Source organism: Arthrobacter arabinosi (assembly GCF_054511115.1).
The window spans coordinates 168,728-280,328 of record NZ_JBTNDF010000004.1; the positions used below are offsets into that span (position 1 = coordinate 168,728).

The 111,601-nt window shown below is 71.1% G+C and carries 111 protein-coding genes and 2 tRNA genes (1 of these 113 only partly in view); 73 read left to right on the plus strand and 40 right to left on the minus strand.

Features of this window, described 5'->3' with window-relative positions; translation table 11 throughout:
- Positions 1–62: 62 nt before the first annotated feature.
- On the plus strand, positions 63–602 hold the full coding sequence (locus ACX80P_RS12180; RefSeq protein WP_459278525.1) for an SRPBCC family protein: 540 nt from the start codon (positions 63–65) through the stop codon (positions 600–602).
- A 55-nt stretch (positions 603–657) separates the two neighbouring features.
- On the opposite strand, the gene pstS (ACX80P_RS12185) is transcribed toward ACX80P_RS12180, so the two are convergent.
- The 5 genes from pstS (ACX80P_RS12185) to ACX80P_RS12205 all read right to left on the minus strand — a co-directional run bounded on the left by pstS (ACX80P_RS12185) (position 658) and on the right by ACX80P_RS12205 (position 3,806).
- Positions 658–1,767, minus strand: a complete 1,110-nt coding sequence (gene pstS / locus ACX80P_RS12185; RefSeq protein WP_459278360.1) for a phosphate ABC transporter substrate-binding protein PstS — start codon at positions 1,765–1,767, stop codon at positions 658–660.
- A gap of 74 nt (positions 1,768–1,841) precedes the next feature.
- Positions 1,842–2,060, minus strand: a complete 219-nt coding sequence (locus ACX80P_RS12190) for a hypothetical protein (RefSeq protein ID WP_459278361.1) — start codon at positions 2,058–2,060, stop codon at positions 1,842–1,844.
- 101 nt (positions 2,061–2,161) lie between these two features.
- Complete coding sequence (locus tag ACX80P_RS12195; protein WP_459278362.1) at positions 2,162–2,959, minus strand: SDR family oxidoreductase; 798 nt, start codon at positions 2,957–2,959, stop codon at positions 2,162–2,164.
- A 102-nt stretch (positions 2,960–3,061) separates the two neighbouring features.
- Complete coding sequence (locus ACX80P_RS12200; protein ID WP_459278526.1) at positions 3,062–3,517, minus strand: Hsp20/alpha crystallin family protein; 456 nt, start codon at positions 3,515–3,517, stop codon at positions 3,062–3,064.
- Between the two features lie 215 nt (positions 3,518–3,732).
- Positions 3,733–3,806 (minus strand) — tRNA-Val (locus tag ACX80P_RS12205).
- Positions 3,807–3,988: 182 nt separating this feature from the next.
- Between ACX80P_RS12205 and ACX80P_RS12210 the strand changes: the two genes are divergently transcribed.
- The 3 genes from ACX80P_RS12210 (at position 3,989) to nhaA (ending at position 6,480) form a co-directional block, all read left to right on the plus strand.
- Entirely contained in the window at positions 3,989–4,234 is a 246-nt protein-coding gene (locus tag ACX80P_RS12210) for a DUF2630 family protein (protein ID WP_459278363.1), read from the plus strand.
- Complete coding sequence (locus tag ACX80P_RS12215; protein WP_459278364.1) at positions 4,234–4,902, plus strand: haloacid dehalogenase type II; 669 nt, start codon at positions 4,234–4,236, stop codon at positions 4,900–4,902. The genes ACX80P_RS12210 and ACX80P_RS12215 overlap by 1 nt, the downstream gene beginning before the upstream one ends.
- Positions 4,903–5,061: 159 nt before the next feature.
- On the plus strand, positions 5,062–6,480 hold the full coding sequence (gene nhaA, locus ACX80P_RS12220) for a Na+/H+ antiporter NhaA (RefSeq protein WP_459278365.1): 1,419 nt from the start codon (positions 5,062–5,064) through the stop codon (positions 6,478–6,480).
- 1 nt (position 6,481) lies between these two features.
- Here the strand turns inward: nhaA and ACX80P_RS12225 are convergent, their stop codons facing one another.
- Together ACX80P_RS12225 and ku are read right to left on the minus strand one after the other, a co-directional pair.
- Positions 6,482–6,736, minus strand: coding sequence for a hypothetical protein (locus ACX80P_RS12225; protein ID WP_459278366.1), 255 nt, complete (start codon positions 6,734–6,736; stop codon positions 6,482–6,484).
- On the minus strand, positions 6,736–7,575 hold the full coding sequence (gene ku, locus ACX80P_RS12230) for a non-homologous end joining protein Ku (RefSeq protein ID WP_459278367.1): 840 nt from the start codon (positions 7,573–7,575) through the stop codon (positions 6,736–6,738). Before ku ends, ACX80P_RS12225 begins: the two co-directional genes overlap by 1 nt.
- A 69-nt stretch (positions 7,576–7,644) precedes the next feature.
- Between ku and ACX80P_RS12235 the strand changes: the two genes are divergently transcribed.
- The 4 genes from ACX80P_RS12235 to ACX80P_RS12250 all read left to right on the plus strand — a co-directional run bounded on the left by ACX80P_RS12235 (position 7,645) and on the right by ACX80P_RS12250 (position 13,677).
- The gene (locus tag ACX80P_RS12235; RefSeq protein WP_459278368.1) at positions 7,645–8,139 is read left to right on the plus strand and encodes an SRPBCC domain-containing protein; all 495 of its coding nucleotides are present in this window, start codon (positions 7,645–7,647) and stop codon (positions 8,137–8,139) included.
- Positions 8,140–8,216: 77 nt separating this feature from the next.
- Complete coding sequence (locus tag ACX80P_RS12240) at positions 8,217–10,757, plus strand: ATP-dependent DNA ligase (RefSeq protein WP_459278370.1); 2,541 nt, start codon at positions 8,217–8,219, stop codon at positions 10,755–10,757.
- Positions 10,758–10,793: 36 nt separating this feature from the next.
- Positions 10,794–13,178, plus strand: a complete 2,385-nt coding sequence (locus ACX80P_RS12245; RefSeq protein WP_459278371.1) for a phosphoketolase family protein — start codon at positions 10,794–10,796, stop codon at positions 13,176–13,178.
- Between the two features lie 34 nt (positions 13,179–13,212).
- Entirely contained in the window at positions 13,213–13,677 is a 465-nt protein-coding gene (locus ACX80P_RS12250) for an SRPBCC family protein (protein ID WP_459278372.1), read from the plus strand.
- Between the two features lie 65 nt (positions 13,678–13,742).
- Here the strand turns inward: ACX80P_RS12250 and ACX80P_RS12255 are convergent, their stop codons facing one another.
- Entirely contained in the window at positions 13,743–14,444 is a 702-nt protein-coding gene (locus tag ACX80P_RS12255; RefSeq protein ID WP_459278373.1) for a FadR/GntR family transcriptional regulator, read from the minus strand.
- A 141-nt stretch (positions 14,445–14,585) separates the two neighbouring features.
- Here ACX80P_RS12255 and ACX80P_RS12260 point away from each other — a divergent pair, with 141 nt between their 5' ends.
- The 3 genes from ACX80P_RS12260 (at position 14,586) to ACX80P_RS12270 (ending at position 18,749) form a co-directional block, all read left to right on the plus strand.
- Positions 14,586–15,950, plus strand: coding sequence for an SLC13 family permease (locus ACX80P_RS12260; protein ID WP_459278374.1), 1,365 nt, complete (start codon positions 14,586–14,588; stop codon positions 15,948–15,950).
- Positions 15,951–16,014: 64 nt separating this feature from the next.
- Positions 16,015–17,241 carry a CaiB/BaiF CoA transferase family protein gene (locus tag ACX80P_RS12265; RefSeq protein WP_459278375.1) on the plus strand — a complete coding sequence of 409 codons (1,227 nt, stop codon included), beginning with the start codon at positions 16,015–16,017 and terminating at the stop codon, positions 17,239–17,241.
- Positions 17,238–18,749 carry a carboxyl transferase domain-containing protein gene (locus ACX80P_RS12270; protein WP_459278376.1) on the plus strand — a complete coding sequence of 504 codons (1,512 nt, stop codon included), beginning with the start codon at positions 17,238–17,240 and terminating at the stop codon, positions 18,747–18,749. The genes ACX80P_RS12265 and ACX80P_RS12270 overlap by 4 nt, the downstream gene beginning before the upstream one ends.
- Positions 18,750–18,866: 117 nt before the next feature.
- Here the strand turns inward: ACX80P_RS12270 and ACX80P_RS12275 are convergent, their stop codons facing one another.
- Positions 18,867–19,973 carry a GTP pyrophosphokinase gene (locus ACX80P_RS12275; RefSeq protein ID WP_459278377.1) on the minus strand — a complete coding sequence of 369 codons (1,107 nt, stop codon included), beginning with the start codon at positions 19,971–19,973 and terminating at the stop codon, positions 18,867–18,869.
- Between the two features lie 139 nt (positions 19,974–20,112).
- Here ACX80P_RS12275 and ACX80P_RS12280 point away from each other — a divergent pair, with 139 nt between their 5' ends.
- Positions 20,113–20,943 carry an alpha/beta hydrolase gene (locus ACX80P_RS12280; protein WP_459278527.1) on the plus strand — a complete coding sequence of 277 codons (831 nt, stop codon included), beginning with the start codon at positions 20,113–20,115 and terminating at the stop codon, positions 20,941–20,943.
- A 17-nt stretch (positions 20,944–20,960) separates the two neighbouring features.
- On the opposite strand, the gene ACX80P_RS12285 is transcribed toward ACX80P_RS12280, so the two are convergent.
- Genes ACX80P_RS12285 through ACX80P_RS12295 form a run of 3 tightly spaced genes read right to left on the minus strand, consistent with a single transcriptional unit; the run spans position 20,961 to position 23,381 of the window.
- Complete coding sequence (locus ACX80P_RS12285; RefSeq protein ID WP_459278379.1) at positions 20,961–21,761, minus strand: isocitrate lyase/PEP mutase family protein; 801 nt, start codon at positions 21,759–21,761, stop codon at positions 20,961–20,963.
- Positions 21,754–22,395 (minus strand): alpha/beta hydrolase, encoded by a 642-nt coding sequence (locus ACX80P_RS12290; protein WP_459278380.1) that lies wholly within the window; start codon positions 22,393–22,395, stop codon positions 21,754–21,756. Before ACX80P_RS12290 ends, ACX80P_RS12285 begins: the two co-directional genes overlap by 8 nt.
- A gap of 8 nt (positions 22,396–22,403) precedes the next feature.
- Positions 22,404–23,381, minus strand: a complete 978-nt coding sequence (locus tag ACX80P_RS12295; protein ID WP_459278382.1) for a ring-cleaving dioxygenase — start codon at positions 23,379–23,381, stop codon at positions 22,404–22,406.
- 160 nt (positions 23,382–23,541) lie between these two features.
- Between ACX80P_RS12295 and ACX80P_RS12300 the strand changes: the two genes are divergently transcribed.
- The 5 genes from ACX80P_RS12300 to ACX80P_RS12320 all read left to right on the plus strand — a co-directional run bounded on the left by ACX80P_RS12300 (position 23,542) and on the right by ACX80P_RS12320 (position 27,320).
- On the plus strand, positions 23,542–24,024 hold the full coding sequence (locus tag ACX80P_RS12300) for a PGPGW domain-containing protein (protein WP_459278383.1): 483 nt from the start codon (positions 23,542–23,544) through the stop codon (positions 24,022–24,024).
- A gap of 72 nt (positions 24,025–24,096) precedes the next feature.
- Complete coding sequence (locus tag ACX80P_RS12305) at positions 24,097–25,020, plus strand: carbohydrate kinase family protein (RefSeq protein WP_459278384.1); 924 nt, start codon at positions 24,097–24,099, stop codon at positions 25,018–25,020.
- A gap of 32 nt (positions 25,021–25,052) precedes the next feature.
- Positions 25,053–25,580, plus strand: a complete 528-nt coding sequence (locus ACX80P_RS12310) for a YbhB/YbcL family Raf kinase inhibitor-like protein (RefSeq protein ID WP_459278385.1) — start codon at positions 25,053–25,055, stop codon at positions 25,578–25,580.
- A 122-nt stretch (positions 25,581–25,702) separates the two neighbouring features.
- Positions 25,703–26,512 carry an HAD family hydrolase gene (locus ACX80P_RS12315; protein ID WP_459278387.1) on the plus strand — a complete coding sequence of 270 codons (810 nt, stop codon included), beginning with the start codon at positions 25,703–25,705 and terminating at the stop codon, positions 26,510–26,512.
- Complete coding sequence (locus ACX80P_RS12320; protein ID WP_459278388.1) at positions 26,490–27,320, plus strand: glycerophosphodiester phosphodiesterase family protein; 831 nt, start codon at positions 26,490–26,492, stop codon at positions 27,318–27,320. Before ACX80P_RS12315 ends, ACX80P_RS12320 begins: the two co-directional genes overlap by 23 nt.
- 99 nt (positions 27,321–27,419) lie before the next feature.
- Here ACX80P_RS12320 and ACX80P_RS12325 read toward each other — a convergent pair whose 3' ends face one another.
- Both ACX80P_RS12325 and ACX80P_RS12330 read right to left on the minus strand, forming a co-directional pair.
- The gene (locus ACX80P_RS12325) at positions 27,420–28,421 is read right to left on the minus strand and encodes a phosphotransferase family protein (protein ID WP_459278390.1); all 1,002 of its coding nucleotides are present in this window, start codon (positions 28,419–28,421) and stop codon (positions 27,420–27,422) included.
- A 59-nt stretch (positions 28,422–28,480) separates the two neighbouring features.
- Complete coding sequence (locus ACX80P_RS12330; protein WP_459278391.1) at positions 28,481–29,809, minus strand: uracil-xanthine permease family protein; 1,329 nt, start codon at positions 29,807–29,809, stop codon at positions 28,481–28,483.
- A gap of 98 nt (positions 29,810–29,907) precedes the next feature.
- Here ACX80P_RS12330 and ACX80P_RS12335 point away from each other — a divergent pair, with 98 nt between their 5' ends.
- A complete protein-coding gene (locus ACX80P_RS12335) occupies positions 29,908–30,762 on the plus strand; it encodes an SDR family NAD(P)-dependent oxidoreductase (RefSeq protein WP_459278393.1) in 855 nt (284 codons plus the stop codon).
- On the plus strand, positions 30,759–32,165 hold the full coding sequence (locus ACX80P_RS12340; protein ID WP_459278394.1) for an aldehyde dehydrogenase family protein: 1,407 nt from the start codon (positions 30,759–30,761) through the stop codon (positions 32,163–32,165). Before ACX80P_RS12335 ends, ACX80P_RS12340 begins: the two co-directional genes overlap by 4 nt.
- A 19-nt stretch (positions 32,166–32,184) precedes the next feature.
- On the opposite strand, the gene pgm is transcribed toward ACX80P_RS12340, so the two are convergent.
- On the minus strand, positions 32,185–33,816 hold the full coding sequence (pgm, locus tag ACX80P_RS12345) for a phosphoglucomutase (alpha-D-glucose-1,6-bisphosphate-dependent) (protein WP_459278395.1): 1,632 nt from the start codon (positions 33,814–33,816) through the stop codon (positions 32,185–32,187).
- A gap of 158 nt (positions 33,817–33,974) precedes the next feature.
- Here pgm and ACX80P_RS12350 point away from each other — a divergent pair, with 158 nt between their 5' ends.
- Together ACX80P_RS12350 and ACX80P_RS12355 are read left to right on the plus strand one after the other, a co-directional pair.
- Complete coding sequence (locus ACX80P_RS12350; RefSeq protein ID WP_459278396.1) at positions 33,975–34,142, plus strand: hypothetical protein; 168 nt, start codon at positions 33,975–33,977, stop codon at positions 34,140–34,142.
- Positions 34,143–34,172: 30 nt separating this feature from the next.
- Positions 34,173–35,369 carry a glycerate kinase gene (locus ACX80P_RS12355; RefSeq protein ID WP_459278397.1) on the plus strand — a complete coding sequence of 399 codons (1,197 nt, stop codon included), beginning with the start codon at positions 34,173–34,175 and terminating at the stop codon, positions 35,367–35,369.
- Here ACX80P_RS12355 and ACX80P_RS12360 read toward each other — a convergent pair.
- On the minus strand, positions 35,344–36,882 hold the full coding sequence (locus ACX80P_RS12360; protein ID WP_459278398.1) for a long-chain-fatty-acid--CoA ligase: 1,539 nt from the start codon (positions 36,880–36,882) through the stop codon (positions 35,344–35,346). The two genes, ACX80P_RS12355 and ACX80P_RS12360, sit on opposite strands and share 26 nt — an antisense overlap.
- A 164-nt stretch (positions 36,883–37,046) precedes the next feature.
- On the minus strand, positions 37,047–38,441 hold the full coding sequence (locus ACX80P_RS12365) for an amidase (RefSeq protein ID WP_459278399.1): 1,395 nt from the start codon (positions 38,439–38,441) through the stop codon (positions 37,047–37,049).
- Positions 38,442–38,523: 82 nt separating this feature from the next.
- Between ACX80P_RS12365 and ACX80P_RS12370 the strand changes: the two genes are divergently transcribed.
- From ACX80P_RS12370 to ACX80P_RS12385, 4 genes are all read left to right on the plus strand, one after another.
- Positions 38,524–38,850 carry a rhodanese-like domain-containing protein gene (locus ACX80P_RS12370; RefSeq protein ID WP_459278400.1) on the plus strand — a complete coding sequence of 109 codons (327 nt, stop codon included), beginning with the start codon at positions 38,524–38,526 and terminating at the stop codon, positions 38,848–38,850.
- Positions 38,847–39,821, plus strand: coding sequence for a prephenate dehydratase (gene pheA, locus ACX80P_RS12375; protein ID WP_459278401.1), 975 nt, complete (start codon positions 38,847–38,849; stop codon positions 39,819–39,821). Before ACX80P_RS12370 ends, pheA begins: the two co-directional genes overlap by 4 nt.
- A gap of 54 nt (positions 39,822–39,875) precedes the next feature.
- Positions 39,876–40,850, plus strand: coding sequence for a DNA topoisomerase IB (locus ACX80P_RS12380; protein WP_459278402.1), 975 nt, complete (start codon positions 39,876–39,878; stop codon positions 40,848–40,850).
- 87 nt (positions 40,851–40,937) lie between these two features.
- Positions 40,938–41,276 carry a hypothetical protein gene (locus tag ACX80P_RS12385; protein WP_459278403.1) on the plus strand — a complete coding sequence of 113 codons (339 nt, stop codon included), beginning with the start codon at positions 40,938–40,940 and terminating at the stop codon, positions 41,274–41,276.
- Here the strand turns inward: ACX80P_RS12385 and ACX80P_RS12390 are convergent.
- The gene (locus ACX80P_RS12390; protein ID WP_459278404.1) at positions 41,273–42,418 is read right to left on the minus strand and encodes a diacylglycerol/lipid kinase family protein; all 1,146 of its coding nucleotides are present in this window, start codon (positions 42,416–42,418) and stop codon (positions 41,273–41,275) included. The two genes, ACX80P_RS12385 and ACX80P_RS12390, sit on opposite strands and share 4 nt — an antisense overlap.
- A gap of 67 nt (positions 42,419–42,485) precedes the next feature.
- Here ACX80P_RS12390 and serS point away from each other — a divergent pair, with 67 nt between their 5' ends.
- Together serS and ACX80P_RS12400 are read left to right on the plus strand one after the other, a co-directional pair.
- Positions 42,486–43,775, plus strand: a complete 1,290-nt coding sequence (gene serS / locus ACX80P_RS12395) for a serine--tRNA ligase (protein ID WP_459278405.1) — start codon at positions 42,486–42,488, stop codon at positions 43,773–43,775.
- Positions 43,776–43,809: 34 nt separating this feature from the next.
- On the plus strand, positions 43,810–44,646 hold the full coding sequence (locus ACX80P_RS12400; protein ID WP_459278406.1) for an HAD family hydrolase: 837 nt from the start codon (positions 43,810–43,812) through the stop codon (positions 44,644–44,646).
- Positions 44,647–44,682: 36 nt separating this feature from the next.
- Here the strand turns inward: ACX80P_RS12400 and ACX80P_RS12405 are convergent, their stop codons facing one another.
- The gene (locus tag ACX80P_RS12405; protein WP_459278407.1) at positions 44,683–45,312 is read right to left on the minus strand and encodes a hypothetical protein; all 630 of its coding nucleotides are present in this window, start codon (positions 45,310–45,312) and stop codon (positions 44,683–44,685) included.
- A 140-nt stretch (positions 45,313–45,452) separates the two neighbouring features.
- Positions 45,453–46,019 (minus strand): inorganic diphosphatase, encoded by a 567-nt coding sequence (locus ACX80P_RS12410; protein ID WP_459278408.1) that lies wholly within the window; start codon positions 46,017–46,019, stop codon positions 45,453–45,455.
- A gap of 170 nt (positions 46,020–46,189) precedes the next feature.
- Here ACX80P_RS12410 and dacB point away from each other — a divergent pair, with 170 nt between their 5' ends.
- The 25 genes from dacB (at position 46,190) to dhaM (ending at position 71,610) form a co-directional block, all read left to right on the plus strand.
- Positions 46,190–47,623, plus strand: coding sequence for a D-alanyl-D-alanine carboxypeptidase/D-alanyl-D-alanine endopeptidase (gene dacB, locus ACX80P_RS12415; protein ID WP_459278409.1), 1,434 nt, complete (start codon positions 46,190–46,192; stop codon positions 47,621–47,623).
- Between the two features lie 82 nt (positions 47,624–47,705).
- A complete protein-coding gene (locus tag ACX80P_RS12420) occupies positions 47,706–48,860 on the plus strand; it encodes an Rv3626c family coenzyme F420 biosynthesis-associated protein (protein WP_459278410.1) in 1,155 nt (384 codons plus the stop codon).
- On the plus strand, positions 48,853–49,998 hold the full coding sequence (gene tilS, locus ACX80P_RS12425; protein ID WP_459278411.1) for a tRNA lysidine(34) synthetase TilS: 1,146 nt from the start codon (positions 48,853–48,855) through the stop codon (positions 49,996–49,998). The genes ACX80P_RS12420 and tilS overlap by 8 nt, the downstream gene beginning before the upstream one ends.
- A 3-nt stretch (positions 49,999–50,001) precedes the next feature.
- Positions 50,002–50,553, plus strand: coding sequence for a hypoxanthine phosphoribosyltransferase (gene hpt / locus ACX80P_RS12430; protein ID WP_459278412.1), 552 nt, complete (start codon positions 50,002–50,004; stop codon positions 50,551–50,553).
- A gap of 178 nt (positions 50,554–50,731) precedes the next feature.
- Positions 50,732–52,810 carry an ATP-dependent zinc metalloprotease FtsH gene (ftsH, locus tag ACX80P_RS12435; RefSeq protein ID WP_459278413.1) on the plus strand — a complete coding sequence of 693 codons (2,079 nt, stop codon included), beginning with the start codon at positions 50,732–50,734 and terminating at the stop codon, positions 52,808–52,810.
- 76 nt (positions 52,811–52,886) lie between these two features.
- Positions 52,887–53,504 (plus strand): GTP cyclohydrolase I FolE, encoded by a 618-nt coding sequence (gene folE, locus ACX80P_RS12440; protein ID WP_459278414.1) that lies wholly within the window; start codon positions 52,887–52,889, stop codon positions 53,502–53,504.
- An 11-nt stretch (positions 53,505–53,515) separates the two neighbouring features.
- A complete protein-coding gene (gene folP, locus ACX80P_RS12445) occupies positions 53,516–54,427 on the plus strand; it encodes a dihydropteroate synthase (protein ID WP_459278415.1) in 912 nt (303 codons plus the stop codon).
- The gene (gene folB / locus ACX80P_RS12450) at positions 54,424–54,831 is read left to right on the plus strand and encodes a dihydroneopterin aldolase (protein WP_459278416.1); all 408 of its coding nucleotides are present in this window, start codon (positions 54,424–54,426) and stop codon (positions 54,829–54,831) included. The genes folP and folB overlap by 4 nt, the downstream gene beginning before the upstream one ends.
- Positions 54,828–55,319, plus strand: coding sequence for a 2-amino-4-hydroxy-6-hydroxymethyldihydropteridine diphosphokinase (folK, locus tag ACX80P_RS12455; protein ID WP_459278417.1), 492 nt, complete (start codon positions 54,828–54,830; stop codon positions 55,317–55,319). Before folB ends, folK begins: the two co-directional genes overlap by 4 nt.
- 6 nt (positions 55,320–55,325) lie before the next feature.
- Positions 55,326–55,814, plus strand: coding sequence for a DUF3180 domain-containing protein (locus ACX80P_RS12460; RefSeq protein ID WP_459278418.1), 489 nt, complete (start codon positions 55,326–55,328; stop codon positions 55,812–55,814).
- A complete protein-coding gene (locus tag ACX80P_RS12465) occupies positions 55,807–56,322 on the plus strand; it encodes a PH domain-containing protein (protein ID WP_459278419.1) in 516 nt (171 codons plus the stop codon). The genes ACX80P_RS12460 and ACX80P_RS12465 overlap by 8 nt, the downstream gene beginning before the upstream one ends.
- Entirely contained in the window at positions 56,319–58,028 is a 1,710-nt protein-coding gene (locus ACX80P_RS12470; protein ID WP_459278420.1) for a PH domain-containing protein, read from the plus strand. Before ACX80P_RS12465 ends, ACX80P_RS12470 begins: the two co-directional genes overlap by 4 nt.
- The gene (locus ACX80P_RS12475) at positions 58,015–58,992 is read left to right on the plus strand and encodes a Rossmann-like and DUF2520 domain-containing protein (RefSeq protein WP_459278421.1); all 978 of its coding nucleotides are present in this window, start codon (positions 58,015–58,017) and stop codon (positions 58,990–58,992) included. Before ACX80P_RS12470 ends, ACX80P_RS12475 begins: the two co-directional genes overlap by 14 nt.
- A gap of 102 nt (positions 58,993–59,094) precedes the next feature.
- The gene (gene panC, locus ACX80P_RS12480) at positions 59,095–60,021 is read left to right on the plus strand and encodes a pantoate--beta-alanine ligase (RefSeq protein ID WP_459278422.1); all 927 of its coding nucleotides are present in this window, start codon (positions 59,095–59,097) and stop codon (positions 60,019–60,021) included.
- 87 nt (positions 60,022–60,108) lie between these two features.
- Positions 60,109–61,566 carry a lysine--tRNA ligase gene (lysS, locus tag ACX80P_RS12485; protein WP_459278528.1) on the plus strand — a complete coding sequence of 486 codons (1,458 nt, stop codon included), beginning with the start codon at positions 60,109–60,111 and terminating at the stop codon, positions 61,564–61,566.
- A gap of 2 nt (positions 61,567–61,568) precedes the next feature.
- Positions 61,569–61,754, plus strand: coding sequence for a hypothetical protein (locus ACX80P_RS12490; RefSeq protein WP_459278423.1), 186 nt, complete (start codon positions 61,569–61,571; stop codon positions 61,752–61,754).
- 88 nt (positions 61,755–61,842) lie between these two features.
- Complete coding sequence (locus tag ACX80P_RS12495; RefSeq protein WP_459278424.1) at positions 61,843–62,178, plus strand: histone-like nucleoid-structuring protein Lsr2; 336 nt, start codon at positions 61,843–61,845, stop codon at positions 62,176–62,178.
- Positions 62,179–62,301: 123 nt separating this feature from the next.
- Positions 62,302–64,809, plus strand: coding sequence for an ATP-dependent Clp protease ATP-binding subunit (locus tag ACX80P_RS12500; RefSeq protein ID WP_459278425.1), 2,508 nt, complete (start codon positions 62,302–62,304; stop codon positions 64,807–64,809).
- 160 nt (positions 64,810–64,969) lie between these two features.
- Positions 64,970–66,988, plus strand: a complete 2,019-nt coding sequence (locus tag ACX80P_RS12505) for a S9 family peptidase (protein ID WP_459278426.1) — start codon at positions 64,970–64,972, stop codon at positions 66,986–66,988.
- A gap of 190 nt (positions 66,989–67,178) precedes the next feature.
- Complete coding sequence (locus ACX80P_RS12510) at positions 67,179–68,054, plus strand: bacteriorhodopsin-like (RefSeq protein ID WP_459278427.1); 876 nt, start codon at positions 67,179–67,181, stop codon at positions 68,052–68,054.
- A 107-nt stretch (positions 68,055–68,161) separates the two neighbouring features.
- Positions 68,162–68,671 (plus strand): amino-acid N-acetyltransferase, encoded by a 510-nt coding sequence (locus ACX80P_RS12515; protein ID WP_459278428.1) that lies wholly within the window; start codon positions 68,162–68,164, stop codon positions 68,669–68,671.
- A gap of 130 nt (positions 68,672–68,801) precedes the next feature.
- Positions 68,802–68,978, plus strand: coding sequence for a CsbD family protein (locus tag ACX80P_RS12520; RefSeq protein WP_459278429.1), 177 nt, complete (start codon positions 68,802–68,804; stop codon positions 68,976–68,978).
- A 216-nt stretch (positions 68,979–69,194) separates the two neighbouring features.
- Positions 69,195–70,196: a dihydroxyacetone kinase subunit DhaK gene (gene dhaK, locus ACX80P_RS12525; RefSeq protein ID WP_459278430.1), complete on the plus strand. Its 1,002-nt coding sequence runs from the start codon at positions 69,195–69,197 to the stop codon at positions 70,194–70,196.
- Positions 70,197–70,198: 2 nt separating this feature from the next.
- Positions 70,199–70,849 (plus strand): dihydroxyacetone kinase subunit DhaL, encoded by a 651-nt coding sequence (gene dhaL / locus ACX80P_RS12530; protein ID WP_459278431.1) that lies wholly within the window; start codon positions 70,199–70,201, stop codon positions 70,847–70,849.
- Positions 70,846–71,610, plus strand: a complete 765-nt coding sequence (gene dhaM / locus ACX80P_RS12535) for a dihydroxyacetone kinase phosphoryl donor subunit DhaM (RefSeq protein WP_459278432.1) — start codon at positions 70,846–70,848, stop codon at positions 71,608–71,610. The genes dhaL and dhaM overlap by 4 nt, the downstream gene beginning before the upstream one ends.
- Positions 71,611–71,643: 33 nt before the next feature.
- On the opposite strand, the gene ACX80P_RS12540 is transcribed toward dhaM, so the two are convergent.
- The gene (locus ACX80P_RS12540; RefSeq protein WP_459278433.1) at positions 71,644–72,660 is read right to left on the minus strand and encodes an iron-sulfur binding domain-containing protein; all 1,017 of its coding nucleotides are present in this window, start codon (positions 72,658–72,660) and stop codon (positions 71,644–71,646) included.
- A gap of 82 nt (positions 72,661–72,742) precedes the next feature.
- Between ACX80P_RS12540 and ACX80P_RS12545 the strand changes: the two genes are divergently transcribed.
- On the plus strand, positions 72,743–73,462 hold the full coding sequence (locus ACX80P_RS12545; protein ID WP_459278434.1) for a hypothetical protein: 720 nt from the start codon (positions 72,743–72,745) through the stop codon (positions 73,460–73,462).
- Between the two features lie 34 nt (positions 73,463–73,496).
- Here ACX80P_RS12545 and disA read toward each other — a convergent pair whose 3' ends face one another.
- The 3 genes from disA to ACX80P_RS12560 form a co-directional block, all read right to left on the minus strand.
- Entirely contained in the window at positions 73,497–74,573 is a 1,077-nt protein-coding gene (gene disA, locus ACX80P_RS12550) for a DNA integrity scanning diadenylate cyclase DisA (protein WP_459278435.1), read from the minus strand.
- Between the two features lie 204 nt (positions 74,574–74,777).
- Positions 74,778–76,163, minus strand: coding sequence for a DNA repair protein RadA (gene radA / locus ACX80P_RS12555; RefSeq protein WP_459278436.1), 1,386 nt, complete (start codon positions 76,161–76,163; stop codon positions 74,778–74,780).
- Between the two features lie 53 nt (positions 76,164–76,216).
- Positions 76,217–77,344: an FUSC family protein gene (locus ACX80P_RS12560; protein WP_459278437.1), complete on the minus strand. Its 1,128-nt coding sequence runs from the start codon at positions 77,342–77,344 to the stop codon at positions 76,217–76,219.
- A gap of 232 nt (positions 77,345–77,576) precedes the next feature.
- Between ACX80P_RS12560 and pstS (ACX80P_RS12565) the strand changes: the two genes are divergently transcribed.
- The 4 genes from pstS (ACX80P_RS12565) to pstB all read left to right on the plus strand — a co-directional run bounded on the left by pstS (ACX80P_RS12565) (position 77,577) and on the right by pstB (position 81,687).
- A complete protein-coding gene (gene pstS / locus ACX80P_RS12565; RefSeq protein WP_459278438.1) occupies positions 77,577–78,695 on the plus strand; it encodes a phosphate ABC transporter substrate-binding protein PstS in 1,119 nt (372 codons plus the stop codon).
- A gap of 143 nt (positions 78,696–78,838) precedes the next feature.
- Positions 78,839–79,771: a phosphate ABC transporter permease subunit PstC gene (gene pstC, locus ACX80P_RS12570; RefSeq protein ID WP_459278439.1), complete on the plus strand. Its 933-nt coding sequence runs from the start codon at positions 78,839–78,841 to the stop codon at positions 79,769–79,771.
- Positions 79,772–80,878, plus strand: coding sequence for a phosphate ABC transporter permease PstA (pstA, locus tag ACX80P_RS12575; RefSeq protein ID WP_459278440.1), 1,107 nt, complete (start codon positions 79,772–79,774; stop codon positions 80,876–80,878).
- Positions 80,879–80,907: 29 nt separating this feature from the next.
- Positions 80,908–81,687 carry a phosphate ABC transporter ATP-binding protein PstB gene (pstB, locus tag ACX80P_RS12580; protein ID WP_459278441.1) on the plus strand — a complete coding sequence of 260 codons (780 nt, stop codon included), beginning with the start codon at positions 80,908–80,910 and terminating at the stop codon, positions 81,685–81,687.
- Positions 81,688–81,822: 135 nt separating this feature from the next.
- Here pstB and ACX80P_RS12585 read toward each other — a convergent pair whose 3' ends face one another.
- From ACX80P_RS12585 to ACX80P_RS12595, 3 genes are all read right to left on the minus strand, one after another.
- Positions 81,823–82,833, minus strand: a complete 1,011-nt coding sequence (locus ACX80P_RS12585; RefSeq protein ID WP_459278442.1) for an inorganic phosphate transporter — start codon at positions 82,831–82,833, stop codon at positions 81,823–81,825.
- Entirely contained in the window at positions 82,834–83,451 is a 618-nt protein-coding gene (locus tag ACX80P_RS12590) for a DUF47 domain-containing protein (protein ID WP_459278443.1), read from the minus strand.
- A 214-nt stretch (positions 83,452–83,665) separates the two neighbouring features.
- Positions 83,666–84,313, minus strand: a complete 648-nt coding sequence (locus tag ACX80P_RS12595; RefSeq protein WP_459278444.1) for a hypothetical protein — start codon at positions 84,311–84,313, stop codon at positions 83,666–83,668.
- Positions 84,314–84,455: 142 nt separating this feature from the next.
- Here ACX80P_RS12595 and ACX80P_RS12600 point away from each other — a divergent pair.
- The 6 genes from ACX80P_RS12600 to ACX80P_RS12625 all read left to right on the plus strand — a co-directional run bounded on the left by ACX80P_RS12600 (position 84,456) and on the right by ACX80P_RS12625 (position 88,904).
- Positions 84,456–84,532: transfer RNA gene (locus tag ACX80P_RS12600), tRNA-Lys, on the plus strand.
- 277 nt (positions 84,533–84,809) lie between these two features.
- Positions 84,810–85,430: a hypothetical protein gene (locus ACX80P_RS12605; protein WP_459278445.1), complete on the plus strand. Its 621-nt coding sequence runs from the start codon at positions 84,810–84,812 to the stop codon at positions 85,428–85,430.
- 123 nt (positions 85,431–85,553) lie between these two features.
- Positions 85,554–86,825 carry an endonuclease/exonuclease/phosphatase family protein gene (locus ACX80P_RS12610; protein WP_459278446.1) on the plus strand — a complete coding sequence of 424 codons (1,272 nt, stop codon included), beginning with the start codon at positions 85,554–85,556 and terminating at the stop codon, positions 86,823–86,825.
- Positions 86,826–87,069: 244 nt separating this feature from the next.
- Positions 87,070–87,303, plus strand: a complete 234-nt coding sequence (locus ACX80P_RS12615) for a hypothetical protein (protein ID WP_459278447.1) — start codon at positions 87,070–87,072, stop codon at positions 87,301–87,303.
- A gap of 144 nt (positions 87,304–87,447) precedes the next feature.
- Positions 87,448–88,185, plus strand: a complete 738-nt coding sequence (locus tag ACX80P_RS12620) for a helix-turn-helix domain-containing protein (RefSeq protein ID WP_459278448.1) — start codon at positions 87,448–87,450, stop codon at positions 88,183–88,185.
- A 5-nt stretch (positions 88,186–88,190) separates the two neighbouring features.
- Positions 88,191–88,904 carry a hypothetical protein gene (locus tag ACX80P_RS12625; RefSeq protein ID WP_459278449.1) on the plus strand — a complete coding sequence of 238 codons (714 nt, stop codon included), beginning with the start codon at positions 88,191–88,193 and terminating at the stop codon, positions 88,902–88,904.
- A 267-nt stretch (positions 88,905–89,171) separates the two neighbouring features.
- On the opposite strand, the gene ACX80P_RS12630 is transcribed toward ACX80P_RS12625, so the two are convergent.
- The 5 genes from ACX80P_RS12630 to ACX80P_RS12650 all read right to left on the minus strand — a co-directional run bounded on the left by ACX80P_RS12630 (position 89,172) and on the right by ACX80P_RS12650 (position 93,820).
- Positions 89,172–89,450 (minus strand): HPr family phosphocarrier protein, encoded by a 279-nt coding sequence (locus ACX80P_RS12630; protein ID WP_459278450.1) that lies wholly within the window; start codon positions 89,448–89,450, stop codon positions 89,172–89,174.
- A 51-nt stretch (positions 89,451–89,501) separates the two neighbouring features.
- Positions 89,502–91,607 (minus strand): PTS fructose transporter subunit IIABC, encoded by a 2,106-nt coding sequence (locus ACX80P_RS12635; RefSeq protein WP_459278451.1) that lies wholly within the window; start codon positions 91,605–91,607, stop codon positions 89,502–89,504.
- On the minus strand, positions 91,607–92,626 hold the full coding sequence (locus tag ACX80P_RS12640) for a 1-phosphofructokinase family hexose kinase (RefSeq protein ID WP_459278452.1): 1,020 nt from the start codon (positions 92,624–92,626) through the stop codon (positions 91,607–91,609). Before ACX80P_RS12640 ends, ACX80P_RS12635 begins: the two co-directional genes overlap by 1 nt.
- A complete protein-coding gene (locus ACX80P_RS12645; RefSeq protein WP_459278453.1) occupies positions 92,623–93,390 on the minus strand; it encodes a DeoR/GlpR family DNA-binding transcription regulator in 768 nt (255 codons plus the stop codon). The genes ACX80P_RS12640 and ACX80P_RS12645 overlap by 4 nt, the downstream gene beginning before the upstream one ends.
- 172 nt (positions 93,391–93,562) lie before the next feature.
- Complete coding sequence (locus ACX80P_RS12650; RefSeq protein ID WP_459278454.1) at positions 93,563–93,820, minus strand: DUF6458 family protein; 258 nt, start codon at positions 93,818–93,820, stop codon at positions 93,563–93,565.
- A gap of 337 nt (positions 93,821–94,157) precedes the next feature.
- Here ACX80P_RS12650 and ACX80P_RS12655 point away from each other — a divergent pair, with 337 nt between their 5' ends.
- Both ACX80P_RS12655 and ACX80P_RS12660 read left to right on the plus strand, forming a co-directional pair.
- Positions 94,158–94,427: a GlsB/YeaQ/YmgE family stress response membrane protein gene (locus ACX80P_RS12655; protein WP_459278455.1), complete on the plus strand. Its 270-nt coding sequence runs from the start codon at positions 94,158–94,160 to the stop codon at positions 94,425–94,427.
- 187 nt (positions 94,428–94,614) lie between these two features.
- Entirely contained in the window at positions 94,615–95,400 is a 786-nt protein-coding gene (locus tag ACX80P_RS12660) for a hypothetical protein (protein ID WP_459278456.1), read from the plus strand.
- Here ACX80P_RS12660 and ACX80P_RS12665 read toward each other — a convergent pair.
- Positions 95,397–96,644, minus strand: coding sequence for a DUF445 domain-containing protein (locus tag ACX80P_RS12665; protein ID WP_459278529.1), 1,248 nt, complete (start codon positions 96,642–96,644; stop codon positions 95,397–95,399). The genes ACX80P_RS12660 and ACX80P_RS12665 overlap by 4 nt on opposite strands.
- A gap of 131 nt (positions 96,645–96,775) precedes the next feature.
- Between ACX80P_RS12665 and ACX80P_RS12670 the strand changes: the two genes are divergently transcribed.
- Both ACX80P_RS12670 and ACX80P_RS12675 read left to right on the plus strand, forming a co-directional pair.
- Positions 96,776–97,642, plus strand: coding sequence for a glycerophosphodiester phosphodiesterase (locus ACX80P_RS12670; RefSeq protein ID WP_459278457.1), 867 nt, complete (start codon positions 96,776–96,778; stop codon positions 97,640–97,642).
- A 38-nt stretch (positions 97,643–97,680) separates the two neighbouring features.
- Positions 97,681–99,492 (plus strand): glycoside hydrolase family 15 protein, encoded by a 1,812-nt coding sequence (locus tag ACX80P_RS12675; RefSeq protein ID WP_459278458.1) that lies wholly within the window; start codon positions 97,681–97,683, stop codon positions 99,490–99,492.
- A 69-nt stretch (positions 99,493–99,561) separates the two neighbouring features.
- Here ACX80P_RS12675 and ACX80P_RS12680 read toward each other — a convergent pair whose 3' ends face one another.
- Complete coding sequence (locus ACX80P_RS12680) at positions 99,562–100,752, minus strand: zinc-dependent alcohol dehydrogenase (RefSeq protein ID WP_459278459.1); 1,191 nt, start codon at positions 100,750–100,752, stop codon at positions 99,562–99,564.
- 99 nt (positions 100,753–100,851) lie between these two features.
- On the opposite strand from ACX80P_RS12680, the gene ACX80P_RS12685 reads away from it, so the two are divergent.
- Together ACX80P_RS12685 and ACX80P_RS12690 are read left to right on the plus strand one after the other, a co-directional pair.
- Complete coding sequence (locus ACX80P_RS12685) at positions 100,852–101,589, plus strand: AzlC family ABC transporter permease (RefSeq protein WP_459278460.1); 738 nt, start codon at positions 100,852–100,854, stop codon at positions 101,587–101,589.
- Positions 101,586–101,897: an AzlD domain-containing protein gene (locus ACX80P_RS12690; protein WP_459278461.1), complete on the plus strand. Its 312-nt coding sequence runs from the start codon at positions 101,586–101,588 to the stop codon at positions 101,895–101,897. The genes ACX80P_RS12685 and ACX80P_RS12690 overlap by 4 nt, the downstream gene beginning before the upstream one ends.
- 28 nt (positions 101,898–101,925) lie before the next feature.
- Here the strand turns inward: ACX80P_RS12690 and ACX80P_RS12695 are convergent, their stop codons facing one another.
- The 3 genes from ACX80P_RS12695 to pta are packed head-to-tail and all read right to left on the minus strand — an operon-like array spanning position 101,926 to position 105,550.
- Positions 101,926–102,264, minus strand: a complete 339-nt coding sequence (locus tag ACX80P_RS12695) for a YnfA family protein (RefSeq protein WP_459278462.1) — start codon at positions 102,262–102,264, stop codon at positions 101,926–101,928.
- 35 nt (positions 102,265–102,299) lie between these two features.
- Complete coding sequence (locus tag ACX80P_RS12700) at positions 102,300–103,415, minus strand: acetate kinase (protein WP_459278463.1); 1,116 nt, start codon at positions 103,413–103,415, stop codon at positions 102,300–102,302.
- 53 nt (positions 103,416–103,468) lie between these two features.
- On the minus strand, positions 103,469–105,550 hold the full coding sequence (pta, locus tag ACX80P_RS12705) for a phosphate acetyltransferase (protein ID WP_459278464.1): 2,082 nt from the start codon (positions 105,548–105,550) through the stop codon (positions 103,469–103,471).
- Positions 105,551–105,635: 85 nt separating this feature from the next.
- Here pta and ACX80P_RS12710 point away from each other — a divergent pair, with 85 nt between their 5' ends.
- Positions 105,636–105,980, plus strand: a complete 345-nt coding sequence (locus ACX80P_RS12710) for an ArsR/SmtB family transcription factor (protein ID WP_459278465.1) — start codon at positions 105,636–105,638, stop codon at positions 105,978–105,980.
- Between the two features lie 12 nt (positions 105,981–105,992).
- The gene (locus tag ACX80P_RS12715) at positions 105,993–106,493 is read left to right on the plus strand and encodes an SRPBCC family protein (RefSeq protein WP_459278466.1); all 501 of its coding nucleotides are present in this window, start codon (positions 105,993–105,995) and stop codon (positions 106,491–106,493) included.
- 112 nt (positions 106,494–106,605) lie between these two features.
- Here the strand turns inward: ACX80P_RS12715 and ACX80P_RS12720 are convergent, their stop codons facing one another.
- Both ACX80P_RS12720 and ACX80P_RS12725 read right to left on the minus strand, forming a co-directional pair.
- Entirely contained in the window at positions 106,606–107,751 is a 1,146-nt protein-coding gene (locus ACX80P_RS12720; protein ID WP_459278467.1) for a fatty acid desaturase family protein, read from the minus strand.
- Between the two features lie 20 nt (positions 107,752–107,771).
- Positions 107,772–108,884 carry a ferredoxin reductase gene (locus tag ACX80P_RS12725; RefSeq protein ID WP_459278468.1) on the minus strand — a complete coding sequence of 371 codons (1,113 nt, stop codon included), beginning with the start codon at positions 108,882–108,884 and terminating at the stop codon, positions 107,772–107,774.
- Between the two features lie 97 nt (positions 108,885–108,981).
- Between ACX80P_RS12725 and ACX80P_RS12730 the strand changes: the two genes are divergently transcribed.
- The gene (locus ACX80P_RS12730; protein WP_459278469.1) at positions 108,982–110,190 is read left to right on the plus strand and encodes a PucR family transcriptional regulator; all 1,209 of its coding nucleotides are present in this window, start codon (positions 108,982–108,984) and stop codon (positions 110,188–110,190) included.
- Here ACX80P_RS12730 and ACX80P_RS12735 read toward each other — a convergent pair.
- Complete coding sequence (locus ACX80P_RS12735; protein ID WP_459278470.1) at positions 110,187–111,050, minus strand: DNA-3-methyladenine glycosylase family protein; 864 nt, start codon at positions 111,048–111,050, stop codon at positions 110,187–110,189. The genes ACX80P_RS12730 and ACX80P_RS12735 overlap by 4 nt on opposite strands.
- Before the next feature lie 186 nt (positions 111,051–111,236).
- Between ACX80P_RS12735 and ACX80P_RS12740 the strand changes: the two genes are divergently transcribed.
- Positions 111,237–111,601: the 5' portion of an SOUL family heme-binding protein gene (locus ACX80P_RS12740; protein WP_459278471.1), read on the plus strand. The gene runs 235 nt beyond the window's last position; the window shows 365 of its 600 coding nt (coding positions 1–365); the start codon lies at positions 111,237–111,239; its stop codon lies off the right edge, out of view.

Genomic DNA, 111,601 nt, shown 5'->3' on the forward strand with positions numbered 1-111,601 from the left:
TGCCCTGCGCGGGTGTGCGGGCGGCACCGGAGTCCGACCAAGGAGGAACCGTTTTGGCTTCAGTGCAGGAATCCATCGACGTATCAGTACCGGTCAGCACCGCCTACAACCAGTGGACCCAGTTCGAGAGCTTCCCCCACTTCATGGGCGGGGTGGAGTCGATCACGCAGACCTCGGACACCTCCACCCACTGGGTGACGAGCATCGGTGGCGTGCGCCGCGAGTTCGACGCCGAGATCACCGAGCAGCACCCTGACGAGCGCGTGGCCTGGAAGAGCACCGACGGCGAATCCCACGCCGGCGTGGTCACCTTCCACCGCCTGGACGCGAACACCACGCGGCTCATGGTGCAGATCGACTGGCACCCGGAGACGTTCATCGAGAAGGTCGGGGCAGTCGTCAACGCCGACGCCGCACAGGTGAAGGGCGACCTCAAGCGGTTCAAGCAGTTCATCGAGAAGAGCGGCGGCGAGACGGGCGCCTGGCGCGGCGACGTCGCGGCACCGCCGTCGGGCGTCACCTCCGAGGCCGAGCCGGCCGACAGCACCCTGCCGGACACCTCGACGGACGATCCCGATTCAGGCGGCCCGCGCATCGGCTGATGCATCCCGCGCCGCAGGAGGCGGATCCCTTCGGGGATCCGTCTCCTCGCTCGTCCTAGGGGATGTCCCCCACCTCGATGGACGCGATCGCGTCGGTGGCCTGCCGTGACAGTTCCGGGGAGATGGGCGAACTCTTCGCGGCCTCCGCGGCTGCGGCCTGGCCTTCCTCGCTGACGGCGTAGGTGCCGAAGGCCCGCACGACCGCGGCCGTCGCCTCGTTCTCGTAGCGCGAGCAGTACACGTGGTAGGACACGAGGACCAGCGGATAGACCCCGGGTTCGCTGGTCCTCCGGTCGAGGTCCAGTGCGATGTCGTGGTCCTTGCGTCCGGGGGTGCGACCCGCGAGGTCGACCGCTGCCGCGGCGGCCTCGGAGCTCACCGGCACGTAGTCGTCGCCGACCTTCAGCGCCACGCGTCCGAGGGGATCCCCGACGGCGGAGTCGTCGGCGTACGTGACGGCGCCCGCGGTACCGGCGACCGTACTGACCACCCCTGCGTTCCCCTTCGCGTTCTCGTTGGCGAGGCCCGAGGGCCACGTCCCGTCGGCCTCCTCGGTCCAGATCTCCGGGGCCACGGCGTGGAGGTAGTCGGTGAAGTTCTCGGTGGTGCCCGAGTCGTCGGAGCGGCTCACCGCGGCGATGGGCAGGGCAGGGAGGTCGACGTCGTTCTGCGCGGCGATGGCGGGATCGTCCCACACCGTGATCTCACCGCGGAAGATCCGGGCCACGGTGGCGGCGTCGAGATCCAGTTCGGAGATCCCGGGCAGGTTGAACGCCACGCTGATCGGCGAGACGTAGGCGGGGATGTTGAAGGCGCCACCCGGCCCGCACGCCTCCGTGGACTCCGCGAGCTCCTCGTCGCTCAGGTAGGCGTCCGAGCCGGCGAACCCCACGGCACCCGCGAGCAGCGCACCGCGCCCCGCTCCGGAACCGTCGGGTGAGTACTGGACCTGCGCACGCGGATACAGCGCGGAGAGTCCCGTCCGCCAGGCATCCATCGCGGGCCCCTGGGCGGAGGAGCCGGAGGCCGTCACCGCTCCCTGGAGGCTCGTGTCGCCGCGCTGCGCCGCCGCCTTCTGCTCCGGTCCGAGGGGGTAGTCCGACCCGCAGGCGGTCAGGCCGAGGACGACGGCGAGCGACAGGGACAGGGCGGCACGAATTCTCACCACCGCAACGTTACAGGTGGCTGATCGGTGAACCCAAGGTGGACAGCCGGTGGACGAACGCCCTCGGGGGCGGGTCAGGCGTGGCGGAGGCGGTAGCCGTCGCCCCGGTGGACGAGGCGGCGGCCACCGCCGTCGCTCAGCCTGATCCACACCACGGAGGCGTCGTCGGTCCTCATGTCCAGGACACCGTGCAGCTGGGCCCGCGTGGCGTGGTGGAGGACGACGTCCTGGCCGCGCGTGAAGCCCGACCAGTCCTGGAGCTCGACATCGGGGGCTGGGGGGAGAGCGTCCATGGTGGGCCTTTCGGGAGGTTCCGGGATTCCACCGTAGCCGCGCTTCCTGAACGGCGCGTGAATGCCTGCTGAAGGTTGGTGCGGTTCCCGCCCCGACGCCGTCAGAGGGTCCGCCATGCTCCGCTCGTCAGATGCGATCCCGCCTGGGGGCCCATGAGGAGCATGCCGCCGTCGACGACGAACGAGGCACCATTGACGTAGCTGGAGGCGCCGGAGGCGAGGAACGCGACGACGTCGGCGATCTCCTCGGGTGCGCCGGGGCGGCCGAGCGGGATGCCAGGGCGGTCCATGGAGTGGGGGTCCTTCTCCTCGGAGTCGTTCATGGGCGTGTTGATCTCACCGGGCAGCACCGCATTGGCGGTGATGCCCCGATCCGCCAGTTCGAGGGCGATGGTCCGGATCAGGCCACCGAGTCCGTGCTTCGAGGCGTCGTACGCCGCCGAGCCCACGCGCGGCTGCTCCTGGTGCACGCTGGTCACTGCGATGATGCGCCCGCCCCGGCCGCCGTCGATCATGTGCCGCGCGGCCCGCTGGAGGCAGACGAACGCGCCGTCGAGGTTCGCGCCCATCGTGCCGCGCCACGTGTCCCAGTCCGTCTCCATGAACATGGTGCCGCCGTTGACGCCGGCATTGTTGACGAAGACGTCGAGGCCGCCGAGCTCGTGCGCGAGCTGGTCGACGACGTCGCCGCAGGCGGGCGCGTCCGTGGTGTCGAGCTGCGCGACGGCGGCCCGCACGCCCTTCTCCCGCACGAGGCGGGCGGTCTCCTCGGCTCCCTCCTGGTCGGAGTGCCAGGTGACGCCGACGTCGCAGCCTGCCGCGGCAAGGGCGACGGCCGTCGCGCGGCCGATGCCGGAATCGGAACCGGTGACGATTGCTTTGCTCGGTGTGAAGTCCATGCCCCCATCCTTCGCACCCGGCCGCCCGGTGTGCAAGGGGAACCTGGGGTGGACGCCGGATACCCCCGGGCGGGCGCCCGGGGGTATCCGTGGCGGGCGGTCCTACGCGTCGACGGCGCCCTGGGGGGCCGCGTCCGTGACGGACGACTGGACCGATTCAGCGGATTCACCGCTGATCACCTCGATCTTGCGGGGCTTCGCGCGCTCGATGACGGGGATCGTCACGCTGAGGACCCCGTTCTCGTAGCGGGCGGCGATGCCCTCCGTGTCGACGCCCTGGCCGAGGTTGAGCTGGCGCAGGAACGAGCCGCTCTCGCGCTCGCGGGTCAGCCACTTGACGCCCTCCGCGCTGCGCAGAGTGCGCTCGGCACGGATGGTGAGGAGCTGGCCGTCGACGTCGATGTCGACCGACCCGGGGTCGATGCCCGGGAGATCCGCGGAGAGGACGTAGTGGTCCCTCTCGCGGTAGAGGTCCATCGGCATGAGGCGCAGGCCGGAGCGGCCCTCCAGCAGGGCGCCGGTAACGCGGTCCAGCTCACGGAACGGATCGAATTTCATGGCCACGGGAAACAACTCCTTCGCTGATGCCACCGGCAGGTGGTTGGATCGTCGTAGTTGAGCGCCCTCCGCTCAACTACGCAAAATGTTAGCACTCGGACCAGCCGAGTGCTAAGGAGGCGTGTTCGCCCGGGGCGAAATCCTCCGGGCACAGGAAAGGCCCGTACCGACGTAGCGGTACGGGCCTTTCCTGTGCTGTCTCCAGCCGATCCTCGTGCCTGCGCGGGGCCTCGATCCCCGGGCCTTCCGCGTGTGAAGCGGGTGCTCTACCAGACTGAGCTACACAGGCAATTGGTTCTCCCATAGCTTAGGCCATCCGGGCGTCCCGCCAAATTCCCCCGAAGCACAAGGGCGACCACCGCCTGCACGGCGGTCGTGCTGGCCATCGCTGCGCCGCCTCAGTAGCCTGAAGCAAAGCCTGCTGAGCGTTTTCCGCGCCCACCCGGTACCGCACCCCGAAGGGACAGCACCATGGACAACCAGGATCTCCTGCAGCGCATCCAGGCACTCGTTCAGGAAGAGCACGAACTCCGTGAGCAGCCCCAGGACGCCGGCGCGGAGCACCAGGACCACGCCACCCGCCTCAAGCGTGTCGAGGAGGATCTCGACCAGTGCTGGGACCTGCTGCGTCAGCGCCGCGCGAAGGCGTCGGCCGGGGAGGACCCGGCCGACGCCGACGCCCGTCCCGTCAGCCAGGTGGAGGGATACCGCCAGTAATGGGCCCGGGCCTCGTGGTGTTCGATGTCAACGGGACCCTCTCGGACCTGGGGCGGATGTCCCAGCACTTCGAGGAGATCGGCGCTCCAGGCCACCTGGCCGCCCTGTGGTTCGCGTCGGTGCTCCGTGACGGGTTCGCCCTCACGGCAGCCGGCGGGAACACGCCCTTCGCCGACGTCGCCGAGGACGCCCTGAGCACGGTCCTCGCCGACCAGCTGCTCAACCGTGACGCCGGGGAGGCCATCGGGCACGTGATGACGAGGTTCCAGGAGCTGCCGGTCCACCCGGACGTCGTCGAGGGGATCCGCGCCCTTGCCGCCCGGGGCATCGAACTGGCGGCCCTCACCAACGGGGCCGCCGCGACGGCGGAGGCCCTCCTCGAGCGGGCCGGGATCCGGGAGGAGATGGGCCCCGTCCTGTCCGTCGAGGACGCACCGCGGTGGAAGCCCGCGCCGGAGTCCTACGCCTACGCCCTCGGGACGGTGCGGCGGACGGCGGACGACGTCGTGCTCGTCGCCGCCCACCCGTGGGATATCGAGGGCGCCGCGCGGGCGGGCCTGAGGACGGCGTGGCTGAACCGCGCCGGCTCGCCCTACCCTGCCGCCATGGCGCGCCCGGATCACGAGGTGTCGACGATCGGGGAACTGGCCGACATCCTCGCTCCCTGAGCGATGACGGTGTCCGTCGGGAGGAACGGCAGGCAGCGCAAGGCCGGGAACGGAGCGTCCTCACCGCCCCTCCGGTCCTGCGGCCCGCTATGCTGGAACTCTTGGTGAGCCGGGAAGTCTGGTCGGCGCTCTCTCGAGCGAGCCCGACCCCAGGAAACCATGACCTCCACACGTATGCCGTCCGATCCGCCCGGCACACCCCGCGACGCCACCGTCTTCGCACGCAGCAGCTACCCCGAACACCTGCGGATCTCCGGCATCCTGCGCAAGGAGACCGTCGGCGGAGGGCTCCTCCTCCTCGCCACCGTCCTGGCGCTCGTCCTCGCGAACACCGCCGCAGCGGACACCTATTTCGCGGTCCGTGACTTCAGGTTCGGCTACGAGCCCTGGCACCTCGAGCTGAGCGTCGGGGCGTGGGCCGCGGACGGCCTGCTCGCCATCTTCTTCTTCCTTGCGGGACTGGAGCTGAAGCGTGAGTTCGTCGCCGGTGACCTGCGCACCTTCGACCGCGCGATCGTGCCCGTCGCGGCGGCGATCGGCGGGGTCGCCGTGCCCGCCCTGGTGTACGTCGCGATCACGCTGAGTGCGGGCCCTGAGGCACTGCGCGGCTGGGCCATCCCGACCGCGACCGACATCGCCTTCGCCGTGGCCGTCCTCGCCGTCGTCGGATCGTCCCTCCCGAGCGCCCTGCGTATCTTCCTGCTGACACTCGCCGTCGTGGACGACCTCCTGGCCATCAGTATCATCGCGTTCTTCTACTCGGAGGACATCTCCGTCCCGCCCCTGCTGGTCGCGATCGTCCCGCTCGCGCTCTACGCGTTCCTCGCGCAGCGCTTCCCCACCTTCTTCCAGCGCCGGACCTGGTCGCCGTGGCTGATCCTGCTCCCGCTCGGGTTCGTGGTGTGGGCCCTGGTCCACGAATCCGGGGTGCACGCCACCGTCGCCGGCGTCCTGCTCGGGTTCGCCATCCCCGTCCTCCCGCGCGGCGCCACGGCATCGGACCTCGACGACCCGGCGCAGCCCGTCGCCGCCGAGCCGGCGCACGGGCCGGCCAAGGCGCACGACGTACAGCCCGAAGGACTGGCCGACACCCTCGAGCACCGCATCCGCCCGCTGTCCGCGGGCTTCGCCGTGCCCGTCTTCGCCTTCTTCTCCGCCGGAGTGACGGTCGGCGGCGTCGAGGGACTCGTCGGCGCCGTCACCGACCCCATCGCCGTCGGCATCATGGTGGCACTCGTCATCGGCAAGCCCGTGGGAATCCTGCTGGCGACCCTCGCCGTCACGAAGACCACCAAGGCCAGCCTGGACCCGGACCTCGCATGGGTGGACATCGTCGGCGTCGCCCTGCTGGCGGGCGTCGGCTTCACGGTGTCGCTGCTCATCAGCGAACTCGCCTTCGGCCAGGGCACACCGGAGGACGACCACGCGAAGGTCGCCATCCTCGCCGGGTCGCTGATCGCCGCGCTCGCCGCCGCGGTGCTGCTGCGCCGGCGGAACGGTCGGTACCGCGAGATCGAGAAGCAGGAGACGATCGACGCGGACAACGACGGCGTCCCCGACGTCTTCGAGCGGCGCTAGGTCAGGCGCCCACTCGCCGCCAGAGCCAGGACAGCGTCAGGGCACCGGCACTGCGGCGGAAGCCGCTCTGCCCGGACACGACCTCGAGGGCGGCCCAGACGGCCAGGCACACCGAACTGGCCAGGCGCAGACGCTCGCGGTTCTTCCCGTCGAGCGCCATGAACGAGGCCGCACCGAGGAGTGCCCATCCGAGGATCGGGGCGTTCGGCTTCTGGGCGACCGTCTGGCGGCCGAGGCTGTCGGTGAAGAAACCCATCACGCACCCTTCTTCTTGGCTGAACCGGAGTCCTTCGCGGACCCGGCCTTCTTCTGGCGGTTCTTCTCGACGCTGCGGCGCAGGGCCTCCATGAGGTCCAGCACGTTGTCGCCGTCGTCGTCGGCCTTGGCGGCGCCGAAGGTCTCCTCGGTGTCGAGGGTGTCACCCTTCTCGATCTTCGCGTCGATCAGGGTGCGTAGCTGCACCTGGTACTCGTCCGTGAAATTCTGCGGATCGAAGTCCGTGGAGAAGGACTCGACGAGGGCCGCCGACATCTCCTTCTCCTTCGCGGAGATCCGCACCTTCTCCTCGAGGGACGGGAAGGACGCCTCGCGCACCTCGTCGTCCCACAGCAGCGTCTGGAGCATCAGGACGTTCCCGCGCACGCGCAGGGCCGCGAGGCGGCTCTTCTGGCGGAGGGAGAACTGCACGATCGCCGTGCGCTCCGTCTCCTCGAGCGTGCGCCGCAGCAGGACGTAGGCCTTGGTCGAGGCGCTGTCCGGTTCCAGGAAGTAGGCGCGGTCGTACATGATCGGGTCGATCTGGTCGCTCGGGACGAACTCGACCACCTCGATCTCCCGGCTCCTCTCGACCGGCAGGGCGGAGAGGTCCTCGTCGGTCAGCACCACCGTGTGCTCGCCGTCGTCGTACGCCTTGTCGATGTGCTTGTAGTCGACCACCTCGCCGCACACCTCGCAGCGCCGCTGGTAGCGGATGCGGCCGCCGTCGTCGTCGTGCACCTGGTGCAGGGCGATGTCGTGATCCTCCGTGGCGCTGTAGACCTTCACCGGCACGTTCACCAGCCCGAACGCGACGGCACCCTTCCAGATGGCTCTCATGGGTCCAGTGAACACCAAGCAGGCTTACCGGGCCAGAGGATGCCCTCCGCCCACCCCTAGACTTGAGGGGTGACTTCCGAGACCGTAGAACCCATCGTCAGCAAGACCACCAGCGACGACGGCGGGACGGTGCTGCGCCTGGAGTTCCAGTTCGCGTTCCCCCCCACCGTGCTGTGGAAGCACCTCACGGAGACGGAGAAGCTGAAGTACTGGTTCCCGTGCGAGATGGAGTTCGAGCCGCGCAAGGACGAGGAGATCCTCTTCCGCTTCGCCGACCAGAAGCCCCTCCGCGGCACGGTGCTGGAGGCCGAGAGGCCGTCGGTGCTCGCCTACACCTGGGAGCGGGACACCCTCCGCTGGGAGCTCGCGCGGACCGCGGAGAACGGCACGCAGCTGGTGCTGTTCCTGACCCCGGGCAGCCCCCGCCACTCGGCCACCATGGCCGCCGGCTGGCACCTGACCATCGCGGGACTCGACGACTTCCTGAACAAGCGCAGCCTCGGGCAGGACCCCGCGGTCTGGGACACGTACGTGGCCCGGTACCGCCGGCAGTTCGGGGACTGAGGCATGCGCGGACTGCCCCGGGGCCGGTCCGCCGATTGGGACTGGAATACCGGGGGCATCCGGTCAAGACTGGGGGAATGGCCCCTCCCCGCTCCGCAGGGCAGCAGACCGTCACCGTGGACGGGCGCACGCTGCGCCTCACCAGCCTGGACAAGGTGCTGTACCCCGCCACCGGCACCACCAAGGCCGAGGTCCTCGCCTACTACGCGGCCGTCGCGCCGCACCTGATCCGCCACGCGGCGCAGCGCCCGCTGACACGCAAGCGCTGGGTACACGGCGTGGGCACGCCCGAGAAGCCGGGTGAGGTGTTCTTCCAGAAGAACATCGACGACAACGCCCCCGCCTGGGTCCCGCGGAACGCGATCAAGCACAAGGACCACACGAACGTCTATCCGATGGTCGACGACCTCGCCACGCTCACCTGGCTGGGCCAGATCGCCGCGCTCGAACTCCACGTGCCCCAGTGGCGCTTCGACGCGGGCGGCGTCCAGGCCCATCCCGACCGGCTCGTCCTGGACCTCGACCCCGGGACCGGCGCCGGGCTCGCGGAATGCGCCGCCGTGGCCCGTTTCGCCCGGCCCATCCTGCAGGGCATGGGCCTGGAGCCCTTCCCCGTCACCAGCGGCTCCAAGGGGATCCACCTCTACTGCGCCCTCGACGGCCGGCAGACCTCCGAGCAGGTGTCCGCCGTCGCCCGCGAGCTCGCCCGCGCCCTCGAGGCCGACCACCCGGACCTCGCGGTCAGCGACATGAAGAAGGCACTCCGGCCCGGCAAGGTGCTCGTGGACTGGAGCCAGAACCACGCGAACAAGACGACCGTGAGCCCCTACTCGCTGCGCGGGCGCTTCGAACCCACGGTCGCCGCGCCGCGCACCTGGGAGGAGATCGGGTCCGAGGGCCTCGCCCACCTCGACTACCGGGACGTCCTGCAGCGCATCGACGACCTGGGGGACGTCCTGGCCCCCGCGACGCAGCCCGTCTCCCCGGGAGGAGCCGGAGGGGCGGACGCCTCGGACCGGCTCTCCACGTACCGCTCCATGCGTGACGCCTCGAAGACACCCGAGCCGATCCCGGCAGCGGTGGGGCCGGCGGGCGGTACCAGCTTCGTGATCCAGGAGCACCATGCGCGGCGGCTGCACTACGACGTCCGGCTGGAGCGCGACGGCGTGCTCGTCTCCTGGGCCGTCCCCAAGGGCCCTCCGCTGACACCGGACAGGAACCATCTGGCCGTGCAGACCGAGGACCACCCCCTCGACTACGGCTCCTTCGAGGGAAGTATTCCCAAGGGAGAATACGGCGCGGGCGAGGTGTCCATCTGGGATGCGGGCACCTACGAGCTGGAGAAGTGGCGGGACGGCAAGGAGGTCATCTGCACGCTCCACGGGAAGCCCGGCGGCGGCCTCGCCCGGGGCGGCACGGCCACCCGCCGGTACGCCCTCATCAACACGGGCGGCGGGTCGGGCGGCAGGAGCAACTGGCTGATCCACCTGATGAAGGAGCAGCCGGCCGAGGCGCAGCAGGACGTCGGCAAGGACGCCGGCATGGACGCCGAGCAGGGGCGCGGCGCGGACACCGGCACGGACAACAGCACGGACACCGGGCAGGACCCGGAACCGGAGGCGCGGCAGGATCCGGCCGCGGAGGCCGGGAAGGACCCGGTCGTGCGGCCCATGCTCGCGACCCTCGGCTCCGAGCGTGCCATCCCCGATCCGGAGGACTGGGCGTACGAGATGAAGTGGGACGGCGTGCGCTGCATCGCCGTCGTCCGGGACGGCGTGGTCCGACTCGTCAGCCGCAACGGTGCCGACACCACGTCCACCTACCCCGAGCTCGGGGACCTCGCCGGGCTCGTCAGCGCGGACAGCGCAGTGCTCGACGGCGAGATCGTCGCGCTGAACGCGAAGGGCCGCCCCGACTTCGGCCTCCTGCAGTCCCGCATGAAGCTGACGTACCGCGCCGAGATCGACGCCGCGCGACGCACCACACCGGTGCGCCTGATGCTCTTCGACCTGCTGGAACTCGACGGTACCGACCTCACCGGGCTCGAATACCGCCAGCGACGCGAGCTCCTCGGACATGCGGTCGACGAGGCGGAGGACGGGCACGTGCAGGTCCCGCCGGCGCTCGACGCCACGCTCCGGGAGGCCGTCGAGGCGAGCCGGCAGCTGGGACTGGAAGGCATCATGGCCAAGCGCCTCACGAGCGACTACCAGCCCGGAGCGCGTTCGGCGTCCTGGATGAAGATCAAGCACGTACACACGCAGGAAGTCGTGGTGGTGGGCTGGCGCCCCGGCAGGGGCAGCCGCTCCGCGAAGGTGGGGTCCCTGCTCGTCGCCGTGCCCGACGGCGTCGACCTGCGCTACGTGGGCCGCGTCGGATCAGGACTGACCGAACGCGACCTCGCGGAGGTCGCCGCCCGCCTGAAGAAGCTGGCACGCAAGACCGCACCCCTCGCCGGCGTCCCCGGCGCCGACGCCTCCGACGCCCACTGGGTCCGGCCCGCCCTGGTCGGGGAGGTCCGGTACAGCGAGCACACCGGGACCGGGCGCCTGCGGCATCCCGTGTGGCGCGGCTGGCGGCCCGACAAGTCGCCGTCCGACGTCGTCGTCGAACTCTGAACGGACCGATACAGCGCATCACCCAAGGAGGCAGATATGAGTACTCTCGATATCCAGGGACTGGACGCCTGGTGGCGGGCAGCCAACTACATCTCGGTCGGCCAGATCTACCTGCGGGACAACGCCCTGCTGACCCGCCCGCTCGCCGGGGAGGACGTGAAGGCACGGCTGCTCGGGCACTGGGGCACCACGCCCGGGCTGAACTTCATCTACTCGCACCTGAACCGCGTGATCTCCGAGCGCCGGCAGGAGATGCTCTTCGTCACCGGTCCCGGCCACGGCGGCCCCGCGAACGTCGCGAACGCCTGGCTCGAGGGCACGTACTCCGAGGTGTACAGCTCGATCGGCAGGGACGGCGCCGGGCTCGACGCCCTGTTCAAGCAGTTCAGCTACCCCGGCGGCATCCCCTCCCACGCGGCGCCGGAGACCCCGGGGTCCATCCACGAGGGCGGGGAACTCGGCTACGCGCTGGCCCACGCCTACGGCGCCGTCTTCGACAACCCCGACCTCATCGCCGCCACGGTGGTGGGCGACGGCGAGGCCGAGACCGGGCCGCTGGCCACGAGCTGGCATTCGACCAGCTTCGTGGACCCGGCGGTCGACGGCGCCGTGCTGCCGATCCTGCACCTCAACGGCTACAAGATCGCCAACCCCACCGTGCTGTCCCGCATGCCCGAGGAGCAGTTGCGGCAGCTGATGTACGGCTACGGCTACGACCCGCACTTCGTCACGGTGTCCGACCCCTCCGCCACGGAGGCCGCGCACCGGGACTTCGCCGCCGTCCTCGACGCCTGCATCGACGACATCCACGCCATCCAGGAGGCCGCCCGCACCGCACCGGCCGCCCCGGAGGCCATCGCGCCCCGGTGGCCGATGATCGTGCTGCGCTCACCGAAGGGCTGGACCGGACCGGCCGTGGTGGACGGGCTGCCCTCGGAGGGGACGTGGCGCGCGCACCAGGTGCCGCTGTCCGGGATCCACGAGAACGAGGAGCACCTGCACCAGCTCGAGGAGTGGATGCGATCCTACGATCCGGCGTCGCTGTTCACGGACACCGGGGAGCTGCGGCCGGCGATCGCCGCGCTCGCCCCGGAAGGCCCGCTCCGCATGAGTGCGACACCCTACGCCAACGGCGGCCGGCTCCTCCGCGACCTCGTGCTGCCCTCCTACGCCGAGCACGCCGTCGAGGTCACCCGGCCGGGCGTCGGGAAGGCGAGTCCGATGATGACCGTCGGTGGTTACCTCCGGGACGTCATCGAGCGGAATCCGCACAACTTCCGCCTGTTCGGGCCGGACGAGACGGCGTCGAACCGGCTGTCGGCCGTGTACGAGGTGACGGACAAGGTGTGGCAGCCGCGCATCGAGGACGTCGACGAGCACCTCGCCCGCTCGGGCCGCGTGATGGAGGTCCTCAGCGAGCACCTGTGCCAGGGCTGGCTCGAGGGCTACCTCCTCACCGGCCGGCACGGGGTGTTCAACTGCTATGAGGCGTTCGTGCACATCGTCGACTCGATGTTCAACCAGTTCGCCAAGTGGCTGAAGGTGCACCGGGCTCTGCCCTGGCGCCAGCCCATCGCGTCCTTCAACTACATGCTCTCCAGCCATGTCTGGCAGCAGGACCACAACGGTTTCTCCCACCAGGACCCGGGCTTCATCGACCACGTGGTGAACAAGAAGGCGGACATCATCCGGGTCTACCTGCCGCCGGACGCCAACACGATGCTCGCCGTGACCGAGCACTGCCTGCAGACCCGCGACACCGTCAACGTGATCGTCACCGGCAAGCAGCCCGCGCCCACCTGGTTCGGACCCGAGGAGGCGCACCTGCACGTGAAGCGGGGCATCGGCATCCTCGATTTCGCGGGATCCGAGGAGCCGGGAGTGGAACCCGACGTCGTCCTCGGCTGCGCCGGCGACGTGCCGACGCTCGAGGCCGTGGCCGCTGCCGGGCTGCTCAAGGCGGCCGTCCCGGGGCTCAGGATCCGCGTGGTCAACGTGGTGGACCTCATGCGCCTGCAGGACAGCTCCGAGCACCCCCACGGATTGACGGCTCGGGACTTCGACACGCTGTTCACGACCACCAGGCCCGTGATCTTCGCCTACCACGGCTACCCGTGGCTCATCCACCGCCTCACCTACCGGCGGACCAACCACGAGAACCTGCACGTCCGCGGGTATAAAGAGGAAGGCACCACCACGACACCGTTCGACATGGCGATGCTCAACCAGATCGACAGGTTCCAGCTGGCGATGGACGTGATCGACCGCGTGCCGGCCCTCGGTGCCACCCAGGCCCGCCTCCGGCAGGACCTCCAGGACCAGCGCCAGCGGGCGTGGCAGTACACGCGCGACGCCGGGAAGGACCTCGAGACCATCACCGGCTGGACGCTCGACGAATCTTCGCCGGACGACGCGAAGTAAAACCCGTCGTCCACGACCAGAAGGAGAACGCCGTATGACAGAGTCCCGTATTTCCGCGACCCGCACCATCGACGCACCCGCCGGTGCGATCTTCGACATCCTGTCCAACCCCGCCCGCCACGCCGCACTCGACGGCTCGGGCATGGTGCAGTCGGACAGCAAGTCGGACCGCATCACGGCCGTCGGCCAGATGTTCACCATGAACCAGAACTGGGACAAGATGGGCGGCGACTACCAGACGGACAACCACGTGGTGGGCTACGACCCGAACAAGCTGCTCGCCTGGAGGACGGCGCCCGCCGGGGAGGTCCCTCCGGGCTGGGAGTGGGTGTGGGAGCTGCAGCCCTCGGGCCCGGACTCCACCGAGGTCTCCGTGAGCTACGACTGGTCCGCCGTGACGGACAAGGCGATCCTCAAGCAGCTGAGTTTCCCGGAGGTCTCGCAGGAGGCTCTCGCCTCGACGCTGGCGAACCTGGCGGCGCAGGTCTCCGAGGACTGATCCTCCGGATGATCCGACGGCACGCACGGCGGCGGCCTGCCCCCGGGGCCGGCCGCCGCCTGGTGCTATTCGAGCAGGGCGACGTCCGAGACGAGTTCGATGTGGCGCTGCATGGCGGCCGCCGCCGCGGCCGGATCCTGCGCCCGGACGGCCTCGGTGATGCTGCGATGCGACTCGAGGGACTGCTCCGGCCGGCCGGGCTGGGCGAGGGATTCGAGGCGGGTCTCGAGCACCATCTCGCCGATGAAGGCCATGAGCTGCGCCATCACCGGGGAATGGGCGGCCGCCGTGACGGCCTGGTGGAAGAGCTCGTCGCCGCGGGCACCCCGGCCGCCGTCGTCGATCTCCGCCCGCATCTCGTCCAGCGCCCGGTCGATCGCGGCCAGGTCGCCGTCCGTCCGGCGTTCCGCCGCGAGCGCGGCGAGCCTCACCTCGAGGGTGCTGCGGGCCTCGACGATGTCGGGGAGGCGGCTCCGGTGCTCGCGCAGCCCCTTGATGACGCTGGCCACGCTGGCGCGGTGGCGCAGCACCGCTCCGGTGCCGTGGTGCACGTCGATGACGCCGAGGACCTCGAGCGCCACGAGCGCCTGGGCGAGCGTGGCCCGCGAGACACCCAGACGTTCTGCGAGATCACGCTCGGCGGGCAGCAGGTCACCGGGGCGCAGCTTCGCCGATTCGATGTAGCCGAGGAGCTGCTCGACGAGCTGTTCGTAGAGCCGCGGACGCGCGAGGCGGCCGAGCGGTGGTGGACTGGCGTCGTCGGTCATCCCGGTTCTCTCCCCCGTGTGGTGGTGAGGCCATGCTATCCCCAGATGATTGACAGGGACACCCACTCTCCTACAGGCTAGGCCAGTGAACCTGTAATGCGGGTCACACCCAGCCCAGTCCATCGCCCCCGGAGGATAACGATGTCCGCTCCACTCCTATCGATCATCATCCTGGCGGCGATGTTCCTGATAGCCACCCTGCTGCCCATCAACATGGGGGCCCTCGCCTTCGTCGGCGCCTTCCTGCTCGGGGCGGTCGTCCTCGGCATGGAGACCGACGACATCATCGCCGAGTTCCCCGGCGGGCTGTTCCTCACCCTGGTCGGGGTGACCTATCTCTTCGCCATCGCCCAGAACAACGGGACGATCGATCTCCTGGTGCAGGGTGCCGTGAAGCTCGTCCGCAACCGGGTGGCGCTCATCCCCTGGGTGATGTTCCTGATCACCGCCGTCATCACCGCGGTCGGTGCACTCGGCCCCGCAGCGGTGGCCATCATGGCCCCCGTGGCGCTGGGCTTCGCGGCCCGCCACAAGATCTCCCCGCTGCTCATGGGCATGATGGTGGTCCACGGGGCGCAGGCGGGCGGCTTCTCGCCCATCGCCGTCTACGGCGTGATCGTCAACGACATCGTGGGACAGTCCGGCTTCGAATCCAGCCCGCTGGCCGTCTTCCTGGCGAGCTTCATCTTCAACCTGCTCATCGCCGTCGCGCTGTTCGTCGTCCTCGGCGGCCGCACCCTCATGTCCGCGCGCGTCACCCAGTTCGTGGAGGAGGCCGCCGAGGCCCGCCTGAACGCGAGCCCCGGAGCCCGCCGGGCCGACGTCGCCTACAAGGGGACCGGCAGCGGCACCTACGGTCCGCGCGATCCCGCGGGCGACGGCGTCGTCGCCACCCGGACCCGCGAGGACCGCATCTCCCAGGGAGCCACCATCCTCGGACTGATCGCGCTCGCGGTCATCGCCCTCGGGTTCAGCGTCGACGTCGGCTTCGTCGCCATCACCGTCGCCGTCATCCTCGCCCTGATCTCCCCGAAGGCGCAGAGCGGGGCCGTCAACAAGATCGCCTGGTCCACCGTCCTGCTCATCTGCGGCATGCTGACCTTCGTGGGCGTCCTCGAGGCCGCCGGCACCATCGACTACGTCTCCGACGGCGTCGCCACCCTCGGCATGCCGCTGCTCGCGGCCCTGCTGATCTGCTACATCGGCGCAGTGGTCTCCGCGTTCGCCTCCTCGACGGCCATCCTCGCGGCGCTGATCCCCCTGGCCATCCCGTTCCTCGAGACCGGGGCCGTGGGCGCCGTGGGCGTGGTCTGCGCGCTCGCCGTGTCCTCCACGATCGTGGACGTCTCGCCGTTCTCCACCAACGGCGCCCTCGTCCTCGCCAACGCCCCGGAGGGTACCGACAAGGAGCGCTTCTACAAGCAGATCCTGGGCTACGGGGCGATCGTCGTCGTCGCCGGCCCGGTCATCGCCTGGCTCGTCCTCGTGGTCCCCGGCTGGCTCTGAGCCTGCCGGTCCACCGCGGACGCACCGCTACCGCACGACCCATCGCACCCACCCCGGAGGAACCATGACCGCCGAGACCACCGCACCGCAACCGACCGCCGACGGGGGGCGCGGGGGACCGCTCGCCGGGCGGCTCGTCGTCGACCTCAGCCGGGCCCTGGCCGGACCGCATGCCGGGATGATGCTGGGCGACCTCGGCGCGCGCGTCATCAAGGTGGAGACCCCGGGCACGGGGGACGACACCCGGGGGTGGGGGCCGCCCTTCGTGGGACCGGACGAGGACCGCCAGTCCACCTATTTCCTGTCCTGCAACCGGAACAAGGAGTCGATCGCCCTCGACCTCAAGAGCGAGGACGGGCGGGCGGTCCTCACCGACCTGCTGCGCCGCGCGGACGTCGTCGTCGAGAACTTCCGCCCGGGAGTCCTGGATCGGCTCGGCTTCTCCACGCACGCGATGCTGGAGCTGAACCCCGGGCTGGTCGTCCTGTCCATCACCGGGTTCGGGCACGACGGGCCCGAGGCGAAGCGCAGCGGCTACGACCAGATCGTGCAGGGCGAGGCGGGCCTCATGTCCGTCACCGGACCGGACCCCGACAACCCGCAGCGCGTCGGGGTCCCCATCGCTGATCTCCTGTCCGGGATGTACGGCGCGTACGGGGCGGTCGCCGCGTTGCTGGAGCGCGAACGGACGGGCAGGGGCCAGGTGGTGCGCACCTCCCTGCTCGCCGCGATCATCGGTGTCCACGCCTTCCAGGGCACCCGGACCACCGTGGCGGGCGAGGTGCCGCGGGCCCAGGGGAACCACCATCCCTCGATCGCCCCCTACGGACTGTTCAGCTGTCGGGGCGGCAAGGTGCAGATCAGCGTGGGCAGCGAGAAGCTGTGGACCGCGTTCACCGCGGCGTTCGGGCTCGACGCCGGCCGGTCCGAGTTCGCCACGAATGCGGACAGGGTGCGGAACCGGGACCTGCTGATCGGGGTGGTCGAGGACGCCTTCTCCGCCTACGAGTCCGAGCCCCTGCTCGCGAAGCTCGACGAGGCCGGGATCCCCGCCGGGAAGGTGCGCACCCTCGACGAGGTCTACGCCTGGGACCAGGTCCGCTCCCAGGGCCTGCTGCTGGATGTCGAACACCCCGTGCTCGGCACCATCGCGCTGCCCGGGCCGCCCCTGCGCTTCTTCGACGGCGGATCGGAGACGACCCCGGGAGGCCACAGCGCACCGCCCCTGCTCGACGGCGACGGAGAGGCGATCCGCGCCTGGCTCGCGTCGTCGGCCGGTGACCCTGCGTGAGCGCTGAGGCACGCGCCCGGCACCTGAGCGCGCGCGAACTCATCGCCGCCGTCCTCGACGCCGGGTCCTTCGCCTCGTGGGACAGCCCAGTGCCGTCGCCCTACCCCGGTGCCGGTGCCGCGTACGAGGACGAACTGCGCCGGGCACGGGAGAAGAGCGGGGCGGACGAGTCGGTACTCACCGGCGAGGGCCTCATTCACGGCAGGCGCGTCGCCGTCATCGTCTCGGAGTTCACCTTCCTCGCGGGCTCGATCGGCAGTGCCGCCGCGCACCGGATCACCGCCGCGGTCCGCAGGGCGACGGCGGAGCGGCTGCCCCTGCTGGCCGGACCCGCCTCCGGGGGCACCCGCATGCAGGAGGGCACGCCCGCGTTCCTCTCCATGGCGGACATCACGGGTGCCGTGCGGGCGCACCGGCAGGCGGGCCTGCCCTACCTCGTCTACCTCCGGCACCCCACCACCGGCGGCGTCATGGCCTCCTGGGGATCCCTCGGCCACGTCACGGTGGCCGAACCCGGCGCGCTGCTCGGATTCCTGGGGCCACGCGTCTACGAGGCGCTCTACGGGGAGGCCTTTCCGGCGGGCGTGCAGACGGCGGAGAACCTGTTCGACAAGGGGCTCATCGACGCCGTCGTCCCGCCCGGGCAGCTGGCGGCGATCGTGGACACGGCCCTCTCCGTGCTGTTCGCGGAACCGGCCCGCCTGCCCCCGCCACCCCGGACCACGGCTGTCACCGCGGGCGAGGGCGACGCCTGGGCGTCCATCCTCGTCTCGCGCAACCGGCGGCGCCCGGACCTCCGGCGGCTGCTCGCCTCCGGAGCCCGCGACGTCCTGCCGCTCAACGGGACAGGGCAGGGGGAGAAGGACCCCGGTCTGCTGCTGGCCCTGGCCCGGTTCGGGGAGCAGCCGTGCGTGGTTCTCGGCCACCAGAGGCCGCGACGCCCCGAGGACGCGGTGATGGGCCCGGCGTCCCTCCGGGAGGCGCGGCGCGGCATGAAACTCGCCGAGGAGCTGGGGCTCCCGCTGCTGACGGTCATCGACACCGCCGGCGCGGACCTGTCCAGGGAGGCCGAGGAGGGCGGGCTCGCCGGGGAGATCGCCCGGTCCCTGCACGACCTCATCGGGCTCGCCTCGCCGTCGGTCTCCGTGCTGCTGGGCCAGGGGGCGGGGGGAGGCGCGCTCGCCCTGCTGCCCGCCGACAGCACCATCGCCGCCGAGCACGCGTGGCTCTCGCCGCTCCCGCCCGAGGGGGCCAGCGCGATCGTGCACCGCACCGTCGACAGGGCGCCCGAGATGGCGGAGGCGCAGGGCGTGAAGATCGCCGCGCTCGTGCGCCGGGGCGTCGTCGACCACGTGGTGGACGAGCAGCCCGACGCCGCCGAGGAGGGCCGTGCCTTCTGCGAGCGGATGGCCCTGGCCATCGAGTACGAGCTGGCCCGCGTGAAGAGCCTGCCTGCCGACGACCGGCTGGAGCGCCGCGCCGCGAAGTACCGGTCGGGCACGCGCTGACCGAGCGCGACCGGCCGGTGCGTACCCTGCCGCAGCGCGCCGGACCGGACGCGGGTGCGGCAGGAGCGAGACCGGCACAGGCAGTCGGACGCGCAGCCGCCGGGCATCAAGCGGGCATCAGGCGGGATGCTGCGCCCGGTAGATCTCCATCTGGCGGTGCCTGCGCTGCAGGCTGTCCCGGCGGGGCGTGCTCTCGGCGTCCGCCGCCTCCGCCGTCAGGTCGATATGGCGTCCGCCGTAGTGCCAGAGCAGCATGTCGTCGAGGAGCCGGTCCGGGCCGGGGGAGTACCGGTGGTCGAGGGCCTTGCGGACCGTGGTGATGGTGTCGGCCTGCAGCAGGGCCACGAGTTCGAGCGTGGTCTTCAGCCCGTGCGCCGCGAGGAGTTCCGACGCCCACCCCCAGTTGTCGTCCGACTTCCGGTCCACGTGGGGCAGGAGCGTCTGCCAGACGTCGCGGATGCGGTTGGGCGTGAGCGGGGCGCTGCCCTCGCCGTCCTCGTCCCAGAACCCGGTGACGGTCTCGTACCGCTCGTGGAGTTCCGCGAAGGCCGATTCCACGGTCTCGAGCATGGCCGCCGTCCCCGTGAACTGGCGGTCGAAGTAGGGGCTCCACGCCTTCGGGTTGGAGGCCTTGAAGCGGATGTCGTGCTCGATCTCCGACCAGGCGTGCGCCAGCACGGTGCGTACCTGCACCTCGAAGAGGTAGCTGCCCGCGGCCCTCGTCTCGGGGTCCACGGCCTGCTGGAAGCTCCGCACCACGTCGTTGTGGATGGTGCGCATGATGAGGTGGCGGCTGGAGTAGCCGTACGTGCCGGACTCGATGGACCCGATGTCCTTCTCCCGGTCCCCCCGGCAGTCGAACTCCTGGCGCTGGCGCTTCAGGAGGTTCGCGGCGAGGTCCACCTCGTGGGGCAGGGTGGTGATGATGCGGACCCCCACCAGGTCGGTGAGGTTCCGCATGGGGTCCGGGAAGACGAGGACGGGCGGGTCCGCGGGGTCCACGGCGGGCAGCGTGCGGGAGGCCTTGTCGCGGAAGGATTCCACGGTCTTGGTGCGGGCGGTCACGAACAGCGGTCTCAGGTCGGTGCCCTCGAAGATCGCCGCGATGCTGGACCGCATCGCCTCCGTGACGCGGTCCAGGGCCGGTCGGACCCGCGCGAACTCCCGCGTATGCGCCTCGACGGCAGGCCGCAGCCGTTCGTCGAGATCATCCCATGCGCCCATGCGCCCAGCCTTTCCGAGGAGAGTCTTCATCGTAGCCAACGCCGGTGACCGTTACGCTTCCCCTGTGCATCGCGAGAAGACCGTGCGTCCGGTGGGCCGCCGCTCCGTCCTGGCCCTGCCGGCCGCCGCCGGGGGCGCCCTGCTCGCCGCCTGCGGGCTCCGGCCGGACAGCAGGACGGCCTCCGCGGCGCCGCAGCGCTTCCGCTACGGCGACGATCCGAGCCAGTTCGCGGACCTCTACCTGCCCGCCGGTGGGACGGCGGTGCGCGGCGTCGTGGTGATCATCCACGGCGGCTACTGGCGGTCCACCTACGGCGCGGAGCTCGGCGAGCCCCTCGCGCAGGACCTGGTGGTGCGCGGCTACGCGTGCTGGAACCTGGAGTACCGCCGTGCGGGGAACGGCGGGGGCTGGCCCGCCACCTTCGACGACGTCGCCGCGGGCATCGACCACCTGGCCGTCGCGGCCGGGGAACACGGACTGGACCTGCGCTCGACGACGGCGCTCGGCCATTCCGCGGGCGGCCACCTCGCGGTGTGGGCTGCGGGGCGGTCCGCGCTCCCGGCCGGCGCTCCCGGCGCGGGGACCCCGGCGGTGCCGCTCGCCGCCGTCGTCAGCCAGGCCGGGGTGCTGGACCTCGCGGCGGCCCGGACGCTCGGCCTGAGCGACCACGCCGTGGAGAATCTGCTGGGTGACTCCGGGGACCCGGAGCGGTACGCGCTCGCCGACCCGACGACCGCGGTCCCCCTCGCGGTCCCGGTGTACGCGGTGCACGGGACGGAGGACGCCACGGTGCCCATCAGCCAGTCGGAGGCGTACGTGGCTGCGGCCACGGCGGCGGGCGCGACGGCGGAACTCGTCCGCGTCCCGGGGGACCACTTCGCCGTCATCACGCCCGGGTCCGCGGCGTGGGAGGCCGTCCTCGACCGGCTCGGGAAGGCGACCGGCCCGGGCCTGCCCGAGCAGGGCTGACCGGGGCCGGACCGTCCTCAGTTGAGGGGGAGCGTCCCCTCGGGCAGTGCTCCACCGGCGAGCAGCTCGCGTGCCGAGTTCGCCAGCGCCGTCAGGGCGACGCGCTGCGTCCACGGTCCGTAGGAGATCCGGGCGACGCCGAGTTCCTGCAGGCGTGCGGGCGGGAGGCTGCCGGGCACGTTGATCACGCTGAGCCGCTGCGGGCCGAAGGCTTCCACGAGGGTGGTGACGGCGTGCTCGTCGAGGAGGCCGGGGACGAACACGTTCGTCGCGCCGACGGCGAGGAACGCCCTGCCGCGCTCGACGGCGTCGGCCAGGACGTCCGCCGGATCGCGGTCGCCCGCCGTCACGAAGGCGTCGGTGCGGGCGTTCAGCACGAAGTCGATGCCCTCGGCCCGGCCGGCCCTCACGGCCGCCTCCATCTGCGCCACGGCGTCGGCCAGCGGGCGCATCCGGTCCTCGATGTTCGCCCCGACGATCCCGACGCCGATCGCCCGGCGCACGGTGTCCCCGGGATCCCCGTAGCCGGACTCGAGGTCGGCGGACACGGGGAGCGTGGTGGCTGCCGCGATCCGCCCGACCGCCGCGATCATCTCCTCCAGGGGGATGTTCTCGCCGTCCTCGTACCCGAGCGACGCGGCGATCGAGTGGCTCGCCGTGGCGAGGGCCGTGGTGCCGGGGATGTCGGCGATCGTCCTGGCGCTGATCACGTCCCAGACGTTGACGACCTGCAGGATCTCGGGGGCGGCGTGGAGCCGGGAGAGGGTGGCGGCCCGCGCTGCGGGTCCGGTGGAGCCGGTCGTGGGTGATTCAGTCATGGGGGACCTTCCGGGTGTGGGAGGCGATCCAGGCGGTGGCGCCGTCGACCTCGGTGGGGTGGATTCCGTGCCCGCCCTCGCGGACGTTCCGCTGTACTTCGGCGCCGCGGCTCTCGAGGATCGATGCGAGGCGGGTCACGCTGTCGAGGGGGGCCATGGCGTCGGACGTCCCGTTGAACAGGGCGACGTGCGTCCCGGACAGGTCCGCGTCGACGGTGCGTCCCTCGAGGGGGTACATCCCGGAGAAGGCGACCGCGGAGGAGAGCGCGTCCGGGTGGAGCAGCGCGGCGGCGAGGGCGATGTTCGCCCCGTTCGAGAATCCGACGGCGACGACCGGACGGTCGGCGATGCCGTAGTGGTCCCGCGCCCGGGCGAGGAACGCGGTGAGCTCACCCGCGCGGCGGACGACGTCGTCGACGTCGAACACGCCCTCGCCGAACCGGCGGAACCAGCGGTTCATGCCGTGCTCCTGCACCGGTCCGCGCGGTGCGAGATACCCGGCCCCCGGTGCGAGGCGGGCAGCGAGCGGCAGGAGGTCGTGCTCGGTGCCGCCCGTGCCGTGCAGGAGCAGCAGCACCGGCGTGCCCGCTGCGCCTGCCTCGAACAGGTGCGGCCAGGTGTGCGTGTCGGTCATGATCGCCCCTACTTGAAAAAGGCCTGGACGGCGGGGTTGTTCTCTCCCGGCAGGTCGATCGTCGCGACCGCGTGGGAGATCGCCTCGCGGTCCGGTTCGAGCCACGGCGGCAGCTTGAGGGAGCGGCCGAGTTCCAGCAGGGGTTCGTCGATGTCGAAGCCCGGGGTGTCGGTCGCGATCTCCAGGAGGGTGCCCCCGGGCTCGCGGAAGTAGATCGAGGTGAAGTACTGGCGATCGAGGATGGCCGTGACCGCGTACCCGCGCTCGGCGAGTTCCTGGCGCCACACCTCCTGGGTCTGCTGGTCGGGCACGCGGAACGCGATGTGGTGCACAGTCCCGCCGGCCACGAGGCCGCGCTCGCCGCGGGGGTCGGCGACGACGTCGACGACGGTGCCCGGCTCCCCGGCATGCGTGCTGAGGCGGTACCGGCCGTCCTTCTCGCCGAGGACGCTCATGCCGAGGTCACGCGTGAGGGTCTCGAGGGTGCGGGTGGGATCCTGCACTGTGAGCACCGAGGAGTGCTGGCCGCGCACGGCGTACTCGGCCGGCACGGACGCGGAGTCCCACGGGTTGCGGGGATCGGAGACGGACGAGGCGACGAGGTCGATCTGCAGTCCGTCGGGGTCGCGGAGGGAGAGACGCTCCTCCTCGGAGGAGGCGCGCACGATGGTCGACCCGACACCGATGGCCCTGAAGTGTTCCTGCCACCAGCCGAGGGTGCCCTGGGGCACCGAGAACGCGGTGGTGGTCGACTGCCCGCTGCCCACGCGTCCGCTGCGGATGCCCTGCCACGGGAAGAAGGTCAGGAGGGAGCCGGGGCGGCCGGCCTCGTCGCCGTAGTAGAGGTGGTACGTCCCGGGATCGTCGAAGTTGACCGTCTTCTTGACCAGGCGCAGCCCCAGTCCCTTGATGTAGAAGTCGATGTTCCGCTGCGGGTCACCGGCGATCGCGGTGACGTGGTGGAGTCCTTCGGTTCGTGCGGTCACGCTGTCCTCCTGGGTTCGTACCGGCCTTCCGTCCGCCGATATGATCATGCAAACGCATGTATCGATGGTTTTGTTCCTGTTCACCGAAGCGTCCCCGGAGCGCCATCAGGACGCCCTCCGCCCGTCGTCCGCGGTCGGGCGGCTGTGACATCCTGTGAGCATGGCAGCGAAGAACCGGATACCCGGGTGGGTCCGCCGTACCGGCGTCGAGGTGATCGGGTGGACCCTCGTGGTGCTCGGAATCGCCGCCCTCGTGCTGCCCGGTCCGGGGCTGCTCATGGTCGCCGCGGGCCTCGCCGTCCTGTCGCGGCACTACCACTGGGCGCGCCGCCATCTGCAGCCGCTCAAGGAGAACGCCTACCACGCCGCAGCCCTCGGGGTGAAGACCATCCCTCGGATCACCGCGAGCTGCATGAGCTCGTTCGCGATCATGTCCCTCGGCGTGGTCTGGATCATGGGACCCGGTGCGCCCGCCTGGTGGTTCCTCGCGGACAAGTGGTGGCTCTTCGGTGGCACGGGCACGGGCCTCAGCCTGATCCTCTCGTCGATCATCGCGCTCGCCCTGATCGTCTACAGCGTGCGGCGCTTCCGGGGCAGGCCCGTCCCGCCGCGCCCCCCGATCATCCGGCGCCGCTCACGGTAGGACAGGTGCAGGACGACGCACGACGGCGAGAAGCGCCCCGTCCGCCCCGACCGCGGCTGGTACGTTGAACGGGTGCTCACAGTGATCGGGGAAACCCTCATCGACGAAGTCGTCAGCGACACCGCATCCATGCGCGCGCACGTGGGAGGCAGTCCCATGAACGTGGCCGTGGGCCTCGCGCGCCTCGGCCACCCCGCCCAGTTCGTCGGCCGGTACGGTGACGACGCCTACGGGCGGATGATCCAGCAGCACCTCCGCGACAACTCGGTGCCCTTCCCCGTCCGCCCGGATGCCTCGCCCACGAGCGTCGCGACAGCGCACCTCGACCCCGCGGGAGGTGCGTCCTACGACTTCCAGCTGGTCTGGGACCTCCCGGGGCTGGCCGGGCAGAAGGACACGCTCCTCGACGGATCCACCCTGCTGCACACGGGGTCCATCGCCACCATGCTCGCGCCGGGGGCCGACGACGTCCTGGCCCTGGTGACGAGCGCCCACCCGCTCGTCACGGTCTCCTACGACCCCAACTGCCGGCCCACGATCATCCGCGACGCCGCGTTCGCCCGCCGGCAGGCCGAGAAGTTCGTGGCCCTCGCCGACGTCGTCAAGGCCTCCGACGAGGACCTCCGGTGGCTCTACCCCGACCGCACGCCCGAGGAGTCGGCCCGCGCCTGGCTGGCCGCCGGCCCCGGCGTCGTCGTCGTGACGCGCGGGTCGAAGGGACCGTGGGGCGCCTGCCGTGCCGGCGAGGTGTCGGTCCCCGCGCCCCCGACCTCCGTCGTGGACACCGTGGGCGCGGGGGACTCGTTCATGGCCGCCCTCCTGGGGTCGCTCGTGGATGCCGCGCTGGACGGCGCCCATCGCCGCGACGAGCTGCGCCGAATAACCCTCGGGCAGCTGACCGGCATGCTGCAGTACGCGGCCCGCGCCGCGGCCGTCACGGTGTCCCGTGCGGGAGCGAACCCTCCCACCCGGGACGAGATGGCCCACGGCGCCTGACCGCCCCGACCGACGACCAGAGGACAACCACGATGACCCGCGATCCCTACGCGGACCTCCCCCAGGTCCCCGCGTTCGACCTCACCAGCGAGACCGTCACCGATCACGCACCCCTCGACCCGGCGCAGGCGTCCGGGATGATGGGAGCGGGCGGCAAGGACGAGTCGCCGCAGCTCGGCTGGAGCGGTTTCCCCGAGGGCACCCGGAGCTTCGCGGTCACCGTGTACGACCCGGATGCACCGACCGCGAGCGGCTTCTGGCACTGGGCGGTGGCCGACCTGCCCGTCACGACCACGTGGCTGCCCGCCGGCGCCGGGACTGAGGGCTCCGGACTGCTCCCCGAGGGGGCGGTGCAACTCCGGAACGACGGCGGGTTCCCCGGTTTCGTGGGCGCCGCGCCGCCCGAGGGACACGGGCCGCACCACTACCACGTGGTGGTCCACGCCGTGGATGTCGAGTCCCTGGAGCTGCCGGCCGACGCCAGCCCCGCCTACCTCGGCTTCACCCTGTTCTCCCACACGCTCGGCCGCGCCCGCCTGACCGGCACGTACGAGCAGTAGCGGCCCTGCGGGGGCGGTCCCCCTGCCGTGCCCCCTCCGGCGGGGGCTGTCCCGGGGCGTTCCCTGCCGGCGGGCGCCCTGCCACCGGTAGGGTGGAGATCCGGACCCTGGAGGAGTGGACGATGCGCCTGGTGGCGAGCGACATGGACGGTACCGTCGTCGGGCACGACGGCAGGATGAGCGAACGCACCATCCGCGCGTTCCGGGCGTGCGCGGACGCCGGCGTGGACGTCGTGTTCGTCACGGGCCGCCCGCCGCGCTGGCTCCAGCCCCTGCGGGACCAGCTCGGGCACACGGGGACGGTCATCTGCTCCAACGGCGCCCTGACCTACGACCTCGAGTCCGAGTGCGTGCTCGATGCGAAGCTCCTGGCCCCCGAGCACATCTTCGCCGCGCGCGACATCATCCGTGAGCTCTTCCCGGCGGCGACCTTCGCGGCCGAGACCGTGGCGGGATTCCAGGTCGAGTCGGGCTTCGCGGACGCGTCCACGGTCGAACTGCTCGGCGGGCTCACCGCCCGACCGTTCGAGGAGTCCCTGCCCGGCCAGGACGTCGTGAAGTTCCTGGCACGGGAGCGGGAGGTGTCGCCCGACGACTTCCTGGCGGCCGTCCGGCCCGCCGTCGCGCACCTGGTGTCCACGACCCACTCCGCGCCCACGATGGCCCTCCTCGAGATGGCCCTGCCGGAGATCAACAAGTCCGTCACCCTCGCACACTACGCGGCGGCGCGCGGGATCGACGCCGCCGACGTCGTCGCCTTCGGGGACATGCCCAACGACGTCCAGATGCTCGGCTGGGCGGGCCACGGGTACGCGATGGCGTCCGGCCACCCCGACGCGCTCGCCGCCGCGAACCTCGTGGCCCCCGCCTTCGAGGAGGACGGCGTCGCGCAGATCCTGGAGCAACGGCTTGCGGCGCTCCGCACGGCCTGACGCGGGCCGCTACCCCTACCTCGACAACACGGCGGGAACCCCATCCGGGCCGCAGCCGCTCGCGCTGTCCCACCGCGGGTTCGCACCCGACGGCGGGGAGAACACCATGGCCGCCTTCGAACGCGCCGTGGCCCTCGGTTTCCGGTACCTCGAGATCGATGTCCACGCCTCGAGCGACGGCGTCGTCATGGTCTTCCACGACGAGGTCCTCGACCGCGTCACCGAGGACCGCGGCCCGATCACGGCGCGGACCGCGCAGCACCTGGCCGGGCTGTCGGTCGGCGGAGGCGGGGGGATCCCAACGCTCGAAGCCGTGCTGCTGCGCTGGCCGGACCTGCGCCTGAACATCGACGTCAAGAGCGACGCGTGCGTCCGGCCCTTCGCCGAGCTCGTCAACCGCCATGCCGCCCACGACCGCGTGCTCGTCGCGTCCTTCTCCGACCGGCGGAGGCGGGCGGTCCTGCGGCTGCTCGACCGGCCGACGGCGTCGTCCGCAGGGATGACGGTCAATGCCCTCCTGAAGATCGCCGCCCCGCTGGGGCTGGCCGGGCCGGTCGCGCGGGCGGCCGGGGTGCACGCGCTGCAGGTGCCCGAGACGTATCGGGGCGTGCGGGTGGTGACGCGGGGGTTCGTCAGGCGCTGCCAGGACGCGGGGCTGCAGGTGCACGTCTGGACGGTCAACGACCGCGCCGGGATGGACCGCCTGCTGGAGCTCGGCGTCGACGGGCTCGTGTCCGATGCCGCGGACGTCCTCGCGGGATGCATGCGGGACAGGTCTGCGTGGCCGCAGGGGCGTTCGGCGGGCTGATCCTGGCGCGTCGCTCCCGAGGCAGCAGTCGTGGTGGGTGGAGCGCTCCACGACCCGCCACCCGAGCCCACCGGGGTCGAGGGAGCCCGGGCCGGAGGGCTAGACCGTCAGGACCGGGTCCGCCAGCGTCTTCAGGTAGTGCAGCGCGGCGGGGGCGTACGCGCGCATGGAGTCGTCGTCGGCGTAGACCAGCAGGCGCAGCCACGACCCGTACCGGTGGATGCCGGCCAGCGTCAGGGCCGGCCCGACGGCGGTCCGCAGCTCCGGCAGGGGCGCGTGGTCGGTCCACCGTTCGAGGTAGGCCGTCACGACGGACCGGATCCGCGGGTCCTCCGCCGTCGTGCCCCACTGCTCCCGCATCTGCGTGATGGGCACGAGCAGGGCGCTGAACGGATGCGCCCAGTAGGCGTCCGCGAAGTCGAGGAACCGCAGCGGCTCGGTGTTCGTGCCGGGCAGGAAGCAGTTCCGCGCGTGCAGGTCGTTGTGATCCAGCGACAACGGCACCGGGACGGCGCGCAGCGCGTCGACGGCGCTGTGCACGGCAGGCAGGCGGCGCACGACGTCGTCGGCCTCCTCCGCGGACAGGTACAGCGGATGCCCGGCCGGCAGCCCGGTGTGCAGGAGCAGCTGGTTCTCGACGAAGTTCGCCGCCACCTCAGGGTGCATGGTGACGAGGCCGGCCTCGGCCAGCCGCTCGCCGTGCGGGGCGGCGATCCGCTGCAGGTCCGCGAAGTCGGTGGCGATGCGGGCCCACACCGCGGCGTCGCCGGATCCCAGGCGGTCGAGCGTGGACCCGTGGTCCGCCGTCAGCATCCACCCGCGGGAGGGTTCGATCGCGAGCGGGGCCGCGACATGGTCCGGTGCCAGTTCGCCGAGCAGGGACAGGATCGACGCCTCGGCGAGCTGCCCGAGGTTGTTCTCCTTGAACCACAGCGTGCCGTGGTCCGTGGGCACGGTGAGCTGCGTGGACCAGAAGCGGATGCGCGGCTGGTCGGTCGGCCCCGTGCGGGTCACCCCGAACGCTTCCAGCGCCAGGTCGACCCACTGCTCCGCCTGCCGGCGCCACGCGGGAGAGGCCCACACCTCGCGGGGACCGTTCATCGGGCGCCGGACGCGGCGGGGGAGGGACGCATGGACCCCATCTTCGCATCGGGCACGGGTCAGCCCAGCTTCGACGGCCTGCTGCCGTGGTCGCTCGCCTCGGGCTCCTCCGGCCCGGCGACGTGCTCGCTGCCGCGTACCCGTGCGATGGCCGTCATTCCGTGGAAGATGATCAGCGCGGCGGCCGTGCCGAGGGCGATTCCCGCGAACGTCAGGTCCCCGATCACCCAGGTGAAGTCCGCGATGCCGACGACCAGGGCGACGCCCGCCGTCGACAGGTTGATGGGGTTGGAGAAGTTGACCTGGTTCTGCACCCAGATGCGGACACCGAGGATCCCGATCATGCCGTAGAGGACCACGCCCGCCCCGCCCAGCACCCCGGCGGGGACGGTCGCGATGAGGGCGCCGAACTTCGGGAAGAGGCTCAGGAGGATCGCGACGACGCCTGCCACCCAGTACGCCGCCGTCGAGTAGACGCGGGACGCCGCCATCACGCCGATGTTCTCGGCGTAGGTGGTGGTTCCCGACCCGCCGCCGGACCCGGCGATCATGGTCGCCAGGCCGTCCGCCATGAGGGCCCGCCCGGTGTACGGGTCGAGGTCCCGCCCGGTCATCGCGGCCACCGACTTCACATGGCCGATGTTCTCGGCGACGAGCACGAGGACCACGGGGAGGAAGAGCCCGACGACGGAGAGGTGGAACGCGGGTGCGGCGAACTCGGGAAGGCCGACCCAGGGGGCGTTGCCGATCGCGGCGAAGTCCACTTCGCCGCGGATCATCGCGACGGCGTACCCGGCGAGCACGCCGACGAGGATCGACAGGCGCCCGAGGATGCCCTTGAACAGCACCGTGACGAGCAGGATCGAGATCACGGTGACCAGCGCGGTCAGGGGTGCCTGCTCGAAGCTCGCCTTCGCGGTCGGCGCGAGGTTGAGCCCGATCAGCGCCACGATGGCGCCCGTGACGACGGGGGGCATGGCCACCTGGATCCAGCGCGTACCCGCCCTGTGCACGACCAGGCCGATGAGCGCGAGCGCCGCGCCGGCCATGACGATCCCGCCGAGCGCTCCGGCCGCGCCGTACTGGGACTGCGCCGCCGCGATCGGGGCGATGAACGCGAAGCTCGACCCGAGATAGCTCGGCACCCGCCCCGCCGTGATCACGAGGAACAGGATGGTCCCGATCCCGGAGAAGAGCAGGGTGGTCGCCGGCGGGAACCCGGTGATGAGCGGGACGAGGAAGGTCGCCCCGAACATCGCGACGACGTGCTGGGCGCCGATACCGATGGTCCTGGGCCACGTCAGGCGTTCCTCCGGGGCGACGAAACCGCCCGGCCCGACGTTCTTCCCGTCGCCGTGGAGGGTCCAGCCGATGCCTCGTGTGCTCATGGGTATGCCTTCCAAAGCGGGTGGGGGTTCCGGGAAAGCCTACCGGGAGCAGATGCCGGGGATGTTACGTTGCTTGTCACCGAGGAAGAGGACACACGATGGGATTCACGGTCCAGGGGCGCACCGTGCTGGTCACGGGCGCCGGCAGGGGCATGGGCAGGCTGTACGCCGAACGCGCGGCGAGGGAGGGCGCGGCCGCCGTCGTGCTGTGGGACGTGGACGGGCGCGCCCTCGAGGACGTGGTCGCGGGCCTCGCCTCGAGTGCCGCGTCCGTGCACAGCTACGTGGTCGACGTGGCGTCGGTCGAGTCCATCCAGGCGGCGGCGGGCGCCGTCCTCGACGAGGTCGGCGTGCCCGACGTGCTGGTGAACAACGCGGGGATCGTGCGCGGGACGTACTTCTGGGAGCACGACCACCACGCGGACATCGACCTCACACTGCGCATCAACACGGGCGGACCCATGCACGTCACCCGGGCGTTCCTGCCCGCGATGATGGAGCGCGGCACGCCCGCCCGCATCCTCAACGTGGCCTCCGCGTCCGGCACGCTGGCCGTGCCCCGCATGAGCGTCTACGCGGCCTCGAAGTGGGCGGTCATCGGCTGGAGCGACTCGCTCCGCCTCGAACTGGCGTCCGCGGGCCACCCGATCAGGGTCACCACGCTCATCCCGAGCTACATCAGGACCGGCATGTTCGAGGGAGCCCGCGGCCCGCTCCTGACACCCCTGATGGAGCCGGAGTACGTCGTCGACAAGGCCTGGCGCGGCACGCTGGAGGGCCGGGCCCGCGTGCAGCTGCCCTGGACGGTGCAGCTCGGCAGCACCCTCCGCAACCTCCTGCCGCAGCCGGTCTGGGACGTCGTCGCCGGGCGCATCTTCGGGGTGTACAGCTCCATGGACCGTTTCACCGGGCGCCCGAGCGGCGCTCCCACCGATCAGAGAGGCGACCGATGAGCACCGACAGCGACACCGGCACCGACACGCGACCGACCGACGCCCCGGCCCTGCTGGCGGACCGGCGACGATACTTCGACACGGGTGCCACCCGCCCCGCCGCCTGGCGCCGCGCGCAGCTGCGCGCCCTGCGCCGGCTGCTCTCCGAGCGGATGGACGAGATCACCGCGGCGCTGGAGGAGGATCTCGGGAAGAGCCGCACGGAGGCGTTCCTCTCCGAGATCGCCGTCGTGCGGGCCGAACTCGACTTCACCCTGAAGCACCTGGACCGCTGGATGGCGCCCGAGAAGATCGCCGTGCCCGCCGGGCTGCTCCCGGCCCGGGCCTGGACGCAGGCCCGGCCGCTCGGCGTCGTGCTGATCATCGGGCCCTGGAACTACCCCCTGCAGCTCGTGCTGGCGCCCCTCGTCGGGGCGCTCGCCGCCGGCAACGCCGCCGTCCTCAAGCCCAGCGAGCTCGCCGGCGCGACGTCCCGCACGCTCGCCCGGCTCGTGCCGCAGTACCTGGACCCGGAGGCGGTGTCGGTCGTCGAGGGTGGCGTCGAGGCCAGCACGGCGCTGCTCGCGCAGCCGTTCGACCACGTCTTCTACACGGGCGGTGAGCGCGTCGGGAAGATCGTCATGAAGGCCGCGGCCGAGCACCTGACGCCCGTCACGCTGGAGCTGGGCGGGAAGTCGCCCGCCGTCGTCGTGGGCGGGGACCTCCGCGCCGCGGCGCGCCGGATCGCGCTCGGCAAGTTCCTGAACGCGGCCCAGACCTGTGTGGCCCCCGACTACATCCTGACGACGCCGGCCGCAGCGCCGGTGCTCGCGGCAGCGTTGGCGGACGCCGTCCGGGAGTTCTACGGCAGCGACCCGAGGGCCTCCGGCGACTACGGGCGGATCATCAACGAGCACCACTTCGACCGCCTCGTGGGCCTGCTCGCCGACGGCACCGTCGTCTCGGGCGGACGCCACGACCGCGCGGAGCGGTACATCGAGCCGACCGTCCTGCGCGACGTCGACCCCTCGTCGGCGCTCATGCAGGAGGAGATCTTCGGGCCGCTGCTGCCGATCCTCGAGGTCGCGGACCTGGATGAGGCGATCCGCTTCATCGGCGCCCGCCCCCACCCGCTCGCCGCCTACCTGTTCAGCGACCGCGAGGAGCACCTGGGCATGTTCACGGAGCGTGTCCAGGCCGGTGGGATCGCCCACAACGTCTGCACCATCCAGCTCGCGGTCCCCGGCCTGCCCTTCGGCGGCGTCGGCGCGAGCGGGACGGGCAGCTACCACGGGCAGCAGTCCTTCCGGACCTTCAGCCACCTGCAGCCCGTGTTCTCCAAGCCCACGGGGCCGGACACGCTGCGCTTGGCCTACCCGCCCTTCGGGCCGATCAAGCGGAAGCTGCTGAGCATGCTCCTGTAGGCGCCCGGACGCACCGGGGTCAGCTGATGACCCCGTCCACCAGGGCCTTCGCCTCGGCCTGGACCTGCTTCAGGTGCTCGGCGCCCCTGAAGGACTCGGCGTAGATCTTGTAGACGTCCTCGGTGCCCGACGGCCGTGCCGCGAACCAGGCGTTCTCGGTGGTGACCTTCAGGCCGCCCACGGGCGCGCCGTTGCCGGGCGCCTCCGTCAGGCGTGCGGTGATCTCCTCACCGGCGAGCGTCGTCGCGGTGACGTCCGACGGCGAGAGCCTGCCGAGTGCGGCCTTCTGCTCGCGCGTGGCCGCGGCGTCGATCCGCGCGTAGACCGGCGCGCCGAAGCGGTCCGTCAGCCCCGCGTAGTGCTGGGACGGCGTCCTGCCGGTCACGGCGGTGATCTCCGAGGCGAGCAGGGCCAGGAGGATGCCGTCCTTGTCGGTACTCCACGGAGTGCCGTCGAGGCGCAGGAAGGACGCGCCGGCGGACTCCTCGCCGCCGAAGGCCAGGTCGCCGCTCAGCAGGCCGGGCACGAACCACTTGAAGCCCACGGGGACCTCCTGCAGCACGCGCCCGAGGTCCGCCGCGACGCGGTCGATGATCGACGACGAGACGAGGGTCTTGCCGATCACCGCGTCCGGGCGCCAGTTGGGCCGGTTCGCGTACAGGTACTGGATGGCGACGGCGAGGTAGTGGTTGGGGTTCATGAGCCCGCCGTCCGGGGTGACGATCCCGTGGCGGTCCGCGTCGGCGTCGTTGCCCGTCGCGATGTCGAACTCCGTGGCCCGCGTGATGAGGGAGGCCATCGCGAACTGGGAGGAGCAGTCCATGCGGATCTTCTCGTCCCAGTCCAGCGTCATGAACGCCCACTGCGGGTCCACGCTGGGGTTCACGACGGTCAGGTTCAGGTTGTGGCGCTCCCCGATCGCGCCCCAGTAGTCGACGGAGGCGCCGCCCATCGGGTCCGCGCCGATGTGCACGCCGGCGGTGCGGATGGCGTCGAGGTCGAGCACCGAGGGCAGGTCGTCCACGTAGTGCTGCAGGAAGTCGTAGCTGCCGATCCCGTCCGCCGTCCGCGCCTGGGCGATCGGCATGCGCCTCACCTCGCGCAGCCCGCCCTCGAGCAGGGCGTTGGCGCGGTCGGCGATCCAGTTCGTGGCGTCGGAGTCTGCCGGGCCGCCGTGCGGGGGGTTGTACTTGAAGCCGCCGTCGCCCGGAGGATTGTGGGAGGGGGTGATGACGATCCCGTCGGCCTGCCCGGTGCGCGTCGCGTTGTGGGTGAGGATCGCGTGGGACACCGCGGGGGTGGGGGTGTAGGCGCCGCGTGCGTCGACCAGGACTGTCACGCCGTTGGCCGCGAGGACCTCCAGGGCGGTGTTCTGCGCCGGTTCGGACAGGGCGTGGGTGTCCTTGCCCATGTACAGGGGGCCGGTGATGCCCTGCCCCGCGCGGTACTCCACGATCGCCTGCGTGATCGCCGCGATGTGCACCTCGTTGAAGGAGGACTTCAGGGACGAGCCGCGGTGCCCCGAGGTCCCGAACGCCACGCGCTGGGCGGGGTCGGAGAGATCGGGTTCGACGTCGAAGTACGCGTCGAGCAGTCTGGTCACGTCGACGAGGTCGCTGGGGAGGGCCACTGTGCCCGCTCGGTTAGCCATGGCCCCAGCATGTCAAAGAACGCGCCCGATTACACCAGTGGAGCGCGGGTTACGCGGGAGTTCCGCGGATGCGGGGGCAGGTTGCCCGCGGATCGATCCTCAGTAAGCTGAGCATCAGCGCCCAGTCAGGGAGCAGACGCATCACGGAAGGCAGCACCATGAGCGAGAATCCCAACGACACCCCCACCGCCGACCCCGAGGAGCAGGGCGCCGAGCAGGCCGGGACGCCCGAGGAACAGGACGCCGGCGGCTACGGCGGGCCCGGCATCGAGGACGAGGTGGCCCCCGGCTTCGAGGCGGACAACGGCGGCGCGACCGGCGCCTGACCGGCCCGGACGCCGCCCTAGGGTGGATGCGTGACCACCCCCGCGCATCAGCGACCGCTCCGGATCGTCCTCGCACCCGACTCCCTCAAGGGCAGCCTCCCCGCGGCGGAGGCTGCCCTCGCCATGTCCGCCGGTGTCACGGCTGCCGCCGCCCGCCTCGGCCACCCGGCGCCCGACGTCGTCCTGGTGCCCCTCGCCGACGGCGGCGAGGGGACGCTCGACGCCCTGCTCGCGGCCTGGCACGTCGAGGCGCGGACCACGCCCTGCCACGACGCCGCCGGCCGTGCGCGGACCGCGCGCTACGGCCTCTCCCCGGCCGGTCCGCCCGGTTCCCCGGTCCGGGGGGTCCTCGAGGCGGCGGAGGCCAACGGCCTGCCTCTGGTCGCGGACCGTCCCCTCGAGGCCCTCACCGCCACCAGCTACGGCGTGGGCGAGATCGCGGCCCGCCTCCTCGACGACGGCGCGGACGAGATCCTGCTGTGCATCGGCGGGTCGGCGACGACCGACGGCGGCACCGGCCTCCTGTCAGCGCTCGGAGCCCGCTTCCTGGACGCCGACGGCGACGCCCTCGTACCGGGCGGCGGCGCGCTGGGCGCCCTCGCGACCATCGATCTGACCCGGCTCCACCCCCGCGCCCGCGACGTCCGCTGGCGCATCGCCGTCGACGTCGACAACCCCCTCTGCGGACCGCGCGGCGCCGCGGCCGTCTTCGGGCCGCAGAAGGGCGCGACGCCGGACGACGTCGTCGTCCTGGACGCCGGCCTCGGCCACCTGGCGCGGGTGGTCGCCGGGACCACCGGCGTCGACATGCGGGACGTGCCGGGCGCGGGCGCGGCCGGCGGACTCCCCGCCGTGCTCGTCCCGTTCCTGGGTGCCGGGATCGTCCCCGGCTCCGCACTGGTGGCCGACGCCGTCGGACTGGCCGGCGCGCTCGCCGGCGCGGATCTCGTGCTCACCGGCGAGGGCTCCTTCGACTCCCAGTCGCTGGGCGGGAAGGTGGTCCATGCCGTCGTGGCGCACGCCCCGGCGGCGTGCGCCGTCGTCGTGATCGCCGGACGCGTCCGGCTCTCGGCCGCCCGGGTCCAGGACGCCGGACTGGCGGCGGCATTCTCCCTCGCCACGGGACCGATGGCCCTCGACGAACTGATCGAGGGGGCCGGTGCCCTGATGGAGGATGCCGCCGCGCAGGTCTACGGCGTCTTCAGTGCACGCCGGGCTGGACCGTGATCTCGCGCTTGAGGATCTTGCCCGTGGGTCCCTTGGGCAGCGCCTCCACCAGGACCACGCGCCGCGGGTACTTGTAGGCGGCCACGCGCTCCTTCGCGAAGGCGGTGATCTCGGCCGCGAGGGCCTCGCGGGCGGCGTCGTCGGCCGGTGCGTGCTCCGCGCGGACGCCGATGACGGCGACGATCTCCTCGCCGTGCAGGTCGTCCGGCACGCCGATCACCGCCGCTTCCGCCACCGCGGGATGCTCGTACAGGACCTCCTCGACCTCCCGCGGGTACACGTTGTAGCCACCGCGGAGGATGACGTCCTTCTTGCGGTCCACGATGAACAGCAGGCCGTCCTCGTCCACACGGGCGAGATCTCCCGTGCGGAACCAGCCGTCGGGGATGGCGGCCTCGGTGGCGTCCTGGTTCTCCCAGTAGCCCTTCATCACGCAGTGCCCGCGCACGGCGAGCTCCCCCACCTCGCCCTGCGGCACCTCGATGCCCTCCGGGTCGAGCATCCGCACCTCGACGCCGTCCACCGGGGTGCCGATCGAGCCGGGCTTGCGGAGGTGCCCCACGCGGTTGAAGCTCACGATCGGCGAGGTCTCCGACAGGCCGTAGCCCTCCAGCAGGTCGGCCCTGAAGACGCGCTCGAACTCGTGCAGCACCTCGACCGGCAGGGCGGACCCGCCGGACACGGCCACGCGGACGGAGGAGAGGTCCGTGCCGGCGACGCTCGGGTGGCGCAGCATCGCGACGTACATGGTGGGGACACCCTCGAAGACCGTGACGCGGTCCCGCTGGATGATCTCGAGCGCCTTGCCCGGCTCGAAGCGGGGGAGCAGGGTCACGGTGGCGCCCGTCAGCACCGCGGCGTTCAGCGCGCAGGTCTGCCCGAAGATGTGGAAGAACGGCAGGCCCCCGAACAGGACCTCGCCCTCGGCGATCCCCATGAGGTCGCGGGAGATCTCCGTGTTGCGGGAGAGATTGGTGTGGGAGAGCGTGGCGCCCTTGGGCCGTCCTGTGGTCCCGGAGGTGTACAGCACGACGGCGGTGTCCTCGCCGTCGAGTTCCACGACGCCCGGGGTGGGCTCGGCCGCGGAGACACGCTGCATGAAGGCGCCGGCGTCGACCGTCACCACGGCGACCCCACTGCCGGTCTCGGCCCCCGAGGCCTCGGCGCCCGCCTGCGCCTCGCCGATGACGCCCTCCCAGGCGAACACGAGCCTCGCACCCGAGTTCGTGAGGTGGTAGGCCACCTCGCGTCCCTTGAGGAGCGGATTCAGGGGAACGACGACGGCCCCGGCCCGGAGGACCCCGTAGTAGACGAATGCCATCTGCGGAATATTGGGCATGATGAGGGCGACCCGGTCGCCGCGCTGCACCCCGTGCTCCGCGAGGAGGGTGGCGACCTTCTGGCTGAGCACCTCGAGGGCGCCGAAGGTCAGCTCGACGTCGTCGAGCCTGATGGCCACCGCCGAGGGGCTCCTCGTCGCAGTGGCCACCAGGTTGTTGGCGAGGTTCGGCACGCGATCTCCTTTGATCTCAACACGTCGGTGCAGGTCTCCTGCATCTGCCGGTACGGATGTTACCGGTGGGTAGAAGTCTGTGGGATCGGGGACCGCCGCGCAACAGGATCCGGCCGGACGTGGCGGGCGCCGCTCAGGGGACGGGACGCGAGACTCATGACGACCTACTGCCGATGCGCCTCGACCTGTGCTGTCGCGGCGAGGAGCTGCGCCTCCTCCCCGGGGCGGCCGATGAGCTGCACGCTCATGGACAGGCCCTCCGGCAGGCGCAGGGTCGGCACGGTCACGGCGGGCAGGCCGCACACGTTCACCATCGAGGTGTAGGGCGAGTACTGGCACTGCCGCCGGTAGTCGGTGTCGCCGTCGGCGTCCGTGTACCAGCCGATCGGCCGCGGCGTCATGGCGAGCGCCGGTGTCAGGATCATGTCGAAGCGCGAGTACTGCTCGATCGTGTCGTGCTCGAACTGCCGCAGCAGGTCGACGGCGCCCGCGAGGTCCGCCGCGCTGCGTCCCAGGGCCCGCCGCCGCATCACCCGCGTGATGTCCGTCAACCGGTCCTCGCGCTCGTCGGGGATCGGCGCCGTGGCCAGTGCGGCCGTCCACACGAGCTGGAAGGCGTCGTGGTAGCGCGGATCGTAGGTGAGATCGGCGTCGACGACGTCGTGCCCGGCGCGCTGCAGCGTCTGGATCCCTGCGGTGAGCGCGTCCGTCGCGGCGGCGTCGAGGCCGATGTCCAGGGCACCCGCGAAGGGCGACGCCGTGCTGACACCGATCCGGAAGCGCCCTTCGGCGCGCAGGGCCGCCTCCGTGAAGGAGCCGGGGTACCGGGAGGCCGCGCTCGTGGGCCGGTAGTTCGGTTCCCGCACCAGGGCGTCGAGCAGCAGCGCCGCGTCCACCGCGGAGTGAGCGAGGGGGCCGGCGACGCCCAGCTGCCCGAGGTCGGCCTGCCCGGACCCCGACGGCACGCGGCCGCGGTTGGGCTTGAGGCCCACGAGGCCGGTGGCGGCCGCGGGGATGCGGATGGACCCCCCGCCGTCGGTGCCCGGCGCGAACGGGATCATCCGCGCCGCCACCGCCGCGGCGCTGCCGCCGGAGGAGCCACCCGGGCTGAGCCGGAGGTCGAGCGGGTTGCGGGCCGGCGGGGCGATGGCGTTCTCGCTGTAGCAGCTGAGCCCGAACTCGGGCACCTGGGTCTTGCCGAGGCTGACGGCCCCCGCCCGGCGCAGCACCGCGGCGAGCGGGGCGTCCCGCTCGGCGACCGCGTGGCCGAGCGCGGCGGTGCCCAGCGTGGTCCTCACACCGGCGACGTCGGTGAGGTCCTTGTGCGCGATGGGCATGCCATGCAGGGGCCCGAGCGCGGCGCCGGAGGCGCGCACGCGGTCGGCGTTGTCGGCCGCGCGGAGGGCGTCGTCGTGCGTGACCGTGATGAACGCGCCGAGGTCCGGGTCGAGGGCGTCGATCCGCCGCAGGAAGTGCTCGGTGACCTCCCGCGCGCCGACGGCACCGCGCGCCAGGGCGTCCCGGAGGGTGAGGGCGGAGAGTTCGTGGAGTTCGCTCATCACCGACCACTATAGGAGCCGCGGCAGGGCAGGGCGGACCGTAGCAATGGCGGCGCCCCGCGGCCCGTGAAAAGGTAGGCGCATGAGCGAAATCCAGAACGTACCCGTCACGGCAGTACCAGACGACGCCCGCATCCTCGACGTCCGCGAGGACTACGAGTGGGAGGCCGGCCACGTGGCCGGCGCGCTGCACGTCCCCCTCGACGAGCTGCCGGCCCGGCTCGGGGAACTGGACCCGGACGAGGACCTGCACGTGATCTGCCGCAGCGGCGGCAGGTCGCAGCGCGCCGCGGAGTGGCTGGAGGGGCAGGGCTACACGGCCGTCAACGTGAGCGGGGGCATGGGCGCCTGGCTCGAGGCAGGGAAGCCGATGGTCTCCGAGGTGGGCGGCGAGCCCACGGTCCTGTGACCGGCCCCGCATCCCCGGGCGGCGGTCCGTCCTACGCCTACCTGGGCCCCGAGGGGACCTTCACCGAGGCCGCACTGCTCCAGGTGCCGGGCGCCGACACCGCCCGACGCGTTCCCGCGGCCACCGTGGGGGCCGCGCTCGACGCCGTCCGCTCCCGCTCCGTCGATGCCGCCATGGTGCCCATCGAGAACTCGGTCGAGGGCGGGGTGAGCGCGACCCTCGACGCCATCGCGGGAGGGGAGCCGCTGCGCATCCTGCGCGAGGAGCTCGTGTCCATCACGTTCGTCCTCGCCGCCCGGCCGGGTACCACCCTGGCCGGGGTCCGACGCATCGCCACCCACGGCCACGCCTGGGCGCAATGCCGGAACTGGGTGGACGCGCACGTCCGGGAGGCGGAGTACGTCCCGTCGTCGTCGACCGCCGCGGCCGCCTACGGACTCGCCGGGGACGGCCACGGCTACGACGCGGCCATCTGCTCGCCGCTCGTGGCCGAACGGCTCGGCCTCGCCGTCCTCGCCGCGGACATCGGGGACGTCACCGACGCCGTCACCCGTTTCATCCTGGTGGGCACGCCGGACGCCCTGCCCCCGCGCACGGGCGCGGACAAGACGACCCTCGTGATTCCCCTGCCCGACGACCACCCCGGCGCCCTCATGCAGATCCTCGACCAGTTCGCCGCGCGGGGCGTGAACCTCAGCCGCATCGAGTCGCGACCCACGGGGCAGTTCCTCGGCGACTACTTCTTCAGCGTGGACGCCGACGGCCATGTCGAGGACGCCCGGGTGGCCGACGCCCTCAAGGGCCTGCACCGCATCAGCCCGGGCCTGAGGTTCCTCGGCTCCTACGCGCGCGCGGATCGCCGGTCGCCGGCCGTGGAGCGCCACACCTCCGACGCCGCCTTCGGAGCCGCCGACGCGTGGCTCGGGGACATCATCCGGGGCCGGGAAGGACGGCACGCTGGAGAGGCCTGAAACACAGTAGGCTTAGTATTGCAGGTCCTCCTCCCACCGAAGGCAGGTTCCACGATGGCTCGACTGCGGCGCAGCAATACGCGCAGGCCCGGTATCACCCGCCGCCGGAGCGGCAAGGGCTTCAGTTACCGCGCGCCCGACGGCACGCTGCTCCAGGACCGCCACGAGGTCGAGCGCATCAAGGAGCTGGTGATCCCGCCGGCGTGGAAGGACGTGTGGATCGCGCCCTACCCCAACGGCCACGTCCAGGCCATCGGGACGGACGACGCCGGCCGGCGTCAGTACATGTACCACCCGTCCTGGCGGGAACAGAAGGATCGCGAGAAGTTCGACCGGGCCCTGGACTTCGGCGCGAAACTGCCCAGCGCTCGCCGCTCCATCACCCAGCACCTGCGCAGCGACGGGGCGACGAGGGAACGCGCATTCGCCGCCGCCCTGCGGATCGTCGACGCCGGGGCCCTCAGGATCGGCTCGGCCCAGTACGCGGAGGCCAACGGATCCTTCGGCGTCACGACCCTCCTCGTGGAGCACTGCACCGTCGAGGGGGACATCATCAGGTTCGACTTCCCCGGCAAGAGCGGCCAGCAGTGGGACACCCGCCTGGAGGACGCGGATCTCGCCGAGGCGCTGCGCCCCATGCTGGAGCGCGAGGACCCCGACACCGTGCTCGCGTTCCAGACCGAGGACGGCGCCTGGCACCACGTGGACGGCTCCCAGCTCAACGATTTCCTGCGGCAGGTCACGGGCGGGCCCTTCACCGCAAAGGACTTCCGCACCTGGCAGGCCACCGTCGTCGCCGCCATGGCCCTCGCGCGGGAAGACCTCGGCGCCACGACCCGCACGGCTCGGCAGAAGGCCGTCAGCGCCACCATGCGGGCCGTCGCCGACCACCTCGGCAACACCCCCACCGTGGCCAGGAGCTCCTACGTGGACCCGCGGCTCGTGGACCGCTTCATGAGCGGCGAGGTCATCCCCATCACGTCCTACTCGGCCTCGGAGAAGGCCGTGCAGGAATTGCTGCGTGGCTGACGCCGCGCATTTCCAACCATCCCGTTCGTCAGTACGCTGGCACGGGGCGCCCACCGAGGAGCGCATCCTCCGACGAAAGGCAGGATCATGACCGAGAACTCCCACGACGGACACATCGTCAACCCCAACAAGGGTGACGGCTCGACGTCGGACCCCAACTGGCACGGCGACGCCGGCGACCAGGGCAACGACCTCCGCTTCGCCGAGGAGCAGGCCCTGATCAACGAGCAGGCCGAGGGCGGCTCGTCGGCAGCCGCGGGCGCCGTCAAGCACGAGGGCCACTACACCAGTGCAGCCCCCGAAGGGGAATCAGGTGGCTACACCTCGGCCGAGAACCCGGCCGAGGAGGGCGAGTACACCGACAAGGACAAGCAGCTCGTCGACAGGCCCGAGGGCGAGGGCGGGTACACCGACCGCGACCGCTAGGAGCGGCAGGAGGAGCCCGGCCCCACGGGGCTCACCCGCGGCCGCCGGGCCGGGATCGCGGGCGCCGGGGAAGCCGGGAGTCCGGGAACCGGAGGCGGGACCCGGACGAGCAGCGCGCCCGGATCCGCGCGGGCCATCATGGACGTGATCGTGCCGGAGGCGTCGCCGTCGAGCTGTGTGGCGATCGGCTCGCCGGACCACACCGTGACCTCCCGGGCACGGTAGTAACTGATGGCAGGGATGCCGCCCCGGTGCCGGAGGACGATCTTCGCGGCCATGAACGCCCAGCCGATCAGGCTGCGCGGACTGAGGACCACGACGTCGAGGTAGCCGTCGTCGATCCGCGCGGCGGGCACGAAGTCCACCCCCGCCGGCAGTTTCCCGCAGTTGGCCACCAGGAGGCTGCGCACCTTCCGGGTCTGCGGGGGCCGGCCGTCCAGGCTGATCGAGATGCGCCGCCGCCTGCCGGGCAGGTGCCGCACGCTCGCCCCGCTGTAGGCGAGCCAGCCGTACTTCTCCTTGAGGTCGTCCTTGGTGGCCGCCATGACACTCGCGTCGAAGCCGATGCCGCCCATCACGAGGAACGGATACTCCGACGCCGTCGCCGTGCGCTCGTTGCGGAGCGTGATCCGCGCCATGTCGATCCGCCGCTCGTAGCCGCGCAGCGCGAGGCGCAGGCACCCGGCGACGTCGTTGTACGGCAGGCCGAGGTTCCGCACCAGCAGGTTGCCGGTCCCCAGCGGCAGGAGGCCGAGGGCCGCGGGCTGATGCGCGAGTGCCCCGGCGACGGCCCGCACCGTCCCGTCACCGCCGGCTGCGATCACGAGATCCGCCCCTGCTGCCAGCGCCCGCTCCGCCTGGCCGGTCCCCGGGTCCTCGATCGTGGTCTCGAGGATGAGCGGAGGGGTCCAGCCGGCGTCGGAGCACGCCTGCTCCACCAGTGCGCGCGCGGCGCCCGCCTGCAGCTTCGTGGGATTGAGGACGAGGGCGACGCGCTGCGGTCCGTCGCCCACCCGGGTGGGTTCGTGGACGGAGGCCGTCGGCGTCCGCGTCTGCCGGAGGCGCCTGACGGACCAGAACGACTGGATGGATGCGACGGCGGCGGACGCCGCGGCGGTCCCGGCGAGCAGTTTGCGGCGCATGCTCACCCACAATAGCGGCCCGCCCGGCACGACCGGGCGGTCGCCAGGGGTTGGGTAGTCTTAGCGGGTGATCGACGTCAACGACCTCCGCCTGAATCCCGAGCAGTTCCGAGCATCGCAGCGCGCCCGCCGGGCCGACGAGTCGCTGGTCGACGCCGTCCTCTCCGCGGATGCGCGCCGCCGGGAATCCGTGACGTCCTACGAGACGCTCCGCGCCGAGCAGAACGCGTTCGGCAAGCGGGTCGCCCAGGCGAAGGGCGAGGAGAAGCAGGCACTGCTCGCCGAGGTCAGGGAGCTCGCCGCCGCCGTGAAGGCGGCCGCCGGTGCGTCGGAGGAGGCGAAGGCGGAGCAGGAGGCACTGCTGCGGAAGCTCCCCAACCTCGTACAGGACGGCGTGCCGGAGGGCGGCGAGGCCGACTACGTGGTCGTCAGGACGGTCGGGACCCCGCGGGACTTCGCGGCCGAGGGCTTCGAGCCCCGCGACCACCTCGAGATCGGCGAGCTCATCGGGGCGATCGACATGGAACGGGGCGCCAAGGTCTCGGGATCACGCTTCTACTTCCTGAAGGGCGTCGGTGCGCGCCTGGAGATCGCCCTGCTGCAGATGGCGCTGGACCAGGCCATCAGGGCGGGGTTCACGCCCATGATCACCCCCACCCTCGTGCGCCCGGAGGTCATGCAGGGCACGGGCTTCGACGTCGCCCACGACGCCGAGATCTACCGGCTCGCAGAGGACGACCTCTACCTCGTGGGCACCTCCGAGGTCGCGCTCGCCGGGTACCACTCCGACGAGATCCTGGACCTCGGGGCGGGCCCCCTGCGCTACGCGGGCTGGTCGTCCTGCTACCGGCGCGAGGCGGGCTCGCACGGCAAGGACACCCGCGGGATCATCCGCGTGCACCAGTTCAACAAGGTGGAGATGTTCACCTACACCACGGTGGAGGACGCCGCGGCGGAGCACGCCCGCATGCTGGCCTGGGAGGAGGAGATGCTCGCGAAGGTGGAGCTGCCCTACCGGGTCATCGACACCGCGGCCGGTGACCTCGGGATGTCCGCGGCCCGCAAGTTCGACTGCGAGGCGTGGGTCCCCACGCAGGGCGACTACCGCGAGCTGACCTCGACGTCGAACTGCACCACCTTCCAGGCGCGCCGCCTGAACATCCGCGAACGCCAGGAGGGGGAGGGCCAGAAGGGGACGCGCGCCGTCGCGACCCTCAACGGGACCCTCGCCACCACGCGGTGGATCGTCGCGATCCTCGAGCACCACCAGAACCCCGACGGGTCGGTGACGGTCCCCGCCGCCCTGCGTCCCTACCTGAACGGACTGGAAATCCTTCCGGTACTGGCGCCGCGCTAGCCGCGTCTCGGGAGCGTCTGCTTCACTAAGGGGTATGACTACTCTGACCGACGCCGGCATCGATGACCGGCAGGAAAACCGAATGCAGCATCTGGTGGCCCTCGACGTCGACGGCACCCTCGTGGACCACGAGGGGAACATGACGGCCGAGGTCCGGGATGCCGCCCGGGCCGTCATCGAGGCCGGGCACGACGTCATCATCGCCACGGGCCGCTCCCTCGGGGCGACGCTGCCCGTGATCGGGCTCCTCGGCATCACGCGCGGATACGCGGTGTGCTCCAACGGGGGCGTCACGCTGAGGATCGACACCGCCCTCCCCGGAGGATTCGAGGTCATCGACCGCGTGACCTTCGACCCGCGACCGGCCTTGAGCGCACTGCGTGAGCGCCTGCCGTCCGCGAAGTACGCCCTGGAGGACGACCGCGGCAGGTTCCTCTCGACCGAGAGCTTCCAGGATGCGAGCTTCGGCTCCGAGGCGGAGAGCGTCGGCTTCGAGGAGATGCTCGAGTCGCGGGCCGTGCGCGTGGTGGTCTTCAGCACCGACAGTTCGGCCGAGGAGTTCGGCGACGCCGTCGCCGCGATCGGCCTGCACGGCGTCACCTACTCGGTGGGCTGGACGGCGTGGCTGGACATCGCCGCCGCGGGCGTGACGAAGGCCAGCGCCCTGGAAGTGCTCCGGGACCGGCTCGGAACCTCGCGGTCGCACACGGTCGCCGTGGGTGACGGCCGCAACGACATCGAGATGCTCCAGTGGGCCGGACGCGGCGTCGCGATGGGGCAGGCCCCGGACGAGGTCCGGTCGGCGGCCTCGGAGGTCACGGGCACCGTGTACGACGACGGCGCGGCGAAGGTCCTCCGCTCCCTCGTCTAGCCGGACGGGCCGGCAGGCCCGGGCGTCGGGCCCGGGTCAGCAGGCCGACGCCGCTGCGGGCAGCGACGCCGGGCCGTGGGCGAGATCCAGCAGGCGGGCGGCGGCGGGCCGCGTGGCCCACTCCTCCATCCAGTGGGACCGCACGACGGCGCGGCTGACGGCCTGCGCGGTGATCCCCAGTTCCTGCGCGACGTACTTCTGCTGACCCCGCGCGCCGGGCGTCAGGAGGTCGAGGACGGCCCACTCGGCGTCGGTGCGCGTCGAGACGATCTGACCGAGCAGCCGCAGCACCGCTTCCGCCTCGGCGGCGACGTCCCCGTCCGGTCCCTCGACCGCGAGGGGGATCCGCTCGCCGGTCCGCCGGGCCCTGTCGACAGCGCGGCGGGCGTAGACGAGGCCGTAGCCCTCGGCGTCCACGAGGCGCTCCGGCACGGGGGGCGTGAGGCCGCCGACGCCCAGGCCCACGTGCCAGCGCCGCTGGCGGAGGGCGCGCAGAGCGGCATCGACCGCCGTCGTCGCCGAATCCACCACGCCCTGCACCTCGTCGCCCACCGACCGCTGGAACGGCACCACGGCGGGCAGGTGCCGCAGTGCCTTCAGCAGCTCCGCGGTGAGGTCCCCGACCTCGCGCGAGTCGCGCTGGTTGATCGTCAGGACGTAGTTCATGGGATCAGTATGGAGCCAGGGCGGCCTTCGGCAACGCAAGGACGTTGTTCTCGGCTGCGATCCGGCTGCCGGGGCCCGGACCGGCAGGACCGCCCGCCGCCCGTCTTGAGGGCGGACGGCGGGCACCGAAGCGGGTGCTGCTAACGGCCCTCGGGTGTCTCCGTGGCGTTCTCCGCCTCGACGTCGACGGATCGGCCCTGCGGCTCGTCCTCCGCGCTCGCATCACCGAACTCCTGGAAGCGCTTCAGCGAGGCCTCGACCTCCGCCTCGGCCTCCTCGCGGCCCGCCCAGTCCGCGGCCTCGACCCACTTGCCCGGCTCGAGGTCCTTGTACTTCGTGAAGAAGTGCTTGATCTCGTCGAGCAGGAAGTCCGAGACGTCGGACAGGTCCCGGATGTGGTCGAAGCGCGGGTCCACGGGCACGCAGAGCACCTTGGCGTCCCCGCCGCCGTCGTCGGTCATGTTGAAGACGCCGATGGGCCGGGATTCGACGAGGACGCCGGGGAGGAGGTCGAAGTCCTGCAGCATGACCAGCGCGTCCAGCGGGTCGCCGTCCTCGCCGAGGGTGTTCTCGAAGTAGCCGTAGTGCGTGGGGTACTGCATGGCCGTGAACAGGACGCGGTCCAGGCGCAACCTGTGGGTCTCGTGGTCGATCTCGTACTTGACGCGTGAGCCCTTCGGGATCTCGATGGTGACGTCGAGCTTCATGGCAACTCCTGGAGTAGGTCGATGGCGGCCGGCATCCGCGCCCTCGCGGAGAAGGGGCTCCGCCGGTCTACTGTTTTATCGTCAGCCCTAACATATCGGTCGGTCACCCGTACCCGGGCATTTCCCGTGCCCGCGGTGCTCCTCCCGGACGTCTCGCGAAAGGACACCCCGTGCGCCCGTTACGCCTGCTGGCCCGGCTCGTGCTGGTCCTGGCCATGGCGGCGGTCGCGGTCCCGGTGGCCACCCACCTCACCCCGGGCGTGCTGGCCGTGGTCTCCCCGCCGCCGCCGGTGGCGCCGCCGGTCACGCCGGCGGCCCAGGTCCCGCCGACGGCCGTCGCGGTGCCCGACGTCGTCACCACCCTCTCGCCGTCCGCGCCGGTGCCGGATCCGGCGGTGCTGGGCCCGGAGCTCGACGCCGCCCTGCAGATCCCGGGAGCCGGCACCTTCGCCGGGACGGTCCTCGACTCCGCGGACGGGAGCGTCCTCTACGCGCGGGACGCCGCACGCCTCCAGGCCCCGGCCTCCACCATCAAGCTCCTCACCGCGGTGGCCGCCCTGACCTTCGGGCAGCCCGGGCAGGTCCTGACGACGTCGGTCCTCGCCGCGGAGTCCGCGCCCGGGGTCCTGTACCTCCACGGCGGCGGCGACGTCCTCCTCGGCTCCGGCACGTCGGACCCGGATGCCGTCGTCGGGCGAGCCGGCCTCGGGACCCTCGCGGCGGAGACGGCGGCCGCCCTGCCGGGACCGGGGCCCTACACCGTCGCCCTCGACGACACCCTGTTCGTCGGTGCGACCCTCAACCCCACATGGGCGGCAGGGGACATCGAGGCGGGCGAGATCGCCCCGGTGCACTCCCTCGCCGTGGATTCCGCCCGGCTGGAGGAGGGTGCCGGCGCCGGCCCGCGGTCGCAGGACGCGGCCCTCGACGCGGCCCGCACCTTCGCGGCGGCCCTGGCGGCGTCCGCCGCGGACCGCGGGATCGTCGTGGTCCCCGACGTGCAGCGGCAGGCGGCCCCGGAGGACGCCGCGACGGTCGCGACGGTCGACTCCGCACCCCTGCAGGACCAGGTCCGGCGCATGCTGGAGATCTCCGACAACTACCTCGCGGAGGCCCTGGCCCGGACTGCCGCCCGGGGGAGCGGACGCCCGGCGTCGTCCGGCGGGGCGACGGAGGCGATCGAGGAGGCCGCTGTGGGGGCGGGGGTCCCCGAGGAGGGACTGCTCGTCGGGGATGCGGCGGGCCTGTCCACGCGGAACGCCGTCTCACCGAGGCAGCTGGCGGCGCTGATGCGGGGGATCACCACATCGGAGCGGCCGGGCGTCGCCGGGATCGCCGGGTCGCTGCCCGTCGCGGGGCTGACCGGGACGCTGTCCACCCGGTTCACGGCGGAGGACGGGCCGGCCGCCGCCGGTGCCGGCACCGTCCGCGCCAAGACGGGGACGCTGAACGCGGTCACCGGGCTCACGGGCCACGTGGTCACCGCCGACGGGCGCCTCCTCGTGTTCTCCTTCCTCGCCGCCGGGCTCGACGGCACCACGGTCGAGGCGCGAGCGGCCGCCGACCGGGCGGCCGCGATCCTCGCCGGGTGCGGCTGCCGCTGACCCGCAGCTCCCGGTTCGCGCGGAGCGGCAGGACGACCGGTCCCGGGGAGCCACGACGGGCGGGATGTGATCGAATAGGCGCATGTCCAGGAACGAGTCAGCCACGCCCCGCCCGCAGCTGGTCAACTGGGATGTGGCGGCTTCCACGGCTGCATCCCTGACCCCCGCCGGGCCCACCATGACACCGGCCGACATCAACCGGGCCGTGCAGAACATGCGCGAGCTCGCGGGCGCGTCCGTCGACCACGTCCACGCCATCTCGCGGCTCGACGCCGCCCGCGACCTGCGGGACTCCGAACTGCTGATCGTGGACCGTGCGTCCTGGTCCAGGGCCAATTCGCAGAGCTTCCGCGCCCTCATGCAACCCGCGCTGGACCAGCTGGCCGTCACGAAGCCCGAGGTCCTCAAGTCCGCGTCCCTCACCCTCGGGGGCACCGTGACGGGGGCGCAGCTCGGCGCGATCCTCGCGTTCCTGTCCAGCAAGGTGCTCGGGCAGTACGACCCGTTCGTGCCCTCGCGCAACGGGCCGGGCGGCCGGCTCATGCTCGTGGCGCCGAACATCATCTCGGTGGAGCGCGAGCTGAACGTCGACCCCTCCGACTTCCGGCTCTGGGTCTGCCTGCACGAGCAGACGCACCGCGTGCAGTTCGCGGCGGCGCCATGGCTCAAGGACCACATGACCGGCCAGATCGGGCAGCTGACCTCCGGCCTCATGGACAAGGCGGACACGCTCTCCGAGCGGCTCGGCGCCGCCGTCAGGAACATCACCGCGGCCAAGGCGCGGTCCCGCGGCGAGGCTGCGGCGGGCGGGAGCACGGCGGCCGGGGAGGTGCCGTCGCAGAACATGGGGGTGCTCTCGATCCTGCAGGACCCCGAGGACAAGGCGCTCCTGTCCCACCTCACCGCGGTCATGAGCCTGCTCGAGGGCCATGCGAACGTCGTCATGGACGGTGTGGACGGCAGCATCGTCCCGTCCGTCAAGACCATCCGCCGGCGCTTCAACGCGCGCGGCAAGTCCCGCGGCCCCGTCGAGAAGGTCATCCGGCAGCTGATGGGGCTCGACGCGAAGATGCGCCAGTACAGTGACGGCTCGAAATTCGTGCGGAGGGTCGTCAGCCAGACCGGCATGGACGGCTTCAACGCGGTCTGGCAGACGGCGTCGCACCTGCCCACCGAGCAGGAGATCCACGCGCCCGACCAGTGGATCGACAGGATGAGCCTGCGCCGCCATGGCTAGGCGCCCGCGCCTGCTCCCCGCGGTCGGCACGGCACGGAACCTGCTCGCCGCGAGCCTCGACGGGCTCCTCCCCGAGCCCGGTCGGCCCGGCAACGGTCCGACGTCGGGCGCCTCGGGTCCCGCGGTGGGCAGCGACGTCCTGCCGCTCGTCCTCGTCGCCTGCAGCGGCGGCCCCGACTCGCTGGCCCTCGCCGCGGTCGCCGCGCACTTCATGCACACCGGCCGGTGCCGCGTGGGCGCCGTCGTCGTCGACCACGGACTCCAGGCGGGCAGCGCCGTGACGGCCGAGCGGGCGGCCGCCGCCGCCGGGACCCTCGGCCTCGACCCCGTCGAGGTGCGTCGGGTCACCGTGGAGCGCGACGGCGTGGGCCCGGAGGCCGCCGCCCGCGGCGCCCGCTACGCCGCGCTCGACGACGCCGCCGCCCGGCTCGGGGCCGCCGCCGTCCTGCTCGGCCACACGCTCGACGACCAGGCGGAGCAGGTGCTGCTGGGCCTCGCCCGCGGTTCCGGCACCCGGTCCCTGGCCGGCATGCCGGAGCGACGCGGACCCTACCTCCGCCCCTTCCTCGAACTGCGCCGGGCCGACACGGAGGCGATCTGCGCCTTCTACGGCCTCGACCCCTGGCACGACCCCACCAACCTCGACCCGTCCTACGCGCGTTCGCGGGTGCGCGGCGAGGTGCTGCCGTTCCTCGAGGACCAGCTGGGACCCGGCATCGCGCGGGCGCTGGCGCGGACGGCGCGCATCCTCGGGCAGGACGCCGACCTCCTCGAGCAGCTGAGCGCCGAGGCGTACGCGTCCCTGCGCACCGAGGGGGACGACGGCACGGTGCTGCTCCCGGAGGACGGACTGCGGTCACTGCCCGCGGCGCTCCGGCAACGGGTCCTCGCGCTCGCCGCCCTCGAGCTCGGCGCGTTCCAGCCGAGCTTCGAGCGGCTCCGCGCCGCGGAGTCGCTGCTGGACCGGAAGGGATCGGCCGGCCCGGTGCAGCTGGGCGGGAAGGTGAGCGTGTACCGCCAGGTGCGGGGGCGATCGGTTCTCCGGGGAGAACCAAGCTATGGCAATCTTGTCCTGGGGAACAATGGCAGCAACAACGGTCCCGGCGGGAAGCAGTTCCGCCGGCCAATCCAGGAGTAATCGGTGGATTCCAACGACGTCCAGTCAGATCTCAAGCACGTCCTCTACACCCGGGAGGAGATCCAGCAGCGGATCAACGAGCTCGCGCAGCAGATCGACGCCGACTACCAGGGCAGGGACATCCTCCTCGTGGGCGTCCTCAAGGGTGCCGTGATGGTGATGGCCGACCTCGCCCGGGCCCTGCACTCCCACATCACCATGGACTGGATGGCCGTGTCCTCCTACGGTTCGGGTACGCAGTCCTCCGGCGTCGTCCGGATCCTCAAGGACCTCGAGACGGATCTCATGGGCAAGCACGTCCTCATCGCCGAGGACATCATCGACTCCGGCCTGACGCTCTCGTGGCTCAAGGCCAACCTCCTGTCGCGCGGTCCCGCCTCGGTCGAGATCTGCACGCTCCTGCGGAAGCCCGACGCCGCGAAGGTCGCGATCGACGTCAAGTACGTCGGCTACGACATCCCGAACGAGTTCGTCGTCGGCTACGGCCTGGATTTCGCGGAGAAGTACCGCAACCTCGATTTCATCGGCACGCTGGCGCCCCACGTCTACGAGTAGGACCCCCGCGCGACGGGCTGCCGGGGCTACGCCGTGAGGGAACTATTGCCCTGATCCACGCGTGGTCAATCTCAGACCGTGTATATGTTGAGGTGCTCAGGGGGCCCCAGCACGGCAGTGCGGCCGCACATTTTTACTTGCATCAGCAGGAGGGACAGGGCTTGCCGCCCTGAGACGTATGAAATTCAAGAACATCTTCAAGGGGCCCATCTTCTGGATCGTCCTGGCCGTCGTGGCGCTCCTGCTGGTCCTGCCCAGCCTGTTCGGCACCGGCAGCTCCCGCGTCGACACGAACGTCGGGCTCCAGCTCCTCGAAGATGACCAGGTGTCGCAGGCCAAGATCTACGACGGCGAGCAGCGCGTGGACCTCACGCTGCGCGACGACTACGAGGACATGGGCAGGAGTGTCCAGTTCTTCTACAGCACCGCGCGCGCGGAGGCCGTGGTCGACGCGATCAACACCTCGGACACGGACGGCTTCACCGACCAGCCGGCCGAGAGCAACTGGCTCCTCAGCCTCGCCGGCCTGATCTTCCCGATCCTCATCCTCGGCGTCATCTTCTGGTTCCTCCTCAGCCGCATGCAGGGCGGCGGCTCCAAGGTCATGCAGTTCGGCAAGTCCAAGGCCAAGCTCATCACCAAGGACATGCCCCAGGTCACCTTCAACGACGTCGCCGGTGCGGACGAGGCGGTCGAGGAACTGCTCGAGATCAAGGAGTTCCTCCAGGAGCCCGCGAAGTTCCAGGCCCTCGGCGCCAAGATCCCCAAGGGTGTGCTCCTCTACGGCCCTCCCGGGACCGGCAAGACCCTCCTCGCCCGCGCGGTCGCGGGCGAGGCCGGAGTGCCGTTCTACTCGATCTCGGGCTCCGACTTCGTGGAGATGTTCGTCGGTGTCGGCGCATCCCGCGTCAGGGACCTGTTCGAGCAGGCCAAGAACAACGCACCCGCCATCATCTTCGTGGACGAGATCGACGCCGTCGGGCGCCACCGCGGTGCCGGCGTGGGCGGCGGCAACGACGAGCGCGAGCAGACCCTCAACCAGCTGCTGGTCGAGATGGACGGCTTCGACGCCAACACCAACGTGATCCTGATCGCCGCGACCAACCGCCCCGACGTCCTCGACCCCGCCCTCCTGCGCCCGGGCCGCTTCGACCGCCAGATCGGCGTCGAGGCCCCGGACATGAGGGGTCGCGAGCACATCCTCTCCGTGCACTCCAAGGGCAAGCCGATGGCGTCCGGCGTCGACCTCAAGGGCGTCGCCAAGAAGACCCCGGGCTTCACGGGGGCCGATCTCGCGAACGTCCTCAACGAGGCGGCGCTCCTCACGGCCCGTTCCAATGCGCAGCTCATCGACGACCGCGCCCTCGACGAGGCGATCGACCGCGTCATCGCCGGACCGCAGAAGCGCAGCCGCCTGATGAAGGAACTCGAGCGGAAGATCACGGCCTACCACGAGGGGGGCCACGCCCTCGTGGCCGCGGCCCTCCGCAACACCGACCCGGTCACCAAGGTCACCATCCTGCCGCGCGGACGCGCGCTGGGATACACGATGGTCATGCCGAGCGACGACAAGTACTCCGTGACCCGCAACGAACTCCTCGACCAGCTCGCCTACGCGATGGGCGGCCGGGTCGCCGAGGAGATCGTGTTCCACGACCCCTCCACGGGTGCCTCGAACGACATCGAGAAGGCCACGGGGACCGCGCGCAAGATGGTCACCCAGTACGGGATGAGCGAGCGCGTCGGCGCGGTGAAGCTGGGCCAGGGCGCGGGAGAGCCCTTCCTCGGACGCGACATGGGCAGCGACCGCGACTACTCCGACCAGCTCGCCCTCGTCGTGGACGAGGAGGTGCGCCGACTCATCGACAACGCGCACGACGAGGCCTACCAGATCCTCACCGAGAACCGGGACGTCCTCGACCGCCTCGCCCTGGAGCTGCTCGAGCGCGAGACGCTCAACCAGGCCGAGATCGCCGAGGTCTTCACCCACGTCCGCAAGCGTGAGCTCCGGGAGGTCTGGCTGTCCAAGCAGACCCGCCCCGTGCACTCGCTGCCGCCGGTCACCTCCCGCAAGGAACGCGCCGAGGCCCTCGAGGGAGGCCAGCCCGCCCCGGAGACCGTGGCGCCGCAGGACCAGATCGCGCACGCCCATCTCCCGAACGACTTCGACGTCCACGAGTCGGACCTGCCCTCGCCCGAGTCGGCGGAGAACGGGCCCCGGAACAGCGCGGGCGGCACGGAGGGCACGGACCGCTAGGACGGCCGGTCCTGCAGAGGAACGCCCCCGGCCATGGGGCCGGCGGCGAGGAGTGCCATACCGAAGGGGAGAACCCGTGACAGATTTCGACGACGAAGTGGTGGATGCCGCCCTGGCCGCCACCGGGTCGCCGGTGGACCAGCTTCGGATCCAGCGGGCGGTCCGCGAGATCCTGGCGGCCATCGGCGAGGATCCCGGGCGCGACGGCCTGCTCGACACCCCGAAGCGCGTGGCGAAGGCCTACGCGGAGATGTTCGCGGGCCTGCACCAGGATGCGGGCGAGGTCCTCTCGACGTCCTTCGACATCGACCACCAGGAGCTCGTGCTGGTGAAGGACGTCCCCTTCTACTCCACCTGCGAGCACCACCTGGTGCCGTTCCACGGGACCGCGCACATCGGCTACATCCCGTCGGAGGACGGCCGGGTGACGGGCCTGAGCAAACTCGCGCGCCTCGTCGAGGTCTTTGCGCGGCGCCCGCAGATCCAGGAGAGGCTGACCAGCCAGATCGTTGATGCGATGATGGAACACCTGAAACCCAAGGGCGCGATCGTCGTCATCCAGTGCGAGCACATGTGCATGTCGATGCGCGGGGTGCGGAAGCCAGGCGCCAAGACCGTCACGTCCGCGGTACGCGGCCAGCTCCGCGAGACCGCGACGCGCGCCGAGGCCATGAGCCTCATACTCGGAAGGTAGGACCGACCCCGATGGATTCACTCGCCGCAGCGCCCGGGACCGGGCCGGCGACCTCGCCGCTGCCCGTCATCCGGCCCGTCCGCGTCCCCCGGACGGTGCACGACCTGCCGACCGACCGCGCCGTCGTCCTGGGCATCCTGAACGTCACCCCCGACTCCTTCAGCGACGGGGGCCTGTACTCCTCGACGGACGACGCCATCGGCCACGGGCTGCGCATGCACTACGGCGGCGCGGACATCATCGACGTCGGCGGCGAGTCCACGCGACCGAACGCCCGCGAGGTGCCGGTGGAGGAGGAACTGAAGCGCGTCCTGCCCGTCGTCGCGGCACTCGTGAAGGCGGGAGCCCTGGTGAGCATCGACACCATGCACGCGGAGACCGCCCGGCAGGCGCTCGATGCCGGCGCCGCCATCGTGAACGACATCTCCGGCGCCCGGTTCGAGGACGCGATGCCGGCGCTGGTGGCCGAGCGGGGGGTCCCCTACATCCTGACGCACCGCCGCGGGACCGCCGCGACCATGGGCGGCCTGGCCGAGTACGACGACGTCGTCGCCGACGTGGTGCGTGAACTCACCGGCCTGCGCGACCGCTTCGTCGCGGCAGGCGTCGACGCCGGCCGGATCATCCTCGATCCCGGGCTGGGCTTCGCGAAGACCGACGAGCACAACTGGGCGATCCTCCGGAACCTCGACGCCTTCACCTCACTCGGGCACCGTGTCCTCGTGGGCGCATCCCGGAAGCGGTTCCTCGGGACCCTGCTCACCTCGGCGGGGAAGACCGCCGCCCCCGCGGAGCGCGACCACGCGTCGCTCGCCGTCGCGACCCTCGCCGCCGCGGCCGGCGCATGGGGGGTGCGCGTCCACGATCCTGCCGCGACGCTCGACGCCGTCAAGGTCGCAGCTGCCGCCGGCCGGCAGCCGTGACCGTTCAGGTGCGTCCGGGTCGGCCCGGCTCGCCGTCCGGGGAGCTCGACACCGTGCTGCTCACGGGCGTCACGGCCATCGGCCACCACGGCGTGTTCGAGCACGAGCGCCGCGACGGGCAGCCCTTCGCCGTCGACCTCATGCTCCACCTCGACCTGCAGCCCGCGGGCACCAGCGACGACCTCGCCCGGACCGCACACTACGGCGAGGTCGCCGAACTGGTGCACGGCATCATCCAGGGCGACCCCTTCGACCTCATCGAGGCCCTCGCCGAGACGATCGCCACGGCCGTCCTCGCCGGCTTCCCCGTGGCGGCCGTCGACGTCACTGTCCACAAGCCGCAAGCCCCCATCGAGGTACCGTTCGGCGACGTGGCCGTGACGCTGCGCAGGAGCCGGGCGTGAGCACCGTACGCTCGGTGCTCGCGCTCGGCAGCAACCTCGGGGCCAGCAACGACACCCTGTCCCTCGCCGTCGCCGACCTCGTCGGATCGGACAACGTCCGCCTCCACGCGGTCTCGCCCGTGGTGCGGACCAAACCGGTCGGTGGTCCGGACCAGCCCGACTACCTGAACATGGTGATCGAGGTGGAGACGGACCTCGGCCCGTACGAGCTCCTCGCCCACTGCCAGGCCGTGGAGGAACGGCACCACCGCACGCGCACCGTCCGCTGGGGCCCGCGGACGCTCGACGTCGACATCATCACCTACGGGACCTGGGTCTCCGACGACGAGACCCTGACCGTCCCGCACCCGCGCGCCGCGACCCGTGCGTTCGTCCTGCAGCCCTGGGCGTGGATGGACGCCGGGGCCGAACTCGGCGGGCGGCCGGTGGCCGAGCTCGCCGCGGAAGCCGAGGACCTTGCGGGCCTGGTGCCGTTCGAGGGAGTCTAGGACGCTGTGAGCACCCTTCGGTTCCGCTGGCTGGCCGTGGTGGGGCTGGTCGCCGGGTTCGCCGGGTGGCTGGTCAACTGGTTCGCCACCCGCAACGGCTACGGCACGCCCACCCTTCCGCTGACGTCCCTGGTCACCACGGCGGTGATCATCGCCATCACCCTGGTCTTCGGCCGGCGCGTCCTGCTCTGGCGGAACGGCAAGCGGGACCGGCCCCTGGACCCGATCCTCGCCACCCGCACCCTCGTCCTCGCCCAGGCATGCGCCTACGCCGGGGCGCTGAGCCTCGGCTGGCACGCGGGGATCTTCGTCGACCAGGTGGCACTCCTGTCCGTCCGCTCCACCGTGGCGCCGCTCTGGGGTTCGGTGGCCCTCATGGTGGGCGGGATCGTGATGATCATGGTGGGATTGGTGGTCGAGGACTTCTGCAGGCTCCCGCCCGACGACGACGGCACGGGCGCGCTGGGCGGGGAGAGCGAGGGGGAGTATGCGTAGGGAACCGATCGACCCGTCGGGGCTCGAGTGGACCAGGGTATCGCCGAAGTACCTGCGGGCCAGGGTGCTCGGCTGGCTCATCGGGTCGCTGGTGTGGCTCGCCCTCGCCTGCGTCCCCCTCGTCCTCCGCCTCACCGGCGTCTGGGAGTCCTTCCCGCCCCTCTGGCTCGCGTGGGGGCTGCCCGGCGTCGTCCTCGTCTCCGTTGTGTGGCGGGGTCTGCTCCTTCCCCGCCAGGTGGCAGCCATCGGCTACGCCGAGCGCGACGACGACCTCCTGGTCCGCCAGGGCGTGATCTTCCAGCGCACCATGGTGGTGCCCTACGGCCGGATGCAGTACGTCGACGTCGCCGTCGGCCCCCTCGAACGGGCCTTCGGGATCTGCACCCTCAAGCTCCACACCGCGTCCCCCGCCACGAACGCCCAGATCCCCGGGCTGCCGACCGACGAGGGCGCCCGGCTGCGCGAGCAGCTGTCCGCGCGCGGAGAAGCCAGGCTGGCAGGGCTGTGACGACCCCGCAGCAACCGCCGCCCGGGCCGCCGCAGCCCGCCGCGGGCGACGCCGGCCCGCAGGCGGACCCCGCCGAGCAGTGGCGGCGCGTGCACGTCGTCTCGCCCCTCGTGCGCGGGTGGATCGCCCTCGTCGCCATCCTCTACTTCGTGGGCCGGGACTGGTTCGAAGGACTGTTCGGCCCGGGGGAGCGAGGGCGCTCCCCCCTCCCCGAGGGCCTCGGTGTCCTCGCCGCCGTCGGGATCCTGCTGGGCGTCGTCGGGCTCATCGCCGCCGCGTTCCTCCTCTCCTGGTACTGCACCCGCTACCAGGTCACCTCCGACCACGTCCGCGTACACTCCGGCGTCCTCTTCCGCCAGCAACGGCAGGCGAGGCTCGACAGGGTCCAGGCCATCGACATCGTGCAGCCGTTCCTCGCCCGGATCTTCGGACTCGCCGAACTCAAGTTCGAGGTGGCCGACGCCGGTGAGTCCGCCGTCCGCCTCGCCTTCCTGACGCTCGACGACGCCCGCAGGCTGCGCGCCACGATCCTCGCCCGGGCCGCCGGGGTGGACCCCGACCCGGAGCATCCGGAGGAGATCGCCGAGGCGCCCGAACGCGAGGTGGTGGTGGTCCCGCCCGGCCGCGTCCTCGGCTCCGCGGTCCTGTCCGGGACGAGCATCGCCCTCGTGGTGGCCACCGTCGTCATCGTCACGCTCGGCGTGGTGTTCGAGACCCCGATCGTGGCGACGTCCTTCATCCCGATCCTGATCGGCGTCGTCGGATCCTACTGGTCCGCGCTGAGCACGGGGTACAACTTCCGGGCGGCGACCTCCCCCGACGGACTGCGCCTCCGGTACGGCCTGCTCGACACCCGCGCGCAGACCGTGCCTCCCGGGCGGGTGCAGGCGCTGGGCATCGTCCAGTCGCCGCTGTGGCGGCTCAGGGGGTGGTACCGCGTGACGGCGAACGTGGCCGGTTACGGTGCGTCGGCGTCGAACGAGGGGCAGGCCCGCGCCACCCTCCTGCCCGTCGGTACGCGCGACGAGGTGCTGCAGATCCTCGCCCTCGTCCTGCCCGATCCCGGGACGGAGCGGCCGGTCGAACTCTTCACCACCGGGCTGGACGGGCGCGACGGCGGGGAGGGATTCGTCACCACCCCACGCCGCGCCCGGTGGCTCGCGCCGCTGGCGTGGCGGCGCACCGGCTTCGCGGTGACCGGCACGGCCCTCCTCCTGCGTTCCGGGGTGCTGTGGCGGCGGCTCGCCGTCGTCCCGCACGAGCGGACGCAATCGCTGGCGATCGAGCAGGGGCCCGTGGATCGTCGTTTCCGCGTGGCACAGCTCGTCCTGCACACGACGCCGGGACCGGTCAGTGCACGCGTGCTCCTCGTCGACGTCCGGACCGCGTGGGAGCTGTTCCACGGCCAGGCGGCGCGTGCCGCCGAGGCCCGGCGCCACAGCGGTCCCGAACAGTGGATGCGCCCCCTTCCCGGCGGGCAGGGCGTACACGCAGGGCCCGCCGACACCGCATCCCCCGCCGTCCGGCACCGGCCCGACGGCGTGCCGCAGCCCGATGACGTGCCGCTCGCGGAGGGCGCGGGTCCCGTCGGCGGGGGCGGCCCGATCCCCGGGCAGGCGACGCCTCCCCGCCCGGTGATGCCCCTCGTGCCGCGCTATGCGCCGGCTCCCCGGAACCCGGAGGAGGTCACCGATGGCCGCTCCTGACGCGTCCCGCCGCCCCGGCCGGCTCGGCGTCGGCATCGTGGGTGCGGGCAAGGTCGGCTCCGTGCTCGGTGCCGCCCTGAGCTCCGCCGGCCACGCCGTCGTCGGGGTCTCCGCCGTCTCCGAGGCGAGCCGCGAGCGGGCGGAGAACCTCCTGCCCGGGGTGCCGGTCCTCGACGTCCCGGACATCGTCGAGCGGGCAGAACTCGTGCTGCTCGCGGTGCCCGACGACGCCCTGCCGGGCCTGGTCGATGGGCTCGCGCGGCTCGGCGCCTGGCAGGCCGGGCAGCTCGTGGTCCACACCTCCGGCCGCTTCGGCACCGCCGTGCTGGCCCCGGCCCGCGCGGCCGGGGCCATCCCGCTCGCGATCCACCCGGCGATGACCTTCACCGGGCTCTCCCTGGATCTGGGGCGCCTCCCGGACAGCATGTTCGGGGTCACCGCCCCGTCCGCCGTGCTGCCGATCGCCCAGGCGCTCGTCGTCGAGATGGGCGGCGAGCCGGTCGTCATCGAGGAGGAGTCCAGGGCGCTGTACCACGCGGCCCTGGCCCACGCCTCGAACCACCTCGTCACCATCGCCGCCCAGTCCGCGCAACTCCTCGCGGATCTCGGCGTCCAGCAGCCGGACCGCATGCTCGGCCCGCTCATGAAGGCCTCCCTCGAGAACGCCCTGTCCTCCGGCGAGGGTGCCCTGACGGGACCGGTGGCGCGCGGCGACGCCGGGACGCTCCGGGCCCACCGCGCGGCGCTCGAGGCCCACGACGCAGCGGACACGCGCCAGGCCTACCTGGGCATTGCGCGTGCCACGGCCCTGCGGGCCCTCGAGCGGGGCGTCCTCTCGGCCGCCCAGGGCGAGGCGATCCTCGCGGTCCTCGCCGACCGGCCGCCCGGACCGCCGGCCTCCGCGGCCCCGGACGGTCCTGACGGTCCGGACGGGCCGGACGCCTCCGACGGCGGGACCTCCTGACCCTCCCGCGCTTCCCCCGCATCCCTCCCGTATCTCTTCCCGACCTCTTCCCGCACGGGCTGACAGCACCCGTGCGTCCGCCCACTCCCCGAAGGACCAGCCGTGATCCCGATCGGCCCCGCCAGCCAGGCCTCCCCGCTCCTCGTCTCCACCCCCGCGGAACTCCGCGTCGCCACGGCCGCCCTGCTGGACGCCGCCCGGCCCGGCGTGGCGGACGAGCGCCCCTCGCTCGGTCTCGTCCCCACCATGGGGGGCCTGCACGCCGGCCACGCCGCCCTCGCGCGGGCGGCACGCGCCGCCGACGACGTCGTCGTCGCGTCCGTCTTCGTGAATCCCCTGCAGTTCGGCGACCAGGCCGACCTCGCCCGCTACCCGCGCACGCTCGACGACGACCTGCGGCTGCTCACGGAGTGCGGCGTCGACATCCTGTTCGCCCCGTCCGTCGAGGACATGTACCCGGGCGGGGAGCCGCTCGTCCGGGTGAGCGCGGGCCTGCTGGGCGGGCTCTTCGAGGGCGCCTCCCGGCCGGGCCACTTCGACGGCATGCTGACGGTCGTCGCCAAGCTCCTCAACCTGGCGCAGCCCGCCACCCGCGCCGGCTACCGGGCGTACTTCGGCGAGAAGGACGCCCAGCAACTGGCCCTCATCCGCCGCATGGTGCTCGACCTCAACGTGCCGGTGCGCGTCGAGGGCGTGCCGATCGTGCGGGACGCCGACGGCCTGGCGCTGTCGAGCCGCAACCGGTTCCTGGGCGAGGACGAACGCTCCGCGGCCCTGGTCCTCTCGCGGACGCTGGCCGCACTCCGCGACCGCGCCGCGCGCGGGGAACCGCTCGACCTCGCCGCAGCCCGTGCGCAGATCACCGCCGTGGACGGCGTGGACCTCGACTACCTGGACGTCGTCGACCCGGCCACGTTCGCCCCCGCGGAGGACCTCGGTCCGGAGCCGCGCGAGGCCCTCGCCGTCGTCGCCGCCCGCGTGGGCGCCGTCCGGCTGATCGACAACACCTTCCTGTCCGCGCCGCGCTGACCCGCACCGGACGCCGGGGCGGGAGCCGTAAACTTGTCTACCGTGACCCACGACGACACCCTCCCCGCTGACGACCTCAACGAGCAAATGCGCTTCCGGCTGCAGAAGCGCGCAGCCCTGCTCGACGCCGGAACCCAGCCCTACCCGGTCCGGCCGGAGCGCTCGCATTCCCTGGGAGAGGTCCGAGCGGAGTTCGCCGCACTCGACACGGGGGAATCGAGCGGGAAGCACGCCGCCGTCGTCGGGCGCGTGGTCTTCATCCGCAACTCGGGCAAGCTGTGCTTCGCGACCCTGCAGGAGGGCGACGGCACGCGGCTCCAGGTCATGCTGAGCCTCGCCGAGATCGGGGCCGACCGCCTCGCCGACTGGAAGGCCCACGTGGACCTCGGCGACCACGTGCAGGTACGCGGAGAGGTCATCAGCTCCCGCCGCGGCGAACTGTCCGTGATGGCCGACTCCTGGACCATGGCGTCCAAGGCCCTCCGCCCGCTCCCCACCCTGCACGCAGGCGTCAACGAGGAGACACGCGTGCGCCAGCGCTACGTCGACCTCATGGTGCGCGAGGAGGCCCGCCAGATGGTGCGCACACGCGCCGCCATCACCAGGACCCTCCGGGAGACGCTCAACCGCCACGACTACGTCGAGGTCGAGACCCCCGTCCTCCAGCTCGTCCACGGCGGCGCCACCGCCCGGCCGTTCGAGACCCACCTCAACGCCTTCGACCAGAAGATGACGCTGCGCATCGCCCTCGAGCTGTACCTCAAGCGCGCGGTCGTCGGCGGGATCGACCGCGTCTACGAGATCGGGCGCATCTTCCGCAACGAGGGTGTGGATTCCACGCACAGCCCGGAATTCACGATGCTCGAATGCTACGAGGCCTACGCGGACCAGTTCGTCATGGCGGACCGCATGAAGGAGATGATCCTCGCCTGCGCCGACCTGCTCGGGTCGCGCACCATCGAGACGGCGAAGGGCACGATCGACCTCGACGGCGAGTGGGCATGGCTCGGCGTCTACCCCGGCCTGTCCTCGGCCGTGGGGCAGAAGGTCACGCCGGACACCCCGGTGGAGGACCTGCGATCCATCGCCGAGCGGCACGAGGTCTCCCTCGACCCCGCCTGGGGTGCCGAGAAGGTGGTGCTCGAGCTGTTCTCCGAGATCGTCGAGCCCACCCTCATCCAGCCGACCTTCGTCTACGACTACCCGCCGTCCGCCCAGCCGCTCGCCCGTCCGCACCGGGAGGACCCGCGGCTCATCGAGGCCTGGGACCTGATCATCGGGGGCATGGAACGCGGGACGGCATTCTCGGAACTCATCGACCCGGTCATCCAGCGGGAACGGCTCACGGAGCAGTCCCGCCAGGCCGCCGCCGGCGACGACGAGGCAATGCAACTCGACGAGGACTTCCTCCGCGCGCTCGAATACGGCGCCCCGCCCATGGGCGGTATCGGACTCGGAATCGACCGCCTCGTGATGCTTTTCACGAACGTCGGAATTCGCGAGTCGATCCTCTTCCCCATTCTCAAGCCCGAAGGCGGCCACTAGCCATGGAATATGTCGCGGTCCTCCTGCCCTCGGCCTGCCTGGCAGTTCTTTTCTACTTCGTGATCAAGGCCATATTCAACGCCGACCGGGCCGAGCGGGAGGCCATGGCACGCGCGGAGGAATTGCAGGACGCCGAGGACGCGAGGAACGTGCCGGCACCCGAGGAAAAGGGCGATCCGGAGAACTAGCAGGAAAATGCCCTTCTTTGACCTCGATTGCACAATGCCCCATAATCATTTCAGGGGCATTCAATTCGAGGGATATCAGGAGAGTACCGTGGCGCAGAAGGTAAAGATTATCCTCATCGATGACATCGACGGCGGAGAAGCCGACGAAACGGTCCGATTCGGGCTCGACGGCGTGCAGTACGAGATCGACCTCTCGGAGACGCACGCCTCGGAGCTGCGGTCGGCCCTGTCCGACTACGTCGGGGCAGCCCGACGCGGCGGCCAGTCCAAGCAGCGGTCCGCCACCTCGGGCACGGCGTCGTCCTCACGCAACCAGGAGGCCGCCCGCATCCGTGAATGGGCCAGGGAGAACGGCTACAACGTCTCCTCCCGGGGCCGCGTGAACAGCGAGATCGTCGAGGCGTACCGGGCGGCCCAGCACTGACCCACCCCGGGATGCGCCGGAAGGGAAGCACTCCGGCGTTATCTCGCCTGTGGCGAACACGCGCCCAAAGCACACCCCGTGCCCGTAGCATCGAATTACGCGTTAGCTAGGAGTGTGTGTCTGATGTTCGAAAGATTTACAGATCGTGCCCGTCGTGTTGTCGTGCTGGCCCAGGAAGAGGCCCGCATGCTCAACCACAATTACATCGGCACCGAGCACATCCTGCTTGGCCTGATCCATGAGGGCGAGGGTGTCGCCGCCAAGGCGCTGGAGTCGCTCAGCATCTCGCTGGGTGCCGTGCGGGAGCAGGTCCAGGAGATCATCGGCCAGGGCCAGCAGGCCCCGTCCGGTCACATCCCCTTCACCCCCCGGGCCAAGAAGGTCCTGGAGCTCTCCCTCCGGGAGGCGCTCCAGCTCGGCCACAACTACATCGGCACCGAGCACATCCTGCTCGGTCTCATCCGCGAGGGTGAGGGAGTCGCCGCGCAGGTGCTCGTCAAGCTCGGAGCGGACCTGAACCGTGTCCGCCAGCAGGTCATCCAGCTGCTGTCCGGATACCAGGGCAAGGAGCCCGCTGCCGCGGGCGGCCCCCAGCAGGAGGGAACCCCTGCCGGTTCCGTCGTGCTGGACCAGTTCGGCCGCAACCTGACCCAGGCTGCCCGAGAATCCAAGCTCGACCCGGTGATCGGGCGCGAGCAGGAGATGGAACGCGTCATGCAGGTCCTCTCCCGCCGCACCAAGAACAACCCCGTCCTCATCGGCGAGCCCGGCGTCGGCAAGACCGCCGTCGTCGAGGGCCTCGCCCAGGCGATCGTCCGCGGTGACGTCCCCGAGACGATCAAGGACAAGCAGCTCTACACGCTCGACCTCGGGTCCCTCGTCGCCGGCTCCCGCTACCGCGGTGACTTCGAGGAACGCCTGAAGAAGGTCCTCAAGGAGATCCGCACCCGCGGGGACATCATCCTGTTCATCGACGAGATCCACACCCTCGTCGGTGCGGGAGCCGCCGAGGGCGCCATCGACGCCGCATCGATCCTGAAGCCCATGCTCGCGCGTGGGGAGCTCCAGACGATCGGCGCGACCACGCTCGACGAGTACCGCAAGCACATCGAGAAGGACGCCGCCCTCGAGCGCCGTTTCCAGCCCATCCAGGTCGCCGAGCCCTCCGTGGCCCACGCGATCGAGATCCTCAAGGGCCTGCGCGACCGCTACGAGGCGCACCACCGCGTCTCGATCACCGACGGCGCGCTGACCAGCGCGGCGACGCTCGCCGAGCGCTACATCTCGGACCGCTTCCTCCCGGACAAGGCGATCGACCTCATCGACGAGGCCGGTGCGCGCCTGCGCATCCGCCGGATGACCGCGCCTCCGGAGCTCAAGGAGATCGACGAGCGCATCGCGGACGTCAAGCGCGAGAAGGAATCGGCCATCGATTCCCAGGACTTCGAGGGTGCTGCGGCGCTGCGCGACAAGGAGCAGAAGCTCCACGACGAGCGCAGCGACAAGGAGCGCCGCTGGAAGTCCGGCGGACTCGACGACATCGCCGAGGTCGATGAGGAACTCATCGCCGAGGTGCTCGCGAACTCCACCGGCATCCCCGTGTTCAAGCTGACCGAGGCCGAGTCCTCGCGACTGCTCAACATGGAGTCCGAGCTGCACAAGCGGGTCATCGGGCAGAACGAGGCCATCAAGGCCATCTCCCAGGCCATCCGCCGCACGCGGGCCGGCCTCAAGGATCCCAAGCGTCCGGGCGGTTCCTTCATCTTCGCCGGCCCCACCGGCGTCGGTAAGACCGAGCTCGCCAAGGCCCTCGCCGAGTTCCTCTTCGGCGAGGAGGACGCCCTCATCACGCTCGACATGTCCGAGTACTCCGAGAAGCACACCGTCTCGCGGCTCTTCGGTGCCCCTCCGGGGTACGTGGGCTACGAGGAGGGCGGCCAGCTGACCGAGAAGGTCCGCCGCAAGCCGTTCTCCGTGGTGCTCTTCGACGAGGTCGAGAAGGCCCACGCGGACCTGTTCAACTCGCTCCTCCAGATCCTCGAGGACGGGCGCCTGACGGACAGCCAGGGCCGCATGGTGGACTTCAAGAACACGGTGATCATCATGACCACCAACCTCGGTACGCGGGACATCTCGAAGGGCGTCATGACGGGCTTCCAGTCCGGCACCGACACCAGCACGAGCTACAACCGGATGAAGGCCAAGGTGCAGGAGGAGCTCAAGCAGCACTTCCGCCCGGAGTTCCTCAACCGTGTGGACGACACCGTGGTGTTCCCGCAGCTCACGCAGGACGAGATCGTGCAGATCGTGGACCTGTTCCTGCAGCGCCTGAGCGGCCGCATGGCCGACAAGGGCATGTCGATCGAGCTCACTCCCGCAGCCAAGGTGCTCCTCGCGACCCGCGGCTACGACCCCGCCATGGGTGCGCGGCCGCTGCGCCGCACCATCCAGCGCGAGATCGAGGACCAGCTCTCGGAGAAGATCCTGTTCGGCGAGATCAAGTCGGGCGAGCGGATCGACATCGACGTGGAGGGCGAGGGTGCCGACGCACGCTTCACCTTCGTCGGACACGGCGCTCCCAAGGAACTCGAGGACTCCCCGGCCGCACTCGAGGCGACCGTCCCCGAGTAGGACGGGCGCTCCGGCGTCAGCGCACGACGAACCCGCCCCGGGCCACCGGGGCGGGTTCGCTTCGTCCCGGGCCGGCGCCGGATGGGTGCCCGCAGCAACGGGATTCGTCCCTGAGTGAACGTCTGTGACGGCGGCCACAGCCGGTGGTAGAGATGGACGCATGACCACCCCCTTCTCCTCACTCGACGACTTCGTCGCCCTGCCCCGCCTGAGCGGGCTCGTCCTCAACCGGGAGGGCACGCGGCTCGTGACCTCCGTGGCCACCCTCGATCCCAAGAAGACCGCCTACCAGACAGCGCTCTGGGAGGTCGATCCCACCGGCGAGCACCCGGCCCGCCGGCTCACGCGCAGTTCCGCGGGAGAATCCGGGGCGGCGTTCCTCGCCGGCGGGGACCTGCTGTTCACGTCGTCGCGCCCGGACCCGGACGACGCCGACGGCGAGAAGCGCCCGTCCCTCTGGCGGCTCCCGGCCACCGGCGGGGAGGCCTCGCTGGTGCTGACCCGCGAGGGCGGCGTCGCAGGGGTGGCGACGGCGGACGCGGCCGACGTCGTCGTCGTGACCGGCAGTGCGCTGGCCGGCTCGGCGAACGAGGAGGACGACGCCGAGCGGCGGAAGTCCCGCAAGGAGGCCGGCGTCGCCGCCATCCTGCACTCCGGGTATCCCGTCCGCTACTGGGACGCGGACCTCGGCCCCGACGAGCCGCGCTACTTCGGGCTGAAGGACCTCGACGGCGACGCCCCGCTCGACGACCTCGTCCCGTCCGCGCGGGGCGGCCTCCGGGACGCCCATCCCGTCCTGGACCCTGAGGGGACCGCCCTGTTCTCCTCCTTCACGGTGCCGGAGGAGCGGGGATCCCAGCGCTCGGTGCTCGTCCGCGTCGACATCGCCACCAAGGAACTGAGCGTCCTGCTCGACGACCGCGAGAACGACTACTCCCCGGGGCCCGTCAGCCCGGACGGCCGCTTCCTCGTCGTCATCCGGGACCGGCGCACCACGGTCGACCTCGCACCACGCACCAGCCTGCTGCTCCTCCCGCTCGACGGCGGGGAACCCGCGACGCTGGCCGGGGAGTGGGACCGCTGGCCGGCACCCGCGGCCTGGCTGCCCGACGGTTCGGCCCTCGTCGCCACGGCCGACGACGACGGCGCGGCGCCGGTCTTCACCATCGACGTCGCCACAGGCGCCGTGCGACGGGTGACGGAGGACGCCGCAGCCTACACCGACGTCCGCGTCGCTCCCGACGGCACCACCGCCTACGCCCTGCGCAGTTCCTACCTCTTCCCGGCGGAGGCGGTCCGCATCGACCTCGCGACCGGCCGGACGGAACGCCTGCAGAACCCCGCGGAGCGCCCCGAGGTGCCCGGCACGCTCGAACGGATCGACTCGGTCGGCGAGGACGGCCAGACCGTCAGGTCCTGGCTCGTGCTGCCCGACGGCGCGTCCGCGGACTCCCCCGTGCCGGCCCTGCTGTGGATCCACGGGGGGCCCATCGGCTCCTGGAACGCGTGGACCTGGCGCTGGTCGCCGTGGATCATGGCGGCGCGCGGCTACGCCGTCCTGCTCCCCGACCCCGCGCTCTCCACGGGGTACGGCCAGCACATGGTGGACCGCGGGTGGGGCCAATGGGGCCGCGCCCCCTACACGGACCTGATGGCTGCCACGGACACCCTCGTGGCGCGGGAGGACATCGACGGGACGCGGGTCGCCGCGATGGGCGGCAGTTTCGGCGGCTACATGGCGAACTGGGTGGCCGGGCACACCGACCGCTTCGCGGCGATCGTCACCCACGCGAGCCTCTGGGCGCTGGACCAGTTCGGTCCGACGACGGACGCCGCGTTCTACTGGGAGCGGGAGATGACGCCCGAGGCCCGGGAGGAGAACTCCCCGCACCACCACGTAGAGGCCATCGCCACGCCGATGCTCGTCATCCACGGGGACAAGGACTACCGCGTGCCCATCGGCGAGGGCCTCCGCCTCTGGTACGAACTGCTGTCGAAATCGAAGCTGCCTGCCGGCGAGGACGGCGACACGCCCCACCGGTTCCTCTACTTCCCCGACGAGAACCACTGGATCCTGAAGCCCCAGCACGCCAGGATCTGGTACGGAGTCGTCGACGCGTTCCTCGCCACCCATCTCCTGGGCGAGGAGCGGGACCTGCCGCCCGAACTCGGACTCTAGGGCCGGTGCGGGTCGGGGAGATCCACAGGCTCCCCCGACCCGCGGCCGGGTTCTGACATCGGAGCGGTACCTCTGGACAAGTTTTCTACAAGGCGTAGAATCTTTGCACGATCGGAGTGGAGCAGGTCCCATCCTGACCCACCGGCATGCAGGGCCCCATGCCACTGATTCCGTCCGAAGGAGCATGTCCATGATTCCTGACGCCCTCACCCAGGGCCAATACGACACGGTCTACAACTTCCTGTCGCTCGTCATCGCGGCCCAGTTGTTCACCGCGCTCTTCCTGGTACTCGCGCTCCAGCGGGTGCTTCCCCGGTACCGGCAGGCACTGATCATCGCAGCCGTGGTCTGCGGGATCGCCGCGTACCACTACTTCCGTATCTTCGACTCCTTCAGGGATGCCTTCGTCACCGATGCGATCGGTGGGCGGGGGACCTATTCACAGGCCGCCGGGGCCTCGTTCAACGAAGGGTACCGCTACGTCGACTGGCTGCTGACGGTGCCGCTGCTGCTGGTGGAACTCATCGCCGTGCTGGCCCTGGCCCGCGCGGTGCAGTCACGGCTGCTCCGGAAGCTCATTCCGGCCGCGACCCTCATGATCGTCCTCGGCTATCCGGGGGAGATCAGTTCGACGGACGGCACCCGCGTGCTGTGGGGTGTGCTCTCGACCCTTCCGTTCCTGTACATCCTGTACGTGCTGTTCGTCGAGCTCACGAAGTCCCTGGATCGGCAGCCTCCGGGCGTGAAACCCCTGATCGGCCGGCTGCGGATCCTGCTGCTGGCCAGCTGGCTCGTCTACCCGCTGGCCTATGCCCTGCCCCTGCTGGGGATCTCCGGCGCGGACGCCTGGGTCCTCAAGCAGGGCGGGTACTCCCTCGCCGACATCGCGGCGAAGGCGGTCTACGGGCTCATCATCTACCGCCTCGCGAAGCTGAAGTCGTACGCGGACGATCCCGCGTTCGCGGCGATCGAGGAGGCACACGACGACGACGCCCGCCCCGGACGCCGGAGCACTGCAGCGGAACCACCGCGGGGCGCCCACGAGGATGCGGACCGGGTTGCCTGACAGCGTTGCCTGACAGTGCTGCCCGACCGGGACAGCGATCGCAGCGGGCCCGACCGGGAGTCTCCGGCCGGGCCTGCTGCCGCGCGGGGCTCAGTAGAGTGGGGTGGATGACCGCGCCCTTCATCATCCGCCCAGCCCGCACCTCGGATGTCCCCGCCATCAAGGCGCTCGTGGAGCCGCTCGCCGAGGAGCGCATCCTGATGGCGAAGGAGACCGTGGCGTACTACGAAGGCCTCCCCGAATTCCGGATCGCGGAGTCCGACGACGGAGTGGTGCTCGGCTGCGGGGCGCTGCACATCATGTGGGAGGACCTCGCGGAGGTGCGCACCCTGGCGACGTCCTCCGCCGCGCGCGGTCGCGGCGTGGGGCACGCCCTGGTGGAGCAGCTGCTGGAGGAGGCCCGGGCCTTCGGCGTCAGCCGGGTCTTCTGCCTGACGTTCGAGGTCGGTTTCTTCCGCCGTCACGGGTTCGAGGTCATGGCCGACCAGTCCGCCGTCGACCCCAGGGTCTACTCGGAGCTCCTCCGGTCGCACGACGAGGGCGTCGCCGAGTTCCTCGACCTCGCACGGGTCAAGCCGAACACCCTCGGCAACACCCGCATGATCCGGCACCTGTGACACGCCGGAGCCGCGCTCTGGTGTTCCACCCGGGCACCGGGATAAGGTAAGACTGCTTAGCATTCCTCGCGGGTGCGGAGCAGGCCACCGGAACCGGTGGCCGAACACCGAGTCGAAGGAGGTCCTCACCATGGGACTGGATGACAAGATCGGGAACAAGGGCCAGGATCTGGGCGGCAAGGTCAAGGAAGGTCTCGGCAAGGCGACCGGGGACGAGAGCATGGAAGCCGAGGGCCACAAGGACCAGGCCAGCTCGAGCCTCAAGCAGGCCGGCGAGAACGTCAAGGACGCGTTCAAGCGCGACTGACGCACCACCGGCCGCCCCTCACCGGGCGGCCCTGCCGACCTGAGGGAGGGGCCCGTTCCGGGCCCCTCCCTCAGGTGTTCGACGGGCAGGAACGGGCTTCGCCGGCCTATAGGCAGGGGCAGGAACGGGCGGTAACGTTCACAGTGGCCAGGGTGGTCCATGTGAGGCGGGCTGCAGGCTGTCCAATGTCCGTTCGCAGTCTCAAGGAGCAGCGCCATGAAGAAGCTCATCAATGACCCCAAAGCAGTGGTCAATGAGTCGGTCGAGGGTTTCGGCATCGCCCACGCCGACCTCGTGACAGTCCATCCCGAGCCCCTGTTCATCACCCGCAGGGACGCCCCCGTCCAGGGCAAGGTCGGCCTCGTCTCCGGCGGCGGCAGCGGACACGAACCCCTCCACGCCGGGTTCGTGGGCCGCGGGATGCTCGACGCCGCCGTACCGGGGGCCGTCTTCACCTCTCCGACGCCCGACCAGATCATCCCCGCCACCACGGCCGTGGACGGCGGTGCCGGCGTCCTGCACATCGTGAAGAACTACACCGGCGACGTCCTCAACTTCGAGACCGCGGCCGAGATGGCGGAGGCGGAGGGCGTCACGGTACGCTCCGTGCTCGTGAACGACGACGTCGCCGTCGAGGACTCGCTGTACACGGCGGGCCGGCGCGGCGTCGGGGGGACGGTCCTCGTGGAGCGGATCGCCGGTGCGGCCGCCGAGCGCGGGGACGACCTCGACGGTGTGGCCGCCGTGGCGCAGCGCGTCATCGACGATGTCCGTTCCATGGGCGTGGCCCTCGCGGCCTGCACCGTGCCGCACGCCGGCGTGCCGAGCTTCGACCTCTCCGACGACGAGATCGAGATCGGGATCGGCATCCACGGGGAGCCGGGGCGGCACAAGATCGCCATGGAGGACGCCGACGGCATCACGCAGCGGCTCCTGGATCCCATCGTCGCGGACTTGAAGCTGACCTCCGGCGACCGCACGATCGTGATGGTGAACGGCATGGGCGGCACGCCGGCCAGCGAGCTGTACATCGTGTTCCGGAAGGTCGCCCAGCTGCTCGAGGGGCTCGGCGTGACCATCGACCGCTCGCTCGTCGGCAACTACATCACGGCGCTCGAGATGCAGGGGGCGTCCCTGACCGTCCTGCGGGCCGACGACGAGATGCTCGAACTGTGGGACTCGCCCGTGCACACCGCAGCGCTGCGCTGGGGGGCGTGAGGATGCCCAATCCCCTCGACACCCGGTGGGCCGTCCGGTGGATCCGTGAGACGGCCCGCGTCGTCGCCGAGAACCGCACGTTCCTGATCGAACTCGACAGGGCCATCGGCGACGCCGACCACGGCGAGAACATGGATCGGGGCTTCAGTGCCGTGGTCGCCAAGCTCGACGCGGGGGACGCTCCCGGCACGCCGGCGGCAGTGCTGAAGCAGGTCGCCATGACGCTGATGTCCACCGTCGGGGGCGCCGCAGGGCCCCTGTACGGGACGGCGTTCCTGCGCGCCGCCACCTCCCTGGGGGATGCGGAGGAGATCGACGCCGGTGCGGTCGCCGCGATGATCAGGGCTGCGCGCGACGGCATCGTCGCGCGCGGCAAGGCGGAGGCGGGGGACAAGACCATGGTCGACGCCTGGACGCCAGCCACCGAGGCGGCCGAGACCGCGGTCCAGGCCGGGGCGGATCCCTCCGACGTCCTGGTGGCCGCGGCCGGCGCCGCACAGGCCGGAGCCGTCGCGACCGAACCGCTGATCGCCCGGAAGGGCAGGGCCAGCTACCTCGGTGAACGCAGTGCAGGGCACCAGGATCCTGGGGCGGTGTCGACGGCCCTCATCCTGCGAGCTGCGGCGGAGACCGCCGGAGGGCAGGTCGCGTGAGCGTCGGCCTCGTCATCGTCTCGCACAGCCAGAAGATCGCGGAGGGCGTCGTCGAACTCGCGGCCCAGATGGCGCCCGACGTCGTCCTCGCGGCCGCCGGAGGGACGGGCGACGGCGCCGGTCCCTCACGCATCGGCACGAGTTTCGACCTGGTACAGGCGGCGATCGGGCGGGCGTCCGGCGGCGACGGCGTCGTCGTCCTCACCGACCTCGGATCGGCCGTCATGACGGCCGAGATGGTGCTCGAATTCCTCGAACCCGAGGCGCGGGAACAGGTCCGGCTCGCCCAGGCCGCCCTCGTGGAAGGAGCCGTCGCCGCAGCGGTCCAGGCGCAGGGCGGGTCCTCCCTGGACGAGGTGGTGCGGGCAGCCGAAGGCGCCGTCGTCTCCATCCGGCCCGAGGAGCTCGAGCCCTTCGTCTCGCACGCCGCGGCGGCGCCGGGATCCTCCGCCGACGCGGCGTCGGCAGGACCGAGCACGGTGCCGGACGGGGAACAAGGGCCGACGGCCAGGGGCTCATGGACACTGCCGAACCAGATGGGCCTCCACGCCCGCCCGGCAGCCTCGCTCGCCACCGGCCTCGCTGACCTCGACGCGGAGGTCACGGTGAACGGGGTCGACGGCAAGTCCGTCATGCTCCTGATGAGCCTCGGCCTCGGCCAGGGGAAGACGCTCACGGTCGTGGCCGCGGGCCCCGACGCGCAGGCAGCCGTCGACTTCGTGGGCCGGGAGGTCCAGGCGGGGTTCGGGGAGCCGGCCTGAGGATCCGGGCCTCCCGCGAGCGATGGGATCGGCTCAGCCCGGCAGGCGGACGCCGTCGCCGCGTTCCTCGGCGAGGCCGTCGGCGAGGAGGCCTGCGAGGGCGCGTTCGAGCTGCTCGGCCGGTGCCCGCAGGCCGTGCAGCCGTGCGAGGGGTTCCGGCAGGACCGCCGCGGGACCGGGGGGTCCGGCCGGGGAGCCCATGCCGAGGTCCACGGGTGCCTCCAGGAGGAGGGACCGCGGGACGGGCAGTTCGGTGTGACGCAGCACGGCGACGATCGCGCCGCGCACCTGCCGGTCCGTCCCTGCCCAGGCCTGGCCCTTCGGTACGTACTCCGGAGCGGGCCTGCCCGCGGCCACCCAGGCGCACGCGTCGAGGACGGGGCAGGCGTCGCACTGCGGGGACCGCGCGGTGCAGATCACGGCCCCGAGTTCCATCACGGCGGCGTTCCAGCGGACGGAGAGCGCCTCGTCGTCGGGCAGGAGTGCCACGGCGCGCTTCGTCTCCGCGGCCGTCAGGGTGGGGGCGGGCAGGGCGCTCCCGCCGACGAGGCGGGCGTGGACCCGGCGGATGTTCGTGTCGACCACCGTCTCGCGCCGCCCGAAGGCGAAGGCCGCGACCGCGGCGGCCGTGTAGGTGCCCACCCCGGGCAACGCCAGGAGTTCGTCGTAGGTCGCCGGGACCGCGCCGCCGTGCCGGGCGAGCATGGCGGTGGCAGCGGAGTGGAGGCGCAGGGCCCGCCGGGGGTAGCCGAGGCGCCCCCAGTGCCGGACGGCGCTGCCGGGAGGTTCCGCTGCGAGGTCGGCCGGGGAGGGCCAGCGCTCGAGCCACTCCTGCCAGACCGGGAGCACCCGGACCACCGGGGTCTGCTGCAGCATCACCTCGCTGACGAGGATCCCCCACGGGGAGCAGCGGGGGTCCCGCCACGGAAGATCGCGCGCCGATCCCGTGAACCAGTCCGTCACCCGGCGGTGCAGTCCGGCCAGGGACGCGGCGTCCGGGTCGTCCGTCGGTCGAGGGGGACCGGGCGGTGTCGCGGTGCCGGGGTTCATGGGTGCTCCTGGGTCATGGTCGTGAATACTCTATCCACCGGCGGGGTGCGCGGAAGAACGGACGACCCCCTAGCCTTGATGGATGGCATCGGCGAACAGGAACGGCACGGGCGGACCGACCGGCCGCGGGCGGAGGCCCGGCCCCGGCGTGTACCGGCGGCGCCGCCTGGCGGCCGTCCTGGTGCTCCTCGTCGTGGCGGCGCTCGCCGTCGGGGGCGCTGCCGTGGCGGGGCTCTTCGGGGGACAGGGCGACGCCACCGAGCCGGGCGGCTCGACGTCCTCGGTGACCGCCCCGCCCTATTCCGCCGGCCGGACGCCCCCGAGCGCCGGCGCGGCTCCGTCCACCGCGTCCGCGTCTCCGCGGACCACCCCCGCTCCGAGCCCGAACGCGACGACCACGGGGAGCCCGTCGTCGGGCAGGTGTCCCTCCGCTGCCGTGACGGTCGCCGCCGCTACTGACAAGGGGACCTACGGGCCGGGGGAGAACCCGGTCCTGTCCCTCGTGATCCGCAATGGGGGGACGACGGCGTGCACGGCGAACGTGGGCAGCTCACAGATGGAGTTCGTCCTGACCCGGGGCGGTGAACGCGTGTTCTCGTCCGTCGACTGCCAGGGATCCCCGAAGGATCTCGACCGCACCCTCCAGCCCGGCGGTGAGGAACGGGCGACGCTCGAGTGGACACGGAACCGCACGGTCCCCGGCTGCGCCGGCGGGGGTGAGGAGCCGCCGAGCGGGAGCTACGTCCTGACGACGCGGCTCGGCGCCGGCAGCAGCGCCCCGGTGACCTTCACGCTCCGGTAGGGCGTCCCGGAGGTCGCCTCCATGGAAGGGTCGGCTACATGAAGCGGTCGAGGAGGCTCGTCTCGGCGATACGCGACAGCCCCTCGCGGACGGTCCGCGCGCGCTGCTCGCCGATGCCGTCCACCGCCATGAGGTCCTCGATGTTGGCGGCCATGAGGTTCTGCAGTCCGTCGAAGTGCTCCACCAGGCGTTTCGCCACGGCCGGCGGCATGGCCTTGATGCCGGACAGCAGGCGGTAGCCCTTCGGCTGGATGACCGCCTCCAGCGAGTCCACCGAGGGGTTGAAGCCCAGCACGCTGGCGATGGTGCCCAGGTCGATGAGGTCCGTCGAGCTGAATCCCTGCAGCGTCGCCACGCGCTCCTCGACCGGCGCCGTGCTGCTGCCGAGGTCCATGTAGTCCCGCAGCACCATCTCGCTGCCCGGGCCGAGACCCGTGGTGAGTTCCTCCACCTGCAGCGAGAGCAGGCGGCCGTCGACGCCGAGTTCGAGCACGTACTGCGAGATCTCCTCGGAGATCCTTCGCACCATCTCCTGGCGTTGCAGGGTGACGGCGACGTCACGCACCGTGACCATGGCCTCGATCTCGAGGGCGGACAGCGAGTTGGTGACCTGGTCGAGCCGTGCGCGGTACCGCTCGAGGGTGGCCAGCGCCTGATTGGCGCGGGCGAGTACGGGCTCGGAGCCCTCGAGGACGTGCCGCAGATCGTCGATGTACAGGGCGATGATCTGCATGGACTGGCTGACGCTGATCACGGGCAGGCCGGTCTGCTTCGCGACCCGCTCCGCGGTGCGATGGCGCGTCCCGGATTCCTGTGTCTCGATGGTGTGGTCGGGGACGAGCTGCACCGCGGCGCGGAGGATCTTGCTCGCATCCTTGTCGCAGACGATCGCGCCGTCCATCTTCGCGAGTTCGCGCAGGCCTGTCGGGGAGAACTCGATGCCGATGTCGAACCCGCCCGAGCAGATGGAGTCCACGGTACGGTCGAAGCCCAGGACGATCAGCGCGCCCGTCCGTCCCCTCAGGATCCGCTCAAGACCGTCGCGCAGCTGCGTTCCCGGGGCTACTCTGGCGAGGGTGGCTTTGAGCGAGTCCTCGGGACTACGAACCATGGGCCTATCCTTTCACCGCCCGCGCGCTTGGAAGCCCGGCGCAGTCGGGCGGTCGCCGTCAAGCCTCGGGCGGCGAGCAGCGGCGTCGGACGTAACGCCCGAGCCGATCACCATACTACTGGCGCGCGCGGAATCCTCCGCGCCGGTCGCGGTCGCACCTCCGTCACACTCCCGGACATCCTGTGTCCGGGCCCGCGGGGTGCGTCAGAACAGCAGCGCCAGTGCCTCCGCGAGCGTGGAGACCTCCCGCACGGAGAAGCCCTTCGGCACCGGTCCCGTCCCGGCCGGCGAGGCCGGGACGATCGCGTGCGTGAAGCCGAGGCGCTGCGCTTCCTGGATGCGACGGCCGATGCCCGGCACCGGGCGGACCTCGCCGGCGAGGCCCACCTCCCCGAACGCCACGAGCCGCGCGGCCAGCGGCTGGTCCGTCTTCGCGGAGGCGATCGCCAGCGCGACGGCGAGATCTGTCGCGGGCTCGCTCAGCCGGACCCCGCCGACCGTCGCGACGTAGCTGTCGTCCTTGTGCAGGCTGACCGACGCGCGGCTCTGCAGCACGGCCAGCAGCATCGCCACACGGGAGCTGTCCAGACCGCTGGTGGCGCGCCGCGGCTGGGCGTTCGGTGACTCGGCGAGCAGGGCCTGGACCTCCGCGAGCAGGGGGCGCCGGCCCTCCAGGGTGACCGTGATGCACGTCCCGGACACCGGATCCTTGGCGCGGGACACGAACAGGCCGCTCGGGTCGGCCAGTCCCTCGATGCCCCCGTCCGTCAGGTCGAAGCAGCCCACCTCGTCCGTGGGCCCGTACCGGTTCTTCACCGCGCGCAGGAGGCGCAGCCGTGAGTGGCGTTCGCCCTCGAACTGGCAGACGACGTCGACGAGGTGTTCGAGGAGCCTCGGCCCGGCGATGGAGCCGTCCTTGGTGACGTGCCCCACGAGCAGCGTGGTCATGCCCCGCGCCTTCGCGACCGAGATCAGCGACGCCGCGACTTCCCGCACCTGCGTGACCCCGCCGGCGCTGCCGTCCACCGCCGCGCTGCTGAGGGTCTGCACGGAGTCGACGACGAGCAGCGCGGGGTCGACCTTCTCCACCTGGCCGAGCGCCTGGCCGAGGTCCGTCTCCGCGCTCAGGTACAGCGAGTCGGCGACGGCGTCGATCCGGTCCGCCCGCAGCCTCACCTGGGCGGCCGATTCCTCGCCCGTCACGTAGAGCACGTTCCGGCCGAGCCGGGCGACCCGCGCCGCGACGTCGAGGAGGAGGGTCGACTTGCCGACGCCGGGCTCGCCGGCGAGGAGGATCACGGCGCCGGGAACCAGTCCGCCGCCGAGGACGCGATCGAGCTCGTCGATCTTCGTGGGCTGGAAGCCGGAGAGCGTCGCGTCGACGTCGGCGATCCGCCGGGCGGGCGTCGTGACCGCCGTGGCGGCCGTGGTGCGCGCGACGACCTGCCCGGTCTCCTCGACCGTGCCCCAGGCCTGGCACTCGCCGCAGCGCCCCACCCACTTCGCGGTGGTCCACCCGCATTCGGCGCAACGGTAGCTCGGGGCGTTGGTGCGGCCGGCGCGGGCGGCGGGAGAGGTCTTCGTGGCCATTGCTTCAGGCTACCGGCGGCCACCGACAGAGTCGGCCCCACCGGCCGCGTGGTTCAGAGGCTCGGCAGGTAGCCGGAAGCGTCCTCGTGCGAGAGACCCGTCGCCTCCAGGAGGTCCACGACGAGTGGCCGCAGGAGCAGGACGAGCCCCTCACCCTCGAGGCGGCTGATGTGCAGGCGCGCCGGATGGAGATCGGTCGCGACGGCGGCGAGGTCGTTGCGTGCCTGCCGGAGGTTGAGCCGCCGCTCGGCGGCGTCGGCGGCGGACAGCGCCCGGCTGAGGACGTCGACGGCGTCGGCCGTGTCCTCGAGGGACTGGCCGAGGCTCTCGATCGCCTCGTCGGTCAGGGCTGCGTGGTTGATGGCGGAGGACAGGCGCCGCGAGAAGACCCTGCTGTTGCGGATGGCGAGGTCGATCGAGCCGATGGCGCTGCGCAGGGATCCCAGCTCGTCGCGGTGTCGCCGGTAGGCGGGGGAGATGCGCGCCACCTCCTGCGCGGCCTTCATGCTGCCGGTCAGGGTGTCGAGCTGCGCCTGGCAGTTCCGGGCCCTGACCAGGGCGTGCCACGCCAGGGTCGAATCGCTCTTCCTGAGCGCCGCCGCGCACTCACGCAGGACACCCGACAGCTCATCCAGCAGACCCCGCACGTTCGTCTTGGGTTCCCGGCGCGGGTCGCGGGGGAGCAGCATGGTGATGGCCAGCGCGAACAGCCCGCCGACGATCGCATCCACGCTCCGGGTGAACGGGCCGCCCTCCGGTGCCGGGAGCAGCACCACCAGCAGTGACTGCAACCCGAGCTGGGTGGTGAAGATGGTGCCGCTGTCGAGGAAGCGGGCGAGCAGGATCGAGATGAACAGCACGACGGCGGCCTGCCAGATCCCCGTCCCGAAGAAGGTGAGCAGGAGGTCACCCACCGAGATGCCGAGGGTGCAGCCGATGGCCACCTCCAGGACGCGCCGCAGGCGCGGATCACGCGAGAAGCCGAGCGAGATCATCGACGACGTCGCGGCGAACAGCGGACCGTTGTGGCCCAGGACCTGCTCGGCGAAGGCATACGCGCCGACGGCGCAGACGGTCATCTGCAGGGCGGTGACCACGGAGTTGGAACTGCGCTTGAAGCCGATCCGCGAGCGCTTGCGCAGGAAAGCCAGCGTGGTGGACACTCCCTGGCGCGGCGGCATGGACCCAGTCTAGGAGGTGCACCACGGGCCGGGACGCCGTCGCATCGGCCGCGGCTCGGCCACGGCCGAGCGGGCCGCCGGACGATGGACCGGCGCTGTTCACCTTCCGTTAATGTTCCTTGGTCAGTCTCTTCACCTGCACTGCCTAGCGTCGACGGTGTACAGGAACGCGTACGTCTCTCGAGCGCCGTCCGCGCATCGATGAATACCTCCCTGGAAGGGGCACAATTCCGTGAAGGCTCTTCACTTCGGCCGCGCTGCGGCAGTCATCTCCGTTGCCGCGCTGGCGCTGACCGCATGTGGTTCCGACAACGCGACGGGCGAGCCCGCCGCCGAAGGGCCCGCGTCCTCCGCCGCAGGCACCGCCGTGACCGGCACCCTGACCGGTATCGGATCGTCCGCCCAGAACTCGGCGATGGAGGCCTGGAAGACCGGGTTCGAGTCCGCCAACGACGGCGCCATGGTGCAGTACTCCCCGGACGGGTCGGGTGCGGGACGCAAGGCCTTCCTGAGCGGCGGTGCCCAGTTCGCCGGCTCGGACGCCTTCCTCAAGGACGAGGAGATGACCGAGGCCACCGAGGTCTGCGGTCCCGATGGCGCCATCAACGTCCCGGTCTACATCTCGCCGATCGCGATCGCGTTCAACCTCGAGGGCGTCACCGAGCTGAACCTCGACGCGCCGACCATCGCGAAGATCTTCAAGAAGGAGATCACCACCTGGAACGATCCCGCGATCGCCTCCCAGAACGAGGGCGTCGAACTCCCCGACACCCCCATCACCGTCGTCCACCGGTCGGACGACTCGGGCACCACCGAGAACTTCGTCGAGTACCTCGCCGGCGCCGCTCCTGAGGACTGGACGTACGAGCCCGACGGCGCCTGGCCCGCCGATCTGCAGTCCGAGAACGCCAAGGGCACCTCCGGCGTCGTGCAGACGGTCACCTCGACCGACGGCGCCATCACCTACGCCGACGCCTCAGCCGTCGGCGACCTCGGCAAGGCCAAGGTCAAGGTCGGCGAGGAATACGCCGAGATCAGCGCCGAGGCCGCAGCCAAGGCCGTCGAGGTCGCCACTCCCGTCGAGGGCCGTTCCGAGTCCGATCTGTCCCTCGAGCTCCAGCGCGACACCACCGAGTCCGGTACCTACCCCGTCGTCCTCGTCAGCTACCACATCTACTGCGCTTCCTACGACAGCCAGGAGACCGTCGACCTCGTGAAGGCGTTCGGCACCTACGTCGTCAGCGAGGAAGGCCAGGCGGAGGCCGAGGGGTCCGCAGGCAACGCGCCGCTGTCGGCCAGCCTCAGCGAGAAGGCCAAGGCGGCCATCGACTCCATCAAGGTCGCCTCCTAGCAAGGGCCCCCGGTCCCGTCTGGTCTAATGGAGACCGGGCGGGACCGTCCGCCGTTCACGGCTGGAATCAGCAGTGACCTTCCCTCCCCGGCCCGCACCAGGGCCGTCACTGCATTCGAAACGACCGCCTGGAAGGCAAAGACGTGTCAACCAATTTGCTGCAAGCGCCGACCGACAGAGGCCGCGCAGGCGACAGGATCTTCTCCGGGATATCCCTCGCCGCCGGCATCCTGATCCTCGCAGTGCTCTTCAGCGTCGCGATGTTCCTTCTCGTGCAGGCTGCCCCCACGTTCACCGCTGATCCCGCCGAGATCACCGGCGGCAAGGGCTTCGCCGCCTACATCCTGCCGATCGTCATCGGCACCGTCGTCGCCGCGATCATCGCCCTGGTCATCGCGACACCCGTCGGGATCGCCGTCGCCCTTTTCATCTCGCATTACGCGCCGCGTCGGCTTGCCCGGGCGTTCGGTTACGTGATCGATCTGCTGGCTGCCATCCCCTCCGTCATCTACGGCGCTTGGGGGTACATCGTCCTCGCACCGCAGCTCGCCAAGGTCTATACCTGGCTGGCGGAGAATCTCGGCTGGATCCCGATCTTCACCGGTCCGGCCAGCCAGACCGGCAAGACCATGCTCACGGCGGGCATCGTCCTGTCCGTCATGGTCATCCCGATCATCACCTCGCTCAGCCGGGAGATCTTCCTGCAGACACCGAACCTGCACGAGGAGGCGGCGCTCGCCATGGGCGCCACCCGCTGGGAGATGGTCCGCATGGCGGTGCTCCCGTTCGCCCGTCCCGGCATCATCAGCGCGACCATGCTCGGCCTCGGCCGAGCACTGGGGGAGACGATGGCGGTGGCCCTGGTGCTCTCTCCGGGCGCTCTCGTGGCGAGCCTCGTGAAGACGGGCAACCAGACCATCGCCGCCGAGATCGCCCTGAACTTCCCGGAGGCCTTCGGCCTGCGCCTCAACGAACTGATCGCCGCGGGCCTCGTGCTGTTCGTGATCACGCTGATCGTCAACATGATCGCCCGTTTCATCATCACCCGGCACAAAGAATTCTCGGGAGCTAACTAGATGGCAGCGAACCAGACGCTCCAGCGTCGCCAGTCCCAGCTCACCCGGGGCCACCTGCCGTCCTACGCCCTGTGGGTCGTCCTCGCGGCGTCCGTCGTGCTCGGTGCGGCGCTGTCCGCCCTGGTCGGGTTCAGCGTCGTCGGCTGGGCACTCATCTCGGCCGTCGTCTTCGTCATCGCCGCCACCCTCGTCACCGCGGTCGGCGAGGGCGAGCGCAGGGCGAAGGACAGGCTCGTCACGTTCCTCGTGTACGGGGCGTTCCTCCTCGCCCTGGTCCCCCTGATCTCGGTGCTCTGGACCGTCCTCGAGCGGGGGGTCCCCGGGCTCAGCTACAACTTCCTCTTCACCTCGATGAACGGCATGACGGGGTCGATCGACAACCAGGCGGTCGAGAACGGCACGCCCGTCCTCGGCGGCGCCTACCACGCGGTGCTCGGCACGCTGCAGATCACCCTGTGGGCCACGCTCATCTCCGTGCCCATCGGACTGCTCACCGCCGTCTACCTCGTCGAGTACGGGGCGGGCAAGAGTCTCACGAAGGCCATCACGTTCTTCGTGGACGTCATGACCGGCATCCCCTCGATCGTCGCGGGGCTCTTCGCCGCCGCCCTGTTCTCGCTCCTCTTCGGGCCGGGCACCCGGACCGGGTTCGTGGCCGCCGTCGCCCTCTCCGTCCTCATGATCCCCGTGGTGGTCCGCTCCACCGAGGAGATGCTGAAGATCGTGCCCAACGAACTCCGCGAGGCCTCCTACGCACTGGGTGTCCGCAAGTGGCGCACCATCACGCGGGTGGTCATCCCGACGGCGATCTCCGGTATCGCCTCTGGCGTAACCCTGTCGATCGCGCGGGTCATCGGCGAGACCGCGCCTATCCTTGTGACGGCAGGATTCGCGAGCTCCATCAACATGAACGTCTTCAGTGGGTGGATGAGCACGCTGCCCACCTTCATCTACTACCAGATCCTGACCCCGACCTCGCCCACGTCGCCGGATCCGAGCGTCCAGCGCGCCTGGGCCGCAGCGCTCCTGCTGATCCTGATGGTGATGCTGCTGAACCTGGTCGCGCGTTTCGTCGCCCGCATGTTCGCCCCCAAGACCAGCCGCTGACCGCTCGCGGACACGACCCGAAGGAACCCATGTCCAATCGCATCGACGTCAAGGACCTGAACGTCTACTACGGCAAGTTCCTCGCCGTGGAGGACGTCAACATCAACATCGAAGCCCGTTCGGTGACGGCGTTCATCGGTCCCTCGGGCTGCGGCAAGTCCACCTTCCTGCGCACCCTCAACCGCATGCACGAGGTCATCCCCGGCGCGCGCGTCGAGGGCGAGGTACTGCTCGACGGCGACAACCTGTACGACTCGGCCGTGGACCCGGTCACGGTGCGCGGACGGATCGGCATGGTGTTCCAGCGGCCCAACCCGTTCCCCACCATGTCCATCCGCGACAACGTCCTCGCGGGCGTCAAGCTCAACAACAAGCGCATCAGCAAGTCCGACGCCGACGCCCTCGTGGAGAAGTCACTGCGCGGCGCCAACCTGTGGAACGAGGTCAAGGACCGCCTCGCGCGCCCCGGGTCCGGCCTCTCCGGCGGGCAGCAGCAGCGCCTCTGCATCGCGCGGGCCATCGCCGTGTCGCCGCAGGTGATCCTGATGGACGAGCCCTGCTCCGCCCTGGACCCCATCTCCACGCTGGCCATCGAGGACCTCATCAACGAGCTCAAGGCCGAGTACACCGTGGCGATCGTCACCCACAACATGCAGCAGGCGGCGCGCGTGTCCGACAAGACGGCGTTCTTCAACATCGCCGGAACGGGCAAGCCCGGCAAGCTCATCGAGTACGGCGAGACCACCACCATCTTCAACAACCCTGCCGTCAAGGCCACCGAGGACTACGTCTCCGGCCGCTTCGGGTAGGCGGACGGCGGCACTGCGGCACGACGACGGCGGCTCCCGAGGGGGCCGCCGTCGTCGTGTGCACGGAGCCGGGGTCGGCGGCGTCGCGCCCGAGGACGGGCCCGCCCGCAGTCGTCCGCCCCGGAACGGGAGGGGTCACAGGAGGGGGCTGAGCGCCAGGAAGAAGACGGCCCCCACGAAGGCGGTGGCCGGGGCGGTCGCGAGCCAGACGGCGAGGATCCGGACCGCCCGGGGGCGCTGGACGGAGGTGAACCGCTGGTTGGCGCCGGCGCCGACGATCGCCGACGTCATCGTGTGCGTGCTCGACAGCGGGATGTGCAGCGAGATCGCGCCGACGAACAGCATCGCCGAACTCACGCCCTGCGCCGTCATGCCGCGCAGCGGGTCGATGTGCACCAGACGGTTGCCGAGGGTGTGGGCGATGCGCCAACCGCCGAAGAGGGACCCCGTCGCCAGGAGCACGGCCGCGAACAGCTGGACCCACAGCGGCATCTCGGAGCCTGCCGCGTAGCCGGAGCCGACGAGGGCCAGCAGGATGACCGCCATGGTCCGCTGCCCGTCCTGGAGCCCGTGCCCCAGCGCGAACGCCCCCGCGAGGACCGACTGCGCCATCCGGTTCCCGCTGTTCACCCGTGCCGGGGACCCGTGCCGCAGCAGCCACGTGGCCGGGAAGACCGCTGCGTAGGCGAGGAGGTAGGCGACGACGGGCGAGAGCAGGAGGGGCACCACGATCTGCAGCAGGAGTGCCTCGCCCGCCCCGCTCATCGCGGGCCCGTTCGTCAGCCGTGACGCGACGCCCGCACCGAGGATCCCGCCGAGCAGCGCATGGGTCGACGACGACGGCATGCCGCGGTACCAGGTCACCACACCCCACAGGCCGGCGGCGAGCAGCGCCGCCAGGAGGATCCCCAGCCCTCTCGGTCCGGAAGGAAGGCCGATGGCGGCTTCCGTGAAGAACAGGGCCAGTGCGGTGCTGAGCAGGGCCCCGACGAAGTTGAAGAGGGCCGCGAGCAGGACGGCGATCGAGGGCGTGAGCGCGCGCGTACGCACCGCGGCGGACACCGAGTTGGAGACGTCGTGGAAGCCGTTGAGGAAGGCGAACCCGCCTGCGGCGACGACCACCACGCCGAGGAGGAACGGCTCCACCTACGATTCCTTGACGAGGATGCTGCCCACCTGGGTCGCCACCCGCCGGATGTCCTTGGTGACATCGACGAGCTGGTTGGCGACATCGCGGTGCCGCGCGTAGACGAGCGGCTTGTGGTCATCGAGGAGCTCTGCGCACCAGTTGCGGTGCGTCCGCTCGGCCCGCCTGGCCAGCCGCAGGATCTCGATCCAGTACTCCTCGAGGTCGTCCATGGAGTCCAGACGCTGCATGGCGAGAGCCGTCAGTTCGGCCTGCCGGTTGATCACCTCGAGCTGGTCCGCCGCCCGTGGGCTCAGCTTGCTCAGCTTGTACAGGGCGATCAGCTCGCCGGCGCCGTCGAGCTTCTCGATCGCCTCGTTGAGCAGGCGGGACAGGACGTACAGGTCCTCGCGGGGCAGCGGGTTGATGAAGGACGTCCGCATGGACGTCAGGAGGGCGAAGTGCAGGTCCGTCGACATCGACTCGTGCTGGTGGAGCTCCTCCGACAGGCGGTCGTACTCCTGGGTCGAGGCGCCGAGGATGGCGGACATGGTCCCGACGCCCAGGACGAGCTGCTGGGCCATACGGGAGAGGAGTTCGAGCCCGGCGTTCTCCTGCGGGAAGAGGCGTAGTTTCACGGAGTCTTCCTCAAGGGACACAGGACGGTCAGCGGGCGGCGATGGCCGCGCTGCATACGGGAGGGCAGAGTAGTGGCGTCGAACCGGGAGCGCCTCTCGGCGGAAGGCCGCTCGAAGCGGCTGAGTGTTGAAGCCCGGGGGTTCCACGGTCCGACGCCGACTTAAGTCTTGCCGTCCCCGGAGCCGCTGTCAACATCGGCGCCGGCCGACGCCGTCAGTCGAGATCCCCTCGACGCCAGGACGCTGCGGCGTGCTCGAGATCCTCGGCCGTCTTGATGAGCTGATTCGAATTGCGGGTCAGTCTCGTCGCGCGGGAACCGTTGCCGGCCTCGGCGTCGTCGGCGTGGTTCGCCTGGCCGAGCGCGACGACGCGGCAGAACGCGGCGAAGCGCTCGAGGGCGACGTCGAACTCGCCCTCGAACGCCCCGGACAGGATGGTGTCGGCCATCGTGGCCATCTCCAGGGCGCCCGGCGGCTCGGCGACGCCGGCCACGACCTTCGAGACCTGCGCGGCCTCCTTGCCCGAGGCGAAGTACGCCGCCATGCGCGCGGGGTTCTGCTGCGTGGCCGCGCGGAGGGCGTAGAGGCGCCACAGTGCGCCGGGCAGGGACCGCGGCGGGCTCTCGGCCCACATCTCGGCGATCGCGTCCAGCCCCTGCTGGTCGGCGAGTTCGACGAGTCGGCGCGTCACGTCCGGATCCTCGGAATCGCGCCCGTGGTGGACCAGGGCGTGGGCTGCCATGTGTGCTGCCTCGGACACCCTCGACGGATCGATTCCCCCCGCGAAGACCTCGAAGTCCGCGGGGGCGAATGGCTTCGGCTTGTGGGGCCGCGGGCTCTTGTTCGTGTATTCGCCGTCCATGGAACGAGGATACTCCTGGGCGATTTCCGGCCGGAAGGAGGGAGGCCCGGGGCAGTCCTCCGGGCACTGACGATTGCGATAAAGTAGGCGGGTCGGCGCCCGACGGCGGCATCCACGGATGCGGCGTCCGGTCGCGCGGCGTGGGCCCTTAGCTCAGTTGGCTAGAGCAACGGACTTTTAATCCGTGGGTCGAGGGTTCGAGCCCCTCAGGGCCCACCAGCAGGAGAGGACCCCGGCGCGGCCGGGGTCCTCCTTTGCGTTCCGGGGTCCACGCGGACACCTCGTGGACCACGAAGACGGCGAGGGTGACTGGATGAGCGGCCCGGCCGGCCCTGGAACAGGCCTGTCACGGCCGGACACCGCACGATCCCTGGTGGCCGGGAGGTCGCACCGGAATCGGGGATTGACTCGGGCCGTCCGCTCGTTTGCACTGGTAGGACGTAGTGCACGGTCGGCGCGCCGGGAGGCCTCGCCGGGCCGCAGCGGAGAGGGATTCATGGACGCCGTCGCCCTGATGGGTAGCCTGGTCGCCTGCGCCGTCATGGCGGGTACCGCCGTCCTGACGGCGTGGCGCATCGATGCCACCTCCCGGCGGGGCGGTGAGGCGGACGACCACTTCTGGCTCGCCTTCGGCGGCGCGGTGGTCATCACCGGTGCCGGGGTCGTCGCCGGTGCCCTCGGCGCGGCGTGGCTCGCGCTCACGGTCGGCGTCACGTCCGCCACGGCAGCCGTGGCCTGGACCTGGCGCCGGGATGACCTGCGGCGCCGCCGCGCCCGCGAGGCCCTGCAGGCGGCGGCACGGGAGGACCTCCATCGCCGCCACGACGCCGTACTGCGGCGGTGGGCGGACTACGACGTCGATCCGGGCAAGGCCATCCACTACCCGGGCATGCACGAACCCGGGAACCCTGCCGCGCGCGCCGTGGTGCGGGCGGTCCGGGCTGCAGGGGCGGCGCGCGACGCCGTCGCCTCCTCCCCGGACGGCGAGGCCGGGCTCCCGGGCTACGCGTCCGCCGTGGCCCGGCTCGAGGAGGCCTTCGACGCGGCCGAGCGGGACCTCGGCGCCCTCGAGGCCCGACGGTCCGGACGCCACCGGGCCACCCCCGGCCGACCCTGAATCGTTACCTTCCGCCCGGCTCGCAGCCGCTTTCCGCCGTTAGGCTGAAGTTACTGAAGCGAACCACTTGGTGCAGGGCGCAGCCATGAGGCGGCGCCTTCCCCGGACCCGAGGAGGAAAGCGATGCGACTCCCAGCGCGCTGCGCCACCGGTCTCCTGGCCGTCTCGCTCCTCGTCGCACCGGCCCCCCTCGCCGTGGCGGGTCCCGCGGACGACACGCGCGGCGTGCTCCCCGGCAGCGGCCCGGGCAGCCGGCAGGAGGTCCGGTTCGCGACCTACAACGCGAGCCTGAACCGGTCGGTGGCGGGTGGACTGGTCCGGGACCTGGTGACCCCGGGCGATCCCCAGGCGCGGGCGATCGCGGAGGTCCTGCAGACCACCCGTCCGGACGTGGTGCTCCTCAACGAATTCGACTACGTCCCGGGAAACCGTGCGGCCGACCTGTTCAACCGGAACTATCTCTCCATCGGCCAGAACGGCAGGACCCCGCTCGACTACCCCTACGTGTACACGGCGCCGTCCAACACCGGCATGCCCAGCGGACACGACCTCGACAACGACGGCGCGGTGGGTGGACCCGGCGATGCCCGGGGTTTCGGCGCGTTCGAGGGCCAGTACGGCATGGTCGTCTACTCCAGGTACCCGATCCGCACGGAGTCGGTGCGGACCTTCCAGAACTTCCTGTGGAAGGACATGCCCGGCGCGCTCCTTCCCGACAACGCGGCCACGGAAGCCCCCGGCGACTGGTATTCACCGGACGAGCTCGCCGTGCTCCCGTTGTCCAGCAAGTCGCACTGGGATGTGCCCGTGAGCGTGGGCGGGAAGACCGTGCACGTCCTGGCGAGCCACCCCACGCCTCCCGTCTTCGACGGCGCGGAGGACCGCAACGGCAGGCGGAACAGCGACGAGATCCGCTTCTGGTCCGACTACGTCACCGGCGGGCGGGACGCCTCCTACATCTACGACGACGGCGGGACGGCCGGCGGGCTCAAGCGCGGCGAACGCTTCGTGGTGATGGGGGACCAGAACAGCGACCCGCTCGACGGCGACTCCCTGCCCGGATCCATCGACCGGCTGCTCGGGAACCGGCAGGTGCAGGACCCGCTGCCGTCGTCGAACGGAGCCGCCGAAGCCTCGGCGTTCCAGGGCGGCGCGAATGCGGGGCACCGGAGCGACCCCCAGTTCGACACCGCGGACTTCGAGGACCTCACCGCCGGCAACATCCGGGCCGACTACGTCCTCCCGTCCCGTACCCTGCGCGTCACTGCGGCAGGAGTGTTCTGGCCGCGAGCCGGTATGCCCGGATCGGAACTGACCGGGATCTTCCCCTTCCCCACGAGCGACCACCGGCTCGTCTTCGTTGACGTCGCACTGCCGGGCATCCGCCGGCGCTAGGTCGGCCGGGCCGCACCCCTTGTCCGGCCGCTTCGGCCGGGTGTACGGTCGTGGGCATGAGGACACTTCTTTTCCAGTAGTCGGGCCGGCTCCGGCCGAGCTCCGCGCCACTTGTCGATGACACCCTCCAGGGGCGCCCACTGAATCTGTCCGGTCCTCCCGGCGCGTACACCGCGGCTTCTCCGCGTCCTGCGCCCACCTGTCCAGGCACGTTCCGTGGGCCTCCGCACCCGAAAGGAACACCATGACCAGCACACCCCGGAACCACCCGTCCCAGGACGGCGCGCCGGCCGTCGAGACCGGCACGACCCCCGCGGGGGTCCGCGCCCGGAAGCTGCAGGACGACCCCCGAGCGCAGCTCGCGCTGGCGAAGAAGAATCACGCAGCCAGTCCGGCTGCTGCGACCGGGGCCGGCCACGCCAAGGCCGCACACGAGAGCAGCAAGCAGGGAAAGAAGGAGAAGAAGGTCCGCTGGTAGCACGTCGGCGGCGCGCGGCGCTCCGCGGGGCTGCCGCGTGAAATGGAGCTGGCCCCGGGTTCTGCGTATGGGGGAATCGCAGAACTCGGAGCCAGCGATCTCAGTATACTTCGACAGGAGACCGGAAAGTCCAATCGAAAGGTGATGATGGCCGTCACAGCGAAGGCGTTCCAGCTGTGGCGTTCCCAGATCGCTCCTGACGACACCGTGACCGACCTCTGCCGGGTCGCAGGCATCAAGCGCTCCACCCTCGCCCAGCAGCTGGTCCGGGGCAAGGTCTCGGTGTCGACCATCGTGGCCATCGCCCGTGCCTACGGGCTCCCGCCGGTCGATTCGCTGGCCGTCTTCGAGGGCTACCGCGACCTCGCGGACGGCATCCGGACGCCCACCGACGCGGAGTTCGTCAGCCAGGTCTCGCACATCGACATCCTCCGACTGCTCGTGGCCCGGAGCGAGGAGAGGGAATGCGTGGGGACGGACCTTCAGCTGGACCTCGCGCCCTTCCCGCACCGCAACTCGGTGCGGGCGTGGATCGAGGCGATCGACCCGGGTGATCTCAGGCAACAGCTGGCGGCCAGCACGGGCGTCGCCCGCCAGAACCTGTCCGCGCAGCTGACCGCGGGGCGGCTCGCACCCGAGATCGCCGTGGAGGCCGCCAGGATCGCCGGTGTGTCCCTGACCAGCGGGCTGGTGGTCACCGGTGTGCTCGCACCACAGGAAGGGGGCTGGCCCGACGACGGGCGCGCACGAGCCCTGTGTGCGCTCAGCGACCTCGAGCTGGTCATCCTCGCCCGCGACCGGCTCGACGTCCTCGGGAAGCAGATCCGGCGGGCCGAACTCGACGACGGCAAGGACCGTGCCATGTGGGAGAACCTCGGATGAATGTGATGACGATCCAGTGGGTGGCGCTCGGCATGTGCGCGGTCGGCGCCGCGGTGCGGGTCCCGGGACTGCGGGAAGGTCGCGGCCGCACCATGTTCGCGGGGCTCGTGCTGCTCACCTTCGCCGTCGGCCTGTCGATCGATCCGATCTACCTGGCGGTCGACGCCGCCCTGGGCGGGGTCAATATCGCGAACCTCCTGCTGCGCCTGGCCCTGTACGCCGTCTTCGTCCTCTTCGGAATCCGGATGGCGGCCGCCTTCGGCTCCGCCCTGGCCCGCCGGCTGATCGTCGGCCCCTTCGGCCTGGCGATCGTGGCACTGACCGTCGCGGCGACGCTCTACTTCTTCGTCTCGAGCGAGCTCGAGGGGAGCTCGACAGGCCTGCGTGCCTTCGAGGACCAGGACACGGTGCGGCAGTACGCCGCCGTGGGACGCCTCTACCCGGGGTATGTCGCTGCCTGCCTGGTCATCCCTGCGGCGTCAGCAGCCCTCGACCGCCATGCGCGGATCATCCATCGCGTGGCCTGCGCCCTGGTGGCCTCCGGCTTCGCGCTCGTGGTGCTCTTCGTGGGGCTGAGGCTGACGACACTGGACCTGAGGTACTGGGACATCCTCCTGCCGTTCTCGGCCATCCTCCTGACCGTGCTGGGCCTCTCCCTGATCTGGGTGAGCCGCACCCTCGGCAGGAAGAGCGCCACCCCAGCGAACAAGCTCGCCTAGGCGGCGTCACCAATCCGCGCCGAACGCCCTCCCTGCTGGAAAAGTGACGTCATTGTGTCCCCCGGCTGTTCACGTTTCCATGATGGTGTGCAAAAATAATGATTATGTAACTGCCGCTCTCCGTGGGGGGTCAGCGGATCGTTACCCGGCAGGCGGGTCAGTCCATCGGAACCGGTGGACCTCCCCGTATGTCCCACGCTGGGGACGCCGAAAGGGCACCACCCGCCAGGTATGGACGGCGGATGGTGCCCTTTGCGTTGGTGCGGGCTATGCGGCGTCGTGGTCCGTCTCGATGATGCGGGCCAGGGCCTCGAGAGCGCTCTCGGCACCGTCACCCTCGGCGCGAAGGACGACGACGTCGCCGTGCGAGGCTCCGAGGCTCATCAGCGAGAGGATGCTCGAAGCGTCCATGGCCTCCTCGACGGGCTCGCCGTCCAGTGCGATGGTGACCTCGAGGGGAAGCTCGCCGGCTGCCTCCGCGAAGATCGATGCCGGGCGGGCGTGCAGCCCGACGCGGCTCGCCACGGTTGCCTTGCGTTCTGCCATGATGTGCTCCTTTTTCGTGGATGGTTCTGGTACAGCCAAGCCGACTGCGGATCAGGCTGCAACCGGCTCGGCCGCGACCGTCTCCGTCTTGCGCGTCGCGTACCGCTTGAGGGCGATGACCGCGAGAGCCGAGATGACCATCCCGACCAGGATCGCGACCACGAACATCACGAAGTTCCCGATCGCGAAGAAGACGAAGAAACCACCGTGGGGGGCCTGCGAGGTGACGCCGGTCCCCATGACGATCGCCCCGGTGACCGCGGAACCGAGCAGGGATGCCGGGATGACACGCAGCGGGTCGGCTGCCGCGAACGGGATGGCGCCCTCGGAGATGAAGCTTGCACCCAGCAACCAGGCGGCCTTCCCGTTCTCCCGCTCCGGCTCGGTGAACCGGCTGCGGTCGATCAGGGTGGCCAGGGCCATGGCGAGGGGCGGGACCATCCCGGCGGCCATGACGGCGGCCATGATCTGCAGGGGCGCCGTGTTCTCGAGCGTCGCAGCCCCGAGACCGGCGACGGCGAAGGAGTACGCGACCTTGTTGACCGGGCCGCCGAGATCGATGGCCATCATCAGTCCGAGGATCACGCCGAGTCCGACGGCAGCCGTGCCGGTCAGCCCGGACAGCCAGTTGTTGAGCCCCGCGGTGAGCGCGGCGATCGGTCCGCCGAGCAGCAGGAACATCAGCCCGGACGCCACGATCGACGCCACGAGCGGGATGATGACCACCGGCATGAGGCTCCGCAGCCAGCGCGGCACGGACAGGCGGCCGATCATCATGGCGGCGTACCCGGCGAGCAGACCGCCCACGATACCGCCGAGGAAGCCCGCGCCCATGAACCCGGCCACGGCACCGGCGACGAAGCCGGGGGCGATGCCCGGGCGGTCCGCCAGCGCGTACGCGATGTAGCCGGCGAGGGCCGGGACGAGGAACCCGAGGGACAGCTGGCCGATCTTGAAGGCCACGGCCCCGAGGTACTCACCGAGCCCTCCGGCCGGCAGGTTCACGAGGCTGTTCTCGAGGACCACGGCGTCCGCGGTCTCGGTGATGAGGTAGCCGCCCAGGAGGAAGCCGAGGGCGATCAGCAGGCCGCCACCGGCGACGAACGGGATCATGTAGCTGACGCCGGTGAGGAGGGCGCGCTTGAGTGTGCTGCCCACGCTGTCCCGGCCGCGGTCGTCGTCCGCCTCCTGCTCACCGGCAGTGCCGGCGACGCGCCGTGCATTCGGGTTCCCGGCGGCTGCGAGGGCTTCCTCCACCATCTCGCCCGGCTCGTCGATGCCGCGCTTGACGGGGGAGCTGATGACGGGGAGGCCGGCGAAGCGCTGCTTGTCCCGGACGTCGACGTCGACGGCGAAGATGACGGCATCCGCGGCGGCGATCACCGCGGGGTCCAGCGGCGTGGCGCCGGAGGAGCCCTGCGTCTCGACCTGGAGGTCGATCCCGCGCTCCTTGGCCGCCGCGACCAGGGAGTCGGCGGCCATGTACGTGTGGGCGATGCCGGTGGGGCAGGCGGTCACGGCCACGAGGCGCCGGGTCCGGGTGTCGGTGGCACGCTGGTGGTCGACGGCGGGACCGGTGGTGTCGGTCCCGGCGGGCGAGGTGCCGAGCGTGGCCGCGGCCTCGTTCGTGCGGGAGCCGGCTGCGGACCCGGCGGGAGCACCGGCGACATGGGCACCCGCGGCCGCCGGAGCGGCCTGCGCGGCTCCGACACCGAGCGCGCCGTTGACGAGGGCGACGACGTCGTCCGGGGACTGCGCTGCCCGCAGCGAGGCGGTGAAGTCCTTCTTGATCAGCGAACGCGCGAGTTTGGACAGCAGCTTCAGGTGCTCCTGGTCCGCTCCGTCGGGTGCTGCGATGAAGAACACGAGGTCCGCCGGGCCGTCCTTGGCGCCGAAGTCCACGGGCGGGGACAGGCGGGCCATGACGAGGGTCGCCTCGGACACGGCCGTGGAGCGGCAGTGCGGGATGGCGATGCCGCCGGGGATGCCGGTCGCGGTCTTCTCCTCCCGGGCGAGGGCGTCGGCGTACAGGGCGTCGACTTCCGTGGAGCGGCCTTGGGCGGCGACCAGCTCCGCGAGGTGGCGGATCACCGAGGGGCGATTCCCCCCCAGGTCCTTGTCCAGAGCGACGAGCTCCGGATTGATGAGATCGGACATCAGAAATCCTCCTGTTGGGGCCCTGCGGTGGACCCGATTGCACTTGGTTCGATCACGGGCAGTGTGACCTTGAGGGGAGTGACCGCGACGATGGACGGCGTGGTCTGGTCGAGGGACGGGACGGTCGAACCGGGGAGCGCGGCGGCCGCCGATCCGTGGGCGACGGCCTGGCGCAGGCAGTTCTCCGGGAGTTCTCCTGCGGTGTGCGCCAGCAGGTAGCCGGCCAGCGCGGAATCGCCCGCCCCGACCGTGGAACGCGCCGTGACGGGAGGGTGCACAGCGTGCCACGCTCCCCCGTTCGTCACGAGCAGGGCGCCCTCGGAACCGAGGGTCGCCAGTACCGCTCCCACCCCTGCGGTGATGAGCACCGCACAGGCCTTCGCGGCCAGGTCATGGTCCTTCTCGAGCTCGTCGCCCGTGCCGATACCGGTGAGCTCGCTGAGCTCCTCGGCGTTGGGCTTCAGCAGGTCCGGGGCCGGGATCCCGGCGGCGGCCTCGATGAGGGGCTCGCCGCTGGAGTCGATCGCGATGAGCGGCGCCGAGAGGCCGTACGCCTCCCTCACCGCAGCAGTGACCGTCGTATAGAAGGTGGACGGGACCCCCGGGGGCAGGGACCCGGCGAGGACCAGCCAGTCCGCTCCGTCGCTCTCCGCGACGACGACGGCGAGGAGGTCCTCGAGCAGGGTCGGGGAGAGTGGCGGGCCGGGTTCGTTGATCTTCGTCGTCGTGCCGTCCGGCTCGGTGATCGCCGTGTTGATGCGGAGGCCTGCGCCGATCGCCAGGTTGCGGAACGGGAGCGAGATGCTGCGCAGGCCCGCGAGGACCGCGTCGTCGTCGTCGCCCGGCAGGACGGCGAGGGTGCGGGTGCCGGACATCGCGAGGGCACGGCTGACGTTGACGCCCTTGCCTCCCGCCTCCTGCACCACGTGGGTGGCGCGCTGGACCGCTCCGCGCGTCAGGGGTGCGCCGAGTTCGACGGTGCGGTCGATGCTGGGGTTCGCGGTAAGGGTCACGATCATGCGACGATCACCTCCACCTCGGCGTCGGAGAGGGCATCCGCGAGCGGCCCCCGGGGTGCATGGTCGGTGATGAGGGCATCGATATCCTCCAGGTAGGCGAAGCTGGTCAGGGTCTCCTCGTCGAATTTCGACGAGTCCGCCAGGAGCACCACGCGCCGGGCGGAACGGACGATCGCGGTCTTCACGGCCGCCTCGTCCACGTCGGGCGTGCTGAGGCCGAAACCGGCCGCGAGCCCGTTGGCGCCGATGAAGGCGATGTCCGCGCGGAGGCGGGAGAAGTGGGTTACCGTGCTGCTGCCGACGGCCGCGCTCGTCAGCGCCCGGACACGGCCTCCGACGAGTTCCACACTCAGCCCGGCACCGGAGATCAGGGCTGCGATCGGCACGGAGTGCGTGATCACGGACAGGCCTGCCCGGGCTTCCTCCACGAGCAGATCGGCGAGGGCGCCGGTGGTGCTCCCCGCATCGAGGACGACGGCGCCGGTCTCGGGGGTGATGGAGAGGGCCGCCTGGGCGATGCGCTTCTTCTCGTCGGAGTGCTGCGTCGAGCGGCTGGTCAGGCTCGGCTCGTTCGTCGTCGCGCCGCTGCCCGCGATGGCGCCCCCGTGTACGCGCCGCAGGACGCCGTCGTTCTCGAGGAGGGCGAGATCCCTGCGGACGGTCTCCGTCGTGATGCCGAAGCGCGAGGAGAGATCCGCCACCGAGACACGGCCGTCGGCCGAGACCAGGCTGCTGATCTGGCGATACCGCTCTTCCGCGAACATGGGGACTCCGTCGTCGTGTGGTTTTGTGTTGGTTTGAGTGACTCTATCTTCGGTTCTGGTGTGACGTCAAGCACTTTTCCGCCGACAGGGGGACCGAGGCCTGCAGGGGCGGGGAATGCGGACGAAGAAAGGCCGGGACGAGGTCCCGGCCTTTCTTCGGAGCGGATGGAGGCTAGAGCCCCGAGTCGCGTGTCTCGTTGCGGGTGATCGTCTCACCGGTGTTGGGGTCGACGATGGAGCGCGACTCCGAGATCCGGTTCTGCCGGCGCGGGCCCGCCAGCACGAGGGAGGCGATGAGGCCGAGGACGCCCACCGCCATCAGGATGTACCCCACCAGGTCGATGTCGATGATGCTGATGACGTCGGCCTGAATGGCAAAGGCAAGAATTGCACCGAGTGCAATAAGGAAAATCGAAGACCCGATTCGCATTTGTAATACTCCTTCAGTGTGGGCTCAATGGGAGTTTGGAAAGAATTCCCCAGCGGTTTCGCTTCCAGCGCCACCCACTCCCAGGACGGCCCGCCTGCGGTCATCATACGGCGTGTCGCCCGTCACGGCGGCGTGTCGGCGCGCCGTGATCCCTCCTGCAACAGTTCGGGAAAGATTCACTCCCGGGCCTTGCTAAGCAGGATTAGCGTGGTGTTAGGATTGCACCCTAAGCAGGCTGATGAAGTACACTCGGGTCAAGTTGCACCCTGGTGCATCGGACTATCAGGCAGCGGGCCGCCCTCAGGCACCCGCTGAAAATCACTCAAAGGAGCACCTCATGAGTTTCATCGGTTTTCTCATTCTCGGCCTCATCGCAGGCGCCCTCGCCAAGCTGATCCTCCCCGGTAAGCAGGGTGGCGGCATCATCATCACCATGCTCCTCGGTGTCGTCGGTGCGTTCCTCGGCGGCTTCATCGGCGGCAGCCTCCTGGGCGTCGACCTCGGCGGGACGTTCTCGCTCATGTCCATCCTGTTCGCCGTCATCGGCGCGCTGATCGTGCTCGCCATCTACGGCGCTGTCACCGGCCGCAAGGGCTCGCGCGTCTAACAGCAGCATCGGCCGCACCATGGGGAGCGGTTGTCAGGAGGGTGTCGCCGGTCGCCGGTGGCACCCTTCTCTGATGTCCGGCCCCTTCGGCGGCGCCCTGCGCCAGTAGCGGAACGCGGGCCCACCGGCAGAGGACCCCACCTAGAATCGTCTCAGCAGCACGCCGATCCACCCCGGAAGGACCACCATGTTTGGCCGTAACAAGGAGAACCCCGCCGTGAAGGCTGCGAACGGGACGCTGTTCGACAAGGACGGCAACCCGAAGCCCGCGATCCTCCGGGGCATCGAACGTGCCCTGGACGTCCAGCGGCCTCTGATCATCTCCAACCTCGACAGGCTCCGCCGGCGTAACCCCGAGGCTTCCCCCGCGGTCCTGACGCTGCTGCTCGAACGCGACTACCTGCGGGCGACCACAGCGGCCGGCGTCGCGGTGGGCGCGACCGCCGCCGTCCCCGCCGTCGGAACGATCGCGTCCCTCGGGCTGTCCGCCGCAGCGACGGTCGGCTTCCTCGAGGCCACCGCGCTCTACGCCGAATCGGTCGCCGAGCTGCACGGGGTCCGGACGGACGACCCCGAGCGATCCCGAGCCATGGTGATGGCCATCCTCATGGGCGAGGAGGGCACTGCCCTCATCCGCTCCGTCCTGGGTGCGTCCGCAGGGCAGGGAGCCCCCCAGTACTGGGGCCAGCTGGTCAACAAGTCCGCGCCGCCGTCACTGGTGAGGACCCTCACGGGGTCCATCCAGCGGACGTTCGTGAAGAAGTTCCTCGCCAAGCAGGGCGGCTTCATGCTCGGGCGTGCGCTGCCGTTCGGCGTGGGCGCAGTGATCGGCGGCACCGGCAACCACCTCATGGGCAAGGCCGTCATCCGCACCACGCGCGAGGCCTTCGGGCCGCTCCCGCAGACCATCCCGGGCGAACTGGCGGACGTCCTGCAGCTCCCCGACAGCGGTTCACGGAAGAAGCGGGCCTAACCGAAGATCGCGTGGGCGACCGAGAAGATCAGCAGCCCGGCCAGCGACCCGACCACCGTGCCGTTGATACGGATGAACTGCAGGTCCTTGCCGACCTGCAGTTCGATCTTCCGGGACGTCTCCTCGGCGTCCCACCGGCCCACCGTCTCCGAGATGACGCCGGCGATCTCGCTGCGGTAGGTGCGCACCGCGTAGGAGGCACCGTCGGCGATCCAGAGGTTCACCCGTCGCGCGAGGTCGGCGTCGCTCGTCAGCCGTGAGCCGAAGTCCCGGACAGCCGCCTTGAACTTGGACGTCAGTTCGCTGTCCGGATCATTGACGGCCTCGAGGAGGGCGTTCTTGATGGTCGACCAGATACGCGCCGTGAGGTCGCGCACCCGGGGGTCGTCGAGCAGCTGACCCTTGATCTCCTCGGCCTTGGCGATCGTCTCCGGCTTGTGCTGCAGGTCCTTCGCCAGGTCCCTGAGGTATCTGTCGATCGCGAGCCGGACGTCGTGCTGCTGATCGTCCTGGATGGCGCGGATGAACTTCGACAGTTCCGCGTGGACACGGTCACCCACGACGCCGTCGACCAGGCGGGGCACCCATGTGGGGGATCGCTGGGCGACGACCCGCGTCACGACGGCATAGTTGGCGTCCACCCAGTCGGCAGCGCGATCCACGAGCAGGTCCACGAGCCGGTGGTGGTGTCCTTCCGCGAAGACGCGCTCGGCGATGCTGCCCACCGGCGGACCCCAGGGCGGATCGAGCAGGTGCTTCCTGGCCATCGACTCGATCACGCCCTGCACGGCGTCGTCGTTCAGGACCGTGAACATGCCGCGGATCAGCGCCGCCCCCTCGGCCGCCACGCGGTCGGCGCTCTCCGGTTTCGCCAGCCAGGCCCCGACCTTCTGGGCGATGAGCGCGGAATCCAGCTTGGCCCGCACCACGTCCTCGGAGAGGAAGTTCTCCTCCACGAACTGGCCGAGCGACTCGCCGATCTGGTCCTTCTTGCGCGGGATGATGGCGGTGTGCGGGATGTTCAGGCCCATCGGGTGCTTGAAGAGGGCCGTGACCGCGAACCAGTCCGCCAGCGCGCCGACCATGCCGCCCTCGGCTGCCGCCCGGACGTACTGGAGCCAGGGGTGGGTGTCCTGCAGGGCGAAGGCCACGACGAAGATCACCGCCATGAGTCCCAGCAGCCCGGTTGCGAGCATCTTCATGCGGCGGAGGGCTGCTGCCCGCTCCACATCGGTCCCGGTCATCTGAACGTCCACCTCCCGAGTCTATCGAGGGCGCGCTCCGGGCCCGTCCGCGGCCGTCCTGCCGGTAGTGCCCCGATCGGGCGGTCGCGTACCGTGAGAGGGACACCGATCCCGACGTGAGGGGACGCCCCGTGCCTCCTGTGATCTTCGCCCATCGCGGCAGCAGCGGCACCTATGCCGAGCACACGCGCGCCGCCTATCTGCAGGCCCTCGCGGACGGAGCCGACGGCGTCGAGTGCGACGTCCACCTGACCCGGGACGAACAGCTCGTGTGCATCCATGACACGACCATCGACCGCACCACCAGCGGATCGGGCCGCGTGGCCGACCACACGCTGGAGGAGCTGCGCCGGCTCGACGTCTCGTCCTGGAAGGGCGTGACCATCCCGGCCGAGTACGGCAGCCCGTCCGAGCAGCTCCTCTCGCTCCCGGACCTGATCCTGCTCCTGCGCCGGTCCGGGCGCCCGGTCCGGCTGGCGATCGAGCTGAAGCATCCGAGCCCGTTCGGCCTGCGGCTGGAGGACGAGCTGATCGCGTTCCTCATGGACGAGGGGTGGGACCCGGAGTCCTCGATGCTCGGCTCCATCGAGGTCAGTTTCATGAGCTTCAACCCCGATTCGATGCGGCAGCTCGCCGAATCGGTGCCCGCCCATGTGCTGTGCCAGCTGGTGGCGGACATGAAGCCGAAGGAGGTGCGCGACGCGCTGCGCTTCGGCCCGATCACCGAGGGCGCCCTCATCACCATCATGCGGCGCGCCCTGCGGGAGGGTGAGCAGTTGGTGAACCGTCAGCAGGTGGGCATGGCCGGGCCGGGCGTCCGGTACACCCGCACCCACCGCGGCCGCGTGCGCCGCTGGATCCGCGAGGGCGTGCGGGTCCGGGTATGGACGGTCAACTCGGTCGAGGACGCGCTGTACCTCGCGGCGCTCGGGGTGCAGGAGATGACGACGGACTACCCGGCGCGCATCCGCGCGGCGTTCGACGGCGAGCGCGGCTGATCGGGCGATCCGCGCCGGGCATGTGGTTGAGTTGAGCGATGCAATCCCCGATCGAGGACTACGCGCTCCTGTCCGACCTGCACACCGGTGCCCTCGTCTCCCGGAACGGCAGCATCGACTGGCTGTGCTTCCCCCGGTTCGACTCCGAGTCGGTGTTCTCCGCGATGCTCGGCACGCCGCAGCACGGCCGCTGGCTCCTGGAGCCGTCGTCGGACGCCGAGGTGGTGGAGCGGAGCTACATCGACGCCACCTTCGTCCTGCAGACCCGCTGGCGGACCGCCGAGGGTGAGGTGCTGGTCACCGACTTCATGCCCGTGACCGATCGTCGCGCCAACGTGGTGCGGCGCGTCCAGGGGCTCCGGGGTGCCGTCACCCTGCGGCAGGAACTGGAGATCCGCTTCGGTTACGGCGACATCATGCCGTGGGTCACCCAGGAGACGCACGACGGCCAGCCCGTGCTGCTCGCGATCGCCGGTCCGGATGCGCTGCTCCTGCGGGGACCGCGCCTGAAGGCGACGGACCACCGCCACGAGGGCACGTTCGTGGTCGCCGCGGGCGACGTCGTCGACCTGGAACTCCTGTGGTACCCCTCGCACCGGGACAAGCCGGCCGCCCTGGACGTCGACGACGCCCTGGACAGCACCATCAGCTACTGGCGCGCGTGGGCTGCCGGCTGTGCGGTCGAGGGGGACCACGCCGACGCCGTCCGCCGCTCCCTGCTCGTCCTGCGCGCCCTCACGCACGAGGACACCGGAGGCATCGTCGCCGCCCCGACGACGTCGCTGCCCGAGCAGTTCGGCGGCTCCCGCAACTGGGACTACCGCTTCTGCTGGCTCCGCGACGCCGCCCTGACGCTCGAGGCCATGCTGACGCACGGCTTCGACGAGGAGGCCCTCGAGTGGCGGAACTGGCTGCTGCGGGCGGTCGCCGGCGATCCCGAGGACCTGCAGATCATGTACGGGCTGGCCGGGGAGCGGCACCTGCCCGAGCGCGAGCTCGGGCACCTGCCGGGCTACGCGGACTCCACGCCCGTGCGCGTCGGCAATGGCGCCGTCGACCAGTACCAGGCCGACGTCGTGGGCGAGGTGATGGTCGCGCTCGAGAAGCTGCGCGTGCACGGCGTCACCGAGGACAATTTCTCGTGGCCGCTCCAGCGTGCCCTCCTGGGGTTCGCGGAGAACCACCTGAAGGACGGGGACCACGGGATCTGGGAGATGCGGGGAGACCCGCAGCAGTTCACCCACTCGCGCGTGATGATGTGGGCCGCGTTCGACTGCGCGGTCCGCGCGGTCCGTGACCACGGCCTGCCGGGGCCGCAGGAGCGCTGGACCGCGATCCGGGACGGCCTGCGCGAGGAGATCCTGGAGCACGGCGTCAATCGCGAGCTGGGCTCGTTCACGCAGGTGTACGGCGGGGCGGAAGTGGACGCCGCCCTGCTCCAGTTGCCGCAGGTCGGCTTTCTCGACTTCGACGACCCCCTGATGCTGGGTACCGTCGCGCGGATCGAACAGGACCTCCTGGACGATCACGGGTTGCTGCTGCGCTACCGCACCGCCAACTCCGACGACGGCCTGGAACCCGGGGAGCACCCGTTCCTGGCCTGCTCGTTCTGGCTCGTCGAGCAGTACGCGCACGGCGGCAGGTTCGACGACGCCGCGCGGCTCATGGACCAGCTCGTGGGGTACTCGAACGAACTCGGCCTGCTGGCCGAGGAGTACGACCCCGCCGCGGGACGCATGGCGGGCAACTTCCCCCAGGCGTTCTCGCACCTCGCCCTCGTCCGCGCCGCGGACGCGCTGCAGCTCGCGCAGGGGAGGGCCGGCTCCTACGAGTCGATGGCCCGCGACTAGGCAGGAACGGCGGGAGCCCGGCCCCCAGGGCCGGGCTCCCGCCGTCCGTGCTCGTGCACGTCGGTGCTGCTAGATCGTGACGCCCTGCGGCTTCAGGACCACCTTGATGGTGCCGTCCGTCTTCTTCTGGAAGTTCTTGTAGGCGGCCGGCGCCTCGTCGATCGACACCTCGTGGGTCATGAGGTCCGTGACGCCCAGCGGGTCCGAGGGATCCTCGACGATCGGGAGGAGCTCGTCCGTCCAGCTGCGCACGTTGCACTGGCCCATACGGAACTGGATCTGCTTGTCGAACATGGTCAGCATCGGCATGGGGGTGGCCGTGCCGCCGTAGACCCCGCTGAGGGACACGGTCCCGCCGCGGCGGACGGCGTCGATCGCCGAGTGCAGGACGCTCGTGCGGTCGCTGCCGCCGGTCTCCATGACCTTCTGCGCCAGTTTGTCCGGGAGGATGCCCACGGCGTTCTGCGCGAAGGCCCCCACGGGGGACCCGTGCGCCTCCATGCCCACGGCGTCCACGATCGCGTCCGGGCCGCGCCCGTCCGTCATGCTGCGCAGTTCCTCCGCGGTGTCCTTCGTGAAGTCGATGGTCTCGATGCCGTGGCGCTTGGCCATCTCTCGGCGTTCGGGGACCGGTTCGACGGCGATCACGCGGTGGCCCAGGTGCCGGCCGATACGCGCGGCGAACTGTCCGACCGGGCCGAGGCCGTACACCGTGAGGACGCCGCCCTCGGGTACGTCCGCGTACTGCACGCCCTGCCAGGCCGTGGGGAGGATGTCGGAGAGGTAGAGGTACCGTTCGTCCGGCAGTTCCGAGCCGACCTTGACCGCACCGTAGTCGGCGAAGGGGACGCGGAGGAACTCCGCCTGGCCGCCGGGGACGGAGCCGTACAGCTCGGAGAAGCCGAACAGGGACGCGCCCGACCCCTTCGCATGCACCTGGGTGGTCTCGCACTGCGACTGCAGGCCGCGCGTGCACATGAAGCAGTAGCCGCAGGAGATGTTGAACGGGATGACGACGCGGTCACCGACCTTGAGATTGGTGATGCCGGCGCCCACCGCCTCGACGATGCCCATCGGCTCGTGGCCGAGGATGTCACCCTTGTGCATGTACGGGCCGAGGACCTCGTAGAGGTGCAGGTCCGAGCCGCAGATGGCGGTCGAGGTGATGCGGACGATCGCGTCCGTGGGTTCCTGGATCGTGGGGTCGGGCACGTTCTCGACGCTGACGTTGCGCTTGCCCTGCCATGTCACTGCCTTCATGTGGTGCTCCTCCGGGTAGTAAGTAGGCTTTCCTTTCCCACTATTCACCCCTTGGCCGCGAATGGGAAGTCGAAGCCCGCCGTCGCCTAGCCTTGTCAGGTGCTGCTACTCCAATCCCCGGCGGTCCGCGTGGCCCTGTCCGTCGCGATCGCGACCGGCCTGTACGGGCTGTCCTTCGGTGCGCTCTCCGTGGCGGCGGGCCTGGATCTCCTCCAGACCATGGCGCTCAGCCTCCTGCTGTTCAGCGGCGGCTCGCAGTTCGCCTTCATCGGTGTCATCGCCGGGGGAGGGAGTGGCGTCTCGGCGATGTCCGCTGCGGCCCTGCTGGGGATCCGCAACGGCGTCTACGGGATGCAGGTCAACGTGCTGCTCCGGCCGTCCCGCTGGCGGAAGCTGCCGGCCGCGCACCTCACGATCGACGAGTCGGTGGCCACCGCGACGGGCCAGACCGATCCGGACGAGCAGCGCCGAGGGTTCTGGGCCGCCGGGATCGGCGTCTTCGTGCTGTGGAACCTCTTCACGCTGGTGGGTGCGCTCGCGGGCAGCGCGATGGGTGATCCGGCCCGCTGGGGGCTCGATGGCGCCGCCGTCGCCGCGTTCCTCGGTCTGCTCTGGCCGCGCATCCGCTCGCGCGAGCCCGCCGCGATCGCCGTCGTCTGCGCCGTGGTGACGCTCATCGCCGTGCCGCTGGTCCCGCCGGGGGTGCCGATCCTCCTCGCGGCCGTCGTGGCGGCCGTCCTCGGTCTGTCGGGCCTCGGCCCGGCGACGGAGGGCCTCGAGCCCGACGTCGAGCCCTACCCCTCCGGCCCTGCCGGTCCGGCGAAGGGGGACGCATGAGCCTCTGGGGCTGGGTGCTGCTCGCGTGCGCGGTGTCGATCGCCACGAAGTTCCTCGGGTTCCTCGTGCCCGCGAAGCTGCTCGACAACCCGCGGATGCTGCGCGTCGCCGGGTCGCTGACCATCGGCCTGCTCGCCGCCCTGACGGCCACGAACACGTTCGCGTCCGGCCAGGCGCTCGTCGTCGACGCGCGGGTGGTGGCGCTGGTGGCCGCCGCCGTCGCGCTCTGGCTGCGGGCGCCGTTCCTCGCGGTGGTCGCGGTCGGGGCGCTCGCGGCCGGCGTGGCGAGGCTGCTGGGGGCTGCGTAGGGACTCCGCCCGGCGGCGCGCAACCCGGTTACGCCGTGGAGCGGGGCACGAACATGATCAGCGCGACGCCGACCAGGCAGACCGCCGAGCCGAGGAGGTCCCAGCGGTCGGGTCGGAAACCGTCGACGAGCACGCCCCACGCCAGGGACCCGGCCACGAACACGCCGCCGTACGCGGCGAGGATCCGCCCGAAGTTCGGGTCCGGCTGCAGGGTCGCCACGAAGCCGTAGGCGCCGAGCGCCATGATCCCGAGCCCGGCCCACCACCACGGCCTGCCCTCGCGGACCGCCTGCCAGATGAGCCACGCCCCACCGATCTCGGCGCCCGCGGCGAGGATGAACAGGAGCGTGGTGCGCAGGATCGTCATGGCTCCAGTCTGCCGCCAGCGGCGGCCCCGGTCGGCTATGAGGCGCCGACCACGGCGGCCGTCGCCTCCGCGATCGCCGCCTCCTCGTCGGTCGGTACCACCAGGACGGGGAAGGCCGACCCCTCGGAGCTGATGATGCGGGACTCCCTGCTGCGCAGGCCGTTCTTGTCCTCGTCGAGCTCCAGGCCCAGCGCGCCGAGCTTGGAGACGACGGCGGTGCGGAACGCGGACGCGTTCTCGCCGATGCCCGCCGTGAACACGAGTGCCTGCGCCCCGCCGACCGCCACGTGGTACCCACCCACGTACTTCGCGAGCCGGTAGGAGGCCACCTCGAGGGCGCGCACCGCGCGGTGGTCCCCGGCGTCCGCGGCCTCCGCCACGGAGCGCATGTCGTTCGTCCCGGCGAGGCCCTTGAGCCCGCTGTTGCGGTTCAGGAGGGTGTCGAGGTCCTGTTCCGTGTACCCCTCGCGCAGGAGGAACAGCAGGATGGACGGATCGATGTCGCCCGACCGCGTGCCCATGACCAGGCCCTCGAGGGGCGTGAAGCCCATGGACGTGTCGACGCTCTCGCCGTCGCGCACGGCCGTGACGGAGGCGCCGTTGCCGAGGTGCGCGATCACTCCCGTGAAGGTGTCCGCGCCGAGCAGCTCCGCCGCGCCACGCGCCACGTAGGCGTGCGAGGTGCCGTGGAAGCCGTACCGGCGGATGCCGAACGTCCGGTACAGCTCGTCCGGCACGGCGTAGCGCCAGGCCCGCTCCGGGAGGGTGCGGTGGAAGGCGGTGTCGAACACCGCGACCTGCGGCATGGTGGGCCACTTGTCGGTGATCGCCCGGATGCCGGTGACGGCCGCGGGGTTGTGCAGGGGTGCCAGCGGGTTGAGGCGCTCGATGGCCCGGGTGATCTCGTTGTCGATGAGCACCGGCGCGCTGAAACGCTCGCCGCCGTGGACCACGCGGTGCCCGACGGCGTCGATCTCGCGGTCGCCGAGGGCCGCGGACACCTCGCCGTCCACGCGGTCCAGGGCTGCCGCGTGATCAGGCACCTCGGCCTCGCCGATGCGCTCCACGAGGCCTTCCGCGAGGACGTCCTCACCATCCCTGACCTGGTACTTGAGCGAGGATGAGCCTGAGTTGATGACGAGGATGATCATGGGGTCCTGTCCTGTGGGGTGCAGTCGGAGGGCGTGGCGTGGCGGAAGGGGGGTCAGGAGGCGGCGGGCTGCTGGGCCTGCACCGCGGTGATGGCCACGGTGTTGACGATGTCCTCCACGGTGCAGCCGCGGGAGAGGTCGTTGACGGGCTTGCGGAGGCCTTGCAGGACGGGACCGACGGCGACGGCGCCGGCCGACTGCTGGACGGCCTTGTACGTGTTGTTGCCAGTGTTGAGGTCCGGGAAGATGAACACCGTCGCCTGGCCGGCTACCGAGGAGTCGGGGAGCTTGGAGGCCGCGACCGAGGCGTCCACGGCGGCGTCGTACTGGATGGGCCCCTCGACGGCGAGGTCCGGGCGCTGCCGCCGCACGAGCTCCGTGGCGCGGCGCACCTCCTCCACCGCGCCGCCGGAGCCCGACTCGCCCGTGGAGTAGGAGAGCATGGCGATGCGTGGCTCCACGCCGAACTGCTCGGCCGTCTCCGCCGAGGCCACGGCGATGTCCGCGAGCTGCTCCTCGTCCGGTTCGGGGTTGACCGCACAGTCCCCGTACACGAGGACGCGGTCCTGCAGCAGCATGAGGAACACCGAGGACACGATCTTCACGCCGTCCTTGGTCTTCACGAACTCCAGCGCCGGCCGGATGGTGTTCGCCGTGGTGTGGGCGGCGCCGGACACCATGCCGTCCACCCTGCCGAGCTGCACCATCATCGTCCCGAAATATGCGCCTTCCAGCATGCGCTCGCGGGCCTCCTTGAGGGAGACGTTCTTGTGGGCCCGGAGCCGCACGTATTCGGCGGCGAACTCCTCGCGCAGTTCCGACGTCGCCGGGTCCACGAGCGTGAGGCCGCTGAGGTCGATGCCCTGGCCGGCGGCGAGCTCGCGGACCCGTGCCTCGGGGCCGAGGATCGTGAGGTCGCAGACGTCGCGGCGGCGCAGGATCTCGGCGGCCTTCAGGACCCGGAGGTCCTCGCCCTCGGGGAGGACGATGCGCTTGCGCTCCGTCCGGGCACGCTGGATCAGTTCGTGCAGGAAGCGCAGCGGCGTCATGCTGACGGGGCGGGGGAGTTCGAGGCGTTCCAGCAGTTCGCTCTCGTCCACCCGGCGCGACCAGGCTCCGAGGGCGGCGGCGGCCTTGCGGCGCAGTCCGCTCGCGATCTCCCCGCGGACCTCGCTGACGTGGCGCGCCACGGTGTAGGTGTCGTCGCCGAGCGCGAAGACGGGGAACGGTGCCTGCGCGAGGAGGGCCAGGATGTTGGGGTCGGGGGCGAGACCGCCGGTGAGGAACACGGCCGACGGCACCGGGAACTCGGGGGAGAACGACGACGCCAGGGTTGCCATGAGGACGTCCGCACGGTCCCCGGGCACGATCACGAGGGCGCCGTCCGTGAGCAGGTGCAGGAAGTTGCCGACGTTCATGGCGGCGACGCGGACGCTGGTGACGTCCCGTTCGAGGTTCGAGTTCCCGGCGATCTGGCGGGCCCCGAGGTCCACGGCCACTTCGGAGACGGTGGGTTGGGAGATCTCGGACAGTTCGGGGATCACGTAGACCGGCCGGCCCGACCGGCCGGGGCGGACGTGCTCGCTGATGGCGGTGACGGCGTCGTCCGCTGCCCGGTTGACCATCATCGCGAGGAGGGACACCTTCGCGGCGTCGAGTTCGCGGCGGGCGACGTCGACGGCGTCTGCGGCCTCCTCGACGGACATGTCCTTGGCGCTGACCACGGCGAGGACCATGGCGCCGAGGTTGTTGGCCAGTCGCGCGTTGAGGTCGAACTCGACGGCGGCATCGTTCCCGGAGAGATCGGTGCCCTCGACGATGACGACATCGCATTCCGCGGCGATCTCGCTGTAGATGGCGACGCAGCGGGCGTCGATCTCCGCCCGGTCCCCGGTGACGAGGAGGGCGCGGGCCTCCGCGCGGGTGAGGCCTCCGCGGGCCCGGCTCTCGGGGAGGTCGAACGAGCGCTGCATGAGGCGGACCATGGGGTCCGCGGCGGGGTCGGTGCCCTCGACGATGGGCCGGAAGAAGCCCACGCGGTCTGCGTGGCGGTGCAGCATGTCGGCCAGGCCCAGGGAGATCAGGGACTTGCCGGAGCCGTTGGTCATGGCGCTCACATAGATTCCGTGGGTCATACGCCCAGTCTTGCAGGGTCCCCTGACACCTGCCATCACGGGCGGGTCTTGACGGGGTCCTCGCGCGCGACTAACGTACAACCACATGGTTGTAGATCAGATGCACGAGGACGAGGTGAACCGGCTGTTCCAGGCACTCGCCGACGCGACGCGGAGGGACATCGTGGCGCGCGTCCTGGTTGCCGACTCTTCGGTATCCCGGCTCGCCGAGCAGTACGCCATGAGCTTCGCCGCCGTGCAGAAACACGTGGCCGTCCTCGAGCGGGCATCACTCGTCACGAAGGAGAAGCGCGGACGGGAGCAGATCGTGCGGGGAGAGGTCGACGGCGTGCAGAGGGCCCGCCGCCTGCTCGACGACTACGAGAGGATCTGGCGGCAGCGGGTCGTCCGGATCGAGGACATCCTCGCCGAAGACGAGGATCGGAACTAGGAAGGCAGCATCATGGCGGTCATCAGCGCAGACAAGGACACACAGGAGCTCAACTTCCGGCTCGTCGCCGAGTTCGACGCGGACGTGAAGCGCGTCTGGCGCATCTGGGAGGACCCCCGCCGGCTCGAGCGGTGGTGGGGTCCGCCCACGTGGCCCGCGACGTTCGACACCTACGACTTCGTGGTCGGCGGTCACGCGGAGTACTACATGACGGGGCCCGACGGCGAGAAGGCGCATGGCTGGTGGCTCATCACCGGCATCGATGCGCCCACGCGCCTCACCTTCGACGACGGCTTCGCGAACGAACAGCGTGAGCCGGTGGACGAGCTCGGCCGGACCCACGCCGTCGTCACGCTCGAGGACCTCGGCGGACGGACCCGCATGACCCTGGTCACCGGGTTCGAGTCGCTCGACCAGCTGAACCAGATGGTGGAGATGGGCATGGAGGAGGGCCTGAAGGGTGCCGTCGGGCAGGTGGACGCCCTCCTCGCGGAGGAGGGCGCCGCGGTCTGACCCCGCCCGCCGTCGCCCCCTCGGGCCTACCCTGTCGAGAGAGCAGAAACGACCGCCGAAAGCGTGTTTCGGCGGTCGTTTCTGGCCTCCCGGCGGAGGAGCGCGGAGGAACTCAGGCGGTGGCGGCCTTCGGCTTCCGGTTGGGCAGGGCGAGCTTGAAGATCTTCGCCCAGGTGGAGCCGACCTGCTTGGGCAGCGGACCCGTGGTGTACGGGAGGCCGTAGCGGGTGCAGATCTCGCGGACCTTCACGGCCACCTCGGCGTACCGGTTGGACGGCAGGTCCGGGAAGCAGTGGTGCTCGATCTGGTGGGACAGGTTGCCCGTCATGAAGTGCATGAGCTTCGAGCCGGAGATGTTCGCCGAGCCGATCATCTGCCGGACGTACCAGTCGCCGCGGGTCTCGCCGTCCACCTCCTCCTCCGTGAACGTGTCCGTGCCCTCGGGGAAGTGGCCGCAGAAGATGACGGCGTGCGCCCAGAAGTTGCGGATGGCGTTGGCGGCGAGCGTCCCGTAGAGGGCCTGCTTGCCGGAGCCGGTGAGCATGGCGACGGCGGGGGTGGCCGCGTAGTCCTTGGAGAACTGCTTGACGACCTTGACGCCCACGGCCTTGAGGTCGCGGTTCATGTCCGCCTTGGACTTCAGTCCCTCCTTGTACTCCGGGATCTCGAGGTCGTACAGGGCGATGCCCCACTCGAAGACGGGCGCCAGGATGGCGTTGTACAGCGGGTTGCCCAGGTTGAAGGGCTTCCAGGGCTGGTCGGGGTCCATGCGGAGCAGGTTGTATCCGACGTCCCTGTCCTTGCCGATCACGTTGGTCCAGCGGTGGTGCAGGTCGTTGTGGGTGTGCTGCCAGGAGCGGGCGGGGGTGACGAAGTCCCACTCCCAGGTGGTGGAGTGGATGTCGGGATCGCGCATCCAGTCCCACTGGCCGTGCAGCACGTTGTGCCCGATCTCCATGTTCTCCATGATCTTGGCGAGGCTCAGCATGGCTGTGCCGGCGAACCAGGCCGGCTTGTACTTGCTGAACAGGAGGGTGCCGCGGCCGGCGAACTCGAGGGACCGCTGGAGCTTGATGACGCGGCGGATGTACGCGGCGTCACTGGCGCCCCGCTTGGCGAGGATGTCGTCGCGGACGGCGTCGAGTTCGCGGCCGAGCTCCTCGACCTGCGCATCCGTCAGGTGCTTGGCGGCATCGGGGCGTACCAGGGGGTGGCCGGTTGCCGCGAGGGCGCCCGGGCGGGTCACTGTGGTGGTCATGATGACTCCTCCGTTGGGGATTACAGGTCGAGGTTCACGGGCCCGGCGGCTGCCGAGACGCAGGTCTGGATGAGCTGGCCGGGGGTGTTGTGCAGCTCCCCGGAGCGGAGATCGCGCACGGCGCCTGCGCGGAGCGGGACGAGGCAGCTGTGGCAGATGCCCATCCGGCAGCCGCTCGGCATCAGGACGCCGGCGTCCTCGCCGATGTCCAGCAGCGGGGTGTCGCCGTCGGCCTCCACCTCGCGATCGGACTGCTCGAAGGTGACGAGACCGCCGTCGTGCCCGGCGCCGGCGGTGAGGTCGGTGCTGAACCGCTCGATCGTCAGCGTGCCGGTCCGCACGCCCTGCGCGTCGGCTCCGGTGGTGACGTCCGGGACGGTGCGTGACTGCTCCAGGGCCGCCTCCCGCTGCCAGAGGTCCTCGGCGTCGTCCAGGAACCCCTCGGGGCCGCAGGCGTAGGCGGCGCGGGCACGCCAGTCCGGGCAGAGATCGGCGATGGTCTGGGCGGTGAACTGCAGGCGGCCGCGGGCACTGGTGAACCAGTGGCGGACCGTGAGGTTGGGGAACTGGTCCGCCAGTTCGTCCAGCTCCTCGCGGAACACGCTCGTCTCCGGGGTGCTGTTGGAGTTGATGAGCACCACGTTGGCATCCGGTCGGCGCGGGACGAGCGTGCGGATCATCGACATGACCGGCGTGATGCCGCTGCCCGCCGTGAGCATGAGCAGGGACCGCGGGTGCTCGGGGAGCACGAAGTCACCCTGGGGTGGTGCGAGGAACAGCACGTCACCCGGCTTGGTGTCGCGCACCAGGACGTGGGACACCGCTCCGGCGTCCTTGACGGTGATGGCCGGATCGTGGCCGGCGGCGGTGCTCAGGGAGTAGGAACGCCACTGCCGGACCCCGTCGAGTTCGACGCCGATGCGTGCCCACTGGCCGGCCTGGTGCGCGTGCCAGCCATGCCCGGGGCGGAAGTAGATGGTGGCGGAGTCCTCGGTCTCGTGCACCACCCGCGTCACGACGCCGCGGAGCTGGCGCGAGGAGTACACCGGGTTGAAGAGCGCGAGGAAGTCTTCAGCCGTCAGTGGGGTGGTCAGCGCGGCCGTGACGCGCGCCAACTTCTTGAACCGGATCATCCCACAACAATATAGCCTCGGCCGCTAATGACACGCACCCATGACGTAGGGTTGACAGAGCAGAATTATCTTGACGAAACAGATGGGAGCAGTTCCCGTGAGTTCTGACACGCTGGAAATCGCTCCTCCGGAGCCGCCGTGGCTCGCCCTCCCGCCGGAGGTCAGCGACCGGTTGAGGCCCCTCACGGCCGGCCTCGTGGACGCCATCATCGAGGCCGTCCCGCAACTGGTCCCGGCGTATGCCCGCCCCATGGAGGGGAACTTCGGCCGGGGCCTGCGCCGGGGCGTGGCCGCCGCGCTCGAGCGGTTCCTCGAACTGCCGGGCACCGCGATGCCGGCGCTGTCCGACCAGAGTCGCGAGCTCGTGGCGGGCCTGGGCCGCGGGGAGTTCCGGCAGGGACGCAGCATGGACGCACTGCTCGGCGCCTACCGGATGGGCGCACGCGTCACGTTCCGCGAGATGTCACGCCGCTCCATGGAGGAGGGCCTCGGTCCCGCCGTCGTCGTGGACCTCGGCGAATCGATCATGGCCTACATCGACGAGCTGTCCGCCGTGAGCGCCGAGGCCTATGCCTTCGAGCAGTCCGAGCGGGCCGGCGCCGTCGACCGCCGCCGCGCCGAACTGCTGGAGCTACTGCTGCTCGGGCAGGCGGACGAGACCGCGCTCCGGCAGGCGGCGTCCCTCGCGGACTGGGCGGTCCCCGCACAGGTGGCGGTGGTGACACTGCCGCTCGAGCGTGCCCGGGGGATCCGGCAGCACCTCGGGGCGGGGGCGATCGTCATCGAACGCGAGACCGACGCCGTCGCCCTGGTGCCCGACCGCGGGCCGTGGCAGCGCGCCGAACTCGACCGCGTGCTCACCGGCCGGAGCGCGACCATCGGGCCCGCGGGCGGCCTCGACCACGTGGCGCAGTCCCTCCGGCTGGCGGTCCTGGCGGCCTCCATGCTGCCACCGCGTGAGGGGGAGGACGAGCCGCCCGTCTGGGCGGACGAGCACATGACCGAGGTGGTCCTCGCGGCCGAGCCGTCCGCCGTCGGGGAACTGTCCCGCCGGAGGCTCGCCCCGCTCGCCGGGTTGCCTGACGTCCAGCGCGTCAAGCTCGAGGAGACCCTCCTGGCCTGGCTGCGACACTGGGGCCAGCGCGCTCCGATCGCCGAGGAGCTCGGCATCCACGGGCAGACGGTCGGCTACCGCGTCCAGCAGCTGCGCGAATTGTTCGGCGACGACCTGAAGGACCCGAAGGTGCGCTTCGAGCTGGAGATCGCGCTGCGGAGCGATCGGAAGATCCCCGTCCAGTCCGCCTAGGCTCCGCCGTAGGTGGCCGCCGTCCAGAGCTGGAAGAGGGCGTAGGAGCGGTAGGGGCGCCAGGCCTCCGCCAGCCGTTCGGCGTCCCGGATACTCGGATTGCCCATGGCGCGCCGCGCCACGAGGTCGCCCGGCGTGAACGCGTCGGGGTCCCGCAGGACGCGCACCGCGAGGTAGTCGGCGGACCACGGGCCGATCCCGGGGATGGCGAGCAGCTGGCGGCGCAGCGTTGCGTGATCGGCGTCCGGATCCAGCGTCAGGCCGTCGACGACGGCGCGCGCCACGTTCTGCACCGTCGACGCCCTCGAGCGCGTCACGCCGACGGCGGCGCGCAGCTCCTCGTGCGGCGCGTCCGCGAGGGACTGCGGTGTGGGGAACACGGTCAGGCCCGACGCCGACCGCGCGCCGTACGCTGCGGCGAGCCGACCGCCGAACGTGCCGCCCGCGGCGACGGACACCTGCTGCCCGAGGACCGTCATGATGGCGGCCTCGAAGGAGTCCGGGTACCCCACCGCACGCAGTCCGGGCCGCAGCCGGACCAGGGGCCCGAGGAGCGGATCGCCGTCGAACGCGCGGGCGACGACGGCGACGTCCGTGTCGAGGTCCAGCCAGGAGCGCGTCACGCGCACGAGGTGCGCGAACTCGGTGGCGTCGTCCGTGTCCGCGGTGAGCTCGACGTCGTCGGGACGGACGGTGACCGTGACCCGGCGCGGACCGCCCGGCGTCGGCAGCAGGCGGGTGTGCGAGCGCCCGCTCCGATCGGTGACCTCGCAGCCGGGGATGGCGTGGTTCGCGAGGATCGCGGCCATCGGACCCGCTTCGAGGACGCCGTTCGGGGAGAGGACCTCGGTGCGGCTCACGGGCGGGTGGCGTCCTCGGGGCCGCCTTCCAGGCGCCCCGCGGCGCCCGTCCGGGCCGAGGCGGGCGCCGTCCTGCCGCTGCGGGGGAATGCGGATGCCATGGGTGCTCCTCGAGAGATCGGGACGGGGGCCGGGGTCCCACCCTACGACGGCCGACGGTCAGGATCAGGGCGTACCATCCCCGGCATGACCGAACAGCAGCCCTATACCCTGATCGACACCTATCCGGGGTTCGAACTGCGGTCCTACCCGGCGCACGTCGTGGCCCAGGTGGATGTCGAGACCGCGTTCGACGACGCCGGCAACGCGGCCTTCCGGACGCTCGCCTCGTACATCTTCGGCGCCAACACCTCCCGCCGGAAACTCGCCATGACGGCCCCTGTCACGCAGCAGGCCTCCGGCGGGCCAGGGGAGGGGACGTCGGAGCAGTTGGCGATGACGGCGCCCGTGACCCAGCAGCGCGCGTCGACCGGCCACACCGTGGCTTTCGTGCTCCCCGCCGACGTCTCGCTCGCCACCGCGCCGGTCCCCGAGGACGCCCGGGTCCGGGT

Coding starts and splice junctions, on each gene's coding strand:
- ACX80P_RS12190 (WP_459278361.1), bottom strand. CDS start 2,060: ATGGACGCTCTCCCCCCAGCCCCCGATGTCGAGCTCCAGGACTGGTCG.
- ACX80P_RS12195 (WP_459278362.1), bottom strand. CDS start 2,959: ATGGACTTCACACCGAGCAAAGCAATCGTCACCGGTTCCGATTCCGGC.
- ACX80P_RS12200 (WP_459278526.1), bottom strand. CDS start 3,517: ATGAAATTCGATCCGTTCCGTGAGCTGGACCGCGTTACCGGCGCCCTG.
- ACX80P_RS12210 (WP_459278363.1), top strand. CDS start 3,989: ATGGACAACCAGGATCTCCTGCAGCGCATCCAGGCACTCGTTCAGGAA.
- ACX80P_RS12215 (WP_459278364.1), top strand. CDS start 4,234: ATGGGCCCGGGCCTCGTGGTGTTCGATGTCAACGGGACCCTCTCGGAC.
- nhaA (WP_459278365.1), top strand. CDS start 5,062: ATGACCTCCACACGTATGCCGTCCGATCCGCCCGGCACACCCCGCGAC.
- ACX80P_RS12225 (WP_459278366.1), bottom strand. CDS start 6,736: ATGGGTTTCTTCACCGACAGCCTCGGCCGCCAGACGGTCGCCCAGAAG.
- ku (WP_459278367.1), bottom strand. CDS start 7,575: ATGAGAGCCATCTGGAAGGGTGCCGTCGCGTTCGGGCTGGTGAACGTG.
- ACX80P_RS12240 (WP_459278370.1), top strand. CDS start 8,217: ATGGCCCCTCCCCGCTCCGCAGGGCAGCAGACCGTCACCGTGGACGGG.
- ACX80P_RS12245 (WP_459278371.1), top strand. CDS start 10,794: ATGAGTACTCTCGATATCCAGGGACTGGACGCCTGGTGGCGGGCAGCC.
- ACX80P_RS12250 (WP_459278372.1), top strand. CDS start 13,213: ATGACAGAGTCCCGTATTTCCGCGACCCGCACCATCGACGCACCCGCC.
- ACX80P_RS12255 (WP_459278373.1), bottom strand. CDS start 14,444: ATGACCGACGACGCCAGTCCACCACCGCTCGGCCGCCTCGCGCGTCCG.
- ACX80P_RS12260 (WP_459278374.1), top strand. CDS start 14,586: ATGTCCGCTCCACTCCTATCGATCATCATCCTGGCGGCGATGTTCCTG.
- ACX80P_RS12265 (WP_459278375.1), top strand. CDS start 16,015: ATGACCGCCGAGACCACCGCACCGCAACCGACCGCCGACGGGGGGCGC.
- ACX80P_RS12275 (WP_459278377.1), bottom strand. CDS start 19,973: ATGGGCGCATGGGATGATCTCGACGAACGGCTGCGGCCTGCCGTCGAG.
- ACX80P_RS12285 (WP_459278379.1), bottom strand. CDS start 21,761: ATGACTGAATCACCCACGACCGGCTCCACCGGACCCGCAGCGCGGGCC.
- ACX80P_RS12290 (WP_459278380.1), bottom strand. CDS start 22,395: ATGACCGACACGCACACCTGGCCGCACCTGTTCGAGGCAGGCGCAGCG.
- ACX80P_RS12300 (WP_459278383.1), top strand. CDS start 23,542: ATGGCAGCGAAGAACCGGATACCCGGGTGGGTCCGCCGTACCGGCGTC.
- ACX80P_RS12310 (WP_459278385.1), top strand. CDS start 25,053: ATGACCCGCGATCCCTACGCGGACCTCCCCCAGGTCCCCGCGTTCGAC.
- ACX80P_RS12315 (WP_459278387.1), top strand. CDS start 25,703: ATGCGCCTGGTGGCGAGCGACATGGACGGTACCGTCGTCGGGCACGAC.
- ACX80P_RS12325 (WP_459278390.1), bottom strand. CDS start 28,421: ATGAACGGTCCCCGCGAGGTGTGGGCCTCTCCCGCGTGGCGCCGGCAG.
- ACX80P_RS12330 (WP_459278391.1), bottom strand. CDS start 29,809: ATGAGCACACGAGGCATCGGCTGGACCCTCCACGGCGACGGGAAGAAC.
- ACX80P_RS12335 (WP_459278393.1), top strand. CDS start 29,908: ATGGGATTCACGGTCCAGGGGCGCACCGTGCTGGTCACGGGCGCCGGC.
- ACX80P_RS12340 (WP_459278394.1), top strand. CDS start 30,759: ATGAGCACCGACAGCGACACCGGCACCGACACGCGACCGACCGACGCC.
- pgm (WP_459278395.1), bottom strand. CDS start 33,816: ATGGCTAACCGAGCGGGCACAGTGGCCCTCCCCAGCGACCTCGTCGAC.
- ACX80P_RS12350 (WP_459278396.1), top strand. CDS start 33,975: ATGAGCGAGAATCCCAACGACACCCCCACCGCCGACCCCGAGGAGCAG.
- ACX80P_RS12365 (WP_459278399.1), bottom strand. CDS start 38,441: ATGAGCGAACTCCACGAACTCTCCGCCCTCACCCTCCGGGACGCCCTG.
- ACX80P_RS12370 (WP_459278400.1), top strand. CDS start 38,524: ATGAGCGAAATCCAGAACGTACCCGTCACGGCAGTACCAGACGACGCC.
- ACX80P_RS12380 (WP_459278402.1), top strand. CDS start 39,876: ATGGCTCGACTGCGGCGCAGCAATACGCGCAGGCCCGGTATCACCCGC.
- ACX80P_RS12385 (WP_459278403.1), top strand. CDS start 40,938: ATGACCGAGAACTCCCACGACGGACACATCGTCAACCCCAACAAGGGT.
- ACX80P_RS12390 (WP_459278404.1), bottom strand. CDS start 42,418: ATGCGCCGCAAACTGCTCGCCGGGACCGCCGCGGCGTCCGCCGCCGTC.
- ACX80P_RS12400 (WP_459278406.1), top strand. CDS start 43,810: ATGACTACTCTGACCGACGCCGGCATCGATGACCGGCAGGAAAACCGA.
- ACX80P_RS12405 (WP_459278407.1), bottom strand. CDS start 45,312: ATGAACTACGTCCTGACGATCAACCAGCGCGACTCGCGCGAGGTCGGG.
- ACX80P_RS12410 (WP_459278408.1), bottom strand. CDS start 46,019: ATGAAGCTCGACGTCACCATCGAGATCCCGAAGGGCTCACGCGTCAAG.
- ACX80P_RS12420 (WP_459278410.1), top strand. CDS start 47,706: ATGTCCAGGAACGAGTCAGCCACGCCCCGCCCGCAGCTGGTCAACTGG.
- tilS (WP_459278411.1), top strand. CDS start 48,853: ATGGCTAGGCGCCCGCGCCTGCTCCCCGCGGTCGGCACGGCACGGAAC.
- ftsH (WP_459278413.1), top strand. CDS start 50,732: ATGAAATTCAAGAACATCTTCAAGGGGCCCATCTTCTGGATCGTCCTG.
- folP (WP_459278415.1), top strand. CDS start 53,516: ATGGATTCACTCGCCGCAGCGCCCGGGACCGGGCCGGCGACCTCGCCG.
- ACX80P_RS12465 (WP_459278419.1), top strand. CDS start 55,807: ATGCGTAGGGAACCGATCGACCCGTCGGGGCTCGAGTGGACCAGGGTA.
- ACX80P_RS12475 (WP_459278421.1), top strand. CDS start 58,015: ATGGCCGCTCCTGACGCGTCCCGCCGCCCCGGCCGGCTCGGCGTCGGC.
- lysS (WP_459278528.1), top strand. CDS start 60,109: ATGCGCTTCCGGCTGCAGAAGCGCGCAGCCCTGCTCGACGCCGGAACC.
- ACX80P_RS12490 (WP_459278423.1), top strand. CDS start 61,569: ATGGAATATGTCGCGGTCCTCCTGCCCTCGGCCTGCCTGGCAGTTCTT.
- ACX80P_RS12500 (WP_459278425.1), top strand. CDS start 62,302: ATGTTCGAAAGATTTACAGATCGTGCCCGTCGTGTTGTCGTGCTGGCC.
- ACX80P_RS12505 (WP_459278426.1), top strand. CDS start 64,970: ATGACCACCCCCTTCTCCTCACTCGACGACTTCGTCGCCCTGCCCCGC.
- ACX80P_RS12510 (WP_459278427.1), top strand. CDS start 67,179: ATGATTCCTGACGCCCTCACCCAGGGCCAATACGACACGGTCTACAAC.
- ACX80P_RS12515 (WP_459278428.1), top strand. CDS start 68,162: ATGACCGCGCCCTTCATCATCCGCCCAGCCCGCACCTCGGATGTCCCC.
- ACX80P_RS12520 (WP_459278429.1), top strand. CDS start 68,802: ATGGGACTGGATGACAAGATCGGGAACAAGGGCCAGGATCTGGGCGGC.
- dhaK (WP_459278430.1), top strand. CDS start 69,195: ATGAAGAAGCTCATCAATGACCCCAAAGCAGTGGTCAATGAGTCGGTC.
- dhaL (WP_459278431.1), top strand. CDS start 70,199: ATGCCCAATCCCCTCGACACCCGGTGGGCCGTCCGGTGGATCCGTGAG.
- ACX80P_RS12540 (WP_459278433.1), bottom strand. CDS start 72,660: ATGAACCCCGGCACCGCGACACCGCCCGGTCCCCCTCGACCGACGGAC.
- ACX80P_RS12545 (WP_459278434.1), top strand. CDS start 72,743: ATGGCATCGGCGAACAGGAACGGCACGGGCGGACCGACCGGCCGCGGG.
- disA (WP_459278435.1), bottom strand. CDS start 74,573: ATGGTTCGTAGTCCCGAGGACTCGCTCAAAGCCACCCTCGCCAGAGTA.
- radA (WP_459278436.1), bottom strand. CDS start 76,163: ATGGCCACGAAGACCTCTCCCGCCGCCCGCGCCGGCCGCACCAACGCC.
- ACX80P_RS12560 (WP_459278437.1), bottom strand. CDS start 77,344: ATGCCGCCGCGCCAGGGAGTGTCCACCACGCTGGCTTTCCTGCGCAAG.
- pstA (WP_459278440.1), top strand. CDS start 79,772: ATGGCAGCGAACCAGACGCTCCAGCGTCGCCAGTCCCAGCTCACCCGG.
- pstB (WP_459278441.1), top strand. CDS start 80,908: ATGTCCAATCGCATCGACGTCAAGGACCTGAACGTCTACTACGGCAAG.
- ACX80P_RS12595 (WP_459278444.1), bottom strand. CDS start 84,313: ATGGACGGCGAATACACGAACAAGAGCCCGCGGCCCCACAAGCCGAAG.
- ACX80P_RS12605 (WP_459278445.1), top strand. CDS start 84,810: ATGGACGCCGTCGCCCTGATGGGTAGCCTGGTCGCCTGCGCCGTCATG.
- ACX80P_RS12610 (WP_459278446.1), top strand. CDS start 85,554: ATGCGACTCCCAGCGCGCTGCGCCACCGGTCTCCTGGCCGTCTCGCTC.
- ACX80P_RS12615 (WP_459278447.1), top strand. CDS start 87,070: ATGACCAGCACACCCCGGAACCACCCGTCCCAGGACGGCGCGCCGGCC.
- ACX80P_RS12620 (WP_459278448.1), top strand. CDS start 87,448: ATGATGGCCGTCACAGCGAAGGCGTTCCAGCTGTGGCGTTCCCAGATC.
- ACX80P_RS12625 (WP_459278449.1), top strand. CDS start 88,191: ATGACGATCCAGTGGGTGGCGCTCGGCATGTGCGCGGTCGGCGCCGCG.
- ACX80P_RS12630 (WP_459278450.1), bottom strand. CDS start 89,450: ATGGCAGAACGCAAGGCAACCGTGGCGAGCCGCGTCGGGCTGCACGCC.
- ACX80P_RS12635 (WP_459278451.1), bottom strand. CDS start 91,607: ATGTCCGATCTCATCAATCCGGAGCTCGTCGCTCTGGACAAGGACCTG.
- ACX80P_RS12640 (WP_459278452.1), bottom strand. CDS start 92,626: ATGATCGTGACCCTTACCGCGAACCCCAGCATCGACCGCACCGTCGAA.
- ACX80P_RS12645 (WP_459278453.1), bottom strand. CDS start 93,390: ATGTTCGCGGAAGAGCGGTATCGCCAGATCAGCAGCCTGGTCTCGGCC.
- ACX80P_RS12650 (WP_459278454.1), bottom strand. CDS start 93,820: ATGCGAATCGGGTCTTCGATTTTCCTTATTGCACTCGGTGCAATTCTT.
- ACX80P_RS12655 (WP_459278455.1), top strand. CDS start 94,158: ATGAGTTTCATCGGTTTTCTCATTCTCGGCCTCATCGCAGGCGCCCTC.
- ACX80P_RS12660 (WP_459278456.1), top strand. CDS start 94,615: ATGTTTGGCCGTAACAAGGAGAACCCCGCCGTGAAGGCTGCGAACGGG.
- ACX80P_RS12665 (WP_459278529.1), bottom strand. CDS start 96,644: ATGACCGGGACCGATGTGGAGCGGGCAGCAGCCCTCCGCCGCATGAAG.
- ACX80P_RS12675 (WP_459278458.1), top strand. CDS start 97,681: ATGCAATCCCCGATCGAGGACTACGCGCTCCTGTCCGACCTGCACACC.
- ACX80P_RS12680 (WP_459278459.1), bottom strand. CDS start 100,752: ATGAAGGCAGTGACATGGCAGGGCAAGCGCAACGTCAGCGTCGAGAAC.
- ACX80P_RS12690 (WP_459278461.1), top strand. CDS start 101,586: ATGAGCCTCTGGGGCTGGGTGCTGCTCGCGTGCGCGGTGTCGATCGCC.
- ACX80P_RS12695 (WP_459278462.1), bottom strand. CDS start 102,264: ATGACGATCCTGCGCACCACGCTCCTGTTCATCCTCGCCGCGGGCGCC.
- ACX80P_RS12700 (WP_459278463.1), bottom strand. CDS start 103,415: ATGATCATCCTCGTCATCAACTCAGGCTCATCCTCGCTCAAGTACCAG.
- pta (WP_459278464.1), bottom strand. CDS start 105,550: ATGACCCACGGAATCTATGTGAGCGCCATGACCAACGGCTCCGGCAAG.
- ACX80P_RS12710 (WP_459278465.1), top strand. CDS start 105,636: ATGGTTGTAGATCAGATGCACGAGGACGAGGTGAACCGGCTGTTCCAG.
- ACX80P_RS12715 (WP_459278466.1), top strand. CDS start 105,993: ATGGCGGTCATCAGCGCAGACAAGGACACACAGGAGCTCAACTTCCGG.
- ACX80P_RS12720 (WP_459278467.1), bottom strand. CDS start 107,751: ATGACCACCACAGTGACCCGCCCGGGCGCCCTCGCGGCAACCGGCCAC.
- ACX80P_RS12725 (WP_459278468.1), bottom strand. CDS start 108,884: ATGATCCGGTTCAAGAAGTTGGCGCGCGTCACGGCCGCGCTGACCACC.